Raw genomic sequence first — 115,343 nt, 5'->3', positions numbered from 1 at the left:
GAGATTAGGATTTGAGGAGGGGCATCTGGAAGCCTTGTCCAACTTGATCAAAACCTACCCGGAATTGATTATTCAGTCCCTTTATACCCATTTGGTAGGGGCTGATGAGGAAATTCATAGAGATTATTCCCAAGAGCAGCTGGATAGTTTTATTAGGATGAAGGATCAAATTCTTCCACACCTTTCGCAAAAGCCTCTTCTTCATGCCTTAAACTCTGCAGGCATAGTAGCATTTCCAGACTATCAATTGGATATGGTGAGGTTGGGAATTGGCCTTTATGGAGTTGAGGTGACCGGAAAACACGACAGAGAGCTCCAGGCCATCAGTACTTTGAAAACTACCATCTCTCAGGTAAAAAGGATAGAGCCCGGAGAAACTATAGGCTATTCCCGAAAAGGAAGATTGGAAAACGGAGGTAAAATTGCCACGCTATCCATTGGCTACGCAGACGGATATGACCGTAGGTTCAGCAATGGCAAAGGCTATGTACTGATTCATGGAAAAAAAGCTCCAGTCATAGGAAATGTGTGCATGGATATGGTCATGGTGGATGTCACTGATATAGAAGTTAAAGCGGGAGATGAAGCCATTATTTATGGAAGTCAAATCTCTCTGAAGGACTTAGCTGACCGAATCGGGACTATCCCTTACGAACTGCTGACAAATATCAGTTCTCGTGTGAAGCGGGTATACTATCTTGACTAATAGGCTTTCACTTTCCGAAAATTTCCTAAATTCAGATAAGAAAGTAGACAGATAGGATTTCGATTCTATTTGAAAGAAAAAATAATCACATCACCCTTCCACCGAGACAAAGAAAAAACTCAGCCATGAAGCTCACCAAAAGAAAGCTTGCTCATATTGTTTTTGAGTCAAATGATAGACCTTCAAGAACTTTTGATGTGGTACTGCTTATTCTGATTTTTGGTTCTGTAATCGTGGCGGTTCTGGATTCTGTAACAGAATTAAAAGAAGAATACGGACGTCTTTTTTTTACGCTTGAATTAATCTTTACTTTTCTTTTTACCATTGAGTATGCTTTACGGGTTTGGTTGACCAGTAAGACGTTTAGATATGTTTCTTCCTTCTATGGCATCGTAGATCTTCTTGCCATTCTTCCTGTTTACCTGAGCTTTTTTGTTGCCAATGTGCAATTACTGACTGTAGTGAGGGCTTTACGACTTTTGCGAGTAATTCGTATTCTAAAACTGGGAAGATACTTAGCTGAGGCAGACTTTATAAGGAGGTCTCTGAAAGCAAGTATGACTAAAATTCAGATTTTTTTATTCACTGTCCTGACTATTGTTTTGATTATGGGAACTCTCATGTATCTGATCGAGGGACCGGAAGCTGGATTTACGAGTATTCCAAGAGCAATGTATTGGGCTATCGTTACATTGACTACAGTTGGATTCGGTGACATTACTCCTCAGACACCTTTAGGACAGTTTGTGGCATCCTTAATTATGCTCATGGGTTATGCAATAATCGCAGTTCCTACCGGAATTGTCAGCTCAGAAATGGCCAAGCAAAAAAGCCCTGAATTTCATGCAACGTCTAAAACTTGCACCTATTGCGGACAGGATGGTTTGGATAAAGATGCCAAATTCTGCAAAAACTGCGGGCACCCTGTAGACATTAAGCCTTGATTATTTAATAGGGCCACGCCTTTTTCCATCCCAACTCTTGAGACGTATAAATCCCTCCTTTACCAGAAAAGATATAGGCGATGAAGCAGGCTATCGCGAGAAAAATTCCGGATTCATATCCGAAAAGCTCAATTCCCATTACAGTACAGGCCATAGGAGTATTGGTTGCCCCGGAAAATACGGCCACAAATCCCATCCCAGCTAATAAAGCTAAGGGAAGCGGAATCAAACCATGCAGGGCATTTCCCAAGGTAGCTCCCGTGAAAAATAAAGGCGTCACTTCTCCTCCTTTAAATCCAGCTCCCAAAGTAAATCCAGTCAAACCTGTTTTAGCCAACCAATCATACCAAGGCAAGGGAGTTTCAAAAGCTTCTACAATTCTGGGAACTCCTAAACCCAAATAAGTGGTACTGCCCGAAATCCATACAAATAAAGCGATCAGCAGTCCGCCTATGAACGGCCTTAAAGGTGGATAAGAAATCGTCTGAGAAAAAACTTTGGAAAAAAAGTGGGAGGTTTCCGCAAATAATCTTCCTGATAAACCAAAGACAATTCCGGCAGGAATGATCCAAAGTAAATTCATCAAAGTATGAGTCGCCACCTCGGGGATTTGATAAATAGTGTGACCCACTCCCCAGAGCGATTCGCAAACCCAATGAGCAACCAAACCAGCCCAAAAGGCTGGAAAAATAGATTTCCATCGGAAATGACCCGTGTGCATCCATTCCAAAGCAAAAATAGCTCCTGCTAGTGGAGTCCCGAAAACTGAAGCAAATCCACCTGAAACCCCAGAAATCAGGATTAATCTCCTGTCAGCTGATTCAAGTTTAAACCATTTGGTCAACTGATCTGCCAAAGATCCGCCCATTTGAACTGCAGTGCCTTCCCTTCCTGCCGAACCGCCGAAAAAATGGGTGAAAATAGTCCCAAAAAGCACCAAGGGAGTCATTCTGAGGGGAATTGGATTCTTGGTTTGGTATAATTCGTCCAATAATAAATTATTGCCTTTGACAGAATTTTGACCAATTTTATAATAAGTCCAGCCGATGATCCAACCGCCCAGCGGAAGTAAAGCAATTACCAATAAATGCTCTTCCCTGAAGTTGGTTGCCCAGTCTAATGCCACCAGAAAAAAGGCGGACGCAGAGCCCGAAAGCAAGCCAACCAAAAGGCCTAAGACTAGCCAAAGCAAAAAATATTTCAACAGTTTCGAGTAATCCAAAGCGACCGTTTAAATCAAGAATGGCAAAATAGGAATAGAAATTGACTTTTAAGTAGGAGATAAACTAGGAAAATCACTTCCCGAGAACTTATTTGAGTTTTTAGGGTTATTAGCACACAAAATGAAGAACATATTAATCACCGGCGGCTCTGGCCTTATTGGCCAAAAAATCACCCAGCTATTGGAGGAAAAAGACTATGCAGTTGCTTGGCTGAGTAGGTCTTCCAAAAAGCGAAAATCCTTCGTTTGGGATATCAATACCCAAACCATAGACCCTGAGGCAATGGAGTGGGCAGACGCCGTCATCCACCTAGCCGGGGCAGGAGTAGCTGATCAAAGATGGACTGCGGAAAGAAAGCAAGAAATTCTTCAATCCAGAACCAAAAGCACAGCCCTTCTTCACCAAGCAATCGAAAAAGCAGAGGCCAAACCCACGACTTTTATTTCTGCCTCAGCAGTTGGCTACTACGGTTTCAATACCGGAACCAAATTAGTAGATGAGACATCACCAGCTGGAAATGATTTTCTGGCTCAGGTCGTGATAGCTTGGGAAAATGAAGTGAAGAAAATTGAATCCCTACATCTCAGAACAGTCATGCTCCGAATTGGAATTGTATTGGATGCTGACGGTGGCGCTTTGGCTGAAATGCTCAAACCGCCAGTTGCTGCACCATTAGGTTCAGGAGATCAGTGGATGAGTTGGATCCATATTGATGATTTGGCAAGAATGTTTGTCTACGCTTTGGAAAAAACTACCCTACAAGGAGTTTACAATGCTGTTGGGCCCAACCCCAGCACTAATCAACAGGTCACTAAAGAAGCTGCGGATGCCAAAGGCAAAACCTATTTGGGAATTGGAGTTCCAGGCTTTGTTTTGAAATTAGTATTAGGAGAAATGGCAGCCATGGTACTGGGTGGCAATCGGGTTTCTTGCCAGAAAATCCAAAAAGCAGGCTTCCAGTTTGAATACTTTGAATTATCGGAAGCCCTGAAAGATATTTTCAAGCACTGATTCTAGATTCTTTTTCCTCTTCCAATTAAAAACCAAAGGACAGTTCCCAATAGTGGAACCAAAATCACGATTAAAATCCAGATTAATTTATCTGTTTCGTTCGCAAAGTTGCTGATCACCACATCATAAATGGTATAGGCATAAATCGCCAGACCGATAATTCCAATCCCAAACATTGTTAGCTAGTTGTAGTTTTAGTGCCTTTTCCCAAAATCAAGTAGACAAGAGGCCCAATTACTTGTCCAAATAAAATAATGATGATCCAAATGAGCTTCATATTTGGATCTTTGAAATCTGAGCGGATGACATCCACCACGCAGTAAATCCAAAGGATGGAATAAGCTATTCCAAATAAGATCAAAAACAGGAGAATACCTCCACCCATATTATTAACAAATAGTAGTTCACTCATTTTTTTAAAGATTAATCTTTTTGACTGCGAAAATCAGGCTCAAACCTCTTGCGTTTTTTCATAGTCCTCGACATAGATAGATACAAAAAGGTCCCGATTACCGGTACAAAAATTAAAAGCAGCATCCATAATATCCTTTGGCTGGAGTCCTTGAAGTCTGCCCTAAGCAAATCTACAATAGCATAAATCCAAAACCCCAGATAAAAAACCAGTGTTAAAGGGGCTATCCAAACAGGAAAACTGGGTTCAAGTAAATTCATTCCGATTCTTCAATTATTTTTACCACTGTTCCAAAATAGCTTTTTTTGGTAAAATAAAGTAAGAATTTAGTCGAAAATTTAATCACTCTATTGATATGATGAGAAGTGCGTTCATACTGGTTTTATGCTTTATCACCGGTTTTAGTCAAGCTCAAGTGGACTTGAGCTATTATCTCCCTTCCGGATACACTTATAATCCTGCCATTCCAACTCCTAAGGAGGTTTTGGGCTATGAAGTAGGAGAATGGCACGTAAGCCACGACCAGCTGGTCATGTACATGAAAGCTGTTGCTGCTGCTTCAGACCGAGTAAAATTTGAAGAAACTGGCAGAACTTATGAGAAAAGACCTCAAACGCTTTTGACCATTTCCTCTCCAACTAACCTGGCCAAAATAGATCAAATCAAAGCCGACCGGGCCAAGCTTAGAAATCCAAATGCTTCTGTCAATATCGCTTCCATGCCTGTGGTGATGTTTATGGGTTATTCTGTGCATGGAAATGAACCCAGTGGTGCCAATGCTTCTCTTTTAGCAGCCTACCATTTTGCGGCAGCAAATGAAATTGAGGCTGAATTGGAAAATATCGTATTGCTCTTAGATCCAGCAATCAACCCTGATGGACTCAACCGCTTTGCTTCCTGGGTAAACTCCCACAAAGCTTATAATTTGAATGGAGATCCAAATGGGAGAGAATATAATGAGGCTTGGCCGAGAGGCAGAACCAATCACTATTGGTTTGATCTCAACAGAGATTGGCTTCCTGTTCAACATCCTGAATCCAGAAATAGAGTTCGCGTATTCCAAAGCTGGCTTCCCAATATTCACTTAGATTTCCATGAAATGGGGACCAACAGCACTTTCTTTTTCCAGCCAGGTGTTCCTGCGAGAATGCACCCGCTAACTCCAGAAAAAAACTTCAAACTCACAGAAAAGATCGGGCAATACCATGCCAAAGCATTGGATAAAATTGGATCTCTCTATTATAATCAAGAGAACTACGATGACTTTTACTATGGAAAGGGCTCTACCTACCCGGATGTACAGGGATCGATTGGAATTTTGTTTGAGCAAGCAAGTTCCCGGGGCCACTTACAGGAATCTGCCAATGGTTTGCTGAGTTTTCCATTTACAATCAGAAATCAATTTACAGCCAATCTTTCCTCCTATCAGGCGGCTAAGGAAATGAGGCAGGAATTGAACCAATGGATGAGAGACTTTTATGTAGGCATTAAAACCGAAACTGACGCCGATGTCAATAAAGCTTACATTTTTGGAAGCAAAGAAGACGATGCAAGAGGATATCATTTGGCTGATTTGATTTTGCAGCATGATATCAAAGTTTTCAATCTGAAAGAAGATATTACCGTCAATGGTAGGGAATTTAAAAAGGAAAATTCCTACATAGTCCCAGCAGATCAACCTCAGTACCGTCTGATCAAGGCGATGTTTGAAACCAGAACCAGCTTTGCTGATTCCCTTTTCTATGACATCTCTGCCTGGACATACCCTATGGCCTTCAATTTGGACTACATGGCACTCAACAGCCGAATTCTAAATTTGGCTAGTGTAGAAGAGATCAATAAGAATGATTTCCAACTTAAGCCCGGACAGGTAATTGGTGGCTCTGGAGCCTATCAATATGCCTTGGAGTGGACTGATTATTACTCACCCAAAGCTGCCTACCAATTGTTGAAGGCAGGCTTCTTAGTAAGAGTAGCTAATGCTGAGTTTACTACACCGGAAGGAAAAACCTTTGGGAGAGGAACCCTTTTGATAGATCAGGGAGAGTCTGGATTGGACAAAGATGCTTTTTATCAAAAACTACAGGAAATCGCATCTAAATCAACTGTGGATATTCATGCGATTAGCACAGGCTATACTGCCGGAATTAATATGGGTTCTACTTTCATTTCACCTTTGGATAAGCCGGAAATTGCACTTTTGGTGGATGGAGGAGTTGATAGCTATGAGGCTGGAGAAATCTGGCACCTCTTGGATCAGCGATATGAAATGCCCGTGACTTTGCTTCCAATGGATAGAGTAAGCGCTACCGTGATTGATCGCTATAATGTGATTTTAATGCCTGATGGAAATTATAACAGCCTAGGCAAATCAGGTGCGGAAACCATTAAAAACTGGATAGGAAGAGGAAATACCCTGGTTGCTAAAGGTGGAGCCGTAAGATGGCTGGCGCAAAATGAAATCAAAGAGTTCAAATTCAGAACTGTGGATAACCAAGAAAAAGGACTTCAAAAATCTTATGCTAACTATGAAAATGCCACAGGTGCTAAAGTAACTGGTGGGGCAATTTTCAATGCAAAATTGGATACCACTCATCCAATCGGCTACGGCTACGAGTCCGCTAATATTCATACTTTCAGAAATGATAATCTGTTTTTAGAGCCTTCTTCAAATCCATACGCAAACCCATTGGTATACACCGAAAACCCTCTTGCTTCCGGTTATTTACATCCTAGTAATCTTCCTGGATTAAAGAACGGGTCAGTGATTCAGATTGGCGCTGTAGGCAGAGGAAGAATTGTAGCCTTTGCAGACAATATGAATTTTAGAGCATTCTGGTTTGGAACAAATAAACTATACATGAATGCCATCTTCTTCGGTCAAGTCATAGAAGGAGGAACAGCCAGGTAAAAGAATATCCTGAGTTATTAGCTCGGGATTTTTTATGAACGGCACATCCCAAAACCATTAATTGAGTTTAATAGCACATGAACAAACTTAGCCTAAGCCTAATTACCCTATTCTTCAGCGGGTTGATTTTCAATGTAACTGCTCAGGAAATGAGCTTTGAAGAATATAATCCTCCTTCCACTTTGAAGGTACCTGAAAACCCTGTTACCAGAGCCAAATTCCCTTTTGTGGATATTCACAGCCATCAGGGGGGAATTGACCAGGCCAAGGTGAATAAGTTGGTTTCCGAAATGAATGAGCTCAATATGGGCGTAATGGTCAATTTGAGCGGTCGTGGATTTGGCAGAGGAGACAGCAACTCCCAGCAGGAATACATCAAAACCATGATTCGGGAATTCAACACCCATGCACCGGGACGATTTCTGGTCTTCACCAATTTGAATTTTGCCGGTTTTGGTGATGAAAACTGGAGTAGAATCGCTGTCAAAGAATTAGAGGAGGATGTAGCAGCAGGAGCTGTGGGCTTAAAAATCTACAAAAGCTTAGGCCTAAGTGTAAAAGATATCAATGGAAACAGAGTTCCAATAGACCACCCAGATTTAGATCCGGTTTGGGCAAAAGCCGGTGAACTGGGAATCCCTGTTTTGATTCATGCTGCAGATCCAGCTCAGTTTTGGGAACCCATGGATGCCAATAATGAAAGATGGTTGGAGTTGAAAACACATCCCAATAGAAAAAGATCTGATACTGACCCTGCTCCTTTTGAGCAAATCATAGCCGAGCAGCATCACATTTTCGAGAAGCATCCAAATACAACTTTTGTCAATGCACATATGGGTTGGATGGCTAATGACTTGGATAAGGCCAGCGCTCATCTGGAGAAATATCCCAATGTGAATTTTGGAATCGGCGCAGTTATCCAAGAGTTTGGAAGGCAGCCTAAAAGAGCCAGAGAGTTTTTCATCAAATATCAGGACAGATTAATTTTTGGTAAAGACGCCTACAATCCAGAAGAGTTCCACACTTACTTTAGAATTTTGGAAACCGAGGATGAATACTTCCCTTACTACAAAAAATACCATGCCTTTTGGAGAATGTACGGTTTGGGATTACCTGATGAAGTCTTGAAAAAGGTTTATTATAAAAATGCACTTCGGATTGTTCCAAAAATGGATGCTTCAATATTTCCAGAATAAGAATTTAAGCCTGAAGTCTAAGAGAGGGAAAGATCTTGTCTTTCCCTTTTTTATTGAATCTGCATCAATCCATTTTTTTTCATCTTTAATCTCTGACATTTCAGTCGCCGATTTTGACGCTTCAGTCAACTTTAATTTTTGAAGGGTAAAAAGCAACTCATATTCGGATCAAATATGATTCGCTATGAGAACGCTCAGTATTTTCATCTTCTTTTTTCTGTCTTTATCCACAATTTCTTTTTCTCAAACCAAGATTTCAGGAAAAGTGCTGGATGAAAAAAAGAAAGGCTTGCCTGGAGTGAATGTACTTATCAAAGGATCTTATGACGGAAGTACTTCCAAAGATGATGGAAGCTTTGAATTCGAAACTGATGAAGAAGGTCCTCAAGTATTAGTATTTCAACTGATGGGTTTTAAAAGTATTGAGATAGCCATCCATTGTGAAGGAAATGCCATTCAAATCCCAGATCAGATATTAGTTGAGGCAATCACAGAAATGAATGCTGTGACAATTTCCGCAGGTGCAATGGAGGCTTCGGATGAAAAAAAATCAGTCATACTTCGGCCATTAGATATAGTCACTACACCTAGCGCAATGGGTGATATCGTGGGCGCATTCCAAACACTACCGGGAACAAGCACAGTTGGTAATGACGGAAGATTATTCGTCAGGGGCGGAGATGCGAGTGAAGTGGGAATTTATATTGATGGCATCCGAGTTGGCAATGCTTATGGAAGCACTGCAGGTAATGTCCCAACTCGAACCCGCTTTAACCCCAACCTTTTCAAAGGAACATTTTTCTCAACAGGAGGCTATTCTGCCGAATACGGGCAGGCCTTATCCTCAGCTTTAGCTTTGAATACCAAAGACCTTTCGATCAGAAGTCAAGGTGACCTCAGCATCATGTCTGTTGGAGGAGGTTATGCACATACGCTTTCATCAGAAAAGCAAAGCCTGACTTTCAGTGCCAATTATTTTGATTTAAAACCTTATCAGTCCTTGGTAAAGCAAAATTTCGATTGGGAAAGAGCACCGAATGGATGGGATATTGAATTATCGGCACAAAAGAAATTAGCAAAAGGAGGTCTTTGGAAAATACTCGCCAGAACAGAGTCAGGGGGAATGGAAATATGGCAGCCTGAACCAGGTCAAGAAAGTAGAGGTCAACTTATTCGGCTGAGAAATAAATATTCATTTGCACAGACCAATTGGAAGAATGCTTTTGAAAATGGATGGACCTTATTTGCCGGGGCAGCTCTTTCTTCCAACTTCGATGATATCCACATTGATAGTATTCGATTGGAAAGAAAGAATCAATTGGCACACGGGAAATTTACTGCTACCAAAGATTTTTCGGATAAATTATCCATGAATACGGGATTAGAATACTTCAATCACCAGTTTGACGAAAGCTTGGTAGACCTCAACTTCTCTAGAGATTATGTAGATCATCAGTTTTATCTTTTTACAGAGTGGGATTACTACCTCAACAAAAATCTTGTTTTTCGGGCAGGCCTTAGAGCAGGCCAAAGCTCCTTGAATAAAGAACAATGGTTAGACCCAAGAGCTTCTTTAGCATACAAAATCTCAGAAAGCTCCCAAGTCTCCTTTGCTGCAGGCTCTTTCTCTCAAATGCCTGTGGAAAACTTACGGGTTTTGAATCAAACACTCAAGAACACGGAATCCAATCACCTGATATTAAATTATTTACTACAAAGAGAAGGTATCACTTTCAGAGCAGAGGGATTTTATAAAGGATATGAGAATTTGGTGGTTTTTGAAGGTTATCCACAACCCCCCCAAAACCCGACCAACCTAGGTAAGGGGTACGCTCAGGGTGTGGATATCTTTTTCAGAGATAGAAAAAGTATTAAAAACACAGACTATTGGATCACTTACAGCTTTGTGGATAGCAAGAGACAGTTTGACCAGTTCCAATCAGAGGTTCAGCCATCCTTCGCTCCCAAACACAACTTCTCTGTAGTAGCCAAACATTTCATTTTGGACTTAAAATCGCAGTTTGGAATCAGCTTTTCCATGAATGATGGATACCCTTACCATAACCCAAATGATGGAGAGGAAATGAGTTCTAAAACTGAAAGCTTTCAAAGTTTAAGCTTCAGTTGGAGCTATTTACCCAAACCCAATTTGATCATTCATTTCGGAGTCAACAATGTGTTGGGAAGAGAGAATGTATTTGGATACAGGTTTGCCCAGCAGGCAAACTCCCAAGGAGTATTTGAATCTATACCAAGTGGTCAGGTTGCTCCCAGGTTTTTATTCTTGGGGATTTTTCTGACCCTTTCTAAAGACAAAAACGCAAATCAATTAAACAACTTATAAACCAATAAATTATGAAAAAGCTCATCTTAACTTTCGCACTTTCATTTCTGTGGATAAGTCTTAGTATGGCATCTGATCCCGCATTTGAAAAAGCTATGAAAAAACAGATTGTTGCCATGGATCAAATAGCAAATGCCGAACAATCCAAAGAAGTAGCAAATGGTTTTTTGCGAATTGCAGAAGCTAAAAGTGAGGAATGGCTTCCATTATATTATGCTGGATTGATCCATATTGAGGCAGCATTTCGATTTGACGTAAACAAAGATCAATATTTGGATCAGGCACTGGAATATATTGACAAGGCAGAAAAATTAGCGCCAGCCAACTCCGAAGTGACTGCATTGAAAGGATATGCAATCATGGGTAAAATCAGTTTGGATCCTGCTTCAAGAGGTCAAAACTTAAGTCCACAAGCCATGCAATTATTTGGAAAAGCAATCAATCTTGACCGGGAAAACCCAAGAGCACTTTATTTGATGGCTCAAATGGAATATGGAATGGCCCAATTCTTCGGAAGTGGCACCGACAAAGCCTGCGGTATGGTCAGGTTGAGTTTGGAACAGTTTGAAAAGGAGGAAAGCATTATCACTGAAGATTATATCCTCCCAAAATGGGGAAAAAGAAGTGCTCAGCAGATGATGAATAATTGTAATTAATTTAATTGTACTCTATTTATAAGGTAGATTTTTGAATCTAATAATTGAATAATTCAAAAATCTGCCTTTTTAACTATCTTGAACCAATGAGCCGAATGACTAACCCCAATCAATGCGAAAAAGAAACCAGTATCTGGGAAAGCTTTCCGAAGTTTATTGGGGTCAATTTGATCATTGCTTCGATTCTCATAGTAATTTTTTGTCCCACATGTTTCCTGACTTGGGAGGGGATCAAATCACTTTTTCCGGATTTTATAGCCGCATTTATATTTTCCTCAGTTTTGAGTTTCGGCGGGAATCAGGTTGATTCTTTCTTTGACAAAAGGATGTCATGGATTCAATATCCAATCAAACGTGTCATTCTTACTATTGCCACCTACATGGCATATTCTTTTATAGCGAGCTATATAGTAATTGTCATTTATGCTCTACTTTCAAGGCAAATATTTATAGATAATATACCTTGGAAAGAGCTTTTTCAATATACCACAACGCCTATGCTAATTGCATTGGTTTTCATGTCCATATTCACCACTTGGTCTTGGCTTGGAGAATGGAGAAAATCCGCAATTGAAGCAGAAAAATTGAAGTCCGAAAAATTGGCTTCCCAATATCAAGGACTGAAAGATCAACTCAATCCTCATTTCCTATTTAACTCCTTGAACGTTCTTTCAAACTTGGTTTATGAAGACGCAGATAAATCAGCAGAATTTATTCAAAAGCTTTCCAGGATTTATCGATATGTTTTGGAAGTACAGAATGAAGAATTGGTGAGCTTAAAAAAGGAACTAGATTTTGCGAGAAATTATCTGGACTTACAAAAAATAAGATTTGAAGAAAGTCTCCAATTTTCTATCAAAACATTCGATGAAAACAGCCATTGGATACCTCCCTTGTCACTGCAACTTATTTTGGAAAATGCAGTAAAGCACAATATCATCAGCAAGGAGCTTCCCCTATTTATCCACATAATCCAAAAAGAAAATGAAGTGTGGATAAGTAATACGTTTCAGCCCAAAAAAACAAAGGAAGAGCCTTCTACAGGAGTTGGATTGAATAATATCAACCTGCGATATGAACTTTTGAGTAATCGTAAACCAGAGGTGATTCAAAATGAAGAAGAATTCTTGGTAATCCTTCCTTTATTAAAAATTGAGGCATGAATATCTTAATTATTGAAGATGAAAATCCAGCAGCAAATCGGCTTCTCAAGCTATTGAAGCCACATTTCCAGGATGCCGACTTTCATGGAAACTTAGATAGTATCAAATCTTCGGTAGAATGGCTACAGACTTATCCACATCCTGATTTAATCTTTTGTGACATCCAATTGGCAGATGGAATCAGCTTTGAAATCTTTGAAAAAGTTAAGTTATCCACACCCGTCATCTTTACCACTGCCTATGACCAGTTTGCCATCAAAGCATTCCAGGTAAATGCGGTGGATTACCTGCTAAAACCCATAGACCCTGAGGATTTAAACAGAGCTGTGGATAAGTTTAAATCTCAGCAAATAAAACCGAGCTTAGATCTGGCCTTAATCAAGGACTTATTAAAGCCGCAAACACAAAACTTCAAGAGTAGATTTTTAGTAAGGTTTGGGGAAAAAATCCAAAGCATTTCTATTGAGGAGGTAGACCTATTTTTCAGTGAAGAAAAAGTGACTTTTCTTCAAACCAAAAGCGGAAAAAGATATGTCATCGATCAGACACTGGAGCAAACAGAAAGTCAGTTAGATCCTTCTCAATTTTTTAGGATCAATAGAAAATATATCAGTCACATTGCAGCTGTCGAAGAAGTATACAGCTATTCCAATAGCCGACTGAAGGTGAAACTTAGAAACTGCGATTCCAGCGATGTCATTGTCAGCCGTGAAAAAGTTGGAGAATTTAAACAATGGTTGGATCAATAATTAGTATAATTAGCTAATTAATTGATTTTAAATGGCAGAACTGGATAGTAATCGTAAACAAGATGATTTGACATGGCTGGAAAACCTGCAAAGAAATAGTTGGGAACCAGAGATTATCATCACGGGTTTAATTTTGGCTTTTTTATTCATCTTTCCTGCAAAGATTTATGAATTCTCGGCTTATTTGGTCCAGGATCTTGGAGCAGGCTTTTTACTTAGCACGCTAGTTTTATTTTATTTAAGTGTTGTAATAAGTGTTTTTAAGATATTTTTCATTGTTCAGTTGTCCCTCAGATTTATATGGGCAGGGCTTTTAGGGCTCAGTTATGCATTCCCTAAGGGAGTGAATCAGGAAAAACTATTTAAGGTTGCCCAAGGCTATTCTTATCAACATCCGGATGAAATGGTTTTAAGGATGGAAAAGATTTGTTCCATGACTTTGGCTTACCCGGTTTCCATTTCCATTTTGATATTAATTTTCACCTTTTACCTAGGAAGTCTGATCGCTATCAAAGTCCTGTTTAATCTGCCATTTATGGCTATCTATGCATTTTTTCTCATCAGTATAATGGCATATGCGATTCTGATGGCAACCATGAAGAAGAATAAATTTAAGAATTGGTATTCTAATACAATGCTGAGTTCAGTTGGGGCTACTTATCAATCTAATATCGGAAAGTGGTTTACGGTTTGGTATGGTCTAATAGTTATTCTATTATCTATTCCAATCATCCTCAATGATGTAAAAGGATTTGATCTTTTCTTTAATGAAAAGAACCTAAGCGAAACAGATATAAATTGGCCAATTTCTGAATACTATTTCGAGGATGTACATCCTGAGGAGAAACGATATCCCCGAGCCTATGCCCAAAGCCAAATTATGGAGGGTTCCACCTACAAACTGGGACTTCCCTTTTATGTAGATGATAATAAATCTCTTGCATCATTGAGAGAGAAATTTCAGGATGAACTCGACTCTATTTCTTGGGGGAAAATTGAAGCTATGCCTGACTTATATCAAATTTATATTGATGACGAACCCTATTATCCTAAGAACTGGCTTCCTTTAAAAAGCTCTATCTCCGGACAAAAATCATTTGAAACAATTTTATACTTAGATTCTCTTGAGTCTGGAATTCATGAGTTACGTGTAGAGAAAGTAATGGTATTTCCTGATTTTTTGACTAATAAATTAAAATTCAGGCATTTGGAAAACTGGTCAAATTTTAAGTTTTTAAAACCTTAGATATTTTCCATTCGTCCTAACTGCTTATGATAAAAACCAAAAAATCCTTTTCAATATTAAATTTTGGGCTTGGTGCTATCCTCATAATTTTTTTGGCTTGTAGCGATAAAAAATCGCAGGTTTTAACTACTGAAAGTTTTGAAAATCTCATTCAAGACACGCTTATCCTTTCAAAGGATTTAAACACAGCAGCTATTTCTCCAAGCTTAGCTTACTTTGAAACAGATAGTGGAAGATTCCTTTTAGACTTTCGAAAACTCCACCTTGTTGGGTATCGCTATCCTGAAGGCGACAAAGGCTTTGAAAAGTTCTATCAAAGAGAAGGTCCAGACGGATTAGGTGATACTGATTATAAACGTGCCTTAACAAAGGATGGAATTTTTGTAATAGATGCAGATAGAAAAATTCATCAGGCTAATTTCGAAGGAAAAGTAATCCAGTCCTGGAATTTGCCTTCTACTCCCACTGACAGGCTTTATTCTAATTATACGGTCTTCCCAAATAATCCAATCACTTATTATGAGAATGAAATAATCATCTCGGACGTCCCTTATGTCATGAATGAAAAACTAATTGGCTATGAAGATTGGTTGGTTAGATTGAATTTGAATTCAGAGGAATGGGAATATATTTCTTTTGAGTATCCTGAAAAATTGAGAGAGTTTTATGAGGATCCAAACTTGGGTCCTTATTCCCATTATTATAATTCTAAAAGCAATCAGGCTATTATCTCTTTCCCTGTGGTGGATAGTTTAATGATTCTGGAAAACAATCAAACCAGATGGATTGATGCATCTCCTCAGGAAAGTTTGATTTTTAAAAAAGGTAAAACTGTTCCATCCGGAGAGTATACTATTTTCCAACCTGATCACAGCTCTGCAAGGTATACTTGGATCACTTTCGACCCTTTTCAAAAGGTATATCTGAGACATGTGATAACCGGATTAAAAGAAAATGAAGATACTTCTACCCAATTTCACATTTCAAAGATGGTGGTCTTAGATGAAGACTTCAACAAATTGGGAGAGATCGAAAATTTACCAAATAACTATCAGGGTTTTGCTACGCCTGATGGTTATTATTACTATTTGGGTTTTGGAGAAGTAGAGGAAAAAGTGATGTTTGGACGCCTGGACTTTTCTTCATTTGTCAAGCCATAAAAAAAGCGAGACTTACTCAGTCTCGCTTTTTACTTGAAGTTCTATTTCCTCTCCAGATTCATCTAGGAATCTGTATTCCGTCACCGGCAGGGAAGAATCTTTGATCAGTTTAATCCATTTGTAATACTTTAAAAACCACCTTACTCTGCGGCTAATTATGCCGGTAGTAAAGTATGCGTGCAGGTAGGGATGCAGCCCGATTTGGATTTTGTCCACGTTTTGGATAGTGGCAATATGGTCCAAATCTTTTTCTAATTTATCAGCAACCAGGATAGAAGCCTGGATTTTGCCTGTGCCGTTACATGCCGGGCAGGTTTCCTTCGTCACGATATTAACCTCCGGCCGGACACGCTGTCGGGTGATTTGCATGAGTCCAAATTTACTCAGCGGCAAAACAGTATGTTTCGATCTGTCAGATTTCAACTCATCTTTCATCGCTTCGTAAATGGCCTTTTTATTCTCGGCCCTCTTCATGTCGATAAAATCGACAACGATGATTCCTCCCATATCCCGGAGGCGGAGTTGTCTGGCAATTTCTTTTGCAGCTACCAGGTTGGTTTTTAATGCTGTAGATTCCTGGTCACTTTCCTGATTGGACTTGTTCCCGCTGTTGACGTCTATGACGTGCAGGGCTTCCGTATGCTCGATGATCACATATCCTCCCTGAGGGAGGCTGACCGTCTGACCAAACAGGCTTTTGATCTGCTTTTCTATTCCAAAACTTTCAAAGAGCTTGGCTTTACCTGTGTAAAGCTTAACAATTTTTTCTTTTTCAGGGGCTATTGTCCTGATGTAGGATCTGATCTGATCGTAAGTGGATTCTTCTTCTACGGTGATTGCATCGAAGGATTCATTGAGTAGGTCTCTCACTAGTGAGGAAGCCATACTCATCTCTCCTATAATCTTGTCTCGGCTTCTGGCTTTCAGCAATTTCTTCATGCCCTCTTCCCAATTATTGAGAAGATTTCGGAGGTCTTTGTCCAGTTCGGTAACTGACTGACCTTCTGCTACTGTTCGGATGATAACACCGAAGTTAGCTGGCTTGATAGAATTGATGAGTCTCAGAAGTCTTTTACGCTCGTCGCTGCTGCGGATTTTCTTGGATACATTAACTGAATCCGAAAATGGCACCAATACGAGGTATCGACCAGGAAGAGAGAGCTCACAGGATAATCGGGGCCCTTTGGTAGAGATTGGCTCTTTGACGACCTGAACCAAGATTTGGTTATTCTTAGAAAGAATATTTGAAATCTTGCCGATTTTATCGATCTCAGGTTCGTTTTGAAAGCCTTTCAGATTGTAATTGCTATAGTTGTTGTTGCGCACCATTTTGGTGAACTTGCCTAAGCTGTTGAAATTAGGACCTAAGTCCTGGTAGTGCAAAAAGGCATCTTTTTCGTAGCCTACATCAATGAAAGCTGCATTCAGCCCATTGACTATTTTTCGCACTGTCCCCAGGTAGATGTCCCCAACTTTAAACTGATTGTCCACTCCTTCAGAGTGCAACTCAACCAAGCTTTTATCTTGTAAAAGGGCTATTCGACTCCCGTTTTGAGCAGAATCAATTAACAATTCCGTACTCAAAATCTCGTCTTATACTATGTAAATGAACGTGTGTTTTTGTCAAAAAACGGGTATAAGAAGAAGTGTATTACTTCTTCTTATGTCTGTTTTTTCTTAGTCTTTTCTTACGCTTGTGCGTAGCGATCTTATGTCTTTTTCTTTTCTTACCGCAAGGCATAGTCTTATTATTTATAGTGATACATTTAATTACAATCTGTCAAGATAGCTCTGAACACTCTCCAGAATCATAGCATCCTGGGTCATCCCCTTTACTTTCTCAAACTGAGCTTTCGCTTTGTTTTTTTGATCGGCTTCGAAATAGCTGACAGCCAAGTAAAACTGCCCCTGAAGATTATCCGGATGATAACGAATCAATTCTTCAAATCGTTCAGTCGCTTTTTTATATTGACCTGATTGCATAGACAAGATTCCCATATTAAATATGGCATCTTCATTCTGCGGATCTTCTGCCAAAACCTCCCTCAGCATGGCTATACCTTGCATTGGATTGGCTGAAGACACATAAGTCATCGCAATCTTTGATTTCAAATCCATCCGAGTAGGATCATTATCCAATACTCGATTGAGGTAATCTCGGGTTTGCCCGGCAAGATAGGCTACCTTTTCCTGATCCAGCGCAAAGGTGAATGCTTCGAAATAAGCATTACCAGTTTCTTCAGCCAAACTCAAATCGTTTGTCTGATTTGCCGCCAAACTCAAGAAGTAAGCCGCACTGTCGTACTTCCCCTTTTCCTGATATAAAGAAGCTAGCTGTCTCATGTCTTCAGAAATTGTTTCTGAACCGGCGACTGCCTTTGCTTTCAACTGAGCTAATGTAGCTTCTTTTTCAGGAGAAAGCTCATTCTCATGCATGGTATTGGCAGAAGTTGATGGAGAATTTTCAGTTTGGTTTTCACCTACTGTATTCTGCCCCTCATTATCCACTACAATTTTTGGCAGTGCGTATAGAGCCACTACTGACGCAACACCAATGATTATGAGAAAGAGCTGTGATTTTTTCATGTCAAAGTCTCCTTAGACTTAATCCTGAGGAGCTAGTTCCTTGATCTTTTTGCTGTTTTTGATCTTCTCAATAAACACTTTGGAAGGCTTGAATGCCGGGATGTAGTGCTCATCGATTACGATCGCTGTATTTTTGGAGATGTTACGTGCAATTTTCTTAGCTCTCTTCTTGTTGATAAAGCTACCGAAACCTCTTACGTAAATGTTTTCTCCTTCAGACATAGAGTCTTTTACTACCTTGAAGAACGCCTCAATGGTCTGTGTCACATCATCCTTCTGGATTCCGGTTTTGTCCGAAATCTTGGTGATTACTTCTGCTTTTGTCACTGTGATTTTAATTTAGAAATTACGAAATAAGCTTAACGACCTATTAACCAAGTGTTTTTGGGACTGCAAATGTACGAGATGCAATGCAATTAAAAAACAAATCCATAAAAATTCACCAGATTTACACGAAAGATTTTATCCTTACATGAATAGCAAAGCTACTGATAATCAACTATTTTCCTATCAAATATTAAGTTGGTACAGGGCAAATCCAAGGGAACTTCCCTGGAGAGGAATCCAAGATCCATACAAAATTTGGCTCTCAGAAATCATTCTCCAGCAAACCAGAGTTGCCCAAGGAATGCCTTATTATTTCAAATTCACCGAGGCTTATCCTACTGTAAAAGATCTCGCTCTTGCCCCGGAAGAAGAAGTACTTCGCCTTTGGCAAGGTCTGGGATATTACAGCCGAGCCAGAAACCTCCACAGCTGTGCAAAATACGTTTGGCATGAACTAGACGGGAATTTTCCGGAAACCTATAAAGAACTCCTATTATTAAAAGGTGTGGGAAGTTACACTGCTTCTGCGATTGCAAGTTTTGCCTTCGGAGAAGTCAAGGCAGTAGTTGATGGAAATGTATTCAGAGTACTAGCCCGCTACTTTGGAATTGAGACAGATATTGCCAGCGGCAAAGGCAAAAAACAATTTGAAGCCTTAGCTGACCAGCTAATACCGGCTGATCATCCTGGAGAATTCAATCAAGCCATGATGGACTTTGGGGCAAGGCATTGCACCCCTGCCAATCCATCTTGTGACAACTGCCCTTTATCATCCTCCTGTTTTGCTTTGAATAATAAGATGGTCAAGGATCTTCCGGTGAAAATCAATAAGATTAAAATCAAGGAAAGACATCTACACTATTATGTAATCCGATGCGGAGAAAAGTGGGTATGGAAAAAAAGAAGTTCCGGCGATATCTGGGAAGGATTATTTGATTTTCCACATGTGGAGCAAACGAAGGAAAATTCTGAATCTGAATTCAATTTGCCGGAAGCAGCAAAGACTCCAGTCAAGTTTCCAAAAAATTACCGACATATTTTGTCACATCAGAAACTGAATGCTGTTTTCTCGGAGGTAGAATTTCCGGAAGAAAAAATCGCTCATCTCAATGAATGGGCCAAAAACAATGGCTTTTTACTGGTTGAAGAAGAAAAAATCGAATACTTGGCCAAGCCAAAGTTGATTGTGAACTTTTTGAACGATCAGGGCTTTTGATTAACTTCAAAAATTAGATCTAGAATTATAAATAAGAAGCTATGGCAGGAGTAAATAAAGTAATCCTTTTGGGGAATTTAGGAGCAGACCCGGAAGTGAAATATTTAGAAGGAGACAACGTAGTAGCAAATTTGAGATTGGCTACAACTGAATCTTACAAAGACAGAAATGGAAACCGTGTAGATCAGACCGAATGGCACGATTTGGAGCTTTGGGGTGGTCAGGCGAAAATCGCCGAGCAGTACCTGAAAAAAGGAATGCAAATCTACGTGGAAGGAAAGATCAAATCCGATACTTGGCAGGATGATCAAGGCCAAAATAGAAAAAGGACCAAAATCAGAGTTTTAAGTTTTACCATGCTTGGCTCAAAACAAGAAAATCAGGGGCAGGAAAGCGGGGGAATGGGAGCTCCGACAAACCAATCCAAACCTAATCCGGCACCTGCTGCCACAGGAGGAGGAAATCAAGGACCGGATCTGAGTCCGGATACAGAAGATGACGATTTACCGTTTTGATTCAATTCCCCTGAAGTTGATATTCAGGGGAATTGTTTAATTTTGCATCAAACATCTCGTTTAGTACATGGACGACCCTTACCCGAGTTGGTATTTACTTACTCAAATTACTCAGCCCTCCGTAGGGTACCTTTTATTTAACGGTTTACTTTTTATTCTCCTGTTGCTTGGTTCTGCCCTAGTTTCAGGCTCAGAAGTGGCTTTTTTCTCTCTTTCCAATGAGGACTTAGAGTCCATTGCCGATGAAGAGACTAAAAATGGAAAGCATGTTGCCAGGCTCCTTAGTAGCCCCAAACAATTACTCAGTACTATTCTCATTCTGAATAACCTGATCAACATTGCGATAGTAACCTTGACCACATTCGTTTCCTGGAGCATTTTTGGAATGAACGCAACAGGCATAGTGGTGATCATGATACAAACTATTGGTGTCACTTTCGCTATCGTGTTTTTTGGGGAAATTGTACCAAAAGTATATGCCAACAAGGCCAAAATTGAATTCAGCCTGATCATGGCCCCGACTATCAATTTTTTCTCAACCATCCTCAAGCCTATCTCCCTCTTTCTAATGGCAATCAGTAACCTAATCGAAAGAAAAATAGAAAAGAAAGGCTATTCACTTTCGGTTGATGAATTAAACCAAGCCTTAGAAATTACAACTGAAGATGCTCCTAATGAAGAAAAGGACATTTTAAGAGGTATTGTAAACTTTGGAACTCTATCCGTAAAGCAGGTGATGAGAAGCCGGATGGAAATAACAGCTGTGGATACCGAGATGGATTTTCATGAATTGATGGATAAAATCAATAAAAGCGGTTATTCCAGAATTCCGGTTTATCATGAAACCATAGACAATATTGAAGGCATCTTATATATCAAGGATCTTCTTCCTTATATAGAGCGGGATGAAAATTTTGCCTGGAAAGAATTAATACGAAAAAGCTTTTTCGTTCCGGAAAATAAAAGAGTGGATACCCTATTAAAGGATTTCCAGCAAAAAAGAGTCCACATGGCTATCGTGGTAGATGAGTATGGCGGTACCTCAGGCTTGGTAACTTTAGAGGATTTGATAGAGGAAATTATTGGCGAAATCAACGATGAGTTCGATGATAAGGACGATATGTTTTTTCAAGAGATCGATTCCTCCACTTTCATATTTGAAGGAAAAATATCCTTGAATGACTTTTGCAAAAAACTGGATCTTGATTCTCAAATATTTGAAGACGTCAAAGGTGAAAGCGAATCTTTGGGAGGACTTTTGTTAGAATTGAATAATAAGCTTCCTAAAAACGGAACAAAAATCCATTTTGAATATTTTGAATTTACCATCTTGGCAGTAGATGCAAGAAGAATCAAAAAGGTAAAAGTACATCTGAAAGATCAGCATCAAGATGGGTCTCATCCATTCATCGACTGACGAACTCATTTTTAGTTAAATAAGTATTACAAAATATTATTTGGCTTTCGAAATCGATTGAGTAAAAAAGAGTTGCTATTAGAGAAAAATAAGCTGTAAAATTTTTTATTATTTTTTCCGTAAACCAGATTTCAGGCACTTTGCAGAAAAATCACACAATTGAAGCCAAAATAGGTTAAATTTTTACCCCAATTTTTTAAAAAAACTGTTTTTAAAACGGATATTATTAATTTTTAGGACCTCTTTTTATTTAATAAATAATCAAAAAAAATCTTATTCATCAGAAAATTATCAGTAAAAGCTTGGTTTCATTGCCTTTATTTTAACAAAAAGATTTTTTTTCGTATTTTTTGGAAATTTTGAACCTATTAAATCTATTGAAATATATGCAAAAAGGGTTATACCGCTCAGAATTTGAGCATGACTCCTGCGGCATTGGCGCTGTGGTGGACTTGACTGGGAATCCCACTCATGAAACAATCAGTGACGCCTTATATATGCTTAGCAATATGGAGCACCGAGGTGGCCGGGGTTCAGATCCTAAAACCGGAGACGGAGCAGGTGTATTAATTCAGGTTCCTCATGATTTCCTAAAAGATATTACCGCCAGGACAGAAATCAACCTACCTGAAAAAGGATACTACGGGGTAGGCATGACATTTTTCCCTAGAAATAAGCAACTTTTCAAAAAATCAAAAGAGCTCCTGAATCAGATTATTGAAGATCTGGATTTTGAGCTCATCGGCTATAGACCTGTTCCGGTAGATGAAACAGTTCCAGGATCAGGAGCATTGGAAGTTATGCCCAATATTGAGCAGCTTTTTGTCAAGCACAAAAAAGGGCTCACCGGGATTGCTTTGGAAAGAAAACTGTATGTACTAAGAAACTTTGCTACTTCTGAGGTCAATTCCAAGATCCCTGGTGTCAACCAATCTTTCTATTTTGCCTCCTTCAGTAGCTTGACCTTAATCTACAAAGGTCAGTTGAGAACTGATCAGGTTTTACCCTTTTACAAGGATTTACAAAACGGTAAAATAGAATCTGCTTTTGCAATCGTCCATTCAAGATTTTCCACCAATACATTCCCTAATTGGAGATTGGCTCAACCATTCAGATTCCTTTCTCACAATGGTGAAATAAACACCATCAGAGGAAATTTGAATAAAATGAAATCCAAGGAAACGCTGATGAAAACTCAGTTTTTCTCGGATGAAGAACTGGAAAAACTGATGCCTATCACCAATAAGCTGAACTCAGACTCAGCCAACTTGGATGCCATGGTGGAGCTATTGACATTGAGCGGAAGATCCTTGCCACATGCCATGATGATGCTGGTACCTGAGGCTTGGCAGGATAATGAGGTCATGGACAGAGACCGAAAGGCATTTTATAAATTTCACGCCTCCTTGGTGGAGCCCTGGGATGGTCCTGCAGCCCTTTTGTTTACAGATGGAAAATCAGTAGGCGCCACTTTGGATAGAAATGGTCTGAGACCACTTCGCTATTTCATCACCAAAGACCAACGATTAATCCTTTCCTCAGAAGCCGGAGCTTTGCCAATTCGGGAAGCTACAATTACTGAAAAAGGTAGAATCAGTCCCGGAAGAATGCTTTGGGCCGACTTGGAAAAAGGGAAAGTACTCTTTGATGAGGAAGTCAAGGGAGAAATATGCCGAAAGCAGCCTTATGAACAATGGGTAAATGAACAGCGGATCAAGTTGAGGCTGGAGCCAGACCCGGAAACTTTGAGTCATCCATATTCCACAGAAAATATTAAGAAATGCCAAACGGTATTTGGCTATACGTCTGAAGAACTGAAAGTGGTCCTAGGACCTATGGGTAAAAGCGGGCAAGAAGCCATCGGTTCCATGGGAGCAGACACGCCGCTTGCTGTCTTATCCAAGCAAAGCCAACATATCGCCAATTATTTCAAACAATTATTTGCGCAGGTAAGTAATCCACCGATTGATCCGATTCGGGAGCGAATGGTGATGTCCCTCTTCACTAGAATTGGTGAAGGACACAATATACTAGAAGAAAGCCCTCAGCATACTCGACAAATCCATATCTCTCAGCCTGTCTTGCTCAACGAGTCTCTGGAAAAAATCCAGAATATGGAAGGCCAAGGCTATAGAGCTAAGAAGTTGTTTGCTCATTTCAATGCAGACCATCAGCCGGGCAGATTACTGGAGGCATTGGATAAGCTGTGTCAGGAAGCAGAGGATGCCATTGCCGAGCGGAAAAATATCCTGATCATTTCAGACAGAAATAGCAATGAAGAATGGGCACCAATTCCATCTTTATTGGCAATCGGTGCTGTGCATCATCACTTGGTTAAAAAGAAGATAAGAACCAAAGCTGGTTTGGTACTGGAATCAGGAGACATACGGGAAACCCATCATTTTGCAACAGCAATTGGTTATGGGGTTTCTGCGATCAATCCATATCTGGCGCTGGAATCTTTATTGGACATGTTCCAAAAAGGGATGTTCCCTGAAGTAAAAGACCAAAAGACACTGTTTTATAATTACCAAAAGGCTATTGGAAAAGGATTATTGAAGGTTCTTTCCAAAATGGGAATTTCTACACTTCAATCTTATCAGGGAGCTCAGATTTTCGAAGCCATTGGATTAGGACCTGAAGTCATAGACAGATGCTTCAAAGGCACCATCTCCAGAATCTCTGGCGTTTCATTTGATGAACTTGCGGAAGAGGTGTTGATCCGTCATAGAGCGGCTTATCATACAGAAAGTCCTGTTTTGGAAACCGGAGGTGTTTACCAATGGAAAAGAAGGGGGGAAAAACACCTTTTCAATCCTGAAACCATCCATTTGCTTCAAAAGTCAACCCGACTCAACGATTACGGACTGTACAAGAAATTTGCTGATAAAATTAACGAGCAATCTAAAGATGCTTTGACCTTGAGAGGATTATTTGAATTCAAAAAGAGAATTTCGGTACCTCTGGAAGAAGTAGAGCCAGCAGAAAGCATCATGAGAAGATTTGCAACAGGAGCTATGTCTTTTGGATCCATTTCTCATGAAGCTCATACTACACTTGCAATAGCCATGAACCGTATCGGAGCTAAAAGCAACTCGGGAGAAGGCGGGGAGGATGAAATCCGCTTCCAGAAAAAAGAAAACGGAGATTGGGAAAGATCTGCGATCAAGCAGGTGGCATCAGGAAGGTTTGGAGTAACCAGTAATTACCTGACCAATGCAGCAGAACTCCAAATTAAAATGGCACAGGGGGCCAAGCCTGGTGAGGGTGGACAATTACCTGGCCACAAGGTAGACGAGTGGATAGGAAAAGTTCGCCATTCTACCCCTGGGGTAGGCCTCATTTCCCCTCCTCCACATCACGATATTTATTCAATTGAAGATTTGGCTCAGTTGATTTATGATTTGAAAAATGCCAATAGAAAGGCTAGAATCAATGTGAAGCTGGTATCCCAAGCCGGAGTAGGAACTGTGGCAGCGGGAGTAGCCAAGGCCATGGCTGATGTGATTTTGATTTCAGGAGCAGATGGAGGTACAGGTGCCTCTCCGCTCTCTTCCATCAGACATGCAGGATTGCCTTGGGAGCTGGGACTGTCAGAAGCGCATCAAACCTTAGTAAAAAATAACCTGAGAAGCAGAGTAGTGCTTCAGACGGATGGACAATTGAGAACCGGAAGAGATTTGGCCATCGCAACGCTTTTAGGTGCTGAAGAGTGGGGAATTTCCACCGCTGCTTTAGTTGTGGAAGGATGCATTATGATGAGAAAATGTCATCTCAACACCTGCCCTGTAGGTATAGCAACCCAAAATCCTGAACTGAGAAAGCTCTTTACAGGTGACCCGGATCATGTAGTGAATTATTTCTATTTCTTGGTTCAAGACTTGAGAGAAATCATGGCTTCTTTAGGCTTCAAGACAATAGACGAAATGGTGGGCCAAAGTCATGTATTGCAATCCACCGGTCATTTGAATCATTGGAAATGGGATAAGGTAGACCTTTCACCAATCTTCCATAGAGTGGAAGTGCCGGATCATGTGGGTATCCACAAACAGATCGATCAGGATTGGGATTTGAAGGAAGTATTGGATAGAAAACTTATTAAAGCAGCTCTTCCTTCCTTGGAACAGGCGATTGCAGTTTCAGGCCACTTTCAAATCAAAAATACAGACCGTGCAGTAGGCGCTATGCTTTCCAATGAGATTTCCAAAATCTATGGAAGCGTGGGATTACCGGATGATACCATTCAATTCAAGTTTACGGGTTCTGCGGGACAGACTTTTGGTGGCTTTTTGACCAAGGGAGTAAGCTTTGAACTGGAAGGAGAGGCTAATGATTACTTCGGAAAAGGACTATCCGGAGGAAGGCTGACAATCTATCCAAGCCGAAATGCCAAGTTCAAACCTGAAGAAAATATCATCATAGGGAATGTGGCATTTTATGGAGCTACTTCCGGTGAAGCCTATATTAATGGTAAAGGTGGAGAAAGATTCTGTGTGAGAAACTCCGGTGTCAAAACTGTAGTGGAAGGAATCGGAGATCATGGCTGTGAGTATATGACAGGAGGATTAGTCGTCAATCTTGGTGAGATCGGAAGAAATTTTGCCGCAGGGATGAGTGGTGGAATAGCCTATATTCTTCATGATTACATTACAGAAGTCAACCCTGAATTGGTGGATATTGATCCTTTGACAGAAGAGGATTACAACACCATCAAATCCTTTGTGAAAAGGCATGTAAAGCTGACCAATAGTGCTTTGGGAAGTCAATACCTGGAGGATTGGGAGAAATCCAAACTCAAATTCATCAAGGTGATTCCTAGAGATTACAAGGCAGTTTTGGAGAAAAGAGCATTAGAACAATCAAAATCATTGGTGTAAGATGGGAGCGAAAGAAGGATTTATACAATTTAAGAGAGAAACCCCTATTAGTCGGGACCCACAGGAAAGAGTGGGAGACTACAAGGAGATATATGAGCCGTTTTCTGACGAAAAATTAAATCATCAGGCAGCGAGATGCATGGATTGTGGGATACCATTTTGTCACAATGGCTGTCCATTGGGAAATGTAATCCCTGAGTTCAATGATGCAGTCTATGAAAAGGATTGGGCCCAGGCGATCAGCATTCTGAAAAGCACCAACAACTTCCCGGAATTTACGGGGAGGATTTGCCCTGCTCCCTGCGAGGCAAGCTGCGTATTGGGCATCAATAAAGATCCTGTTGCCATTGAACTCATTGAGAAGAGTATCGCTGAAAAAGCCTATGAATTAGGACTAATTCAGGCAAACCCTCCCAAAAAGAGAACCAACAAGCATGTAGCTGTCATAGGCTCAGGCCCGGCAGGATTAGCAGCGGCAGACCAGCTAAATCAAGCTGGTCATGAGGTGACGGTATTTGAAAAAGACGCAAAGCCCGGAGGTTTATTGAGATATGGTATTCCAGATTTCAAATTGGAAAAATGGGTGATAGACAGAAGAATTGATTTGATGAAGCAAGAGGGAGTCATTTTCTCTTGCGGCACCGAGGTAGGTTTCAATATCAAAGCAGAAAATATCCTCAGAAATTTCGATGCGGTAGTGTTATCTACCGGAGCGGCTCAACCCAGAGCGTTGAATATTAAAGGTTCTGATCTCAAAGGAGTCCATTTTGCCATGGATTTTTTAGGAAAACAGAATCAGGTTGTAGGTGGAGAAATAGAGGAAAACCCTATTTCAGCAAAAGGAAAACATGTGATCGTGATTGGAGGAGGAGATACCGGTAGTGATTGTATCGGAACCTCCAACAGACATGGCGCTGCCTCAATCACACAATTGGAGCTCTTACCCAAGCCTCCTAAACAGAGAACAATTTTGAATCCTTGGCCTGAATGGCCTATGACGCTGAAAACATCCAGTTCTCATGAAGAGGGTGCCGAAAGAGTATTTTCTATTTTGACCAAGGAATTTATAGGCAATGAAGCCGGGGAAGTTACCGGTCTAAAACTGGTAGATCTGGAATGGATGGAAAAAGATGGCCGGATGAATTTTGAAGAAGTAGAAGGCACGGAGCGAATTGTACCCTGCGACCTAGCATTTATTGCTATTGGTTATACAGGACCTGCCCAAAATGGCTTATTGGAAGCATTTGGGGTAGAGAGTATGGAAAACACACTGCCCAAATCCAAAAACTATCAAAGCACCAATGCTAAAGTATTTCTTTCGGGAGATATGCGAAGGGGTCAGTCTTTGGTTGTATGGGCTATTTCTGAAGGAAGAGAAGCTGCTGTCAAGGTTGATGAGTTTTTGATGGGAGCTTCTTCCCTTCCTCAGAAAGATGAGTCTTTCTTCCAGGTTGAAGAATCATTGGAAGGAACAGAGTAATTGTTTTTAATAACCTTAATGAAAAACACCACCCGATCGGGTGGTGTTTTTTTTTGCCATGAAGTGTGCTTTCACAAGCTATGGCTTTGAGCTTGTGTATTTACCTTAGATTTAATTGCCTCCACCTCTTCTTTTTCTGAAATCGTCTCTATCCATAATTTCTCCATGAGGTCTCATTCTTACAGGTCTTTCTGATTTGATTTCCACCCATTTTTGACGCTGCTCTTCCGTTAGGACTTCGTTTAATCGCTCCTCATGTTTTTGAGCTTCTTCCTTACGGGCATCTGTCTCAGCTTTACGGGCCTGTCTTTCTTCCTCTCTTTTTTGAGCTAAATCCAGATGAATTGCATAAACCTGTTCTTGTTGCTCCTTAGTCAAATTCAACTGCTTGGTCATGCGGTCGGTCATCATCTTTGCCATCTCCTCAGGGTTAGGCCTAGTATTACCGCGCTGTCCTTGGGCCATCACTCCAAAAGAAATCAAGGCCATTAATCCAAAACTTAAAATCCATTTTTTCATATGATTATAATTTGCTTTTTAAAAGTCATATGGAATCCCTGCCTGTGGCAGGCAGGTCGCATATTTTCCCCAATACATCGGGGCATCCCAGTGTGTTTCGGCTCCGACATGCTCGATTTCATATTCTTCATTATTTGATTTTGGATATTAGACTGTATTTGATGGATTGAGTTTAATACCGATTTGTTAATGAATCTAAATTCTACTTTTCCTCAATCAACTCTCTTCTCTCCGAGGCTCTAACATATTTTGGCTTGATCAATAACCGAAGACTCGGGTCAAAGGAAAGGTAATTCCAAGACCAGTCCAGAAAAATCAATAGCTTATTTTTCACTCCCAAAATGGCCATTAGATGTACAAATAGCCATGTCAGCCAAGCAAACAATCCTTGGAACTTAATAAAAGGTAAATCCACTACCGCCAACTTCCTTCCGACTGTAGCCATTGAGCCCAAGTCTTTGTATTTGAAAGGTTCCCCCTCTTTCCCTTCCTCATAGTTAACCAAATTCTTTGCTAAAGCACTAGCTTGCTGCAATGCTACCTGAGCTACTTGAGGATGCCCCCTTGGATAATCATCAGTTTCCATCAGACAGATATCTCCCAAAGCATAAACACCTTCTAGCCCATTAACTTGATTGAATTTATCTACTAGAATTCTTCCATTTTTGGCAAAAAGCTCATCCTGCAAACCCTTAATCCTGTTAGGCTTAATTCCGGCTGCCCATAAGAGAGTTTGAGTTTCTATTTTATTGCCGTTTTCCAGGAAGACCTGTTGTCCATCATAATCCTGAACTTTAGTCTCCAACTTGACTTCCACCCCCAATTTTTTCAAATATTCCAGCGCATGCTCTTTGGCTTCATCCGACATGGAAGCTAAGAGGGAAGGACCAGCCTCAATCAACACCACCTGCATATTTTTAAAGCTTAATTCAGGATAGTCTTTGGGAAGCACATTATTCCTTAGCTCAGCCATAGCACCGGCAAGCTCCACACCTGTAGGCCCTCCGCCAACAATAACCACATTCATCAGGGCTCTTCTGTTTTCTTGCTTTTCTATGTTGATTGCTTTCTCATAGTTAGAAATAATCTTATTCCTGATGTATAGAGCCTCTGAAACAGTCTTCATGGGAGAAGCAAAAAACTCTATGTTTTTGGCTCCAAAATAATTGGTATCTGCCCCCATGGCTAACACCAAATAATCGTAGTCCAAATATCCCGAATCCGTGAACAAGCGCTTTTGATCCGTGTCCAAAGACTCAACTTCAGCCATTCGGAAGATTACATTTTTTGAATGATGAAATATTTTCCTGAGCGGAAAGCTAATTGCACTTGGCTCTAAACCTGCTGTGGCAACCTGATAAAAAAGTGGCTGAAATTGGTGGTAATTATTTTTATCCAAAAGGACAACCTGTAGCTTTTTCTTATTTAGGTTCCTGGCAAGTTTGAGCCCGGCAAATCCGGCGCCAATGATCACTACCTTGGGAAATGGAGATTTTGGAATATTGGGAAGGGGAGAGTGAGAGCGTTCCGTCATATACTAAAGTTTTTTAAATGATACGAAATCACACATAAAAAAGACGGGAATTCTTCAAAAAGTATGGGGTGGATTAACTCAGTCAATCCCACCGCTAAAAGGAAAAGATTTCTTATTTTTACGGCCTAAATCGAGTAAATCCATGGGAAGAGCGTTTGAATTCAGAAAAGAACGAAAATTCAAAAGATGGGACAAAATGTCCAAGGTCTTTACCAAGCTAGGTAAAGAAATCGTGATGGCAGTGAAAGCAGGCGGACCCGACCCCACGTCCAATCCAAGACTGAGAACCCTCATTCAGAATGCCAAAGGTGCCCAAATGCCGAAGGACAGGATAGAGGCAGCTATCAAAAGAGCATCTAATAAGGACGAAAAAGACTACGAAGAAATTGTATATGAAGGCTACGGTCCATACGGTATTGCCGTGTTGGTGGAGACTTCTACCGATAATATAAACCGAACAGTCGCCAACGTAAGATCTTATTTTACCAAAGCGGGTGGCTCCTTGGGAACTTCCGGTTCGGTAAGCTTCATGTTTGATCACAAAGCTGTTTTCAGATTCACCCAAGGCGAATTGGATATGGATGAGCTGGAGTTAGAACTCATTGATTTTGGTTTGACCGACATCGATGAAAACGAAGGAGAGATTTTTGTTTATACAGAATTTGAAGACTTCGGTACCATGCAGAAAGCATTGGAAGAAAAAGGTATTGAAGTGATTTCCGCAGATTTCCAATGGTTCCCTACCACCCTGACTGAATTAACTGAAGAGCAGGAAGAGGTCATCAATAAGATGATCGAAAAGATGGAGGAGGACGATGATGTAAACAACGTATACACTAATATGGCCTAAGCGAAAGCTTGGGCTCTTTTTTTTATGAATTTTCCAAGAAGACAGAATTTACAACAGCAAGAGAAACCACTTATTATCGTAGGAAGTAAAAATCCGGTGAAAATAAGAAGTGCGGAAGACGCATTTTCACTGGCTTTTTCCAAGGGATTTCACATCAATGGAATCACTACATCTTCAGGCGTACCTGATCAGCCCTATGGAGATGAAGAAACTTGGCTGGGAGCAAAAAACAGAGCTCTAAATGCCAAAAAGAATTTTCCGGAAGGAAATTATTGGGTAGGAATCGAAGGTGGATTGGACCAAGATAAACATGGCATGTTTGCTTTTGCCTGGATCTATATTTTAGATGATAATGGGCAAGTGGGTCAAGCCAAAACCGGCACCTTTTATCTACCCGAGGGTATAGTCAGTTTGATCAAAAGCGGAATGGAACTGGGTGATGCAGATGATCAGTTTTTTTCAAGAACAAATTCCAAGCAAGAAGGCGGGTCAGTTGGTATTTTAACAGATGGAAAGCTTACTAGGAGAGATTACTATTCTCAGGCAATTTTACTTGCTTTGATCCCTTTTTTGAACAAAAGTTACTATTAGATGCGATTTTTCGAATAAAATTTTATGTGTATTCGGATAACTGCACGTAACCAAATAATGACAGGTAGTGACAATTAGTTGTAATGGGATTAGTAGTGATGTTACTTGGTTAAAAATAGCCAAAATCATGAACATCATCGACTTTATCAACTATTTTCCTGATGAGGAAAGCTGTGAAATTTACTTGAAAGTGCATCGTGAGAAAGTGGGGATTCGCTGCAAAAGCTGTAGTGCTATGACCAAGCATTATTGGTTCAGTGGGTCTAAATTTTTCGAATGTAGCAAGTGCCGACGCAGGAGTTCGCTCAAAAGTGGTACGGTGATGGAGAAAAGCAAGCTTTCCCTGCATACTTGGTTCTTGGCGTTTATGTTGATGTCAGCTACCAAGAAAGGCTTTTCCTGTCTGGAATTCCAGCGTCAACTGGGTCTAAGCAGATATGAGACAGCCTTTAGGCTGATGCATAAAATCAGAGTGTACATGGGTAAAAGAGATGCCTTGTACACACTAACGGATATGATTGAGTTTGATGAAGGGTATATCGGAGTAGCCACTCCACAGCGTGAGAAAGACCATTTGAAAAGAGGCAAGGGTAGCCAAAGAAAAGCTGAAGTTGGTGTTTCAGCCGAATCCATTCCGTTGGAAGACTTGGATACAGGCAAAACAAGCAGGTTCTGTGGTTACTTTAAAATGGAAGTTTTGGGCAAGGCGGATGGAGATCATGTCAAGCAATTCATCAAAAGGAACACCGAGGGAGATATCGTCCTTTTCAGTGACAAGAATACCGCATACTCACAGCTAGAGGACATTGTAGAAACTCACTTCACGGTTGTTTCCGGAAAAGATTCTACCAACGACACGCTCAGATGGGTGCATAAAGCAATCAGCAATCTGAAGCGGAAACTCCTGGGAATAAACCACATGATCACTTACAAATACCTCCAGAACTACCTCAACGAATTTGTTTACAAACTCAACCGGAGATATTTTGGGGATAGATTATTTGATCAATTGATTATTGCGGGAATTTATCCCTACGTGCAAACATGAGGATACACATATAAAATTTTAAATAAAAGTCAGTTTTTTTTAAAAAATCTTTGAAAGTATTGGATAATAAAAAAAAAGTAACTTCTTTAGTTTTATACTATTTCATAGTAACATATTTGTAACACATATATAAAGAAAAGTAAAAGTTGCTGTAATCACCCCTAAGTTTATTAGCGACAAAACCTCCCCTTTTGGGGAGGTTTATTTTTTTAGATTCCTGATGAAATTTTTTAATGCTACTCTCCAATCCGAATCAGCATCCCATTCAGGTCCTATATATAATTCATCTCTTACCAATAGCTTGATATAGTATTTTACCACGGTTTGATTTTCTATTTCAGGATCGGAATTTAGCCCCATACTTTTTTTAAGGTCCGCTTCTCTCCCTTCAACTTTCACCAATAGAAACTGAATTCTGTCCCTGATCAATTCCTGATTGGTTTTCGCCTCAGTAAGCCAAGCAACTTCGTAAGGATATTCTGTTTTGAGAATTCCTTCTATCTCTGCTTTTTGGGCTGCTTGTTCTGCCAATATCCGTTCGGCTGACTTACCATATAAATCATATCTGAAATATGTCAAAGAACCGGTCTCAGCACTTGATCCTTCCAATGGAACACCCAGTTTAAATACTTCCAGGTTTAGAGGATTTCTTGCAAAAAATTTACTGGAGGAAGCTTGCTGGGCAGCTTCTCCTTGACTTATACTTGGAAACTCAGGAATATCGATCACCAGGAGGTTTTTGGTTCTGACATTTTCTCCCAAAGCTCCAAACTGGTCCGCTACTTCTTCAATTTTGGGTGCGCTCAGACCAAAAAGAGCAGTTGATGTGATGACTTTCCCATCTCCACTGAACTTTCCTACATGGATACTCGCATTGTTTCTCTGACGAGTGACTAGGATGATATTTTTAATCAAACGCTGCTCAAAGGCTTTGGCGTAGTTACTTTGTACTTCCTCCGATAAGGAAACCTGCTCAAGCTCGTAATAAGCGACTGGGTCACCTCCAGCTTTTACTAAAGCAGAATGAACCGAATCGGCAACAGCCTTCCAATCCATTACCGGTCTGGCAGCTGGATCAGCAGAGATCAAAACCACAGACTTTCCATCAAAAAAAGTCTCCGGTAAATTCCCTTGACTCCTGACTGGATGGGACAAGATGAGTATTGCCAGAAAAATTAAATATTTCATAGAGAAATGGAAGGAAAGAAACTTAAATTAAATTCGGACTTTAAATAACGAAATTTTAACCATCTCATGTACCAAAGACCAAAACTTCTCCTCTTTTTCATCATCTGCTTGGCTCATTTTTCTGTTTCTGCACAATCCTTACGGGAAAAAACTCTTATCAAACACATGGTTTACCTTTCTTCCGATGAGTTGAAAGGGAGAAAAACCGGAACCCCTGAAAACCTTAAAGCGAGAGAGTACATAGTATCCGAATTCGAAAAATCAGGATTAAATTCTCAATACCCAGATTATTTACAGGAATTTCAGTTTTACAATCGAAGAGAAGGAAAAACCCTCACTGGAAAAAATGTAGTAGGATTTGTAGCGGGGACAGAGAGCAAAAAAATAATTGTGATCACAGCTCATTACGATCATGTGGGAGTAGGGAAAAAGAACGCTGAAGGCGACTCTATATATAATGGAGCTGACGATAATGCCTCTGGCACGGCTGCTTTGATTGAAATGGCAGATTATTTTGCGAAAAACCCGGCCAAGCATAGCCTGATGTTTGCAGCTTTGGATGGAGAAGAAATGGGACTTCAAGGTGCAAAAGCACTGGTTGCAGATTTTCCCTTCGAATTGGAAGTGATCGCACTGAATGTCAATATGGACATGATATCCAGAAATGAAAAAGGGGAATTATATGTTTCTGGAACTCACTACCATCCACAATTCAAACCGGCATTGGAGTCTGCCGCTGCTGATTCCGACATTCAATTAATGTTTGGCCATGATATCCCAGGTACAGGGGCTGATGACTGGACTAAATCATCAGATCACGGTGCTTTTTTCGAAAAAAAGGTTCCTCATTTATACTTTGGAGTTGAAGACCATCAAGATTATCATCAGGTTACCGATGAATTTAAAAATATTAATCCAGAATTTTATGTGAAGGCCAGCCGACTCATTTTGAACTGCATTTTGGCTTTAGACGAAGATTTGGCAAAAGAATAGGAGATATTTTTCCTTTGTTCCATAGGTTACTTACTTTGTATGGAATTGATTAAAAGTAGATTTTGGCAAAAAATGATTTCATAACCAGACTCCTGATTTGGAGATTAAGGCATATGAGTAATCAAAATTTTATTTTGATTCTCAGTGGCATCATTGGTGTGATTTCTGGTCTGGCCGCAGTGATTCTCAAGCAAGGAGTACATGCTATCCAAAACTTTCTGACTGAAGGTTTTTATGTAGAATATGCCAATTTCATGTACATCATCTATCCAATTATAGGTATCGCTGCTGCCTTTCTAATAGGAAAATATCTTTTCAAAGATGTTGGTGGACATGGAATTCCGGATGTACTGTTTACAATTTCCAAAAAGCAGAGTTTAATACCCAGAGTAAAGACCTACAGTAGGGTTTTTACTTCGGCCTTGACGGTCGGTTTTGGAGGTTCCGTCGGATTAGAAGCACCCATGCTGGTAACAGGGTCAGCCATTGGTTCCAATATTGGAGTTTTGGTACATCTCAACTCCAAAAAAAGAACTTTATTGATTGGCTGTGGAGCTGCTGGTGCGATATCGGCCATATTTGGAGCGCCGATCGGAGCCGTGATTTTTGCGATAGAGGTCATATTAATGGAAATCAGTACGGCAAGCTTTATCCCTTTGCTGATTGCCTCGGTGACGGGCTCCCTGACTTCCATGTTGTTGATTGGGGAGGATTCAGTCTTCAATTTCAATCTTCAGGAAGAATTTAGAGCGGCCCATATGCCCTATTATCTTTTATTGGGGATTTTCTGCGGCATAGTCTCTTTGTATTTCAGTAAGGCTGTAGTCCGAACAGAAAAAATCATGGAGGGACTGGAAAGCCAAACCATCAGAATTCTGTATGGTGGAGCAATGCTAGGGTTCATGTTGTTTTTCTTTCCTCCTATATATGGGGAGGGTTACGATACACTGAACTTGCTTATTGATGGCAACTCCAACCAGTTATTGGAAAAAAGTCCATTTTTCTCTGCAATAGAAAACCCGTACATGATTTTGATTTTTTTGGGCTTAATTATCTTAATTAAACCCATTGCCTCCGCTTTGACATTGAGTGCAGGAGGATCGGGAGGGATATTCGCTCCATCCTTATATGTCGGGGGTCTAGTAGGCTTCCTTTTCGCTTTTGGGAAAAACATGTTGGGAATTCACATTCCCCTGCCTCTCGCTCATTTTACCTTAGTGGCTATGTGCGGTGTCATGGCGGGAGTTCAACACGCGCCTTTATCAGCTATATTCCTTATCGCTGAAATAACTGGGGGATATGAACTTTTTGTACCACTGATGTTCGTTTCGGCCATCTCCTATATCACCACCACTTACTATCAAAAGGACAGCCTTTATATTCAACAACTTAAGGAAAAGGGTAAACAGCTGCCAGAAACCAAAGATCAAGAGTTGCTGGATATGATAGATATTTCTCATGTAATAGAAAGAGATTTATTACCTATTCACCCAGAGTCCAAGCTGAAAGATTTGATCGACTTGGTTAAAATTTCCAAGAGAAATATTTTCCCTGTTGTGGACGAAAATAAAATACTCCGTGGAATCATCACCTTGGATGACATCAGGGATATCATGTTTGACTTAGAAAAGCAAGAAAACACTCAAATTAGGAGTTTAATGCATAGTCCTCCAGAAATCCTATTAGCTACTGAAAATATGCAAAAAGCCATGGATAAGTTTGAGAAGTCAGGAGCATGGAACCTGCCTGTAGTAGAGGATGGACGCTATTTGGGCTTTGTTTCAAAGTCCAGAATCTTCAATTCTTACCGAAAAAGATTGATCCGACAAAGGCAGGATTAAGGCCGATTTAAAAGAATATTTGGATTTTGAAATTATCCACTTTTTAACATTCATTTTAACAGCCCTTTTTTCAGTTAGCTTCGATTATCCACAAATTTACCTATTATTGATCGCTATTAAAATACTGATTTTCAGCACTTTATTATGCTATTGTTGAAAAGTGTGGATAAATAATTGAAAATGTGGATAAAAAATTCTTGCATTTTTTAATCCTCAAAATTAGCCTGTATGAAGCATTTTTTAACTTGGAATTCATATTCCCTTAACACAAAAAATTAAGCCTTGATTTTTTTTAAAACAAATTTTATTTGGATTCGTTGTCGTACAATACACTTTTTGAATCCTGAAAAACAGTTTTATTGTACTGAAAAAAATTCAAGCTTTGAATATTACAATTTTGGTTCAGAAAGATCAATTTTAAGTCTTTAGCTATTCGCCTTGAGATCAAAGCGCTTAACTATGGAACAGCAATAAATTTCAATATTGGGTGAGAGTCTAGTAAAGGCTTTTTTGAAAAATAAAAGTCCCGATTGCAAAGCCCTAGTTTCCCCAGCCTAGGGGCTCAAGATTATTCATTTGTCTCAATATCCAACCTTGTCTTCCGGAGATGTAATTGGTAGGTCTCCTAGGGCTCCATCGTATTGGGTTCGGTAATACTGCAGCTATCATGGCAGCTTCTCCACGAGTAAGTTTTTTGGCCGATTTACCATAAAATGTTTGAGCAGCAGCCTCGATTCCATAGATTCCGGGGCCCATTTCTATGACATTTAAGTACACCTCCATAATCCTTTCTTTGGGCCAGAGAAATTCTACTAGAACTGTAAAGTAAGCTTCAAGCCCCTTTCTCACATAATTTCTACCTGGCCAGAGAAACACATTTTTGACAGTCTGCTGGGTTATGGTACTTGCTCCCTTTATTCTTTTACCTTTCTTATTCCCTTCCCAAGCTTTTTTCATGGCTTCCATATCAAAACCTGAATGCTGCAAAAACTTTTGATCTTCTGAGGCATATACCGCTTGAGGTGCATGCCTGGAGATCTCCTCCATCGGTACCCAGTCTTTGTAAAGCCTCAGTTCTTTTTTTTCATCCAAAGACTGCTCTACCAAACGAATCACCATTAATGGAGTAAGTGGAACAGGCACAAAGCGATAAATGATGACCAAACCAATTGATATGATAAAAAACCAAATAATGATTTTTAGGATAAATCTGCTGACCCAATGGATTATTTTCATGCTTTGCGCTTTGCTTTTGCCTGTACAAATTGATAAAAAAATACGGAATTTGAAGCTTTGGCAATAGCTTCTAAGTCTGATTCCATCTCCCTTATATCCTTCTCCTTGATTAAATCGGTGTCCAACATAGGTTTAGCAGCACTTTTCATCAACTCTTTCCAATAAGCTGTCATGCGCTTTAATTCCTCTGGCCTTGATTGATCCAAATGAAACCCACCTCTTTGTAATTCTATTTCCTCGAAACCTACTTCATGCAGCAAATTTCCCAGCTTGACCCCAATATCAGGATCTCCTCCACTTTGAATCTGATGGGCATTGTAAGCATTATAATATCGCTCCAGACCCGGCAATTTGGGTAAAAAATAAAAACTTGAATTGAAGACCTCTGTTAAATAGATAATCCCCTCAGGGTGCAAGTGCTCATAAACTGACCTTAGCACCTTTTTTGGATCTTCTACATGCTCCAAAACCCAACAGATAAATCCAGCATCAAACTTTTCCTCTAAATTCAGTTCTGCTGCATCTTGATTGACAAAATTGATTTCCCTTTCCGAAAATCTGGATAAATTGATTTGGGCTTTTTCAATTTGAGACTTCTCTATTTCCACACAGGTCAAGTCCAAGTCAGGATAAAGGCTCAATATTACCTGTGATTGTGCCCCAACCCCAGAACCTATTTCCAATACATTCTTTCGATTTTTTAAATCAATGAAAGGATAAATTAAAGGAGTCAGAATACCCGCCTGGCTCATCAGTCGCTCCTGCTCCTCTGTCAGATATCCATGAATGTATTTTCCCATATTTAGTCCAAATATCGTCAGAACTGTGAGTTCTCCAATAAAGATCAAAGAACCGTGCTTTTCCTTAACACAATAGGGGCATTTAGTTTAGACGAAACCGATTCTAAAAAATATTTGAGATCAGGATATTCCTCAGAAAGATATCTGTCCTTATGAATTTCCAATTTGACTAGAACATTAAGTTGATTGGTTGCCAATTCAACTAAATATGAAAAGCGGGCACCCTTTGAAGGAATTGTTAGACTAGTTTGCTCAGGAAAATCATCTAAAACAAATCCCTCAGGTATAGGAATGCTTATATTGAAATTTTCAAAATATGGATATTTAAATTCTATGGGAAGAATACGGCTATCTTGGGTAAATGGATTATTGTTAAATTCTGAAAACTGAATTGGTTTAAGAAAAATTGTTTCCTCTGATTCATTTCCCACAAAAGAATCAAAAGTTAAAACTATTGATCTGCTAGAGCTTAGCTGATCTGATATACTGGGATTTTTGATTTCATTCCCCTTTAAAATCGGTTCTTCAGATAAAAACTTTTCTACCTCTTTTAATTTTCTAAGATCCTCCCCAACCTCCAAAGCCTTTAAGTCTAGAAATCTAATTTGATTTTTAAACCTAAGTGTACCAGATGAATCATTCTCCAACGTGATATAATGAATTGAACCTGATCTATGCGAATGATTCAGCTCCTCTAACCTTCCCTTATCTTTTTCCAAAAAAAATCCTTTCTCTACCATCTTGGAAGGAGGAATTAACCCAAAAGGAGTAATTGAGTCACTAGCATCTAGCAAATAATTTTTCCCTTCTATTTGAGTAGAAATTATAGAAGAGTGAAATTGATTGATAAAGGGTACTTCTATTAATTTTTCTCTTCCTTTAGCCTTATCATTGACCATAACTAGGGTAGCCTGAATACCTTTTCTTCTAAGGAGATGGACTAAAAACAAGTTTTTATCAAATGAATTCCCTTCATTTTTTTCGATCAAATCATTCAAAGGATAAATAGGCTCCAAATAAGAGGAATTTAAAAGTTTAATTTTTTTGGAAACATAATCAAATAAAAATTTCGCTTGATCCAATTCTGAGAGGGAGTCCAACTTAAAATTTGGATAGTTTGGAATTGATTCAGGGTTGAGAATAAAATAAGAGCTCATATCTTCATAATCCAGCCATCTGTTAGCTAATTGTTTCCAATTGGCATAGATCATTTCTGAGCTTTCTAATTCGTCAGGATTAACATATTCACTTGAATATAAATAACCATCTACTCGTTCTTGATAATTTATCAGGTTTCCAACAAAAGGCTCCTCTGGTAAAGATGGAACATCCTTTCTCAGCCAACTATACAAATTCTTTTTCTCAGAGATAACTGCAGCTTCAGCTACTTTCTTCCCCTGCATAATCATTTGATATTGAAAAAATATTGGAGCTTTGAAAGTGTATTTACTATTCAATGCAGGGTATTTTTTTTGAAAAGACCATCCTTCTAAAATTCCAAATTGATGGTCAATCTTTTTAAAAGTAAATTCAATAATTGTCCCCTTTTTCACATTGGGAAAAATCAACACATATTGAAACTCTCCACCACCTAGATTAACTTCTTTAATCTGATCTTTTTGAAGCAGTTCTGTAATCCTTAGTCCATCTTTTAAGTAAGATACTTGAGCATTAATTTTAACAATATTCTCTACTAAGGACTTCCCCCGGTAGAAATTAATTAAAATATCTCCAAAATTGTCATGGTTATCATCTAGTACTTTGAATCGATAATGAAAATCGGTATGAAGCCCATTTACCATAAAATAACTATTGGCTTCTTCCCAAAGAGTAACAACTTTTGCTTCTGGCTGAAAACTTACCTCCTCCAACAAAAGCTCCTCTTCTGAATAAACTCCAAATTTGACTTGAGATTTCGTTTCCTGGCAAATTATTACAAGGAAACACAATAAAATCAACCTCATATCTAATTCCTCAAGGATTACTTACTTTTTTTAAGACAACAGGAGCATTCATTTTAGTAGCCACAGTTTCCATAAAATATTTCAAATTGGCATACTGCCTAACATCAATCGTTGGTTTTTTGACTTCGAGCTTTGCTACAATCTGAACTTTATCTCCCATTAGCACTGGATTATAAGAAAATAACACCTCCCCATTTTTCATGCTGATTGCTTCCTTGAGAGGATAATCGTCCAACTCATAACCTTCGGGAATTTCCAGCAGGGTAGAATAAGTCTCTGAAAATGCAAAACCGAAATCGACAGGGAAAATCCTGAAATCCTGAGTAAAAGGATTTTTACTGAAAGTAGCGACCTTAAAAGGAGTAAGCATCATCAAGGAAGTTTCCTCTGAATTTTGGCCTTGGATCTTGATCGTATAATTTGTGGTGGTGTAATTGTCCTCTTTAAGATTATCCTGCATATCCATATTGACTACTTCCCAAGTTGGATCCAAAGTAAATAGCTTATGAAGGGGTTCATTATTTTTTTGGAGATTTTGGGATCGATGTGACATCTGCAAACCCTCGTAAAAATACCTGCGAAGCGATCCTTCTACAATCAAATTCTTTTCCTCATCAAATTTCAACACTGAAGTAAATACTGAATTCGAATTATGAGGAATATTGATAGGAACTAATTGGCTATTTTCTTTAGTCAGAAAAAGCCCTGCTTTTACATGTTTATCCAAGTCCACATATCCAAAAGGGGCCAATGGATCTTCCAGGTCCAAGAGATATTCTTTGCCATCCAGCTTCGCATGAAGCAATACACTATTAAACTGGTTGATAAATGGAAAAGGTACTAAATCACTTCTTCCACTACCTTTTGACCCTACCAAAATTGGATGGCACTCTATCCCCATAGATCTCAAAATACCCATTAATGCCAGGTCCAGTTCTACCGCCGAACCCACTTTGGTTTTGACCAACTGAGATATTTGCTGGTCTGGAAAGAAACCACTTTCAGTGTTAAGTTGAAAATTCTGCTGAAGGTAATAATAGGCCTTTTGAGCCTTCTCCAGCTCAGTGCTTCCTTCGAAGTCTACGCCATCCATCACTTTTTCCAAAGGAGAGCTTCGGAAATACCCCTTATCCGTATAACCTCTCAAAACCTCATCTCCCAGCACGATCCAATTTTTCAGTACATCTTCCCACTCGTACAAGGTTTTTTGGTAACGTGAAAGCTGGAACTCAACTCTTTCTCTATAATCCGCAAAATTATTCATGTAAGGCTCCGCCTTCAGGGAATTCAGCTTCCTCAACGTCCAAGTGTAGGTCCCGTTATTTACAGTTTTTTCTGAGGTAGTATTATACTTTGTTCCTTGACCAATCATCTTGTATTCCAATTGCGGAATCATGGTGATACTGTAAGAAGACATGATGGTTGGAATATCATTTTGGAATGTCCATCCATCTAAAAGGGTGATATTCTTATCCGTTTTCTTATACGTATACTCCAGAATAGAGCCCACCTTCACATTGGGAAATGTAATCCGGTATTCCTTCCATCCATTTCCTACCTCAACTTCAAAAATCTGATTTTTATCCACCTTAATGGACTGTGGCTCATCTCCCTCAAAGTTGGTGATCAAAGCCTTTAAACCACTGATTTCTTCCGTTCTATTATCACCTGAATAGAATGGAATCTTTACATCTCCCCGAGCTATTCCTGACTCCTTTAGAATTTTGATCCTGAAATGGTAGGTTGTTTCAAAAACTTCCCCGAAGAATTTGGAAACCCCTTCCTCGAAAAGTACTACAGCCTCCGCATCTGGTTCAAAATCAACTTCCGAATAAGAAATTTCATTGGAATTATATTTTCCAAATTTCTCCTTTTGGGCATATCCTGAAAGATGCAATAAAAAGAGAAGGCATAATAAAAGTTGCTTTTTCATGTGTTTATAAGTTGTATGTCAAAGGTCACATGGAATCTCGCATTTAGCATATTCGTCCCAGTGTGTGACATTTTTGTCATGCTCGATTTCATCTGTTTATAATTTGTTTTTTAGGGGTCATCCCGATGACTTTCGGGAGGGATGCCCAAGATAATCATCCCCTTGTGTGAGATTTTTTCTCATGGGCATTTCATATTATTTTTGACTTAGGCTGGGCTTGGTAAAATGGTAGGTTCCATATCCTACCGAGTTGATTTTACTAATCAGGACTTTCTTGGAATCTTCATCCTTAGGGTCTTTGATGGAAACCTTAATTTTTCTGGTAACCAGAAGCTGATTGTCTTTCAACTGATTTTCAATGTGAATGCTATATTCCTCCTCCTTGATTTCCAGAGGCTCAAGATTGAATTCTGATACTACTCCTTTTGGGAGATCTATGGCATAGGTTTCTTCCAAATCAAAATTTTTGAAACCTATTTCATCTAATTTTATTTTGGTGAAAAATGGCTTAAGCAAAAGGCGTTTGGCGGTAGTCTGAGCAAATTTTTGAACAATTCCTTTGACCGTTCTATCAGCTATAGGTAAGGAATCCAACTGCTCGGATTCAAATTGATAATCTTGAATTACCAATCCGGAAATAGCTGAGTTTTTATTGAAATAATCTCGCTGCTGTCTGGAATCAAGCTGTCTGGAAATACTAACAGCCTTGTAAGCTGGATTTCCTTCCAAGTGCTGCTTCATAGTCATCGTGGCATCACCTTTCTCATCCAGTTGGAGAAAATACTCATTCTCCACCCGGTTCCAGGTACTTTGCTCATAGCTTGGGGTTTTGGCTAAATATCCCCCGGTTGGAGTCACTACTAAAACATGTCGGTCATTGGTAAATGAACCCAAGTAGCCTGCCGGCAAACTATTGGAAGTACACTCCAGCCATACGGGTTGCTGATCTATTTCTGCTCTTAAAATGACATGATTAAATTGATTGGAAGGGAGATCTGTGCGAATATCTGATTCTCCCTCGCCAGCATAGACCAAGGTATAAAAAGCAGGAATTCCAGCTGCTTCCAGCATGGCTTTCATAAGATTGGTCAAGCCTTTACAATCCCCGTAGGAATATTTGACCGCGTCTGTAGCAGTCATGGTTTGCCAACCACCTATGCCTAATTGTATACTGACGTAGCGAAAGTTTTTCTGCAGGTAAGTATATAGGACTGAAATCCTTTCATAGGGATCGTCTATCCCTTCTACCAGCTTCAGGATTTTTTCTTTAAACTCTTGAGGCAACTGATCCCTTCCCTCATTGAGTTTGTATTTCCACAAGCCCAATTCTGACCAATCGTTCATAGATCCTTGAAAACTCTCTAATTTGAATTCCTTGGGAGCGATATATAAACGATGATCATCCTCTTCTCGAATGCTGAGATCCTGTACAGGTAAATTGGCTTCTTTCCATACCAACTTTTTCCTTCCGTCAGCCAAGGATTCTTCAGTCTTGTTTCCAGAAAGGTGCTGTTCCTGATAGCGAATCCCAATAGATTCAGGGTAAATGATAGCTAATTCAGCTTCATCCAATTTTTGAAAAGTACTTTCTACAGGAATCCAGGGTTGAAAACTGAAGTTGGATTGGAAATAAACCTCAGTCTGAATATGAACCTCAATCGGAAATTTGGCTGAGTTCACGACATAATATTTCTGTCTGTTATCTGCAAAAATGGAGAAACCATCATATAACTCGGCGTCTTGCAAATCTTTCATTTTGGCTTTTTGGATAGTTTTGCCTGTAGCAGGATCTATCACCTCCAGACTAAAGCCTTTAATTTGGACCAGCTTATCATAAAAAATCCTGACAGAAGCATGACCTAATCCTTCTGCGCTCAAGACAGTTATTTTCTTGTTAGTCTTAAGCGTATAGCCAAAATTCTGATCAATTATCAGCTCTTTGGAATGTGAAATGGAGGAATAAACGGGAGGTTCTTGAGAAAATTTAGAAACCAGGGGATCGGTTAAAAAGCTAGCCCACAGGGCTAACAAGACAAATATCATATTCAAAATACTATAAAATTCGAAAGAAAATTAATAATTAAATTTTCAAAATCAAGAGAGATTTAAAATTTTCAAACGAAATTTTTTTCAGACTATAAAACTTGCATTTCATCCACTTTTGAGTGCATCCCGAGATATATTTTTACTTGGATTTCATAAAATATCTAAGCTATTTGAAGCTTAAAATAGAAACCACCAGTATGAACCCTGTAATTATTAGAAGCTTTGAAGATTTCGAACAGTACAACGGAAAGGAAATCGGAACTTCGGACTATTTCAAAATCACCCAAAACCAAATCAATCTATTTGCAGATGCTACGCACGATCATCAGTGGATTCACACTGATCCTGAAAGAGCCAAAGTGGAAGGAGCTTTCGGTAACACCATCGCTCATGGCTATCTGACGCTGAGCATAGTTCCCCATCTATGGGAACAAATAGTAAAGGTGGAAAATCTCAAAATGATGATTAATTACGGTATCGAGTCCCTGAGATTTGCACAAGCCGTAACAGTTGACAGCGAAGTAAGGTTGATTGCCAACTTGAAAAACGTAGCCAACCTCCGAGGAACTGTCAAAGCAGAAGTGGAAGTAAAACTTGAAATTAAAGATCAGAAAAAACCTGCATTCACCGGCGTGTTGATTTTCTTATATCACTTTAATTAAATAGAAAACCCCCAAAAACTCTAAAAATGTGCTCAGATTCCAATTGAATTGGACCACCTTAGTTTAGAAATAAGAAAGCCGGATTAATCCGGCTTTTTAACTTATTTCTTTTTATAGCTAAAGGTTCCTCCTCCTTGTTTGAAGGTAAGTTCCCCCTTTTCGGGATCAAAGATAAATACTGCTCCTACAGCTGAAAATTCGAATTGATGCTTGCCGATGGGTTCCAATCTGGTATCAGGCTGACCGCTTGGCTTTGCGACTAGGGTGTCGCCATCTTTGACAAAAGTAAAATTGATAGGAATTTGAGTAGTCACGTATTCACCTACATATAAGTCCAAGTCAGAAGGATTAAGAGCGTAAGTCTGAAAAGATGGAATTTTTACCTCATTTCCATAGTTCGCATTCAGTAAGGTAAGGGTAACCTCATTTGCATTCCAGTTTAATCCGTTGGAAAGGGTCACAATTGCTACCTGATCGTCCGGAAAATAACCCAACAAGGAGCGGAAACCGTCTATTCCGCCAGTATGGCCATAAGCTTTTTTATCGAAATACGGGAAGGTAAACATTCCTCTACCATACCCTTCTTTGATTTCCATCATTTTAGCCAAGCTACTTTCTGAAATCAATTTTCCATCAAATAGCCCTTGGATGAAAACGATCAAGTCACTCACAGTGGAGGAAATAGCGCCTGCTCCCAAAGGAATGCTCGGATGAGTCTCATTTTCAACTTTCCACGTTCCGTTATAAGCATAGGATTTCGCTTCATTTTGACTGACATAAACGGATTCAAATACCTCCGTATTCTCTAAACCTAGAGGTTGACTTACCTTTTTTGCCAACAATTCGCCATAGCTACTTTCATATGTTTTTTCCAAAATAAAGGTCAACAAGATATAATTTGAGTTGCTATATGATGCTTTGGAATTGGGTTCAAAATCACTTCCTCCTTTTTGGATAATAGCAATCATTTCCTCTTCAGATTTTGGCTCGGTACTGTAGCCCAAATAGTTTTCATCATCAGTAAAATTATGAATGCCACTTCTATGATTCAGAAGCATGTCCACAGTAATTTTATCTGCATTGGGAATCTGGGAATAGAAATCCGAAAGCTTTTGATCCAATTGAAGCTTACCTTCCTCTACTGCCTTCATGATCAAAACAGAAGTGAATATTTTGGATATTGAGCCAATCCTGAACTTGGTGTTTTCATTTAGCTTTTGTCCTTTTTCGAAATCAGCAAATCCTATGGATCGACTGTAAACCTTTTCCCCATTTTTCGCAATCATGACAGTTCCCATGTATTTGTCATGGAAATCCAAAGAATCAAAAACCTGATCAGCTTTAGAAAAATCCTGGGCCTTTGTTAATCCAGGGTAGAATAAAGTCAAGCCTACAGCTAAGGCAAATAAGAATGTTCTTTTCATGTGTTTATAATTGATTTTTATAGGTCACATGGAATCTTCGCATGGTGGATAATCATCTCAGTGTGTGAAGTTTTCGTCATGCTCGATTTCATCTGTTTATAAATTGTTTTTCAGTGGCCAGATGGAATGCCAAGGATAATCATCCCCCTCCCGAATCAAGTTAGGGACAAGTTGTGCGAGATTTTTCCTTACGGGCTTTTCATAATAAATATCAATAAAAATCCCTCCCCAATACGGGAAGGGATTGACATTAATTCAAACGGTTACGCTCTCCTGTACTACCTGTACTGGAATTCACCCGGAAACTTTCTCCTTGAGCAAATCTCCATCTCAGGGTAAATCTGACCCCCTGATTACTTCTGTATTGTCTGAAGCTGGTATCAATATCTGCAAAATTCACATTCGCACGGATCACCTGAGTCCTAAACAAGTCAGTTCCATTCACAGCCAGCGTCAGTTTATCCTTCATCAAAGACTTGGTCACTCCTGCCTCAACCCAGCCAAATCCGTCTATGGTACCCTGTCCCCAGATTTGAGGTCCAATATACATACCGATCAATTCCAATTTGAATCCGGCTGGCAAGGTCATATTGTGCTGAGTTCTCATCATAAAGGAAGTCTGATCCTGATCCAAGAAGTCATCTCCTATCTGAGATTTGAAGCGATTATAATTTACCTGAAGCATATTGGATGTGCTCCACCATTCTTTGATTTGAACCGGAACGATAGCTCTGAAGTTTGCGTTTCGCGTCTTGTCAAAGTTGTCAGTGAAAGTAGTGGTAGTTCGACTTTCCTGATCTTGCATAAATACCTGCATAAATGCATCCTCCGTCTCGCTATACCCCAAGGTAAATTGGTACGCTCCTTTTACCACGTGGTTCATTTCAAAATTGTTGGAATACTGAGGCTTCAAACCTGGATTTCCCTGCTCTGAAGTCAAAGGGTCTATGTAATAAATAAAGGGATTCAACAATCGGTAATTCGGACGGGTAATCCTTCTATTTGCATTGTAAATGATCTGATAGTTGTCGCTTACTTTATGCTGTACAAATACACTAGGGAATAAATTGAAGTAGTTTTGCTCATTAATTTGACCTAGGGTAACTGAGTTTCCTCTGATATCAGAATATTCCCCTCTCAATCCAGCCTGATAGCTGACTTTTTCGGAAAACTTCCCTTTGTAAGAAGCATAAGCTGCCAACACGTTTTCATTGTAGATAAAACGGTTGCTACTTGGGTCAGGCTGGAATGGACCATCTTCGTTTGCTCTTTGCAAGTCCAAATCATTATCTGAATTTACCCAAGAACCTTTCAAGCCTGTTTCAAAGGTGTTTCCATTTTTCAAAGGCTTTACAAAATCCACTTTTGCCGTGAAAATATTGTAATACATTTCATTCAAAGTCAGAATTTGATTTCTCATACCTGATCCTTGATCTTCTCCAGACCAATAAGTGTTTCCTAATAAGGACTCACTGTTGGCATTCATTCTGGTAAAGTCTATATCAGAGCTGATTTTAGTACCCAAGGTATCCAACTTCGCATCATAGTGGAGATTGGCAAAGATTCTATCGCTATGTCCATTCGCATCATTTCTACTGTCCAAATAGTCAATGATATCCGTACCTGGATTAGTAATATTGGTCAGGGAGGTAGAGGTATTGACATCATTGGAAGTGGATGCCTGAATATTCAATCCCAAGTTTTGATTTTCATTGATCTCGTAGTTTGCGGCACCGTTGAAGAACCAGTTTTTATCACGCTGGGTAATTCTGGAAGTTTGATTGAAATTAGATATTCCTTCAGGCAGCGTAAAGTTTCTATTGATGTCCAAATCATTGAAAATGGCATATTGATTATGATTGAAATTGGCATTGGTTGTCCATTTCCCTTTTTTCACATTCAAAGCCACTCCTCCTATAGGAGCCCAAAGTCCATTGTATTGCCCGCCTAACTGCACATTTCCAAAAACTCCATCAACAGTATTACGCTTCAGTTTGATGTTGATCACTCCCGCAGCACCTTCCGCATCAAATCTTGCAGAAGGGTTATTAATTACCTCAAGGCTTTTGATATTATCTGCAGGCATAGATCTAAGGAAGTTAGCTAAATCCGTGGCAGACATATACGTTTGTCTATCATTGATCATGACTACTACACCAGAACGACCATTCAAATTGATGATTCCATCCTGATCTACATAGACTCCCGGGGATCTTCCTATGACATCTAATGCATTGGATCCTTCGGCCATGACAGTGCCTTCTACATTGACCACCGTCTTATCAGGTTCGATGATGATTTCAGGACGTGTGGATTTAACTGTTACCTCATCCAGGCCAGTCATTTCATCCTGAATGTTGACAGTTCCCATATCCTTTATAAGTCCCGGAGTCAATTCAAAAGGTTCAGAAGTGTAGGTATTGAAGCCTATGGAAGAGACCACTAGAGAAACTTTCGCAGATTTAACGGACTCGATGATAAATGATCCGTCTTCATCTGAAACTGCTCCGTCAATCAATCCATTGCCTTCCACAGCTATCAAGGCTACGTTGGCATAGGCTACAGGAGCACCTTTTTGATCTAAAATTTTTCCGGAGATCCGGCTCACCTCTTTTGCGGCGAGATTACTAAGCCCTAATAGGTAAACAAATAGGGTCAAAAATAAATAGTTGGCAGTTTTCATTTTCAAATAAGATTGAATGTTATTCCTGCCTACTATTGAAAATGAAATGCCATGAATAGAAAATAAGCTTAAAATAGCTTTAAAGGGCATTTTATTGAAAATCAAAATATCTTCTGCGTTCAGAAGCGTACAGTATTTCGTCAGCTAACGGACAAAAAAAGCGCTGAGATTTCCCTCAGGGCTTGTGTTTACTCTTCTAACAGCTTATTTCAAAGCAGCTAAATAACGCTTATTTACTTCTTCCCAGTTGATCACATTCCAGAACGCCGAAACGTAGTCAGGTCTTCTGTTTTGATAGTTAAGATAGTATGCATGCTCCCACACATCTAGCCCTAAAATTGGTGTTCCTTTAATTTCTGCTACATCCATCAAAGGGTTATCCTGATTAGGGGAGGAAGTAACTTCTAATTTTCCGGCTGCTGTCACTACTAACCAAGCCCAACCTGAGCCAAATCTTGTAGCCGCCGCTTTGTTGAATACTTCCTTGAAAGAATCAAAATTTCCAAACTTAGCATTGATTGCATTCCCTACTTCTCCACTTGCTTCACCGCCACCGTTAGGGGAAAGAATTGACCAGAACAAGCTATGGTTAAAGTGACCACCGCCGTTGTTTCTTACAGCAACATTGGAGCCGGCTACTGCCATTAGCTCTTCCAAAGATTTTCCTTCTAAATCAGTACCAGCCACGGCATTGTTCAGATTTGTAACATAACCGTTGTGGTGTTTTCCATGGTGAATTTCCATGGTACGAGCATCGATATGTGGCTCGAGCGCATTAAAAGCATAAGGTAATGATGGGAGTTCAAAAGCCATTTTTTATAAAATTTTTTGGTTAAACTTTGATTTAAAATCCTTTAAAGAATCTGTGTTGAAAACCAAGTCAGGAAAGAAAAGGTTCTGAAAAGTATGATTTCCTTTTAATTTCTTAGCTTTTTGAAAAAATCAAGCAACAATTTTTCTGATTCTTGAGCTAATAAGCCTCCTTGAAGCTCTGTTTTTGGATGTAAAATCCCAGCATTAGTTTCCCGAAAACCTCTCTTAGGATCCTCCGCTCCATAAAAAACCTTCCCTATTTGGGACCAAAAAAGTGCCCCTCCACACATGGTGCAGGGTTCGAGGGTCACGTAAAGCTTGCACTCCGGAAGATACTTTGCCCCCAAGTAATTAGCTGCGGAGGTAATGGCTATCATCTCCGCATGGGCGGTGACATCATTGAGCTTTTCAGTTTGATTGTAAGCTCTAGCTATAATTCTGTTTTTGGATACGATGACAGCGCCAACAGGGATTTCTCCTTCTTCAAAAGCAATTTGTGCCTGCTTTAAGGCTTCATTCATATAGTATTCGTCAGAGAAGAGCTCCATTACCTAAAGTAATCCAGAATCTCATTTCTTACTCCTTCATTGATGATGACAGCTAATATCAAGGATACTAAAAGACCAATACTAGCTTTGAATACGTCATTTCTTGCCAGCTTGAATGCTCTGTACCTCCAAGCATCTTTTTTCTTTGCCTTTCCATGTTTCCCTATGGCGATAGCCAACTCTCTACCTCCCAAAAGCCCGATAAATACCCAAGTGGTACTCATAGGTACACTGCTGTAAATTTTGAAATAGAAAAGGATAATCGCGTAAACAAAATCAACAATAGTAGCTGCACGGACATCAGTCACATTGGACTTTTCATTGACAATCCCCTGGATTTTATCCCCTTTCAGATAGAAGAGGAATCCTAGTCCTACAAAAACAAAACCTGTGTAAACCAAAAACTCGGTTAAGCCAAGCTGCCTAGGTAAGAATACCGCAATATTGGCTGCATCCTGCATGATCCATACAGACCATAATGTACCAGAAGTGATCCACTGTAAGACCATCCAGTAAGGTTTAGCTTGGCCTTTCAGGTAATTTTTCACAAACCTTTCCAGCGCAAACCATACGACCATGGCTATGGCAAAAGCAAGGATATATCCTACAAAACTTTTGAACATTACGTCCAGGATTGTACCCGCTTTGTAGGTGAATACATTCAACAAAAGAAAAGTCGTAGACACAGGCATTCTCATCCTGGTCATAATTAAAAGCACAATCGGAGCCGCAAGTTGTAAAAATACAAAACTTTCAGGGGCCTTTTCCAGTCCCTTGGTCGTCAATCGCTGATAACTCACATCTCCGTCCAATGTCAACCAGCTATAGGTAACAGTACCCACGAATATCAAGCCCATAAATAACCACAGCCAATACCACTTCCTATTCTGATTGGAGGCGATGAAAGTACCGATGGTCTGTATACTGTCATTGGCTATGGCAGAATAAGCCGCCAAAGCAAATCCAAACCACATAGCTGCGTAGGTGTAAGGCGTGATAATTGCAGCAACTGAAACTAAAATACAAATCACAATCAGGAAAGGCTTTTCCTTTTTGGTGAAGTCAAAAAGAGAATATGCCGTTTTGGATAATTTCTCCTGATTGATGTTTTGGTCTATATTTTTCTTGGCCATGGTTGGAGGCGGGTAAGCAACGGGACAAAATTACAGAAGTTATTCAGCCTTACGTATTAAGAAATTGTTAACTCCTTCCAATATCTTCTCTTTAAGGCAGTTTATGACTTGTATTTCGTAAAAAAATACCAATTTTTGCTCAGAAATTGAATGAAAATTCGGAACCTCGGCGGAATTACCTTTCCAGCTAAATTTCATTTCGATTGCAAAATACTGAAATCTGACTTATTTCATTCCAAATGGAAAGCTGGGACCTAGAATCTTCTAAACCAAACAAAACCAAAAGCTATGTGCTCATGCTTTTGGCGCTTTTCCTGTTCATTTTTGCGATTGATCTGCTGACTGTATCCATGAGTCATCTCAATAATTCTGTCGCAGAGGATTTATTTTTAGCAACCCGCAACCCTTTCGTCAGTCTATTCATAGGCCTTTTAATGACCGCTTTGATTCAAAGTAGTTCCACTGTGACTGCCAGTATCGTGGCGGTAGTAGCTGCCGGAAATTTAGGCCTGGAACAAGCAGTCCCTATGGTCATGGGAGCTAACATAGGTACTACACTTACCAGTACGTTGGTTTCTTTTTCCTATGTGATGAAAAAGAAAGAGTTCAAAAGAGCCTTATCTGCAGGTATTATCCACGATATCTTCAATATTTTCACGGTACTGGTCCTATTACCTCTAGAGTTATATTTTGGACTTTTGACTAACCTGGCTGTTTATTTTGCTAATTTTTTCGGATCTGACGAAAACTTCACTGGCCCTTTGATATACAATAAAGTCTTCACTCGACCCCTGACGCAATGGGTAAGTGATACGATTAATATTCCTTTCCTGACCACGATACTGGCGGTATTTCTGGTTTTTGCAGCCATAAAAGTTTTGGCGACCTCAGTTTATAAGGCCTTCGTCGTAGATAGCTTCCGGGACATCAGCAATATGATCTTCAAAAAAACTGGCTTAGCTTTCACTTATGGACTTTTCTTCACTGCAGCAGTCCAGTCCAGTACTGTGACAACTTCCTTGGTTGTACCTCTGGTTGCCACTCGAAAAGTTTCTCTTAAAAAAGTATTCCCTTTTGTAGTCGGGGCTAATATCGGAACTACCATTACCGCTGCTTTAGCAGCAATTTATAAGAGTGAGGCTGCCATTGCCCTGGCCATTGTGCATTTCCTATTCAATACATTTGGGGCGATTATTATCCTGTCCTTCCCTCAATTCAGAATTCTTCCGGTCAGGTTGGCTTTGTATATGGGCAAAAAATCAGTCAAATCCAGATTTCTTGGATTTGCCTATATCCTTTTGACCTTTTTTATTATCCCATTCTTGCTGATTTATTTCAGCACCGAATAATTAGCTCTGGGAGGCTTTCCAAGCATCCATCAAAGCTTTTGCTGAGCTAGTTCCAATCCTGTCTGCACCAGCCGCTATCAATTCCTTTGCAAACTCCAGTGTTTTGATTCCTCCACTGGCTTTGATTCCTGTTTGGGAAGAAAGGGTTTGACGCATCAATTGAATATCCTCCACTTTGGCACCACTGGATGCATAGCCTGTTGATGTCTTGACAAAATCTGCTCCTGCATCCTGACAAATAAGACAAGCCTCCTGTATTTGATCCGCATTGAGATAAGCCGTTTCTATAATTACTTTCAGGATTCGCTCCTCTTCATGGCAGATTTTAGCTATTTGGGCAATCTCAATCTTCGGCCAATTCATTCCTGAATGGTAGGCTGTTTGAGACCAAACCAAATCCAACTCATCAGCTCCCTGCTTGATTGCTTCTTTGGTCTCAGCAACTTTACTGGCAGTATCCTGAAACCCAAAAGGAAAACCAATGACAGTGACAGTTTGAATATCCTCCTTCTCCAGTTCTCTACTGACCTTTTTTACCCAAAAAGGAGGCACACAAACTCCTACAAATTGCTCCTCGATAGCATCCTGAACAAGAAGGTCAACCTCTTTTCCGGTCATGGTAGGTTTAAGAAGGGTTGATTCCAAATAGCGGTTTAATTTATTCATGGGGATAAACAAAGTCTCTTAAATGCATAAATTCTAAAGTGAGATCTCCATCTCTGGCAAGGGTAGCTTTTTCTAATATCGGAGCTGGCTCATCCAATAATGCAGGAATGACCCACTTGATCAACTGATTGCCAAAATCCTGACTTGCCTCTCTCGGAATTTCGCAGGGAAGATTATCAATGGCCATCACAGAAATGCTTCTCTGCTTTCCAAAGGCTTCAATCTCCTGACCAGTCTCCCTGTCTATATCATATACAGGAGAAAGAATGGTAGAAGCTCTCCGAGTAGTAGGGACAGAGCCATCTATATCGCAGGTGACATCAGCGATTACTGAAAGGGCGAAATCATCCGAATTGATATCCTCTAATTTGAAAAGCCTTGGTGCTTCAGGATCCCAATAAGCTGCTGCAATCAACATTTCACCTTCTTCAGCATATTTGAGAAAATGGCTTTCGTAGCGCTCAGGATTGGAATAGAATTCTTCCCTATCATATCCTCCATCTGTTTTTCGCCTATTGTAATCTTCTGATCGTAACTGAACAAACACAGCCTCTTCAAAATACTGATGCAAAAAGTCCTCTTTGCTCACCTCCTTGATTCCCATTGCTTCCAAGATCTCTTTGGCTCCTTTCCCGACTCTACCCGCTCCCGTTAAAATGATTTTAACTGGTGGAAGCTGAACTTTCTTCAATTCGGCCTTCATATCTGCCAAGTCAAAACATTCATGCGCACGTTTTAGGTCAAATAGTGCGGTCTTTTTCCCATAGGTCCAAAAAGCATTATAAGCTCCTACCACGCCTGCCCATCGTCCAAAAGCAACTACCCTATTTCCTTCCTGATCTTTTAAAACCTCATAGTCAATCAAGCGGATATTTTTCTCCAAGACAGCTTGTAGCAAGCCACGGTTATAACTTTGTCTTTTGATTGTATGAGAAAAGAAAAAATAGGTCTTATCCGGAATTAATTTATCCACAGGAACCTCTTTGACTCCAAAGAGCACATCACATGCAGATAAATCTTCCACTACGCTAATTCCTTTTTGCTTAAATTCCTCGTCTGAAAAACATCTGACAGGGCTGGATTCTACATAAAAGGAAAATTGGTCTGAATATTTTTCACTCAAACTCTGGATTTGCTCTGGCGTAAAAGGACTTCTTTTGTCTGGTGGATTTTTTCCTTCGCGGATTATTCCGATTTTCATAAAAATTCTTCTTCTACCGGGTAATACTTAGAATGGACTATTGGATACTAGCTTTGAGTTGGGCTATATTTTACACAACTCACAGCGTTTTCGCTGCCTCCAAGTTAAAAAGAATTCTGAAGGAGAAATTAGGTTCAGCCTATAAATGGTACCGCCTTTTTTATTCTTTATTCTCATTACTGCTTTTAATCGGAATAGGCTATGTTTCCATTCAAATCCCCACTAAAAAAATTCTGCCGGGTTCGGATATTTCAAGCTACTTTGGATACATGGCCGCGACTTTTGGGACTATTATTCTGGTAAAAAGTAGCAAAGCATGGTCTTGGAAAGAATTTATAGGCATTAAAGAAGAATCTAACACGAAAGAACTCATCCAATCAGGATGGTATGCTCGAGTGAGGCATCCTCTTTATCTGGGCATAATTTTGATATTTCTGGGTTACTTTTTTGTGGCAAGTTCCATGAGTTCCCTCATTCATTTGATTTGCGTACTCATCTACCTTCCCTTTGGGATTTATTTTGAAGAGAAAAAACTGCTACAAACCTTCGGCAAAACTTACGAGACGTATCAAAAAAATGTCCCTGCTTTATTCCCTAAGCTCAAAAAATAAAAGGGCCGAAGCCCTTTTTATTTAATCTATTCCTCTGAAATCTATATCAAATCGTAAGATGGAATTCTCGGGTATTCTTTCATTGATCTTTTGGTTTCGGTAAGCATAAGGTGAAGGAATTATTAACACCGCCTTAGACCCCGGTCTCAACCTCCTAAAGCCAATATCCCAACCTTGAATAACCTGCCCAGTTCCCAAAGTGAATTTAAGAATTTCATATGTCGCTGTCTCAACATAGATATCGTTATCCCTAGCTACCTGCTCACTGGTAGTATCAAATACAGATCCATCACTGATTAAGGAACCTGTGTAGTCTGTATATACTATTGTTCCTCCTGTAGGCCTTGAACCAACTCCTTCTTCCTGTACGATTATAATAACCCCACTTGGATCATGTATTCTTCTGACACTGTCAATTTCGGCAGTTTTCAGATACTCATCTATTTTCACTCTATCAATTGCCAAATTGGCCTCCGAATCATAAAGAGGGCCTGTTGCAAATGGATTGGTTGGTTCACAACCGTACATTAGCATCATTGCAAAGAGAAGAGAAAAAAGAATTGAATTACGCTTTATCATTAGTTCTGTGGTCCTTTCTTTAATTCAACGAACTCGATTTCAAAAATTAAGGGAGTATTAGGAGGAATATTATCTCTTCCTTCAGGTCCATATGCAAAGGCAGATGGCATTAAGACAGTAGCTTTATCTCCAACTTCCATGATTGCTACCGCTGTCTCGAAGCCTTCGATAAGTTGTCTTATTCTAATCCCGCCACCCTGCACATACCTGATGGGTCCGTATTGCCTATTCTCAGTATATATATTATTTGCTCTCGCTACAGTTTCAATAGTGGTATCAAAAACCTTATTGTTTAGGAATTTTCCTGTGTAATTAACACGAACGGTATCACCTGGAGCCACCATTCTACCACTATTGGAAAGCTGTTGCCAAATCACTGTAAAACCAGTCAACTCATCTACAAAATCCTTGGGACCTGTCAACGGATTAGCTGCCAGATATTCCTCAATTGCCTTTTTGTCCCTTTCTAGTATAGCTTGATAGGTCGAATCCGGATCAATACAAGCCATCATAGCAAAACCACTAGCAAGAATTAGCAATAAGGAAGTTAATCTGAGTTTCATAGTTTTTGAAATGAATTGAAATCTAGGTTACTTATTTTTGAACGTCTGTCACTTCAACGTCGAAAACCAAAATGGAGTTTGGACCTATCAATGCTCCCGCTCCGTTTTCTCCATAAGCTAGAGGAGAAGGAATCAAGAATTTAGCCTTAGATCCTTTTTTCAACAACATCAAACCTTCATCCCAGCCTGGAATTACCTGACCCATTCCAACATTTACCGGAAGTGGCTCATATGGACGCTGTGGATTATACATGTTGTTGTCTTTGGCAAGCTGCTCATAAGAAGTATCGAAAAGAGTTCCGTCGATTAGGTAACCTGCATAGTTCACATACATGGTAGTTCCTGGAGTGATAGCTTCGCCTGTTCCTTCTTCTTGAATCACATAATACAAACCGTTTTCAGTCTTCTGCACATCCAAACCGTTTTCTTTAGCGTACTCTTCAATGGTTTTTCCTTCTTCCACGATCAATACTTTTGCCCGCTCAGCTCTTTTGGCAGCTTCTGCCTCATTCGCTTTTGTGAAGAAATCCATCAAAGCCTGCTCTGACATAATATCAAAAGCTCCCAATCTGATTTTCACAGTTTCATTTTCTTCCAAGAATGGAGGATAGTTATCTCCGAAAATGGTTTTAGCGGTAGATTCAAAGTGAATGCTATCTCCTTTTCTCAAAGACATAAAAATTTCATCCATCCCATTATTAGTAGGCATGGAATCATTTGCCATCAAGTAGCCAGGTACCGGTTGATCAATGGTAGTGTAGATCACAGAATCTTTGGAATTCATAATTTCCAAATGGTACATCAGGAAGTCACCGTTTGCTGGCTTCTCACTTCCTTCTTTGATATAAGTATATTCGATTCCATCCTTCTCGGTTACTTTAGTTTTTTTACAAGAAGAAAGAACAAGTGATCCTGTCAAAAGGACCAAAACTGCCAAAAGGCTAGATTTATTTTTCATAAAGATTAGGTGGTTATTCTATTTTTAAGGTTGCTGAAATCAATTGCTGGAAACAGGCTCTTGATCAAAAAGCTCATCCTGATGCTCTTCCACTAGATTTTCAAATTTCTCTATGGTCTCCTTCAGGTTTCTTTCGGATTTACCTCCTGCTGCATTTTTGTGTCCACCTCCGTTGAAGTAAGACGCAGCAAATTTATTAACCGCTACTTCACTTGAGGATCTGAATGAAATTTTTATTCCGTCATCTCTCTCTGAAAACAATGCGGCTAACTTGATTCCGTCCAAAGATAAGGCATAATTGACCAATCCTTCTGTATCTCCGGTCCGGCTTTGATATTTTTTAAGATCTTTTTTGCTGATTGCAAAGTAGGCAGTATGGATATCCTCTCTCACTACCAGTCTTCGGCTAATCGCAAAACCGATAAACTTCAGACGATTGACGGAATTGGAATCATAAATCCAATTGGCAATCTGAGAAGGGTTGGCCCCTAAATCAATCAATTCGGCAACGACCAAGTGAACATTTTTAGTAGTATTGGGATGGCGAAAACCACCCGTATCCGTCATGATGCCAGCATAAAGGGATGCTGCAATATCCTTGTCAATCAGCTCCTTATCGCCTAATTCTACGATCAGCTCATAAACCAACTCGCAGGTCGCAGCAGCTTCAGTACTCCAATATTTGAAGTCAGCGAAGTCCTCCGGATCCTGATGGTGATCAATATTGACAATAAATGCATCCGACTGACGGATCATTTCACCCAATTCATTGACTCTGTTGAGCACAGAAAAATCCAGACAGAAAACGACATCCGCTTCATTCAAAGCTTTGGTTGCTGACTTCTGATGATCTTCCCTACTAAAGTCCAAGACTAAATCGTTCCCTTCCATCCAATTCAGGAAAGAGGGATAATCTGTCGGAGTCACCACAGTTACCTCATGTCCTTTCTTCAGCAGATAGTTGGCTAATCCCAAGGAGGAACCCAGCGCATCCGCATCTGGTTTGACGTGAGTGGTGATGAATATTTTTTTGGGTGAAGATATTTCTTTTTTAAACGAGGCTAATGCTTCCATTTATATAGGTTCAACGGCACTTAGGCACTAGTAGTCCGCAAAGGTCAGGATTTTTTTGACAATTCCCAACTTAGTCATTTTATTGAAAATGAACGAAATAGAGGATTATTCCTTGGAATTTCTCGGATTCTGAATTCTATTCCCCTATTTTTGCGGCCGAATTAAACCAATGTAAACTCAAAACACATGGCAGGAAACAGAACATTCACCATGATCAAGCCTGATGCATTCGAGGCTGGTAACTCTGGAGCAATCCTAAAGATGATCGAAGAAGCAGGTTTTAAAATCGTGGCAATGAAAGCTACCCGATTGACTCCTGAATTGGCAGGTAAATTTTATGAGGTTCACAAAGAAAGACCTTTCTACAAGGATCTTTGCGCATATATGTCTTCTGGACCTATTATCGCTGCTATCTTGGAAAAAGACAATGCAGTAGAAGATTTCAGAAATTTGATCGGTGCTACCAACCCAGCAAATGCGGCTGAAGGTACTATCCGTAAAATCTTCGCTAAGTCTATCGAAGCCAATGCAGTTCACGGATCTGACTCTGATGAAAACGCTGCAATTGAAGGTAACTTCTACTTCTCTCAATTGGAAAGAGTACTTTAATCCGAGAGCAAGAATCATAAAAAAAGCGCCAGATGGCGCTTTTTTTGTATTAATTTTTTTTTCTAAGAAGGGCTTTACCAGCTTCCACCGGCTCCTCCGCCTCCGAAGCTCCCGCCTCCGAAACCGCCGAAGCCGCCACCTCCTCCACCAAAGCTTCCTCCACCTTTGGAGAAGTCTCCAAACTTTCCTCCTCCGCCTTTCAGCAAATTGGCCAGCATAATGGTAGTCAGGAGATCAATTCCTCCACCTCTTCCTCCCATGTGGTTGTCATTGTCATTCCGGTTTTTCAAAAGAGGTAAAATCACAAAGAGGAAAATAAATAGCAAGAAGATAAATATGGCTCCACCATGATTGCCATTTGAGATCACCTCCTCGGCTTTATATTCACCTGAAGCAAGCTTGATAATCATATCCGTGGCCTGATCCAAGCCTTGATAATATGACTCCATCTTGAAGTTGGGGACGATCAAATTATCGACAATGCGGTTTGCCAAAGCATCAGGAACCACTCCTTCCATTCCGTATCCTGTGGCGATAAAGACTTTTCGGTCGTTCATCGCCGCCAAAATCAGAACTCCATTGTCCACTTTCCCTCCGATTCCCCATTGATCACCAAGTTGAAAGGCGTAATCAGATATATCATACTGCCCAATAGAGCGAATCATGACAATGGCTATCTGAGTGGATGTGCTATCGTTATAGGCTACAAGTTTGCGCTCCAGCCTTGCCACTTCGTCCTGAGATAATGTCTGGGTAAAATCATTCACCAGTCTGGGAGGATTCGGAACAGGAGGGAAATCCTGAGCAAATCCCACTAGACTTACCAAAGAAAAAAGAAATAAAAACAGCGTTATGGATTTAAGATCCAAATGAAATCTCATCGGGTAGTTCGTTTTCGTCTGAATCCCCTTGGTATGGGAAATGCTCGGCAAGAGCTTCGCCGGCTTGATGGATTCCATCAATCAGACCTTGAGTGAATTGACCTTTTTTAAACAAATCGGCCATGTGGTTTTTGATGTCTTCCCAGAAATTTTTGGGCACAACTGCATTGATTCCTGCGTCTCCCAAAATGGCAAACTTATGATCTTTGACAGCCAAATAAAATAAAACTCCGTTTCTGTCTTTGGTTTGATACATTTTCAGGGTTTCAAATACCTCAGCCGCTCGGTCCAACACATCTATCCTACAGTGATTTTCGATATGAACCTGAATCTCTCCGGAAGTGGTAACTTCGGCAGTTTGGATTGCTGACACGATCTGCTTCTTCTCTGCCGAAGTGAATAATTTTTCAGCCATAATTTAGAATTCTACAGTAGGTGCATTTTCTGCTCCGGCTACTGCTTCAAACTTCCCTTTGGTTTCAAATCCATACCAACCTGCAAAGAGGTTGTTCGGGAACGTTCTTAAGGTGGTATTGTAAGCAACCACTTCTTGATTGAAGTTTCTTCTAGCCACAGCTATCCGATTTTCAGTTCCTTCCAACTGTGCCTGCAAATCCAGGAAGTTTTGGTTGGCCTTCAGGTCAGGATAACGCTCCACAGTGACCAAAAGTCTGCTTAAAGCACCGGAAAGCTGCTCTTGGGCTTGCTGGAATTGCTGGAGATTTTCAGGAGAAAGATTGTTAGCATCCACATTGATAGAAGTAGCTTTAGATCTTGCTTCGATGACGCCAGTTAGGGTTTCCTGCTCAAAATCAGCATACCCTTTCACGGTGTTGACCAAGTTAGGGATCAAGTCTGCTCTCCTCTGGTATTGAGTCTCCACCTCAGCCCATTGACCACTGACTTGCTCCTCGGCCTGAACAAAAGTATTGTAAGTGCCAACAGCTTTGGTATAAATAAAAATACCAACAACTGCCAGAATCAAAATTGGAATTAATAGCTTTTTCATTTTTTGCATTAGGGTTATAAAACTGAACTATTGACGAAATTACCTTAAAATAAGTTTCCCAGAGGATGTTTTTCCCAAAAATAGCCAAATTTCAAAAGGAGAGAGTAATAGGCTAGATCTGCTTTTCCAGCCTGATTTTATAAGTAAAGTCTTCATATCGGGTCAATTCTTCATCGAAAAACCTTCTCACCTCGATTTCTATGACTTTCCCTTCCCTAGAGCGAAACAATTTGATCACATCCGAAAGCTCCCAAATCAAGGTTGGAATTTTATTAATACTCAAAATTTCATCAAAAGCCTCAATTCCGGCCACATCTGCCGGAGAACCTTCACGAACCTGACCAATGTAAAATCGCTTATCGTCTGTAGGAATCTTTTTAACATTGAGGCCACTCATATCGTATTCATAAGGTGCATAGAAGTTATCTCCTTTTTTCATCATGGCACGCTTCCTTGGATAGTCCAAAATCAACCTTGTTCTGCCCAAAACCTCTGATCCAAGACTTCCCATTCTTCCGGATTCCTTGATGATATAGCTGAAGGCTGTCTCATCCGGGTAGGAAGTCAAGACCTCCTTTTGCTTCAAGCTTTGGATTTTCAACCAATCCACTCGTCCTATGTATCCATAAAGCAAGCCTCCCAAGCTTTGGCCCAATTCTGCTTCCAGGTTATCTTCAGGCAATTCTATTTTCTCGGATGTTTCCCGATTGAGAAGCAGCCCATGATTGGCTCCGGTATCTATCAAGAATTTTGATTCCAATACTTTCCCGTTTTTCTGCTTTATTTTAGCACGGATATAGGGTTTGTTTTGATCAATTTCCAACGGCATCTTTTTGTAAAGAGGAGGCCTCCACTTCATGGCATCCGTCCTGAAAAACTCTATTCTTTCATCATCATAATTGATTTTGACAGGATTAAATTTGAAAAATTCATAGCCAATGATGCCATAAATAGGTATTCCTACCACCGACTCCAATTCCAAAAAATCCTCTTCTAAAACCAATAAGCTTTGAGCTAAACCTTCTATTGGTCCTAAATCAATATGATTGACAGGAGATACCGATGCCATTATTTCTTCAGAACCGTCAGCCCCCATCAAATTCAGTCTACGAGTATATTCCAGACCCATCGCATCCCCCAAATCTTTACTGAATAAAATATTGGACCTCACACCAGTATCGATCAGGAAGTTTACGGGATAGGCTCCATTGATAGAGACCGGAACGATGATCAAAGAATTTGAGGCATAAAATGGAAGAATGACTCTTCTCTTGTCCTCTTTCATGAAGAAACCAGGCACTTGAGCTTGGGTATCAATAAGAGTTAGCCCAAGAAAGAATATGATCAGCAGGGTCTTTTTTATCATTCGATCCACAATCGGGTGATTGGTATAAGTTAAGGCTTTTTCAGAAACCTTTTTTCTATTTTTATAACCATTTTCTTCGGGATATTTGTTCAAATGAAAGGTAACAATCCTTAATTAGACTGAAACCAAATTAGCCTTCACAAATCCTGTATTGTTGCCAAAAATTGGATAATACTCCATCTTTATTTTTACAAAATATTGGAAATGGCAGACAAGGCACTGATCGAGAAAGCGAAAAAAATCTTTGAAAACTTCCTCATTAAACAAGGAAGCAGGAAAACTCCGGAGCGTTTTTCAGTGATAGATGAGTTATACTCTCTTCCTGAAGATGAGCATATGGACGTGGAAGGCTTGTTTCTAAGTATGAGAAATAAGGGTTACACGATCAGCCGAGCAACTATTTACAATACCTTAGACTTGCTGGTAGAAAGTGGCTTGGCTGTGAAGCATCAGTTCAAAGATAAAGTTGCCTTATACGAACAGGCCTTGACCTACAAGCATCACGATCACCACGTATGTAATCAGTGCAGAAAAATCCGAGAGTTCTCCGATCCAAAAATCAATGAGATCAAAGAATTAATCGGAAATGAGTTTGGCTCCTCAATCACTTCTCATTCCTTGGTTCTTTACGGGGACTGCATAATTGAAAACTGTGAAAATCTACCAAAGATTTAACTTCTGCTAAAGACCTTTTTATAAATGGGCTTTCTGTAAAAAAACTGACCCAACATCGCAGGGTATAGTAAGAATGTAAGGAGCTTGTTGGGCCCTTCATACTCTATCTCATCCCTGATAATACTGCCTTCTCCATTTTTGATAATGCGGTGTTTGTGAGTCCACTTTTTGAGAAAAAAGGGCAATACAACTCCCCGGTCAATGAAAAAGAATTCCTCTTCATTGGTTTGGTCCTCGGTAATTTCACTGGTCCACTTTTGCTTAAAAAAAATAAAATTCAACTCCAAGGAAACCATATCTCCCTTTTTGGAACCGTCAAATCTTATGAGTTTGACCGGAGGAAAAGGAGGACTCAGTCGTTTAAAAAGGGCTTTGTTGAACCCTTCTTTAACTGATAAATAATCCTGCTCTACTGGGGACTCTATGGTGAGTTTCATGATTTTCTTTTTAAAAGCTCAAAACAAATAGCATGAATAAGATAAGCCAAATTGCATCCATAAACTGCCAATAGACAGTAAAAAGTCGAATTCGCATTTTTTCATATGGATTAGTCAATAAAATCAAATGCTTGATACTATCCTCCTGATTTTTTTGAAGCTGAACCCAAAGTATCACGGCAAAAATCATAGCTCCTAAAAGGTGGAAAATATGAATACCAGAAAGCACGTAAAGAAAACTTCCACTAGGAATTCCTTTGAAGTTGATTCCCATGGACTGTAGCTCCAGCCACCCGGTAAATTGTAAACCCGTAAAAACCAAACCCAAAAAGAGTGTATTCCTCAAAGACTGAAGGACCTTTTCGGTTCTTTCTTCTTGGTAAAATATTCTCATCCGGGTAGCCGTGTATCCACTAATTACCAGCAAAAAGGTAGAAATCATGAATGAAATAGGTATTCGCTGATTCATTCCCTCCAGCTGATCCAAGCCCGAGAATAAAAAAGCTGCCACCATAAATAGGAAAATAAGCCCACTACCAATCATCCCTAAATACAGTAAAGTTTCATAGGGATGAAGGCTCTCCAGTTTTTGAAACCAGGTTTTCGGTTCGTTTACATTGCTCACGTTGGCAAAACAATTTAACAGGCCTTAGGTTCACAATTTTATCGAATCTCTCTTCGATAAGACTCAAAAACGCGAAAAGCCCTAAATTGCGCTCCCAAACTTAAACCAGCTTACTCCTTGGACCGACAGGCATTCCTATCCATCTATCAATCGGACCCTTTTTTTCAGACCTTTTCCGAAAAAATCCTTCAGGAAGGAAAGACCGATTTCCAAATCAAAGGTCTTTCGGGAAGTCTTGATATGGTCTTGTTTGCCACCTTTTTCCAAAAACACGGTGGCTTTCATCTGATTATTGCTCAGGATAAGGAGGAAGCAGCTTACCTTAATTCTGATCTTCAGAGCTTATTGGCTACTGAAGAGCATATGATTTTTCCTTCCAGCTTCAAAAAGCCTTATCAGTACGAGGAAGTAGACAATGCCAATGTTTTGCTTCGCTCCGAAATTCTAAACCAGGTTCTGGATGCAAAAGAGGGTTCAAAAATAATCATCTCCTACCCCGAGGCCCTCTACGAAAGGGTTATCAATAAAAGGTCTCTCCAAGAAAACACTTTCACTGCCAAGGTTGGAGAGCAAGTGGATATGGAGTTTGTGTCAGAATTGCTTGCGAGCTATGATTTTGAGCGTACGGATTTCGTTTACGAGCCAGGTCAATTCGCGATTAGAGGGGGAATTTTAGATGTTTTTTCTTTCTCAAATGAACACCCCTATCGTTTGGAATTATTTGGAAAGGAGATCGAAAGTATCCGAACCTTTGATGCAGAATCTCAGCTTTCCATCGCTGAGGTTGAGCAAATTTCTCTCATACCCAATACCCAAACCAAGCTATTACAGGAAGTTAGGCAGTCATTTCTAGGCTTTTTACCAGAGCAAACCAAGCTATGGATCAAGGATTATCAACTGACCATAGATGTGATGACGGAGTGTTTTCACAAAGCAGAACAAGCCTTTGATTTCATTCTAGCCAAAACCAATCAAACCAAAACCTTATTAAAGCCGGCAGATTTATTTGAAACCGGAAAGGATTTTAAAGAGCAATCAGCTCAGTTCAATATTGTCGAGTTTGGAAGACAGTTTTATTTGAAAGGAAGTGAATCCATTACATGGGATTCCCAGCCCCAACCCTCTTTCAATAAAAACTTTGACCTGCTGGTTGCCAGTCTGGCAGAAAATGAGAAAAAGGGATTCTCAAATATTATCACTGCTGAAAATGAAAAGCAGATTGATCGCTTAATCGGAATTTTCAAAGAACTTGATCCTACGCTCCATGTGCAGAGTATGCTTTTGGGCTTGAGAGAGGGATTTGAAGACAGACAAAGCAAATTAGTCTGCTACACCGATCATCAGCTTTTTGAAAGATTCCACCGTTACAAATCCCGAAAAAAGGCGAGCAAATCCAAAGCTCTAACGATTAAAGAACTTAAGGCCTTGCATCCTGGTGACTATATCGTGCACGTGGATTATGGCGTGGGAAGGTTTGCCGGATTGGAAAAGGTAGAGGTAGGCGGTAAAATGCAGGAAGCCGTCCGATTGGTTTTTAGGGATGATGACTTGCTTTATGTCAACATCCACTCCCTTCATAAAATCTCCAAATATTCCGGGCAGGAGGGGCAAGCTCCTTCAATGTCCAAGTTGGGTTCACCGGAATGGGAAAATAAGAAGACCCGTGCCAAAAAACAGGTCAAAGACATTGCCAAGGACTTGATTGAGCTCTATGCTAAAAGGCGTGGTGCTCCTGGTTTTGCCTTTTCGAGAGATTCTGTTTTGCAGGTGGAATTGGAGAGTTCATTTATTTATGAAGACACTCCAGACCAGGCATTGGCGACCTCAGATGTCAAGTCGGATATGGAAAAATCCTATCCAATGGATAGATTGGTTTGTGGAGATGTGGGCTTCGGGAAAACTGAAGTAGCTATTCGAGCAGCTTTCAAGGCTGTAAATGACCGAAAGCAGGTAGCTGTACTAGTTCCAACCACCATATTGGCTATGCAGCATTATCAGACCTTCGAGGAGCGTCTGGAAAATTTCCCTGTCAAAGTTGATTTTATCAATAGGTTCCGCACCACCAAGCAAGTCAAAGAAATTGTAGAAAAGGTAAAAAGTGGGGAAATAGACATCCTGGTAGGTACCCATAAGATTGTCAATAAGGATATTCAATTCAAAGATCTGGGGCTTCTGGTCATTGATGAGGAGCAAAAATTCGGTGTTAAGGTAAAGGATCAGCTCAAAAACTTACGGGTCAATGTGGATGTGCTGACGCTTACTGCCACCCCGATTCCCCGAACTTTACACTTTTCATTAATGGGAGCAAGGGATCTTTCAGTTATTGCTACACCTCCGCCTAACAGGCAGCCTGTTACTACCGAAGTACAAACCTTTCAGGAAGAAGTTATCCGTGATGCGGTAGCCTATGAATTAAGAAGAGGTGGACAGGTGTTTTTTGTGCACAATAGAGTGGGTGAGATAGATAGCATTGCAAATTTGATCATGAAACTAGTCCCAGAAGCCCGTGTGGTTGGGGCACATGGTCAAATGGATGGCAAAAAACTGGAACAAGTCATGGTGGATTTCATCAATCATGAGTACGATGTGCTGGTTTCAACCAATATCATTGAGTCCGGTTTGGATATTGCCAATGCAAATACCATCATCATCAACCGAGCCCATATGTTTGGATTGAGTGATCTGCATCAGATGCGGGGAAGAGTGGGCCGAAGCAATAAAAAAGCTTTCTGTTATCTCTTGACTCCACCTATGTCTGGTTTGACTCCAGAATCCAGAAAAAGACTTCAAACTTTGGAAGAGTTTTCTGATCTGGGAGATGGTTTCAAGGTTGCCATGAAGGATTTGGATATTCGCGGCGCTGGAAATTTACTTGGCGCGGAACAAAGCGGATTTATTACAGATTTGGGCTTTGAGATGTATCATAAAATCCTGGATGAGGCGGTACAGGAATTGAAAGAGAATGAATTTGCTGCCCTCTTCGAAACCGATCTGAAAGAAAAGGTCAAGGTATTGGTGCAGGATTGTACTATAGAAACCGATTTGGAGCTATTGATTCCTGAGGAATATGTCAGCAATATTTCTGAAAGATTAGGGCTTTATTCCAAGTTGGACTCCATCAAAAACGAAGAGGAGCTGAACAAATTTGCGACCATGCTGGAGGATAGATTTGGCCCTGTTCCTGAAGCTGTGGTGGACTTGATGGAAACCGTGCGCTTGAGATGGAAAGCAGAGAAACTGGGAATAGAAAAGTTGGTCTTGAAAAACAAGCAGATGAAATGCTATTTGTTGCCGGCTTCCAGAGATGATTTCTACTCATCCCCTGTTTTTCAACAAATTATGCAATTTGCACAGTTGAATTCACGTTACTTTAAAATAAAGGAGCACAAGAATCGTTTGATTCTTACTGTATCGGATGTTTCCGACATTTCTATGGCACAAAAATGGCTAAAAGAGATGCTAGCAAGCTGATTTTCAAAAAATTTAACTGGCATAAATATTGCAGTTTTGCACAAGAAATTTGCAGGATTCTCCCGATTTCGGGCTTTTTTGGCTCAAACTGAGAGAATAACAAATTTTCAAATCATTGGAAGTACTTAGGATTGACTATATATTAGCACTCTTAAACTAGATTTAAACTCCTAGAATATATGCGTTTCAGTAACAAATCATGGGGAATGTGGGCAGCAGCACTGATGATCGTCGGTGGTTCTGTTCTTTCTTCCTGTAACAAAACTCCGGGCTATGGAAGAAGAACTGCCAACAAGCCAGGAAAGAAAAGTGCTACAACCGGTGCGGAATTTTCATTTGATGAACAAGATTCGACCAACTTTTTCGTAGCCAGAAATGCCGAACAAATCCCTGGACCTAACTTGAAATTCATTCAAGGAGGTAGAGCTGTATTAGGTTCTCAGGAAGAGGATGTGATGGCTTTCAGAGACAACTTGGAAAGAACTGTCACGGTTGCCAACTTCTACATGGACGAAACCGAAATCACGAACAATGACTATCGTGAGTTCCTTTTCGACATGAAGAAAAAAGTAAGCGCTGATTCATTGAAGAAATTAGAACCTAAAGATGATGTATGGGGTGGAGCTTTGTCTTTCAACGACATGTACCAATCCTATTATTTCAGATTCCCTGGTTTCAATTTTTATCCGGTAGCGGGAGTTTCTTGGTCTCAGGCTAACATCTACGCTAAATGGAGAACAGACTACGTGCAGGAGTTAGTTAGAAAAGAAAGAGGGTTGGACTCTACCTTTACCAAAACTCAATTAATCGAAAGAGGAGTTGCTTTGGCTGATTATCGTCTACCAAGTGAGGCTGAGTGGGAATATGCTGCAAAAGCCATGATTGGAACGCAATATTTGGACGAAAATCAAGAATACGGTAGAATTTATCCTTGGGATGGAAGAGGAGTAAGAAACCCATACAATGTAAAGCGTAAGGGTAAGCAAGGTGATTTCTTGGCGAACTTCAAAAGAGGTCGTGGTGACTACGGAGGTATCTCTGGTAACCAAAGAAATGACGGTGAAATCCTTCCTACGAACGTGTATGATATGGCTCCAAATGATTTTGGCTTGTATCACATGGCTGGAAACATGAATGAGTGGGTTTATGATGTTTACCGTCCATTGACTTACCAAGATGCAGATGATTTGAACCCATTGAGAAAAGATGGATACGGCGATGACGTGTCTAACTATGAGGTATCAATGATCACTGACGAAATGAGAGTTTATAAAGGAGGTAGCTGGAGAGATGTAACATATTGGTTGGCTCCTGGTACCAGAAGATTTATGCATCAGGATTCTGCCACTAACCACATTGGCTTTAGATGTGCAATGATTTCAATCGGTGAGCGAGGTAAATAAACCTTATCCCAAATAAAAACTTAAGCCCTGAATCAAAAATTCAGGGCTTTTTTTATGCGTTGAATTGAATGTAGCGATCAGGCAAAGATTTTCTGAAAGGACTTTTTTTGCTAGCTTCTAAAGCTCAAACCTCAAACCAGCCTGTGCAAAAAATCCATTTGTCCTCCCAAAATCAATAGTTGCAAATTGGGTAGAGATATCGTTGACAGACCATTCGTAGGCCATATCGATAAAAACAATTGAAAGATTTAAACCTGTTCCGGCAAAAACTCCCCAGTTGGTCGACTGTATATCATCGGAGTAAGCCTCATTATCACCTGTAAGAAAAAACACAGAAGGTCCTCCAAATACTCTCCAAGCTACAGCTGACTCTGAATTTCCTGCCAGATAAATACCCAAATTCACGGGTATTCTTATGCCTTCCAAATCAGGAAATGTGGCAGTTAAATCAGGAGAGGAGGAGCCTGTGAGATCCAGTTTTTTTACAGTGTAGAAAATGCCAGGTTCCACGTACATTTTTCCTTCACCGAATTCAAGTCCCAAGCCAGCTTGCCAGCCTCCTTTGCCATTCAAGACATCGTCTGAGGAATTTACATCGGAATAATTCAGCCCTCCACTGGGTTTGAACTTTTGGGCTTGAAGGGAATAGGACATGAGGAAAAGGCATACGATGCCTAGGTAAGTTTTCATAGCGGGGTGAGTTTGGGGTGAATACGAATATAAGCAATAAGCCATTTAAATACTTTAGCCATAGCCTCAAAGAATTCAATAATCACCAAATCCATCACTTGAAATAGGCATATCACCACTAATTGAGAATTTTGATATTCCTACAGCCTACGAATGTAACTTCAAAGAAATAAGCTTCTAAGAATATGAACCTCAAAAGAAAAATCAACTATTTACTCTTTGGGTTATTCTTGGGAATCAGCGTACAGGCTTTTTCCCAAACAACCTATCAAACGCCCCCGAAGGCTATAGCGGATCTGGTCAATGCACCAAGTACACCATCTGTTTCTTTTTCAAAGAATGGAGACTGGATGATGCTTTTGGAAAGAGCAGATAATCCCAGCATAGAGGAATTGGCTCAGCCTGAACTACGAATCGCTGGAATGCGAATCAATCCTGCTACTTCAGGACCAAGCCGAAGCCGCGGAGTGGAAAATATCAAAATCAAAATGACCCGTAGTGGTGAGGAAATCCAGATCAAGGGACTTCCTGAAAAAGCCTCTATAGGAGGATTAGCCCTTTCCAGAGATGAAAAATATCTTGCATTCACTAATACAGAGGTAAATGGAATTAGCCTGTGGGTGGTAGATATGAGCAATTTCGAAGCTAAGAAATTAACAGATGCCATCTTGAATGATGTCTATGGAAATGTAATGACATGGACTCCTGATAATCAGATTTTGGTAAAAGCTGTGAATCCAAGCCGCGGATCTATTCCGAAGGCGCCAGCTGCACCGGCTGGTCCTGTCGTACAAGAAACAACCGGAAATGCCGCACCTTCCCGAACCTATCAGGATTTGTTGAGCAACCCTTATGATGAGGCTTTGTTTGCCTACTTCATGGACTCTCAGATGATGTTGATCGGATTGGACGGCAACAAAAAAGCAGTGGGAGCCAGCGGAATGATCAAATCATTTGACCTTTCCCCGGATGGATCTTACATCTTGGTTGATGTCATTAGAAAGCCATTTTCTTATTTAGTTCCTGCTTCCAGGTTCCCTTATGATGTAGAAATCTGGTCCAAGGATGGGAAAAAAGTAAAAACATTGGCTGAAATTCCTTTGGATGAGGAGAGGCCAACCGGATTTGATGCAACTGTCACTGGTCCAAGAAGCATCAATTGGAGAGCGGATAAACCTGCGATTTTGTATTGGGTAGAAGCTCAAGACGGAGGAGATGGCAAAGTAAAAATGGAGGAGCGTGAAATAGTCTATACCCTAGCGGCTCCTTTTACAGGTCAAAAACAAAAGTTAGCCTCTACTTCCCTTCGATTTGGAGGTATAGCTTGGTCAACAGATGATTTTGCGATTTTAAATGAAAGATGGTTTGGAGCCAGAAGAGAAATCCGATCAGTGATCAACCCATCCAATCCTTCTCAGGCGAAAAGGGTCATCATCGATCGCTCCTATGACGACATCTACAATGATCCGGGAGATCCTATGTACACCGAAAACCAGTACGGTAGAAATGTATTATTGAGAAATGGTGATTTGCTTTTCATGACTTCAGAAGGCGGAAGCCCGGAAGGAAGTATGCCTTTCTTATCTACTTTCAATGCTAAAACTAAAGAACAAAAAATCCTCTGGAGATCACAGGCACCTTACTATGAAAGAGTGGTGAAACTTTTGGATGAAGAGGGTTCTGAATTTATTACTGTCAAAGAAAGTACTGACATCCAGCCTAACTATTGGTTAGTAAACACCAAAAAGCGAATTGCTCCCCTTCAAGTCACCCATTTTGAGCATCCTTTCGAATCCATCAAAGGAATCAACAAGCAGTTGGTGAAATACAAGAGAAAGGACGGACTGGATCTTTCAGCTGTCATTTATACTCCAGAAGGATTTACCCCTGGAAAAGATGCTCCATTACCAGTCTTGATGTGGGCTTACCCTAGAGAATATAAATCCGCTGAAATTGCTTCTCAGGTAAGAGGATCCAAATACAGATTTACGAGACTTAGCTGGGGCTCCCCGATTTACTGGGTGACTCAGGGATATGCCATCATGGATCAGACGGAGATGCCTATCGTAGGTGAAGGGGACAAGGAGCCGAATGATTACTTCATAGAGCAGTTGGTAGCAAATGCAGAAGCAGCAATTGATCATATCGTGGAACTGGGAATCGGAGACCGAAATAGAATTGGTGTTGGAGGACATTCTTACGGTGCTTTCATGACAGCCAATTTGCTTTCTCATACAGATCTATTCGCGGCAGGTATCGCCAGAAGCGGTGCATATAATCGTACACTAACTCCTTTTGGATTCCAGTATGAGCAACGTACCTACTGGCAAGCGCCGGAGGTATATTTCAATATGTCCCCCTTCTCGTTTGCACATAAAGTCAAAACGCCGATTCTTTTGATTCATGGAGAGGCTGACAACAACTCAGGAACTTTCCCGATTCAGTCTGAGCGTTATTACAATGCATTGAAAGGTCATGGAGCGACTGCCAGATTGGTTTTCTTGCCTCATGAAAGCCATGGCTATGCCGCTCAGGAATCCATTTTGCATACCCTTTATGAAATGAATACCTGGTTGGAAAAATATGTGAAAAACAAGAATAAGATCGACCCTTCGAGATAAGTAGGCTCAACTTCCAAATAGTAAAAACCCTCCTCAGTTAATTCTGAGGAGGGTTTTCTTCAATACAAAAATCCGAAAAGCCACAGCGGTATAAAATTCTTGAATCCTATTTCGATATCATCTTTGACCACAAATGAGTCAGGAAGGTCCTTGATCTGATAGCTTTTCTTATTTTTTCCTCCTACCTCAAACCTCCACTTTTCATTGATCAAAAAATCTCCTTTGTCAGCAAGATTTACAGTGTTTCCAACTTTTAATTGATTGGAGAAAAAAGTTTCCCGAATGGAGCCCACACTCACATTTTCTTCCCCCAAAGCATGTGACAAGTTTGAATTACCCAAGTACAGTTTTTCAGGCTTAGTAAGCGCCCCTACACCCGAATTAGGTTTATGCAGAACTTGGAAAATCCGGGCTCGATCAAGCAACTCGAACGCCCGCAGTAAACTGGGTCTTGAAATTCCTGTTTTTTGACTTAGCTCCGATACATTTGGAGTAAAAGGAACCGATGTCGCAATCAATCGAATCAATTTCTTCAGCTTAAATATGGTCTCATAGTCCATATTCTCCACTGCCATAAGGTCTACTTCCAAAATCAACTGGACTGTTTTTCTAAGTTTTTCAGGATAGGTCTCTTTTCCTTCAATAAAAAAAGGATAGGCTCCATACTTCAAATATCTCTGAAAAAGAGCTACTGGTTGAATAGCCTCAATCATTTGGGCGGCAATTTCTATATGGTTTTTTAGAACTTCGTCCAAAGAAATTGAAGGAAAGACGTGCCCTGTTTCCAACTGGATAAATTCCCGAAATGAAAGCTCCGGTAACAAATAACTTACAGCTCTTCTGCTTAGGTCAGACTCACCCTTGTAGATTTCTAAAATCGAAGAGGAAGTAAAAATAACTTTGAGATCAGGAAAATCATCATAAATCAATTTGAGTTCTCTAGACCAATTCGGGTACTTATGAATTTCATCCAATAGCAAAACCTTTCCCCCGCTGAGATAAAACTCTTCAGCCAATTCTCTAATAGAATGCTCCATAAAATAGAGATCATCCAGAGAGATATAAAGGCTGCTCCCGTCTGCTTTTAGATGAGTTTTCGCATATTGAAGCAAAAGCGTGGTCTTCCCCGATCCACGAGCTCCATTGATAGCAATGAGTCTTTGGTTCCAATCAACCTTCTCAATTAGAAAACGAATGAACTCCAGTGAAACTCGCTGGATCTTTATTTGAGAGTTGCTTAGAAGCTTTTCCACGATGCAAATAGATTTTACACAAAAATACACATATTGTTAAATACAGTTAACATATTTTGATTTTAATTGTTAATTGTATTTTACAAAAATAGTATATTATCGTAAATTCTATTTTACAAATTAAGTCAATTGGCCCAGAATAAGTGAAAATTTACCCTTAGAAATAGATCTAAAGCCTCAAAAATCAAATTCAAGTTGAAATTCGTGTCAAACTCAAATTCTTAAAAAAAGAATCTAGAATATAAGGCTGAGTCTTTTCTTTGACAATCACCCCAAATCCGTACCCCACATAAAGATGAGGAAAAGTACGCCTAGGACAATTCTGTACCATCCGAAGGCGGTGAAACCATGGCTGGAAACGTATTTCAAAAACAACTTCACCGCAATCCATGCAGCAATAAATGCCACTCCTGAGCCCACAGCCAACATGATAATTTGGGCCTGTGTAAATACCAATTCAGATTTGATCAAATCATAGCCTCCGGCAGCCATCATTGTTGGCACAGCTAATAAAAAGGAAAATTCCGTTGCTTGCTTTTTATCCAAGCCATTGAAAACTCCACCAATGATAGTGGCAGCAGCCCTGGACGTTCCCGGTACCATGGAAAGACATTGGAAAAGTCCGATAAAAAAGGCGTTTTTGTAAGAAATATCCTCTACGTCTACATGAGTGGCTTTTTGGCTCACCACTTTTTTATCAATGAAAATCAAAATAATCCCACCCAAGATCAGAGAAACAGAAACTACCACAGGATTGAAAAGGTAGCCTTTGATAAAATCATAAGCCAGAAGACCCACAATCGCGGTAGGAATAAATGCAGCCAGCAATTTGTAATAAATCGTCAGCGATCGAAAAAAACGCTTGATATACATTAAGGCAATAGCCAAAATTGCACCTAGCTGTATAAATACTTCGAAAGTCTTTACAAACTCATCGTCATGAATTCCCATGGCCGCAGAGGCTAAAATCATATGACCAGTGGAGGAAACAGGTAAAAATTCAGTAAGGCCTTCGACTATTGCGATAATAATGGATTGAAATAAAGTCATTCTTTAAAATTAAAATTTGGGCAAAAATAAGAAACCCTGCTTCAGTCACCAGAATTTTTATCAATTGATCTTTTGGGGAGAACGATTTTTTTATTTCTTTTCATAAAATTTAAAAAGCTATGAAGTATTCATTTTTCACCCTTCTTTATTTTTCTCTGATCTTTTATTCCTTTTCCCAAGATTTTTCAGAGAAAAAAATCGAGTCTCAAATCCAGGAGGTGACGCTTTTCTTAAATGGGGCTCAGGTTTTTGAAAAGGCTCAGACCAGCATTCCCGCAGGAGAATCCATTATTATTATCAAAGGGCTCTCCCCCTATTTGGAAGAAAAAAGCATTCAAGTCAAAGCTTTTGGCAACTTCACCATTCAAGCGGTAAATAAGCGAATGGATTTTTTATCAGAGAAAGACCAAAGTGAGACTGTTCAAAAATTACAGGCAGAAATCAACAAATTGGATATCTCCATGCAGCAGGATGCGCTCCGCCTGGAGGTATTGAAGGAAAAAATCAGTCTACTGGATGCCAATAAAAATCTACGTGGAAATCAGGGAGGGCCAACAGCTGCCGAATTCAGACAAGCACTAGAGCTCTATGATACCGAATTGATGAAAATCAAAACGGAACAAATGAATTTGGATCAAAAAAGAGCTGAGAAAAGAGTACAGATTAGGCAGTTAGAAAATCAAATTCGCTCCATTCAGGAAAGTAAGCAAGAATCCAAAAGCGAAATCCGGGTTCGTGTCAAGGCCCCATCTGCAGGTAATGCACAGTTGGAGTTCAATTATTTGGTTGCCAATGCAGGATGGTATCCGAAATACGATGTGCGTGTCAAAAATGTGAATTCGCCAATGGCCATCAATTACAAAGCGGAAGTATATCAAAATACCGGAGTGGATTGGAATCAAGTAAAATTGCGTTTCTCCAATGGGAATCCCAATCAGAGCGGTGTGGCTCCACAGATCGATCGCTGGGACTTGAATTATGCCCGATTAACCGTATTCCAGCCCAGAAATACACAACCCTTTAATGGAACAATCAGCGGGGTGGTGGTGAGTGCTAGCGACGGACAACCCATTCCGGGAGTGAGTGTATTGGTCAAAGGCAGCACTGTTGGTACCTCTACCGATTTGGATGGGCGATATAATTTAACCATTCCTCCTAGAGCCGGAAGCTTAATGTTTTCATTTGTTGGCTTTCAATCTCAGGAAGTTCCGATTACAAATCGATCCACTATAAATGTTTCTTTGGAGGAAGATATGATGGCTTTGGAGGAAGTAGTGGTTGCTGGAATTAGCAAACAATTGCAAGGAAGAACACCTGGAGTCACAGTTAGAGAAGCTACTAGTTACAAGAAAAGCCTTGCATCTTCTGCAAATCTTCAAACCACATTTCAAGAAAATCAAACTACCGTAGAAATTTCCGTAAACGAACCCTACACCATCAAAACCAATGGAGAGCGGACTTTGGTTGATTTGAAAAATTATGATATCCCGGCAACTTATCAGTATAAGGTCATTCCAAAGCTGGATAAGGATGTGTTCTTGATTGCTCATCTGGCAGATTGGAGTCAGTATAGCTTCTTAGAAGGCGAAAGCAATTTATATTTTGAAGATGGCTTTGTCGGCAGATCAATCTTAAATGCCGGAGCTCTGGAAGATACATTGGCTATATCGATGGGAAGGGATAGAAGTATCCTTGTTCAACGCGAGAAAGTCGAGAGCTTTACCAAGAAAAGGACCATTGGCTCCAATGTGACCGAGTCCAGAGGCTATGAAATCACACTTAGAAATAATAAGTCCCAAACTATTAGCATTGAGGTGAAGGATCAAATTCCGGTTTCGGTGAACTCCAACATATCTGTTTCTGCCATTGAATTATCCGGCGGAAAATTAGATAGCGATTCTGGAATCATTAGCTGGCAAATCACAGTTCCTCCTGGATCTCAACAGAAACTAGGGTTTCAATATGAGGTGAAGTATCCTAAAAATGAAAAGGTGATTTTAGATTGATTTGACTGAACTATTGATCGCCAGTTTCGCAATTGATATCATCACCTATTTCTTATTTTGGCGTTGTGTCCAACCCTAAAAAACACCAACAACAAACATGAAGAGGAAAGCCAAAATATTAGGATTTTTAATTTTCGTAATAATCCATTCTTGTGGAAGAAAAGACTCAAGTGATAATACAGAAAAGGCAAAAGTTGAAATATTGAATGTTTTTTATAATGCAGGGAAAGACTCTTTGAGAAATATGTTATTTGATATTGCCTACAAAAATCAAGGCACGTCATCTCCAAGCTACCTTGTGTTCATTGCAAAAAATCTAAACACTGGTGAAACAAAGGAAATTTGTACCGAAGCTCCTTTTTTATCTGGTGCAATGCATCATGAATTTGGAATGGGTTATGATATCAAAAGTTCAAAATTTATCGACAGTTTGATATTGGGCAATTCTAAGAGAGTTTTTGAATTTAAAGAGAAAAAAGCACTTGAAAACATAAGCTTTAACGAATACCCAAGTAAAGAAAAAATTCAAGAAATAGCCTCAAAGATAGATTTGGAGAATTTCATAAAGGATTTCAGAAATAATGAAAATGTAAAGTTTATGGAATTCAATGAAGACGAATATTTTCTTCAATTGTCATTTTGTCATATAATGTTTAAATGTGGAATAATTACAAGTAGAAGCAGTGTAGGAGGTAACACAATTTGGTTTGGCTATCCAAGCATAAAAGCACCTAAAATTCCAGATATAGATGAATGATTAATGAAAGTGAAAGGGAAGGGCAGGACACAACATCACCTTGGATACAGCATGTCCAGAGTAAATTGAAAGTTAGGATCTTAAATGAGTTAGGAGTAGGCTGGAAGAGAACGGCTCCGAATGCCCACCGTCTCCAAGCTAAATCACGAATAATTAAATTTTATTCAGAGAGAGAAAAATTAATGGAAATAGCTGAAAAGGAATTGGAGATTGTAAACCATAGAAGTTCTTCTCCAGAAAATGAAATGCTTACTATTAAAAAAAGCTCCGGAAATCATCCGGAGCTATATCTTTTTAGTCAACCTTATCTAAGGTCATCTCAAAAAACTGAAACCAGCGATCGCCCATATTGTATTCACCGATTTCGAACCATTGCCCTTTTTCGTTGAGAGTAATGATGTATCGGACTTGCTCATTTGGATACCAATAAAACTTCCCCTCTTTCATTTCGGCTTTGAAATTTCCTTTTTGCCCGCTTTGCAAATAGGAGGAAAATTCAAATTGGCTTTCATCCTTGGTGGGACTGATCATTGCTATGGCATGATGAACGACCTCCCCATCCGAAATCCCCATACCTTCTATTTGAAGATGTGTTCCACTAAGCTGGAAAGAAACATCTTCGGTTTGATTAAAGGTATATTTCTTCTGGTCCTGAGCTAGACGCCAGCCCGAACCTTTCCATTTTCCTTCCAAAAAGGAAAGCTGCTTCATTCTTTCCTGTATTTCAGGATTTAATTCATATTGCTGCCCAGTTGCATAAGTTGAGATGCCTAGACAAATTAAAATCAAGCTGAGAATATGAGTTAGATTTTTCATTTGTAAATTGGTTTATATTATAAACTGAATAAAGAAATTTTTTTAACTGATATAATTTTTAAGATTTTCCACATAGGCCTCAAAGGCTTTCACACCTTTCTGAGTAATCTTGCAGGTAGTCAAAGGTCTTTTGCCACGAAATGATTTTTCGATCGCCAGATAGCCTGCCTTTTCCAACTTATCCAACTGTACAGAAAGATTTCCCGCAGTGGATTCTGTCTTTTCTTTGATAAAGGTAAATTCCGCCTCTTCCACACTTAATAGAAGGGACATGACTGCTAGCCGCAGCTGTGAATGTAAAAGAGGATCTAATGGCTTAAACTCGCTCACGATACTGTTTTTTGAGGTAATATCCGGGTGCAAGATAACCCAAAAGGATTGCAAAACCGGACAGTAAATACTGTTCTGAAACCGGCAACATAAAACTGATTACTGCCGCTACTAGAAGTAATAATCCACCGCCTTTGACGACTTTAGCTTTAATTAAAGCTCCAGTCACAAACATTCCAATCCCTGCCAAAATCAAAATGATAGGGTTTTGATTGAAGGAAATAATAGGCATAAAAGCCAAGATGATGATAATCCCCACGAATACCGTAATCCAAAGCTGGTTGATCACATCAGAAATATGAGATTTAACCCTAGCTTTTCTGGATAGTTGCATACCCTTCCAGAAACTGATAAAGGCAGCAGGCACCACTAACAACCATACGATGTAAGGATATTCATAGCCAAGATTAAATAATATATAGTGGCCAAAATTACACAAGGCTATCACCCAGCCCCATAAGAGCATTTGAAACCCACCGTCCCCGGCCGTTTCTCTTTTTGCATTTGAAATCATCTCCGTAATAATGCGAAGTGATTCAGAACCTGAAAGTTGTTTTTCCATAGTGTCAGATAATTGATCTTCGAGACAAATATAAATAGGTTTATTTTATAAACCAATCTATAATTATTTTTTTAGAGAGAAAATAATTGATTTACTTGCTTAAAATTCAGACCCTAACAGCACTTGAAATCGAGCATGTCGGAATCGACAGACACAGGAATGTTTCTATTTTGCGAGATTCCATGTGACAATTCAAAAGCAAATTGTAAACACATGAAAAACATTTTCAAAGCGGAAGTTACCGAAGAGCTAATCGACCGAATCAACCGATTAAATCCCGATACGCAACCAAATTGGGGTAAAATGAAAGTGGATCAAATGCTGGCACATTGTGCAGTAGCATATGAAATGGCCTTCACAGATAAGCATCCGAAACCCAATGCTTTGATGCGTTTTTTGCTCAAAACTTTTGTAAAAAAAGGAGTGGTCAATGAAAAACCATATCCTAAAAATGCCCGAACAGCACCTGTTTTCATTATTTCAGATAGGAGAGATTTTGAAAGAGAAAAGAATCAATTGATTACTTATTTACGGAAAACTCAAAAATTCGGCGAAGATCATTTTGAAGGAAAAGAATCACCTTCTTTCGGGCCCATGACCGCTCAGGAATGGAATAATTTGTTTTACAAACATTTGGATCATCACCTTACACAGTTTGGTGTTTAGCTAACCATAAAAGTATAAAATGATCATCATGGCCCCCATTGTCTCCTGAGATCATTTGACCCTAATGAATTAATAGTTTTACACATTATTTATTTTTAGTTGAACTTCTTATTATCGCGAATCAGTAAAATCTCTCGAAATGAAACAACTTTTAGGAATTCTTCTTTTTTTCTCTTTGACCTCGGCATTTGGACAGGATAACGCTCTTCTAAAATTGGAAGCCAAAAGAGCTTGGGAGAAAGGCTTCTATCAATCAATGCGATTCCCAAGGGAAGCATTAAGAAGTAAAACCGGGGGTTATGTGAGTTTGGCCTTGAAATTTGATTCTACAGGTGCAATCGATAGTTACCGCCTTGATCAGGAAGACAAAGCTTTTTTCAATAAGGAAGTTCTGAAAGGATTTGAGGCAGCTCAAAAAAATTGGAATCCGATCATTGTAGACGACAAGGATCTGAATCAGGAATATCTCCTAGTTTTTAGTTTTGAAATGTTGAGCGAGGAAAAGGAATCAAATAAAAATCGTGCAATCCGCTACGTGCAAAAAAATAAACCTGAGAAGGCATTTAAAATTGTCAATAGATTGGTTCAGGACTATCCATTCGACCAGGAATTTTTAAGGTTTCGCTCCCAAATACACCGGCAACTGGGACAAGAACAAGAGGCAACGGCAGATCTTTTAAAAGCTCAAAATCTGGAAAGCAGTATTATTTCTTCCCTGTCTTTTAAGGTTTTTGGAGTTACGAGCACGCGACAGATTTCTGGAAAGACTTTTTAAAAGTTCAGTTTTTTTCAAGACACTAATAATCAAGGAGTGATGAAAATAATCAAAATAATATTTGGCAAAAAGCTAAAAACCTTAATTTCCTAATTATTATTTATGGATATCCGCCTTCTTACCAGTATTGATAAAAATACGGCCTATTGTCTGCTAAAAGGATCAGAATCCGGAAGCTTCGGTCTTCGGTCATCGGTCTTCCAACCAGTCAAGCAAAGAAAATAAGGCAACTGGCATGATTGCGGATAATCAGATTATTTTTAACACAGATACTAACTTAATAGGTTTTGCTGCGTTAGATTATTAAATTCATACGCAACCAAATTCAATTAACATGAAAAAGCTACTTATTTTATCCATTTTTCTCTTGAATTTTTCATTAGGGAGCATGGCACAAAATTCAGAAGGAACCCATGAGTTTAATAAATTCATGTCCAAAAATCTCCAATATGGTAGTGAACTGAGGTCGGAGCGCATTGAGGGGCCAGTAACATTTGTTATTCAATTTGATGAAAGTGGAAAATTGAAACAAAGCCCAATGCTAGTAGCAGGAAACAAAATGCTTGAAGAGGAGGTAACAAGAACCTTTGACAAATTAATTGCTCAAGGTGGCCCTGCTTTGGTAGGTCCTGAATACTTTGGGCAGGAATATTTACTGACGGTTCAATTTAAATTAGCGGGAACGGAAAAAACCGGCTTTTATATCCCAGAAAGATCAGAGTCTGCAGCCCGTGTTCTTGAAAGGCTGAACAGAAAAATTGCCGAAAACCCTTATTTCGTAAATTATTATAAAGAAAGAGCAGCATTCTATGAAAATATGGGTAACTCTATTCTTGCTGACTTGGACAAAAAACAAGCTGAGCTACTTGAAAGCAAGCAATTGACAACTATACTGGTTGTTGGGTATGGAAGCAGGAGCAAATCCCTCTCAGCGGAATAAATTTTAGCAATTAAAAAGCCATTCAAGGGAATAGCATCGGGTGCTTATATAGAAAATTTGTAGAAATTTTCATATTACCCAATCACTTTCAACGATGAAACTATGTATAAAAAACTAGTCCTACCACTCATTTTTTTGAGTCTAATTTCCTGTGGAAAACAAGAAAAAAAGGAGTTCTCTGATTCTGAATCAGAAGATGAAACGGGGCAAGTAGCTATGGGAGATTTTCCAGATGCAATAGAAATACCTATTGAATCAGGAGATAACTCTCAAAACTCTTTAGATTGGGAAGGAACCTACAGGGGTATTTTACCCTGTGCAGACTGCGAAGGAATAGAAACCAAAATCACACTTTCTGCCAATGGGACTTATGAATACAAAGCGTCCTATTTGGGGAAAAATGATGCATTGGAAGAGTCTTACACAGGCCCATTTGTTTGGGATGAAAAAGGAAGCGAAATCACACTTGCAGGATTAGGGGAAGCTTCAAGAAGATACAAGGTAGGAGAAGGCAAAATTTGGCATTTGGACAATGAGGGAAATGTCATCAAGGGCGATCTTGCTCAAAGGTATATTCTGAAGAAAGAATAATTACTTAAAACGGACGATCTTGCCATGGGCCTTTGAGGTCATCTCTTGTGGAATGGCCTCTGTTATTTCATTGTACAGCAGTTCCACCAGTTTTTGTTTCAAAAAACTTCTATTTAGAATAATACTCACTTCCCTAGTCGGCGGGAGTCCCTCAAATGGTCTTAATCTTGACTTTTCCTCATCAGATAATTCAAACGTAGCCAACTCCGGAAGCAGAGTCATTCCCTGATAGCGATTGACCATATTTTTTAAGCCTTCCAAGGATCCACTCTCATAATGGAAATTTTGATGCCCGCTAGTGCTCTGATCACAAAAATTAATCACCTGATCCCTGAAACAATGCCCCTGCTGCATAATCCAGAGCTCCTCTGATTTAATTTGGTTGGCCTTTATTTCTTTTTGTGCTAATAGAGGGTGATTTTTGGATAGGTAAGCATAGAACTTTTCATAAAACATGGGTTTTTCCACAATCCCGGACTCCCCGAGTGGTGTCACAATAATACCCATGTCCAGTTCATGGTTTTTCAGTCTTTTAACCACCTCTTCGGTAACCATTTCCTGAACATCCAACTTGACATTGGGATACTTCTCCAGAAAACTCCTCACAAATCGGTACAAAAGATAAGGTGCTAGGGTTGGAATAATTCCCAATTTGATAGTACCAGAAATATCACCCTTCAGCTGAGCCACCAACTCCAAAACGCCTCTACTTTCAGATACCACCTTTTTCGCCTGAGCGATAATCTGCACTCCAATCTCAGTAGGAATAACAGGCATTTTACTTCTATCAAAAAGTATAACTCCAAGCTCGTTTTCCAATTTGGAAAGTTGAGCACTCAAAGTTGGCTGCGTTACAAAACAAGACTCAGCTGCCTGGCCAAAATGCCTGTGTTTATCCACAGCTATTAGGTATTCGAGTTGTTGAATGGTCATAGTCAAAAATACTTTCTTTACTAATATAGAAAAAGGCTCAAGAGTTCAGCCAACTCAAAAAATCATCTATCACTTATTTTTCATCTGTTTATATTTTGATTTTTAGAGGTCAGATGGAATGCCCTACCCCGATTTATCGGGGCATCCCCTTGTGTGAGATTTTTCCTCATGGGCATTTCATGTGTCTATAATTGATTTTCAAAGGTCACATAGCTTGACCCGAACTTGATTCGGGAGAATCTCGCGTTTTTGATAGTCATCTCTGTGCGTAACGGCTACTTCATGCTCGATTTCATCAATTCATCCCTACAATAGCATTCCTATCAAACAGTGTTTCGCTTTCCTCAGGAATTACAGTATTTTAATATATGGATATCCGCTTTCTTACCAGTAACAACAAAATACGGCTTATTGTCTGATAAAAGGATCAGAATCACGGAACCTTCGCCTGCCTGCCGTGGCTGGGTCTTCGGTCATCGGTCTTCCAATCGGTCAAGCAAATAAAATAAGGCAACAGGCATGATTGCGGCTAATCAGATTTTAATAAACAATAATGCATTCAAACCCAATAACCTATCATCATGTCAAAACAATCTTTTTCCAGAAGAAAATTTCTCGGTACCAGTCTACTTACCGGAGCAGGACTCAGCCTTGCTCCTCAATTCGGATTTGCTCAAACTATTAAGCCAAACCCACAAACCATTCGATTGGGTTTTATTGGTGTAGGACGACAGGCCATGGGCTTGCTCAATAGAATGATGAGCATTGAAGGAGTTGATGTCTTAGCAGCTGCAGATGTTTACGAGATCAAAAGAAGGAGATTTGAACAGCGCGTTCAAAAAGTATATGCTGATCAAAAAAGGACTGCTCTACCCTTCAATTTATACGAGGACTACCAGGAACTCTTAGCCAATCCGAATATTGATGCAGTAGTCATTGCCACCCCAGATCATTGGCATGCAAAAATTGCAATAGATGCATGCAAAGCGAAGAAAGATATCTACCTCGAAAAGCCTTTAACATTTACCGTATTTGAAGGTCAGGAATTGGTCAAAGCAGTAAGGGAAAATGCAATCGTTTTGGCAGTTGGAAGTATGCAGCGCTCTGCAGTGAACTTTCAAACCGCAGCTCATCATGTGCAAAAGGGAAGATTGGGAAAAATTAAACAAGTCCTAGTCCATGTAGGAGATAATCCTCATCCCAAGCCTTTTGATTTAACTCCTGAAGCGATTCCAAGCGGATTAAATTGGGAAAAATGGCTGGGCCCGATTCCAGAAATACCGTATCATCCGAATTTAAATCCACCCATTTCCTTAAATCCGGAGGAGAATGAAAAACTCTGGGCAGCATGGAGATGGTTTGAAGAAACCGGCGGTGGACTGATGACTGATTGGGGAGCGCATATGATTGATGTAGCTCAATGGGGATTAGGAATGGACAGAAACGGACCTGTGAAAGTTATCCCGGCTACTGAAGGGAAGCCTCTCACCTATCAATATGCAGACGGAATAGAAATGTTGATAACTCCATTTGATGAGGGAAGACAGGGAGTGAAGTTTATGGGAGAAAAAGGCTGGATTAAGGTCTCAAGAGGAAATTATGATACTTCAATCCCTGAATTAGGCTTGGATAAGAGTTCAGATAATTTTTCATTCAACCAACATCATGTGGATTTTATTGAATCCATCAGAAGGAGAAAAGACCCTATTGTTCCGGTAGAAATCGGTCATAGCACTTGTACGGTGTGCACTATTGGAAATATCGCTAAGAAGTTGGGAAGACCTCTGGATTGGGATCCAATCAATCAAAATTTTGGGAAGGATTATGAAGCCAATACCCATTTGCACTATACCTATCAAAATAATATCACCTTAACCTAAGCAAGTATTTACTATGAAGATAAATCAGACATTTCTTGTGTGGATAACTCTCGTTGGAATCAGTTTTTCCTGCTCTCAAAAGAAAGAATCAGTATTGATTCAAGATGAGTTAAAAGAAGACTTATCCACATTTGTTGCTAACCCCCAATTGGTGGAAGAGCAGCCCATCAATCAATTACAAATAGGCGACTCAGCTCCTCCATTTACTCTTCCTGCTGTAGATGGAAAATACTATAGTCTGGAGGATTTTGGGGATTCTGATGTTTTGGTGGTCAATTTCACCTGTAATCACTGCCCGACAGCGCAGGCCTACGAAGACAGGTTTATTCAAACTGTGGATAAATACAAAAATGAGTCTGTAGCTTTTGTAGCAATATCCTCCAATAGCCCCATTGCCATTCTTCCTGAAGAATTGGGTTACACAGATTTGAGTGATTCATTTGAAGAAATGGGCATCCGTGCTGAAATGAAAAATTTCAATTTCCCTTACCTCTATGATGGGGATACGCATGAGTTTTCCACAGCCTATGGCCCAACTGCAACCCCACATGTTTTTGTTTTCGACAAAAACAGGAAGTTGACTTATTCCGGAAGGATCGATCGTTCTGAAAAGCCCGGAACTGCCAATGCAGAGGATCTACCTCAGGCAATAGACTTTACTTTGAAAGGCGAGGCATTACCAACGGATCAGGCTCAAACCCCGGCATTCGGTTGCTCCATGAAATGGGCATGGAAAAATGAATACACTATCAAAATGAACAAGGAATGGGAAGAAAAACCTGTGACGTTGGAAAAGTTATCCACATCGGGATTGGCGGATTTACTTCAAAATAAAACGGATGAACTGATGCTGGTAAATTTCTGGGCCACCTGGTGCGGGCCTTGTATCATGGAGTATCCTGAATTCATCACCATGCAAAGAATGTATGGGGAGCGAGATTTCCAGTTTGTCTCCATCTCCATGGATAGTCCGGATCAAGAAGCCAAAGCTTTGAAATTCCTCAAAGGAAAAGCCTCTGCTTTGCCTAATTATATCATGGATACAAAGGATAAATATGAGGTGATCGATATAGTCGGAAAAGAATGGGATGGGAGTTTACCCGTCACATTATTGATAGAACCAAGAGGAAATATTTATTACAAAAAACATGGCCCTATTAATGACTTACTCTTGAAACAAAAAATAGTGGATCATCCGATGATAGGACGGTATTATTAGACTAGAAAATTGAAAACCATCCAGTTAGGATGGTTTTTTTATGATTAGACTTTATTTAAAGCATTTTTCCAATTAAATTGAGTCAAATACAAAATTAGCTATGTCAGATCTTAAAGACCTTTCCCTCCTGCTTTATACGAACTCCAGACTTTTAATTCAGGCTTTCCAATTGAGGCTTAAAGAACTGGAATTGACTTATCCACAATATTTAACTCTTTCTGTGCTTTGGGAAGAAGATGGTCAGTATGTCAATCAAATAGGTGAAAAATTGGAATTGGACTCCGGGACTTTAACTCCCTTGATCAAAAAACTGGAATCTCAGAATTATGTCAAGAGAATTCGAAGCGAAGCCGATGAAAGAAAGGTTAAAGTAGAATTGACCTATCCAGGGAAAAGTCTTCAAAGCAAGGTGGAAACCATTATTCAAAATTTAGAAGCTGAATTCGAGCAAATTGACAGTTTGGATATCTCAAAATTGAACAAGCAGCTACAAGACTTGTTTAGTGAGTTAAAAACAGCCAAAAAATAATATGGAAAAACTGAATATCGATTACACTGCAGTAGCAATCAACACAGGAGGAAGAAAAGGACATGTTCGAACCGAGGATGGCAAAATAGACCTAGATGTATCCATGCCCAAGGAAATTGGTGGAGATGGAGAGAAAACCAATCCTGAGCAATTATTCGCTGCTGCTTATGCATCTTGCTTCGGTGGTGCCTTGGGTGCAGTTGCCGGGAAAACAAGTTTAAGAGATTCAGAAATCAAGGCCAAAGTACATTTAGGGAATTATGGGCCAAATAGCTTTGGTTTGGCAGTAGATATTGAGGTGAAAATCCCTCATGCAGAATCCTTGGAGCATGCACAAAAATTGGTTGAAGCAGCGCATGAAGGTTGCCCTTATTCCAAAGCCACTCGCGGGAATATTGAGGTCAATGTGAAGGCGGTTTAAGTGTAAGAATTAGGCTATAAAACAAGGTTCTTGTTTTTAATTGGGGGTGTCGAAACCTAGTGCTGATGAAATTTGGCAAAAAGGCATCGACTCCCTGCCTCTCGTCAGGCAGGCGCCCAGCCTGACATTCGACTCCCGGCTTAAGGAAGGCAGGAGCTCAACCTAACATCTCGTATCTAACTTCTCGCCTCTCGACTCTAATTTCTGATAACAACCACTCCTTTCCCGAGCATTTTTCTATCTAATATAGCCTGCAAGGCTTCTGGTGCTTCTTCCAATGAATATTTCCGGCCGATATGCTGTTGAATTTTTCCTTCTTGAATCCACTGCATTAACTGTCCGATATTCTGAAAACTTTTTTCAGATTCCAGTTTGGAGAACTGCCCCCAAAACACTCCCATGATAGAGCATCCTTTCAATAGGGGTAGATTCATTGGGATTTGAGGAATTTCTCCGTTTGCGAAACCCACGATCAAATACCTTCCTTTCCAGGCCATACCCCGTAAAGCTGCTTCGGTAAAATTTCCTCCAACAGGGTCATACACTACGTCAACGCCTTTTCCACCGGTCAACTCTTTGATTCTATTCTTAAGCTCCTCCTTTTCATAATTGATCGTTTCCGAAGCACCTTTCTTTTTGCATAAATCCAACTTTTCTTGGGAAGATGCTGCCGCAATGACATTGGCTCCGAGTAACTTCCCTAATTCAACCGCTGCAAGCCCTACTCCACCTGCCGCTCCTAGCACCAATAAGGTTTCTCCTTCCTTGAGTTGTGCCCGATCTTTTAAGGCATGAAATGAGGTGCCATAGGTATATAAGGTTGTGGCAGCAATTTCGGAAGGTAAACCAAGAGGTAGAGGAAAAACACGGTCAATATCCACTGCAACCTTTTCAGCAAAACCTCCCCATCCACATAATGCTAAAACAGAATCCCCAAGCTTAAATTGCTTAACTCCCTCTCCAACCTCAATAACTTTTCCTGCCACTTCTCCTCCTGGAGAGAAAGGTAATTCTGGTTTGAATTGATATTTATTTTGAATGATCAGTACATCAGGAAAATTTACCCCACATGCCTCCACCTGAATTACTATTTGCTTGGCAGCTGCTTTGGGATCTGGCAAATCCCCAAAGATCAGGGATTCCGGCATTCCGTGTTCTTGACAAATAATCGCTTTCATAAGATCTCTTGCTTTCTACTAAGTAATCAATTTTGAAGCTCTTTACCATGGAGAGGGCCGGTTTTTGTTAATTTCTAACTAGTGAAATTTATTTGAGAGGTTATTGAATTTCACCGCAAAGGCGCTAAGGCCGCAAAGAAGACCGCATGGTTTATGTCTTTTAGTTTAGAAAAATATCTTCTGTTTGGAATAGGGGCAAAATCTTAGTAACTAATAACTCAGTAACACATAACTCTTCCCTTGGGCCGCTGCAAGCTATTTTTTAAAACCACATAGGCACAGTAGCCCACATAGCATTGGACAAAATTGAGCTTTTCCCTAAACGAGAACTCAATAACTATTAACAATTAACTATTTGAATCCTGTTGTATTTTTCCACAAAATAAAATCGATAGTAAACATAGCTTCCTATATCCTTGGCTTCTTCCATCCTTTGCGGGAGATAAAACTTTGCGTCGCTGCGGCTCCGCGAGAATCTTATTTACCGCAGAGACGCGGAGGCCGCAAAGAAGATCGCAAGGTTTATGTCTTTTAGTTTGGAAAAATATCCTCTGTTTGGACTAGGAACAAAATCTTAGTTACTAATAACTCAATAACCCATAACTCTCACCCTGGGCCGCTGCAAGCTATTTTTTAAAACCACAGAGAAATGATAGAAAGCATCTCTTAATAGATTCTTCGCCTCTTGTATCCTTTGCGGGAGATAAAAATTTCCGCCACTGCGCCGCTGCGAGCATTTTTTTAAACCGCATAGGGAATATAGAAAACATAGTTCAAAAAACTTTTTGCTATTGATCATACTTGGCGAAAGAATTTGAGACTGCCACGCTCTGCTCGCAGTGACGCATTAATCTTTGCTTCTTCTATTCTTCGCGGCATACTAAAAAGCAATTCGTTTGATGCATTTTTTAAACCACATAGGCACAGTAGCCCACATAGCATTGGACAAAATTGAGCTTTTCCCTAAACGAGAACTCAATAACTATTAACAATTAACTACTTGAATCCTGTTGTATTTTTCCACAAAATAAAATCGATAGTAAACATAGCTTCTTATATCCTTGGCCTCTTGTATCCTTTGCGGGAAATAAATCTTTGCGCCACTGCACCGCAGCGAGCATTTTTTTAAACCGCATAGGGAACATAGAAAACATAGCTTCCTGCGTACTTTGCCTCTTTCATCCTTTGCGGGAGAATATACCTTTGCGCCGCTGCGAGAAATTTTGAGACTGCCACGCTCCGCAAGCTCCGCTCGCAGTGACGACTCCATTTTTTCCCCAACAAAACCGCAAACTTAATAGGCATTTCCTCCTGAAAGCGATAATTTTAAGCCTTTAACAAAAAACAGAATCAAAACCCATGGCAGTAAACGATTTTATCCAAGCAAACAAAGAGCGATTTCTCAATGAATTGATTGACTTATTGAAGATTCCTTCTGTCAGTGCTGATCCAAAATTCAAAGACGAAGTATTTCGCGCAGCGGAATTTGTGAAAGAAAGTCTGGAAAAGGCAGGAGCTGATATGGCTGAAATTTGCCCAACGCCTGGATACCCTATCGTTTACGGTGAAAAAATCATAGATCCATCCCTTCCAACTGTTTTGGTTTATGGCCATTACGATGTGCAGCCGGCCGATCCTTATGAATTATGGGATTCTCCTCCTTTCGATCCTGTCATCAAGAAAACTAAAAATCACCCGGAGGGAGCCATTTTTGCCAGAGGTTCTGCCGATGACAAAGGGCAATTTTACATGCATGTAAAGGCTTTCGAAGCCATGATGGCAGCAGGAGATTTACCCTGCAATGTCAAATTTATGATAGAAGGGGAAGAAGAGGTAGGCTCTGACAACTTAGATGCTTTTGTCATAGAAAATAAAGAGAAATTGAAATCCGATGTGATTTTGATTTCTGATACCCATATGATCAGCATGCAAGATCCATCGATTACTGTGGGCTTGAGAGGATTAGCCTACATGGAGGTTGAGGTGACGGGGCCTAATCGTGATCTTCACTCCGGAACTTATGGTGGAGCTGTGGCTAACCCAATCAATGTACTGTGTAAAATGATTGCCTCTCTCAAAGATGAAAATGAGCACATCACTATTCCTGGATTTTATGACAAAGTGCAGGAACTGACCGCGGAGCAAAGAGGAAGATTAAATGAAGCTCCTTTTGACTTGAAAGAGTATGAGGAGAAACTGGACGTAGCCACTGTTTTTGGAGAAAAAGGATATACCACCATCGAGCGGGTAGGCATCAGACCTACTTTGGATGTGAACGGAATTTGGGGCGGATACACCGGTGAAGGAGCTAAAACAGTGCTTCCTTCAAAGGCTTATGCAAAAATTTCCATGCGTTTGGTTCCTGATCAAAACTGGCAGGAAATCGCACAGCTTTTTGAAAAACATTTCAAATCCATCGCTCCGACTGGTGTGAAAGTTAAAGTGAAAAGCCATCATGGAGGCTCTCCGGCTGTTGTATCAGATTCTTCTGTGGGTTATAAAGCCGCGGAGGCAGCTATGGAGGAAACCTTCGGCAAACGCCCAATTCCAACCCGTGAAGGAGGATCCATTCCAATTGTTGCGCTTTTCCAAAAGGAATTAGGTTCGGATCCAATTTTATTTGGTTTTGGCTTGGATACAGATGCTCTTCATTCTCCAAATGAACATTATGGGGTTCAGAATTACTTCATAGGAATAAAAACTATCGCCGCTTTCTTCAGGCATTTTAAGAAATTGAGTGAATAGGTTTTACTCAAATTTGAAAATTAGCCAATCCCCCTTTTCAAGGGGCTAGGGGGATTTAAAAGTTTTCTATTTTGAAAAGAAAAAAAGAAATAATTAAAATCTTGATTCAGAATAGTCACAAAAAGTAGAGATTGAAAATTGAAGTGAACCAAAAGGCAATTTTCAATGCTTAAATAAACAATAAACACTTATCATTTCGACCAATTAAATCTATCCTGATTTAATTTTCCATCAGTTTATGAGCCTCAGATCCCTTCAAAATATTAGCTTTCTCAGTTTAATTTTTATACTGATAAGCTTCAATTCCTTAGCTCAAATCATCAAAGCTCCGGTTTGGACTAGTAGAATTGAACCCGCCAATCCTCAGGTAGGAGAAGAGATAAAGCTGATTTTAGAGGCTGAAATCCCTGCGGGTTGGTATGTGTATGGAACCAGCTTCGACCCGAATCTGGGCCCTTTATTGACTACCTTGAAACTCAGCAATTCTGATGATTATGCCCCCGAAGGTAAACTTCAGGAAGTAGGTGCTAAGAAAAAATACGAGGAGGTCTGGGAAGGTGAGGTAACGTATTTTATCAAAAAAGGGGTTTTTGAGCAGAGTTTGATCCTTTCTAAAACCACCGGTGAGATCCGCGGTAGCTTAGAATATCAGATGTGCTCAGACCTGACAGGGCAATGCATCAATTATGAAGAAGAGATTATCCTTGATTTCAAAGCCCAGCCAAATGCATCTGAAACAGAAAGCCCGACTGAACCAAATGCTCAAACTTCTGCTGATAGCGGACTATTTAATTTAGCAGAGGAGGAGGTATTGCCGGCAGATGAAACGGCAGAGAGAACTCCCGCCCAAGAGCAGGTAATTACCACAGAAATCGAAGGGACAGAAAACCCTGGTTTATGGGGCTTTATGGTCTTGGCCTTTTTAGCTGGACTGGCAGCTCTTTTGACTCCCTGTGTTTTCCCGATGATTCCAATGACCGTCAGTTTTTTCACCGGAAGAGCTAAAACCAAGGTAGCAGGAATTCGAAATGGCTTTATTTATGGGATTTCTATCATTGCAATTTATACGATTGCAGGAACTGCTGTTGCAGCTATTCAAGGGCCGGAGTTTGCAAACTGGTTAGCAACCCATTGGCTTCCCAATCTCTTTTTCTTCGGGATTTTCATTGTTTTTGCCTTAGCTTTTTTGGGTTTATTCGAGATCACCTTGCCTTCTTCATTTGTGAATAAGGTAGACACCAAAGCTGAAAAAGGAGGCTTAATCGGAATCTTTTTTATGGCCTTCACTCTGGTCTTGGTTTCATTCTCTTGTACTGGTCCCATTGTAGGTTCTATTTTGATTTCTTCCGCTGGAGGAGAGTTGATCAAACCAATTTTAGGCATGTTCTCATTCTCCTTGGCATTTGCAATTCCATTTACTCTTTTCGCAGTTTTCCCGGGTTGGATGAGTAGTCTTCCAAAGTCTGGCGGATGGTTAAACTCCGTCAAGGTTGTTTTAGGCTTTTTGGAACTTGCGCTGGCCTTCAAATTTTTGTCCATCGCGGATCAGGTCTATCATTGGGGCATACTAGACCGAGATATTTTCTTGGTAATCCACATTGTCATCTTCTTTGCTCTAGGCTTGTATCTCTTAGGGAAAATCAAATTACCTCATGACTCTCCGCTAGATTTCATAGGTGTTCCCAGGCTATTGTTGGCATTGCTCAGTATGATGATTGCCGTATACATGATCCCCGGACTTTGGGGAGCTCCTTTGAAATATTTGAGCGGATATTTACCTCCCCTTACTTCTCAGCAGTTCAAAATAAACGGTGCAGCTGCTTTGGGTGAGTCGTCCCAATATATTTTAGATGAGCCAGTCGTTTATTCGGATTTATTGGAAATTCCTCATGGCATCAAGGGCTATTTTGATTATGAGCAAGGTTTAAAGGCCGCAAAAAAAGCCAATAAACCCTTATTGATTGATTTTACGGGTCATGGATGCGTGAATTGTCGCAAAATGGAGGAAAATGTGTGGCTGGACCCGGAAGTTCTGAGAAGGCTGAAGGAGGATTTTGTGATGGTTGCGCTGTATATCGATGAACGACTGGAGCTTCCTGAAAGTGAATGGTACATTTCAGAATACGATGGGAAAGTGAAAAAAACCTTGGGCAAGCAAAATGCCGATTTCCAAATCACCCGCTTTCAAAACAATGCGCAACCCTACTATGTGATCTTGGATCATGAAGAAAATTTGCTAGTGAATCCCCGTTCCTACGATACCAGTATTCCGGCATTCATTGAATTTTTGGATAGGGCAAAAGCAGAATTTGAAAAAAGGAACTAGGGAAAAAATGCTATAAGCAAGAGTTTTCTTTGATTAGCTCCAGTGCTTTGGGGAATTTATCTTTCATGAATTCCAAATGCTCCTCCATTATATCTATTTCCACTTCTAGTTTTACAGAGTTTTCCCCTTCTATAAGCTTATAGGTTTCGGTGGCTCCTGACCATGTTTTGGTTTCTTCATCTATAGGCTGGGGTTTTGCATCTGTCACTTTCCCGATATGCTTGAAAGATATGATGGAAAAAGGAAAGTATTGCTCAATCTTACTGTAAATGCCATTTTGATCTGGTCCGAGGAAATGTACAATTCCTCCCTCTTCCCAAATTTCAGCGAGCATATAAGATCCTTCCAAAAAGGCGGCTGACCATTTTCTATAGTTCGCATCCTCCCAAAGAGCTTTCCAAACACTGGATTTTTCAGCTGGGATATCTATGGAAAATATGAGTCGATTGAGCATCTATTTTGAAATTTGATGAGACACTAGAAGTAAGGTCGTTTAGGGATAATTGGAGAGGTTTTTTTGGGCGGGAATTAATGGTTTAGCTGTTTACAGCATCAAATGAGTATTCCAATTAGGTTTTGGTTTACTTTCGCCCATTTATTTCTTTAAGATTTTGCAAATTCAATTAGTGGCTGAATAAAACCATTATCCGCTTCTTTTACTGCTTTCAGGTATGCACTTCTAGCGTCGCCTTGATGCACCAAGTCGCTTGTCCCCCAGCTAAACATGGGTAAATTATAAATTTTATTGATAATGATATCTGCCATTAACCTACTATGGCGTCCATTTCCGTTTGGGAAACAATGAATACTTACAATTCTATGTTTAAACCGTATTGCAATTTCTTCAGGTGAGTAAATTGAATTTTTGACCCAAAACAATGAATCATCACATAGGGCTTTTGTAGCTACCGGTATCTGCCATTTATCAATACCTAAGTTTTTATCTGTTTTCCGAAACTTCCCTGCCCATGACCATACATTTCCATACATTCGTTTGTGAAGATTGCATATAAATTTTTCGGTCAAAAGGATTTCAGCTTTAAAAGATCTTGTCAGAATCCACTGTAATGCTTCTTCTATATTTTGTTGTTCAAATTCATCTAATTCTTCACGGGTAGCAATTGTTGAGATTAATAGGCCTTCCTTTTCATCTTCGTTTAGTGGGGTTTGCCCATATATGTACTCCAGGTCTAGTCCCATAATGTTTTAGGGAGTTCTTGCTTGATTATCTTAGTCCGTTCTTCAATTGCTTTTTTTATTCGTTCACTAGAGTTTTCCTGATTCTCAAGTTTCATAGTATTAGACGTTCGAGAAACTATTTTTTCGGCCAAAGAACGAGCCTTATTTTCAATGTACCCATCCAAGGATCCGTCTTTTGGAACAAACCCGTAAACAAGTTCCATATCTAAAGCTCGAGCAGCTTCTCTTAATGACTTAAGGGTTATCGCACCTTCTTTTTCTCGTATTTCAATCTCTTGAACACTTTGCTTCGTCATTCCCAATTTGGTTGCCAACTGTTGCAGGGACATTCCTAAGGCTAATCTGATTGCCTTGACCCATCCTGTTGGCGGATTTGGTAGTTGACGGGTAGGCGAAAACAGTTTTATTCTAGACTCAAGTTGGTCTATTTGTAGTTTCTTCTTATCCATATCGTAAGGCTATAGCCTGATAAAACACATATAAAAGTAAGGGTATTACCTGACTAAAGCAAAAATATCAGCTTATAACCTGACAAAAATCTAATAAAAGTAAGGTGATGACCTGACTATAGTAAAAATTCAATCCATTGAAGCAGGAGCGGACATTTCTTTTTAAATGAAATGGTTTGCATATGTCTTGTGTCAGTTTCGAAACACTTTCATGCCGGCTAACACCAAAGCTGGTTGCGGAATGAAACCTTGCTGGGAGCCGTTTACCCCCATTAGATATATGCCTTGTCATGGGTTAGGTGTTTTCTTTCATTTTTATTATTCATTTTGAATCCATTTAAAACTTTGCATATTATCCAAATCAACTCTCATAATATATTCGTCTTCACCCACGTAATCACTCAAAAACCGTTCAGAAAATCCACAACCCCCAGATTTTTTTGCTTTTTCCAAAACACTAGAAATACAATAAAATGTGTGTTGATACTCACCAGGCTTAAATAATTCCTCTTCAAATTTAAGTATTTCATTCGTGTCGCATATAATCAGAAAACCTTTCCCTTTACTAAATCTTCTTGCACATTCTAATCGTCCTGTGAAACTTGCTATCTTTCCATTTTTACTAATCCTTGTACACGCCCGAAATAAGATTGGTCTAGTCCTTGGTAAAAAGTTCTTTAAAACAATTTCCCACACGTCAAAAAAAGCCTTCCTTTTTTCATCTGGTCCAGTACGAATCCAATTACTTATAAAAGTCACTGTCTGTTTATTAATTTTTGCATCTTTCTGTAAAATATCGATCAAATTCTGAGCTATTTCACTCTTCTGCTTTTTTGACAGTTTATATTGAAATTTCTGTTCCATATTATCTAAAATAAACCAACAATAAGGTATTGAAACTATAAATGATTCTGTTTCTATATTCTCGGTCTATTTACACATGCCTATAACGGCCGTGACTATGGAAAATGCGGGATTTTGAAACCGAATCTTTGTCCACCAGCCCGAATGTTATTTAGTTGCAATATCTTCATTTTTTTCAGCAGTCAGTCCGCATTTACGATAACCGATGTTGGCAGAGTATTTTATTTATTATAGTTCCCAATCTTTTGGTTTTCTAAAATTGTTCTCTTCAAAATTTCTGTCTATAAAGTTGTAACCGAGGTCATAGGTTATTGTCTCGTCATTCTCAAAATAGAACTTGAAAAGTCTCCCGTCAGTCTCAATAGATTTTATTTTCAGTTTATGTTGTCTGTTTTCATTTGGGTCTGGGCCCCAATAGGTGTAATTGAATCTGAACTCCAATTCATATTTTGAATCGAATGTTGTGTCAACCTTAGTGCTGTTTTTAAGCTCGGTCCACAAATAGAAGCTTTCTGATTTTTCAAGAGAAAGTATCAAAGAATCCTTATGAAATGTGAAGTAACTAAGTTTTGGATAATAAGGATCATCTTCTGGAATACTGTCAAGATTAGACTGGTTGTAAGCATTTGATATTGGAATATATGCCCATACCAATTCAGAAGGCCCTGCCATTCCGTAATCATGGATTGTCTTGACAATTTTCCCATTGATAATATATGTTGTAGTAATTGATTGGTCATCGGTATGTCCAACACTATAGTCTTTGTCAATATTTAAGATATCTGCTTTTCGAAATTTGTTGAAAATGAAATTAGTCTGATTGCTGGTCAATTTACCTTTAAAGAAACCAAGAGATTCTGTATACCCTTCTCCTTGGAACAAGAATTGTCCATTTCTTTCTAGCGAAAAGTCTAAGATGGGGCACTCACCATAACAACCACTACTGGAATAAACGATTTGGTCAAACTGTTGAATTGTGTCCACTGTGTAATTAAGTCATACAAACTTTTTTAAAGTGCTGTCATTGCCAGCAAGTAGGAGAGTATCTCCTTTTAATTCTACAAAGGAGTTCCAATAGTCCCAAGTGTGGTCAAATACACTTCGAATAAAAATGCTGTCAAACCGTACCCTGTAGTTGGTAAAATTCCCAAAATATCTGAAATGTAGTTTACCTGTTATTGAGTCAATCTCTTTTTTGAAGAAGCCATTGAAAAACTCAACGCTATCATCTGAGAAAGCTATACCAAAAGGCCTGTAAAAGTCAAATTCGTCTGTTTTTTCAACATAAAGCTCCCATTCACCAACTAGCTTTTCGTTTAGCGGGTTCGCCTGCTTTTTGATTTTCTGGGCACAACCAAAAGCAGTTACTATGATCAATAAATATGTAAGTGTCCTTAATGTCATTTTTAAATCGCTGCTAGCATTTGTATTCAGGCAAGTAACTGGAGGAAATAGCATCTATATTTCTTATGTATGAAGGGGCAGATTTTTTTAAAAACTCTTTTTCTAAGGTGTTTTGGTCATTTATCCGACGGAAAGCGACAACAAATGCTTACTGTCGGCTATTTCAGTCAAAAAATCCTTACCTCATTTCTTTGACTAAGAACGTCATTTCAACTAATTAATCCAATAGAAAAAATACTGCCTTAAAAAAATAAAGGGTCAATGAAACCTTCTAGGTTTGAACAAAACCCAAAGTTTTGATTGGGTCTAAACATAAACCTTCGAGGTTTGAAAAACCTCAAAGGTTGAATAACTGAAACGATAGAAAACATAAATTCACACACCCTTTGCCTCTTCTATTCTTTGCGGGAGATCAAAAGGATAGTTTAAGAAGACACCATTGTCAAACTTGAAAAAATATCGAACATCAAACATCGAATGATGAATATTGAAGTGTCGGCAAAACCAAACAACGATCCCCTTCAATTACTCGATTAATCAATTACACAATTACTCTTTACTTCTTCTATCCTTTGCGGGAGGAATAAAACCGCCGCGCCGTTGCGCCTCCGCGAGCCTGTTTTAAACCACATAGAGTGAATAGAAAACATACCTTCACACACCCTTTGCCTCTTCATTCCTTTGCGGAGGACCGAGACCGCAGCAAGATTATTTTTTACCGCAAAGTCGCAGAGTTCGCAAAGGAGATCACAAAGTTTATTTCTTCTAGTTTGGAAAATTATCCTCTGTTTGGAATAGGGATAAAATCTTAATAACCAATAACTCAATAACCCTTCTCCTGCACTGCTTTTTTTGTTAAATCTGCATCGAGAGGATGGAAAATATAGCTTTATAAACCCTTTGCCTCTTCTATCTTTTGCGGGAAAATAAAACCGCCGCGCCGTTGCGCCTCCGCGAGCCTATTTAAAACCACATAGAGAGGATAGGAAGCATAGCTTCACACGCCCTTTTCATTCCTTTGTGGAAGATCAAATGGATAATTTAAGAAGACACCCTTGTCATACTTTGATTCACCCCCTTAAAGAGCTGGACTGAGATTAGTGAATTAAACACTAATTTTATGATTGTGAAAAAAGAACAAAGACGATGGAGTAAGGAAGAAAAAGAGCGGATGCTCTTGGATATCCAGCGATTGGGTGTCATAGCGGGCTGCCGTAAACATGGCATAGCCCCCTCTCAATATTATGACTGGTCCGAACGGTATAACGCCCAAGGGGTTGACGGATTAGAGAACAGACGGGGCAAATCTCAGGAACAGGAGCTGATTCGTCTCCGAAAGGAGTTGGCATTGGCCAAGGAAATTATTGCTGAGAAAGAACTGGAGAAGAAAATGCTGTCTGAGCTTTTAAAAAAAAAGATTGCAGAATGGAACAGAGGAGAGAAGTCGTAAACCGTTATTTGCAACAGGGTTTGAGGACTGCCGCTGCGCTACCTCTCGCCGAAATTCCGAGAAGCACTTACTACTATAAGCCCAAACAGGGAAAAGCAGGAAGAAAGCCTTCTACACATACATCCACGCAGTCTGGGGAATTAATGTCCAATGGTCAGGTAGTGGAGTTGATCAGATCCATCTGTTTAGAGCCTTTTCTGAATTATGGAGCAGACATGATGTGTCTGGAACTTAAAAACAGAGGATTGCTGATTAATAAGAAAAAGGTTTACAGACTGATGAAAGAACACAGACTCCTCTATCCAAAAAGGGCCAGGAACGAAACCAAAAGCCGAAAGCGGGTAGTTTCAAACAGTCCCTGTGCGCAATTTCCTTTCCAGACCATTGAACTGGATATCAAGTACATTTATGTTTCGGGAGCAAACAGGACAGCTTATCTGCTTACTGCGCTGGATACATTTAGCCGTTTAGCGCTAGCTTGGACCTTGGATTACAGAATGAAGGCTGGCCAGGTGGTGGCCCTTATTAAGAGGATGTTTCAAGAGTATCCTGAGACTTCGGAGTCCCAACCTTTGCTGCGGATTAGAACCGATAACGGACCTCAATTTATATCTAAAGAACTTCGATCAGCTATTCAGCAGCTACCCTTCGAACATGAATTTATTCAGCCTGGAGTGCCGCAACAAAATGGGCATATCGAATCTTTTCATCACATCGTATCAAAGTCTGTTACCTCCGGTTACGAGTTTCAGGATTTGATTCATGCAAGGGCAGTTTTTTCAGAATTCTTCAGGGTATATAATCGAAAAAGAATCAAAAAGGAGCTTCTTGGAAAATCCCCTGAGCAGTTTTTGTCCCTGTGGAATCAAGAAAAAATAGGGCTAAGGACTAATGGAAAGAAAGTAAAATTTTTCTTCAAGGAGAAACCAAGCCTAGGCTCCGGTTCCCCCTGTGAAGATGTTCATTCTGCAATACGAACAAAATCAATAAATAATTTAAATTCAATACCTCTAACTAATTCTGTCCAGTTTATAGGGGGGTAGATCAACTTGAAAAAATATCGAACATCGAACATCGAATGATGAATATTGAAGTATCGGCAAAAGCAAACAACGATCCCCTTCAATTACTCGATTAATCAATTACACAATTACTCTTTACTTCTTCTATCCTTTGTGGGAGGAAAAAAACCGCCGCGCCGTTGCGCCTCCGCGAGCCTATTTAAAACCACATAGAGAGGATAGGAAGCATAGCTTCACACGCCCTTTTCATTCCTTTGTGGAAGATCAAATGGATAATTTAAGAAGACACCCTTGTCATACTTGAAAAAATATCGAACATCGAACATCGAATGATGAATATTGAAGTATCGGCAAAAGCAAACAACGATCCCCTTCAATTACTCGATTAATCAATTACACAATTACTCTTTACTTCTTCTATCCTTTGCGGGAGGAATAAAACCGCCGCGCCGCTGCGCCTCCGCGAGCCTGTTTTAAACCACATAGAGAGGATAGAAAGCATAGCTTCACACGCCCTTTGCCTCTTCAATATTTTGCGGGAGACAATACCGTGCGCCACTGCTACGCCGTGAGCATTTTTCCAGCTGGGCCTCAAAACTTCACCTGTGCCTCCAGCTTCTGCCCCTCTCGTTCGTACCATACTTTCGCTTCATCGCCTTTTTGGAAAGCACTTAAAGCTCGCATATAGCTCATCATATCCACTATGGTAGAATCTCCCAATTGCACAATGACATCTCCTTTTTGCAAGCCTGCAGCTTGAGCGGGCTTATCTTCGGAAACTCCATCGATTCTCATACCCTTGCCATCAAATAAATAATCCGGAACTACGCCCAAAGAAACCGTGAATCGGGGCGAATCACCTGAACTGTCCTTGGTTTTGGTAAAGGCCAATTTGGATTCCTCATCCAGCTTCCCAACCAATCGCTCTATGTATCTCACCACCTTCAACAAACCCTCATAATTGATCTTTTCTGAATCGTCTGAAGGTTTGTGATAGTCTTCGTGTTGACCAGTGAAAAAATGTAAAACAGGTAAATCCTGCAAGTAAAATGAGGTATGATCGGAAGGGCCAACTCCCGATTCGGAAGTCACTAATTTCAAACTGTCTGCATTCACCATATCCAAAGCAGATACAAAACTTGGACTGGTGCCCACTCCATTGATGGCTAGGGTTTTTTCTTCGTTAAGCCGACCAACCATATCCATGTTGATCATGAAGTTGACAGTTTCTAAATCTATGGTTGGATTTTTTATAAAATAATTAGATCCCCAAAGACCATTTTCCTCTCCTGAAAATGCGATAAACAAAAAGTTGGACTGATGCTTTTGATGCTTTAATATTTCTGCCAAAGCTAACAATGCAGCTGTGCCAGAGGCATTATCATCTGCTCCATTATGGATGGCCGAATCTCCCCTATGCAAAGAACCTACTCCGCCAAATCCCAAATGGTCAAAATGAGCCCCTATCACGATTGTTTTTTCAGCCTGATTATCAATAAAGCCTACAACATTTCTACCGGTGATTCCTTCTCCATCTGTGCCAATCACTGCTTCTTCATGGGGATTGGATGGTTTGGAAACGGTGAATTCCTGGAAGAAACCGGAGGTTCCTTTGGGCTCTACTCCTAATTGCTTGAAACGATCTGCCAAATATTGGGCAGCTTGCTCTTCTCCTTCTGTGCCAATAGCACGGCCCTCCAATTGGTCTGCAGCCAAGAAACTGACATCTTTTTTCAAGTTTGATAAGAGCTTATCATCGCTGGGAGCCGATTGGCAAGACAGCATCACAGTTGCTATCAAAGAGGTAATAATCAGTGTATTGGATTTCATAAAAGCAAGAGTTTAGACCAAAGATAATAATTGGTATCTTCGCGCAGCAAAATAAAATGAATACAAAATGCGTCTTTTACTATTCGCTTTGATCGCTTTGATCCTTTCCTGCTCTCCCAAAAACTCAAGCACCGAAGAGCTTGAAATTCCATCTCACACTGCTACTGACTCATTACTTCTTTCAGAAAATGAAATGAAGTACCTCAGAAATATCAAACAATTGACTTTCGGGGGAAACAATGCAGAAGCTTACTGGTCATTTGATGATTCCTTATTGGTTTTCCAATCTGACTATGCTGCCTGGGGAGCTTCCTGTGATCAGATTTTCTATACCGACTGGAGAAAGGATGATTTGAAAAATAACGCTCCTCAGCGGATCTCAACAGGATTGGGGAGAACTACCTGTTCTTATTTTCTTCCAGGCAATGAAACCATCGTCTATGCCTCCACTCATCTGGGCGGAGATTCCTGCCCTCCCGTTCCTGAAAGAAGAAATGACGGAAAATACGTTTGGCCTATCTATGATACTTATGATATTTTCACTGCGGACTTGAGCGGAAATATTTTATCCCAACTGACCAATGAACCCGGCTATGATGGGGAAGCTACTGTATCCCCTAAAGGAGATAAAATTGTATTTACATCTATGCGCACTGGGGATTTGGAATTGTTTACGATGAATATTGATGGAAGTGATGTAAAGCAAATAACCTCAGATTTAGGCTATGACGGCGGTGCATTCTTTTCACCTGATGGAAGCAAATTAGTATGGAGAGCCTCCCGCCCTAAGACTCAAGAGGAGATCAAAGAATATCAAGAGTTATTGGCTGAAGGATTGGTAAAGCCAACTGAAATGGAATTATATGTTGCCGACGCAGATGGGAGCAATATTCAAAAAGTAACGGATTTGGGTCAGGCGAACTGGGCTCCTTTTTTCCATCCATCAGGTAATAAGCTAATTTTCGCCTCTAATCACCATACCGAGCGTGGCTTTCCATTCAATCTGTATATGATCAATCTGGACGGTTCCGGATTAGTCAGGATCACTGAAAATGACACCTTCGATGCTTTTCCTGTCTTTTCCAATGACGGTAAATATCTGGTCTTTTCCTCCAATAGAAATAATGGCGGAACTCGGGACACCAACTTATTTGTCGCGGAGTGGATAGGTGATTAAAGCTTGGAACCGCAGGAGCTAAAAACTCTTGCGGTTTTTCTTTTTTGCATGCTTGCAAATCCTTTTTTATCTTCTGCCTTCTCAACCTATTTTTGAAATGAAGATTTATCGAAGATTAATCATTCCTTTTTTGGTCACCCTTCTTCTGGTCATAGCCAAAATCTACTACAAAGGAGAATCTGAATCTTGGGAAGGCTTTTGGAGTTATCTTCCTCACCTCAATACCATTCTGATCATTTCGGGATTTACTTGGTGTCTATTGGTTTTTACAGGAATTCTCAAGCGGATTTTTTTGAAACAGTATGACATCAGCAAGGAAGATAATCTCCGGGCAAGAAAGGTTTACACCCAACTCAACATCCTTCAAAAGATCACCAACTTTGTTATCATAGTCCTGGGAATTGGGCTGATATTAATTTCTTTCGAACCTATTCGAAAAATCGGAGTTGGAGTCTTCGCCTCAGCAGGTGTAGCGGGTATAATAATCGGTTTCTCAGCACAAAAAGCTATAGGGGCATTGATTGCAGGAATCCAAATCGCCTTTGCCCAGCCTTTTCGGCTGGATGATGCGGTGGTAGTCGAAGGCGAATGGGGCTGGATAGAAGAAATCAATCTAACCTATGTAGTAGTCAGGATTTGGGATCAAAGACGTCTCGTTTTACCAACAACCTACTTTTTGGAAAAGCCTTTTCAAAACTGGACAAGAAGCTCTGCTGATATTATTGGCTCTGTTTTTCTATATACCGATTACACGGTTCCATTTGATGCATTGAGAGAAGAATTGGACAGAATCCTGGAAAAGACCAATCTATGGGATAAAAAAGTCAAAGTTCTTCAGGTCACCAATGCTTCCGAAAGGACTGTAGAAAGTAGGATTTTGGTATCGGCACGAAATTCTCCTACTGCTTGGGATTTGAGGGTATTGGTAAGGGAAAAAATGATAGAATTCCTTCAGAAAAACTATCCGGATGCCTTACCAAAAACACGGGTTGTATTGGATAGAAACGAAACCGAAAAATGAGAAAACTATTTTTCTTAGCTTTTTTATTCGCCTCATTTCAAACTTTCTCACAAGAACAAGAGCGGGCTACAGAGATTGAAATAAGTGGTTTTCTCGACCTTTATTATGGATATGATTTTTCTTATGTTCAAGGATTTAAGCGGCATCCCTTCCTTTACAATCACAGCCGGCATAATCAATTTAATGTAAATCTTGCCCTTCTTACTGGCAGTTTCAAATCAGGTAGATTTAGAGCAACCTTGGGACTTCAACAAGGTACTTATGCCCAAGACAATTTAATTGGAGAGCCCAAAGCTTACCGATGGATCAACCAAGCCAATGTCGGTTTTGCATTGAATTCAAACAGAACTCTTTGGCTTGATGCTGGGGTTTTACCCTCTCATATTGGCTCAGAAAGCGCTGTTTCAAGAGATAACCTTACATTATCCAGATCTTTGACGGCAGAGAATAGTCCATATTTCGAAACAGGGTTTCGCCTGGGATGGGATTATAATGAAAAGTGGTATTTCGCTTTGTTAGTGATTAATGGCTGGCAAAGGATTCAAGGAATAGAAGGCAAAAGTGACCCGTCCTTTGGGACTCAAATGACTTATAAACCTGATCCTAATACTACCTTAAATTGGAGTACTTTTTTGGGGACAAATAAAAATCGTGAGGCTCAGCAAGAAAGGTATTTCAGTAATTTATATGGAAATTTCAGCCTAGGAAACCGTTGGAAAATGATCTCTGGATTACACCTAGGATATCAGTCCGAAGAAGGTAAAGAAAGTGGAGCTTGGTGGGGTTTTTCTGCCATTGCTCAATACAATTGGACTACAAATTTTGCCACTGCCCTACGAATTGAGCATTACAATGATCCCAAAAAATTAATTGCCGAAACAATGGGGAACTACGGTTTACAGCGAAGTGGAATATCTCTCAATCTGGACCGAAAAATAGGACAGTTTGGAGTTTTTAGACTAGAGGGCAGATACCTCAGTCCAAATTACAACCTAGAAGTAGTTGGAGTGCCAATACCCGATAATGAAAGCTTTTTCCTTTTAAGCTCTTTTTCGGTGTGGTTCAACTAACTCAAAGCTCATTAAGTTTATCCAAATAACTTTCAGCCTGATCGAGGATTTCCTGCTTATTTTTCAATTTGTCCAAAGTTCTATAAGCCATTCCTATTCTTGGGTTTTTTTCTAATTTCTCCCGGTTTCTTTCATAAAATTGCCAATATAGGCTGTTGAAAGGACAGGCTTTATCACCAATTTTTTCCTTGTGATTGTAAGCACAGTGTTCACAATAGTTGCCCATTTTTTTGATGTAATTGGCTGAAGAAACGTAAGGTTTGGTCCCCACGATTCCTCCATCTGCAAACTGGCTCATCCCGCGCGTATTGGTGATTTCCACCCATTCGATCGCATCTATGTATATCCCCAAATACCACTGATCCAATTCATCGGGGTCTATTCCTGCAAGCAAGGCAAAGTTGCCTGTGACCATCAATCTTTGGATGTGATGTGCATAGGATTTCTCCAAAGATTGGGTAATGGAGTGGGAAAGGCATTTCATTTTGGTTTGACCAGTCCAAAACCAATCAGGCAACTTGCGATCATGCCCAAAAAAGTTCATCTCCGCAAAGTCTGGCATCTTAGCCCAATAAACTCCCCGCATGTATTCTCTCCAGCCTATGATTTGGCGAATAAAACCCTCAACTTGGGATATGTCGATTTCGTTCCGATGCCCTTCCCAGTATTTTTCTACTTCCTCCACCACTTCCAGTGGGGAAAGCATTTTTGAATTCATGGCAAAACTGAGCCGCGAGTGAAATAAATAAGGATCCCAAGTAGTCAAAGCGTCCTGATAGTCTCCAAAATGAACCAATAAATTTTTGCAAAAATGATCCAGCACATCCAGTGATTCCTCTCTAGAAGTTGGCCAAGAGAAGTTTTTAGGATCTACTTCTCCAATTGTTTTGACCTCCGCTTTTTCAATCATTTGATGAATATCACTGAGATCTTTGGGATGTAATTTTGGCTTACGCAAAAGACGCTTGTCTTTCAGGGCCTTTCTGTTTTCCTGATCAAAATTCCATTTTCCATCCACTGGCTCCTTTCCATCCATTAAAATGTCAAACTTCTTCCTCATCTCCCTGTAAAATGACTCCATCAAATAAGTCTTCTTGCCCTTGAAAAAATCCTTGAGGAATTCTCTTTCTGTCAAAAAATGCTCTGTATCATAAGCCTTAGACTCAATTTCCAAAGATTCACTAATATTTTTCAGCTGCTCGTCCAAACGATACTCATCAGGCAGCTGGTATTCAAACCTTTCAAATTCACCTTCTTTGACAACTTGCTCTATTAATTCATCCAGCTTTTGAGGATTATTTTTATCGTCGAGTTGAAAGTAAATTACCTGATGGCCTGCTTCCTCTAGACTTTTTGCAAAGTTTCGCATGGAGGCAAAAAACGCAAGCACTTTTTGAATATGATGAGGAGCATAATCTGTCTCCTGTCTCATTTCTGCAATCAAATAATGATTGTTCTTGTCGGCTTTATCAAACCAGGAATGATTTGAGTTAAGTTGATCTCCGAGAATTAGGCGTAAGGTCTTTGACATAAAAAAAAGGCTTTCTAATAAAAGCCTTTTTGATTGAGGTTTGTTTTGATTTTAATATTTGAAGCAAGGCATGGAGGAAGTTCTGCCTCTCCCTTTTGCGGAGCCAGCCAAGAAGCTGTATCGAATGGAGATTTCGTGGGCTCCTCCTGTATTTGCATTACCTAAAGAAGAAAGTGTGAAATCATGGCTGTATCCAATATCCAATCCGCCGCCCAATGAAATTCCTACCAAGGCAATAACAGACTCATGGTTAGGCTGGGATTTTTCAGAAACTGGGATGCCTCTGTACCAAACACCCAAAACCAAAGGTTGGATGTTAATCTGAGTGCCTAAATCTAACTGGGTAAATGGCCCTTGATTTTTATAATTGAAAGCAAAAGTCAATTCTTTAGTGCCTGTTCTTTGATTGTAGAATTGGGTAGAAGAACCACCTGAAAGATCCAATTTAATCCCTCCATGTGCGGAAACTTTGATAGGCAATTCGCTGATTTCTCCTTCTATGAAAGAAATATTAGGCTGAGTCACGTGATGAGCAGATGCTCCAAACCAGAAATTATCATTGTGAAATAACATTCCAAAGCTGTAGTCCACGAACTGATGACGGAAATCAGAACCCAAATTTTCACCGGAGAAATCACCCACTGCTCCAGTCTGATCATCGATTTGGCTTCCAAATAACAAATTGCCAAAGTATGCATCTCTATCCATGTAAGACACCTGACCACCCACTCTCAAAAATGATTTGAACCCTAATCTGGCTCTATAAGAATAGCTTGCCCCAATTTCGGAAACGCTCAAATTTGCCATGCTTTGCTCAGATCGGTTGAAAACTATTCCGATTCCACTATTAGCTCCAAAAATATAATGATCCAAATAGGCTGAATATGAGGTGAAAGACTGATCCAAGCCTGGCCATTGATTTCTGTAATTTACTCCGATTCGGGTCATCTCAGAAGCCCCTGCCATGGCCGGATTCAAGTACAAGGGAGCGGCATAAAACTGGGAATATTGCACATCCTGAGCTCGAAGGCTCAGGCATGCAATACTTAGGATGACAAACGTAAATAATCTTTTCATAACCTATCTGATTAGGGTGATTCCTCCGCTCTTGGTAGTTTGGATACCTTCGCGGTTGGTATAGGTGATTTTATATAGATAGTTTCCTGCAGGTAAGATTTGTCCGCGGTAGGATCCATCCCATCCACGAGCTTCCAAACCTGATTCAACAAATAGCCTTTCTCCCCAAGTATTGAAGACTTCCATATGAAAGGCAGTGATTGCCTTCATTTTTGGTAAGAAAGTGTCATTTAATCCATCTCCGTTTGGCGTGAATGCATTCGGGATGACTACCATTTCAGTGGCTGTTGCCACCTGAATTCTGTTCGTTTCAAAAGAAGAGCAACCATAAATATCAAAGCCCGTCAATTTCACTTCATAAATCCCTGCTTTTTCAAAAACATGAATTGGGTCTTTTTCTGAGGAGACTGTTCCGTCTCCGAAATTCCACTCCCAGGCAATAAATTCAGGAGCAATCTCACTTTCAAAAAGTATTTCTTCCCGGGTAAGTACTTCTGGATCAGCATTGATAACCAGTTTTCTATAGTTAAAATCAAGTCTTCCTCCCTGAGTGGCCGCCTTAGGAAAATCTACTTTCGCCTCTGTTTCTACTTTACAACCCAAGGCATCGGTGATAGTCACCTTTAGCGTTCCCGATTGGTTGAAAGTGATTTCTTTCTTGTCAACCTCACCTGTGCTCCACTTAATTTTAAATGGTGCTTTACCTCCTTGGAAAGAAACCCAAGCATTTCCTTTTACTGTACCTTGATCACAGTTCACCTCAAGGGCTGACTCGATTCTGGCTGTGATTGATTCATTTTGACCAACCTGAACAGCTTTAGTGGATGAGCAACCACTTTCATCTGTCACTTTCACTTCATATGTGCCAGCAGCTAGATTTTTCCTAGAAAGACTACCTTTTACTCCGTCTGACCAAGTGATATCAACAGTTCCTTTTGCTCCAGTTACTTTGATTTCAATTTCTCCATCATTTTCACCTGAGCAGCTCAAGTTTTTGGATTGAACCAGCTGAAGAGTTAATGCTGATTGATTTTCAAGCTTAAATTCTTGTTGGATGAAGCAACCTGAGGCATCAGTAACCTTTACTTGGTAAGTACCTGCTGGAAGGTTTTTGATTTCAGATCCGGTCATGCCATTGCTCCAAGAGTAGGTATATGGTGCTGTTCCTCCATTAATATCCAAAGTGATTTGGCCATTTTCTGATGAAGAACAGCTTGGAGCAAGGACATTGGACTTAAGCTCCATTCCTTTTGGCTCATCCACTTTGTAAATACCCTGAAAAGCACAACCCTTAGTATCTTTAATCAATACCTCATAAATCCCGGATTTAAGGTTTGAAATATCCTTAGTGCTAGCACCGGTATTCCACTTATAAGTATATGGTCCAACACCTCCACTTACAGAAAGAGAAATTGTACCGTCATTTTTTCCTTGGCAAGAACTGTTGGTGATAGACTCCGATACGCTCATTCCTGCAGATGCAGATCCTATTTCAAAGCTGGTTGTGACATCACAATTATATTTGTCGATGACGGTTACAGTGTATGTTCCTGGCTTAAGATTGTTTGCCTCCCAAACATTGGTCAGACCATTGCTCCACTTTACTTTATAAGGCTCTCCTCTTCCGATTTTGACAGAAATTTTTGCTGAGCCATCATTTCCGGAACCGCAACTTGCATCTTTCTTTTCAACAGGATTTAAAATCAAAGGGAAAGGCGGTTGAACAATGATCTTTTCTACATGCTTGTATCCAGTAGCATCTGTAATTTCTACTGTGTAAGTACCCGCAAAAAGATTGGTTCTGTTTTGAGTGGTTTCATTGGTATTCCATCTAAAAGTATAAGGAGGAGTTCCTCCTTTGATATCCAAATTAATATGCCCTTTCTCAGAATGGGAGCACAGAGCAAGTTTACCGCTAACCTCTACTTGAATTGAGTTGTAAGTCAGTATTCTCTCATTAGCTGATTTGGGAACTTCAAAAGAAAATTGGGCAAAAACAGGAAAATACAATCCAATGCTCAGGAGGAGCAGAAGAAGTGATTTTCCATATATTTTTAGCCCTAATTGCATTTCGTTTACTGACTATGGATTTCGATGGGTAAAATTTGCCTTATAAAACGTATTTTGTGTATTTCATTTTTTAGAATATTATTTTTTGTAAATCATATACAGCAAAATGATATTCTATGAAATCACTATTTACACCTAATAATAATAGTTTCATTCTAATTTCCAAGAGTATGGATATACGAAGCAAATATGAAATGCAGCTTTAAAAAATCTTATTTTTCTAGAAATTCTACCATTTCCAAAAAATAGCGGTGATGAAGCTTTTTTTAGGTGACGAAATGAAAAAGGCCTGAAAAACAGGCCTCAAAATTTTTTTAAAATATTTTTGATTTTTTTTCGTTCGAATCAGCTTTCCTTCTGAAAATCAGTATCTGAAGCAAGGGATAGTGCGTGCCCTAAGGTTTCTGTTTTTGGCATCTCCCCATAAAAATCTATAAGTAACTGAGACTTCATGTGCTCCTCCGGAGTTTCTCAAGCCTAATTTGGAGACCGTAAAATCGTAAGAGTATCCTATGTCCAGACCGGTCGGAAGTGACACTCCTACTAAGCCGATAATTGACTCATTGTTGGGTAAGGAGTTTTTGGTAGGTAAACCTCTATACCAAAGTCCCAATACCAATGGATCCAGGTACAACTGCGTGCCAATATCCAATTGATTAAAAGGATCTTGTTGTTTGTAATTAAATGCAAATGAAATCGCCCGTTCTTGGTAGGCATGGGTAAAATAATCCCTTCTTCCTCCCGTGAAATCAAACTTGAATCCCCCTTGAGCTGAAAGCTTCATCGGGAGTTTGGACATTTGACCTTCCACAAAAGAAACATTGGGCTCACTGAGATGATGCGCAGAAGCACCTAACCAGAAGTTTTTACTGTAAAACATCCCCCCTAGAGCAAAATCAAAAAAGTTGTATCTACTGTCAATCGGAATCCCATCCAGCTCGTCTGTAATACCGCCGATTGTTCCATTGATGATATCTATTTGAGTTCCGAAAACCAAGTCAGAGAAAAAAGCATCCCGCTGCATATAACTTGCTTGCCCACCAAATCTAAAAAAGGTTTCCTGTCCCAACTGCAATTTATAAGCATAGGAAAGTCCTACCTCATTGGTGGCTAGATTAGCCATACTTTCTCTATTGCCATTGAAAATAAGACCAATACCACTATTGTAGTCAAAAATATAATGGTCTATGTAAAATGAATAGGAATTGAAATTTTGGTCCAGGCCAGGCCATTGATTTCGGTAATTGACGCCAATTCTGGTAAGCTCGGAAGCACCTGTCAATGCTGGATTCAGATAAAGAGGAGCGGCATAGAATTGAGAATACTGTACATCCTGAGCTAAGGTGTTTATCCCTAGCCCCAGTAAAAGTACCAATCCTATTAATTTCCTCACCATACGTAATCCCTCCTTCTGCAAATTAGCCATTAGCCAATTGGCAAAAGAATTTTGAATGTTAAAAGGTTATGAAACTACTAGGGCTTATGATTGGGGTGATCAATCAATTATTTGTTTCTGACCTTTTTTAACTAAACTATAGATCTATAATCACCCTCGATATTCAATAACTATACCAAAGACTTCTTGCCTTTGGAAACATTCGACTAAATATCGATAACCACTTGATTTCTAGTCAAATCCTCTATCGTCTCTCTAGTCCTGATTAAATGGGATTTCCCTTCCCATACTAAAACTTCGGCAGGTCTCAAGCGGGAGTTATAATTAGAAGCCATGCTAAACCCGTAAGCCCCCGCATTTTTGATTACTAAAATATCCCCTTCTCTTACTTCAGAAAGCTCCCTGTCTGAAGCAATGGTATCAGTTTCACAGATGTACCCGACAATATTATACGTATGAGTGTTTCCATCGGGATTGCTCAAATTATAGACATCATGATAAGCATCATATAGCATGGGCCTCAACAAATGATTCAGGCCGGAATCAACACCTGCAAAAGTAATGGAAGGTGTCTTCTTCACTACATTGGTTTTCACCAGCAAGTACCCAGACTCACTTACCAAAAACTTACCTGGCTCTAGCCACAGCTCCAATTGCTTCCCATATTTTTCACAAAATTGCTGAAAAGCCTCGCTAACTTTTTCTCCAACTTCCTGAATATCCGTTCTCGGATCTCCCTCCTTATAGGCAACCTTAAACCCTCCTCCACAATCGATAAACTCCAGGTCTGGAAACTTAAACGCTGTTTCGAATAAAACATTGGCTCCTCTTAAGAATATTTCTGCATCTAAAATATCAGATCCGGTATGCACATGAAGCCCAATGATCTTGAGGTTTTTTTCTTTGACAATTTCCAGAATTTCAGGAAGTTGCTCTATGGAAATCCCGAATTTACTAGCTTTATGACCTACGGAAATTTTGATATTCCCTCCAGCCATGATGTGAGGATTGATCCGGATACAAGCGCCCACTTTGTTTCCATAGACCTCACCAAATTTTCGCATCAAAGGAAGACTGTCCAAATTGATCATTACCCCCAATTCTACGGCCTCCTGAATCTCATCAAAGCCTACTCCGCTCGGAGTATACATGATTTCTGAAGGCTGAAAACCTGCCATCAATCCCAATTTCACTTCCTCCAAGGAGACTGCATCCACTCCAGCACCCGCATTTTTGATCAGTTTGAGTATACTGATATTGGATAAAGCCTTGGTCGCGTATTTTATTTTTAAAGGTACTCCCAGAAAAGCCTTTTGAATAGCATGCACTTGATTGGTGATTTTCTCACCGTCATACACATAAAGAGGCGTTCCATATTTTTCAGCAATAGATTCCAAGGAAATTCCTTGAATATGAGTAGGTTTAATAGCTTGTGGCATGTTCTCAAATTTGGCCACAAAGATAGCTAAATAGCCCTAGAATGAAGAATAAATAGCCCTCAATTAGCATCGCAAAGAGGCTTTCTGGGTACAAAATCCCATTTAAACTTGCCTTCAATGGTCTTTCATTCAAGCCGTTAAATATTGTTAACCCTACCTTTCTCCCCCGATAAGCCTTTAAATTTGTAACATGTCCAAAAATAAGATCACTTTAATAATTGTTTTGATGTCCGTAGCCAGCCTTGGCTTGGTGGGATTTCAATACTATTGGGTGAGAAATGCGATCCGAATCAATCAAGAAAGGTTTGATCAGGATGTCTATCAAGCATTGGCAGGGACTACAGATCAACTCGAAAAGAGTGAAGCTAGTGACGTTTTGCTAAGCCAATTAATGAAGGACCCCATTCTTCAAAAATCACTTTTTGAGAAAATTGAACCTATTGATTTTGAAATTCGCCCCAAATCAGGTTTTAGAAGGGGGCCCTCTATCATCGATACCTTAAAAATTACTCCCGTTCCTCAGGTCAGTGCTACTTTCAGAAGGATGCTGGAATCCAGAGGAATTGACTTATCCGTTTTACAGGAAATGGAAAGATTTTTTACGCTTATGACTCCTGAGGTAGCCTCTACTATTTTTACTCCGGATGAAATGGCTATCCTTTTGGAGGAAAAGGAGAGGCAGTTACAATACCTCAGCCAAGTGGAAGTATACAGTTTGGGACCAACAGGGAGCTACTTGGATCCAAACTTCGAAAAAGAGGTCAATGTCTCCGAGGATGCCTTGGAAAAAATCAAAAAAACCAACCTCAAAATTGACCTGATTAACCAAACTTGGGAAGAAATGGCAGCTGGGCAAAAAGCCATTTTAAACCGCCTTGATACTTCTCAGGTAAGAAAACTGGTCAAAAATCACCTGCTGGAAAGAGGAATTTATGAAGATTTCGAATTGGGCCTGTTAAAAGACGATGGTCTCTTGATGCCTATCGGACCTGTGTCTGAACCATTCCGACTAGTTCAATATGGCATACAGGCCAAGCTTTTCCCCAATGACATTTTTGGAAAGGAGAATTACCTCTACATATTCTTTCCGGAGAAAAACAACCATGTACTTCGTCAGGTATGGCTACCCGTGTCCTCTTCCATCTTATTTATCGGAGTAATCATCTGGTGTTTCATCTATGCAATTCGTGTCATTTTCAAACAAAAAGCGCTTTCGGATACAAAAAATGATTTCATCAATAACATGACTCATGAGTTTAAAACTCCATTAGCAACGGTGAGTTTGGCGGTGGAAGCACTTCAGGACCCTGAGCTTTCATCTCAGGATAAATTTAGAACCCGGTATTTAGGCATTATTAAAGATGAAAATAAAAGGCTTGTAGCCCAAGTAGAAAACGTATTGCAGGCAGCTGCGTTAGATAAGAAGGATTTTAAACTTAAGGTGGAAGACATCGACCTTTCCGAACTCCTGGAGAATGCAGTGGATCATTTTTCATTGCAGATAGAAAAAAGAGAAGGAAATATTGAGTTTGAAAATGAATTAAGCGATGGACTGATAGAAGGAGATTTGTTTCATATCACTCATATATTCAATAATCTCCTCGACAATGCCAATAAGTATAGTAGGGAAAAGCCCACTATCCATATCAAGGCTTGGGAAAATGAAGAACAAGTTTGGGTAAGTATTTCGGACCAAGGAATAGGAATGAATAAGGACGCCCAGAAGAAAATATTTGATAAATTTTATCGTGTACCAACGGGAAACCTCCACGATGTAAAAGGATTTGGATTGGGCCTTTCTTATGTAAAAACCATGCTGGAAGCCCATAAAGGAGAAATTCAAGTACAGAGTGAGTTGGGAAAAGGAAGTACATTCACAATTAATCTACCCAAAAAACAATGAGCAAAGCAAAACTACTAGTGGTGGAAGATGACCCAAATTTGGGTGATATCTTAAAGGAATATCTCGAAATGAAAGGCTATGAGCCCACACTTTGCCGGGATGGGGAAGAAGGATGGAATAAATTCAAAAAAGATAAATACGACCTTTGCCTTTTGGACATCATGATGCCCAAAAAGGATGGCTTTACCTTAGCAAAGGAAATCAAAAAAGTACAAGATGATCTCCCTATTCTGTTTTTGACTGCGAAAAACCAAAAAGACGATATCATCGAAGGATTAAAAATCGGAGCAGACGATTACCTTACCAAGCCCTTCAGCATGGAGGAATTGTTGTTGAGGGTCAATGCAATTTTGAGAAGAACACAAAAATCGACTGAAGTAGAAGCCTTGAAAGTTTACAATTTCGGAGATTTTGAATTGCATTACGATGAGCAAGTCCTTGATGGTCCTAAAGGCAAGCATAAACTCACTTCTAAAGAAAATGAATTGCTGAGACTTCTAGCTTCGGAGATGAATAGATTGGTCAATCGATCCCACGCACTCAAGCAAATCTGGGGAGATGACAGTTATTTCAACGCCAGAAGTATGGACGTTTATTTGAGTAAAATTCGAAAGATATTAAAAGACGACCCCAAAGTTCAGATCATAACGGTACATGGAGAAGGCTTTAAACTGATTGTTGGGGAATCTTAATTCAAAATAACCCAAATCCAACCGTGAGTTCGCTCACG

The 115,343-nt window shown here is 39.8% G+C and carries 100 protein-coding genes (1 of these 100 cut by a window edge); 48 read left to right on the top strand and 52 right to left on the bottom strand.

Annotation, left to right across the window (positions count from 1 at the left end; genetic code table 11):
- Positions 1-706, top strand: the 3' portion of a protein-coding gene (locus GYM62_RS18920; protein WP_219957552.1) for a bifunctional UDP-N-acetylmuramoyl-tripeptide:D-alanyl-D-alanine ligase/alanine racemase. The gene continues 1,754 nt to the left of window position 1, outside the view; 706 of the gene's 2,460 nt are visible here — the last part of the coding sequence; its start codon lies beyond the left edge, outside the window; the stop codon is at positions 704-706.
- Between the two features lie 125 nt (positions 707-831).
- Positions 832-1,650, top strand: coding sequence for an ion transporter (locus tag GYM62_RS18915; RefSeq protein WP_219957551.1), 819 nt, complete (start codon positions 832-834; stop codon positions 1,648-1,650).
- A 4-nt stretch (positions 1,651-1,654) separates the two neighbouring features.
- On the opposite strand, the gene GYM62_RS18910 is transcribed toward GYM62_RS18915, so the two are convergent.
- Positions 1,655-2,854, bottom strand: a complete 1,200-nt coding sequence (locus GYM62_RS18910) for a voltage-gated chloride channel family protein (protein WP_255590440.1) — start codon at positions 2,852-2,854, stop codon at positions 1,655-1,657.
- A 139-nt stretch (positions 2,855-2,993) separates the two neighbouring features.
- Between GYM62_RS18910 and GYM62_RS18905 the strand changes: the two genes are divergently transcribed.
- Entirely contained in the window at positions 2,994-3,884 is an 891-nt protein-coding gene (locus tag GYM62_RS18905) for a TIGR01777 family oxidoreductase (protein ID WP_219957549.1), read from the top strand.
- A 2-nt stretch (positions 3,885-3,886) separates the two neighbouring features.
- Here GYM62_RS18905 and GYM62_RS18900 read toward each other — a convergent pair whose 3' ends face one another.
- Genes GYM62_RS18900 through GYM62_RS21195 form a run of 3 tightly spaced genes read right to left on the bottom strand, consistent with a single transcriptional unit; the run spans position 3,887 to position 4,556 of the window.
- Positions 3,887-4,060 carry a PLDc N-terminal domain-containing protein gene (locus GYM62_RS18900; RefSeq protein WP_219957548.1) on the bottom strand — a complete coding sequence of 58 codons (174 nt, stop codon included), beginning with the start codon at positions 4,058-4,060 and terminating at the stop codon, positions 3,887-3,889.
- A gap of 2 nt (positions 4,061-4,062) precedes the next feature.
- A complete protein-coding gene (locus GYM62_RS18895) occupies positions 4,063-4,296 on the bottom strand; it encodes a PLDc N-terminal domain-containing protein (RefSeq protein ID WP_255590439.1) in 234 nt (77 codons plus the stop codon).
- An 11-nt stretch (positions 4,297-4,307) separates the two neighbouring features.
- The gene (locus GYM62_RS21195; RefSeq protein ID WP_219957547.1) at positions 4,308-4,556 is read right to left on the bottom strand and encodes a PLDc N-terminal domain-containing protein; all 249 of its coding nucleotides are present in this window, start codon (positions 4,554-4,556) and stop codon (positions 4,308-4,310) included.
- A 95-nt stretch (positions 4,557-4,651) separates the two neighbouring features.
- Here GYM62_RS21195 and GYM62_RS18885 point away from each other — a divergent pair, with 95 nt between their 5' ends.
- From GYM62_RS18885 to GYM62_RS18850, 8 genes are all read left to right on the top strand, one after another.
- Positions 4,652-7,207: a M14 family metallopeptidase gene (locus tag GYM62_RS18885; RefSeq protein WP_219957546.1), complete on the top strand. Its 2,556-nt coding sequence runs from the start codon at positions 4,652-4,654 to the stop codon at positions 7,205-7,207.
- 77 nt (positions 7,208-7,284) lie between these two features.
- Entirely contained in the window at positions 7,285-8,403 is a 1,119-nt protein-coding gene (locus GYM62_RS18880; RefSeq protein WP_219957545.1) for an amidohydrolase family protein, read from the top strand.
- A gap of 184 nt (positions 8,404-8,587) precedes the next feature.
- On the top strand, positions 8,588-10,747 hold the full coding sequence (locus GYM62_RS18875) for a TonB-dependent receptor (RefSeq protein ID WP_219957544.1): 2,160 nt from the start codon (positions 8,588-8,590) through the stop codon (positions 10,745-10,747).
- A gap of 11 nt (positions 10,748-10,758) precedes the next feature.
- The gene (locus tag GYM62_RS18870) at positions 10,759-11,403 is read left to right on the top strand and encodes a hypothetical protein (RefSeq protein ID WP_219957543.1); all 645 of its coding nucleotides are present in this window, start codon (positions 10,759-10,761) and stop codon (positions 11,401-11,403) included.
- Positions 11,404-11,498: 95 nt separating this feature from the next.
- A complete protein-coding gene (locus GYM62_RS18865; RefSeq protein WP_219957542.1) occupies positions 11,499-12,566 on the top strand; it encodes a sensor histidine kinase in 1,068 nt (355 codons plus the stop codon).
- Positions 12,563-13,315, top strand: coding sequence for a LytTR family DNA-binding domain-containing protein (locus tag GYM62_RS18860; RefSeq protein WP_219957541.1), 753 nt, complete (start codon positions 12,563-12,565; stop codon positions 13,313-13,315). Before GYM62_RS18865 ends, GYM62_RS18860 begins: the two co-directional genes overlap by 4 nt.
- A gap of 31 nt (positions 13,316-13,346) precedes the next feature.
- Positions 13,347-14,561 (top strand): hypothetical protein, encoded by a 1,215-nt coding sequence (locus GYM62_RS18855; protein WP_219957540.1) that lies wholly within the window; start codon positions 13,347-13,349, stop codon positions 14,559-14,561.
- 26 nt (positions 14,562-14,587) lie between these two features.
- Positions 14,588-15,721 carry a DUF4221 family protein gene (locus tag GYM62_RS18850; RefSeq protein WP_219957539.1) on the top strand — a complete coding sequence of 378 codons (1,134 nt, stop codon included), beginning with the start codon at positions 14,588-14,590 and terminating at the stop codon, positions 15,719-15,721.
- Positions 15,722-15,733: 12 nt separating this feature from the next.
- Here GYM62_RS18850 and GYM62_RS18845 read toward each other — a convergent pair whose 3' ends face one another.
- The 3 genes from GYM62_RS18845 to GYM62_RS18835 all read right to left on the bottom strand — a co-directional run bounded on the left by GYM62_RS18845 (position 15,734) and on the right by GYM62_RS18835 (position 18,634).
- Complete coding sequence (locus GYM62_RS18845; protein ID WP_219957538.1) at positions 15,734-17,305, bottom strand: Rne/Rng family ribonuclease; 1,572 nt, start codon at positions 17,303-17,305, stop codon at positions 15,734-15,736.
- A 186-nt stretch (positions 17,306-17,491) separates the two neighbouring features.
- Positions 17,492-18,307 (bottom strand): lipopolysaccharide assembly protein LapB, encoded by an 816-nt coding sequence (locus tag GYM62_RS18840; protein WP_219957537.1) that lies wholly within the window; start codon positions 18,305-18,307, stop codon positions 17,492-17,494.
- 18 nt (positions 18,308-18,325) lie between these two features.
- Positions 18,326-18,634, bottom strand: a complete 309-nt coding sequence (locus GYM62_RS18835; RefSeq protein WP_091651807.1) for an HU family DNA-binding protein — start codon at positions 18,632-18,634, stop codon at positions 18,326-18,328.
- 145 nt (positions 18,635-18,779) lie between these two features.
- On the opposite strand from GYM62_RS18835, the gene mutY reads away from it, so the two are divergent.
- The 5 genes from mutY (at position 18,780) to GYM62_RS18810 (ending at position 28,139) form a co-directional block, all read left to right on the top strand.
- Positions 18,780-19,850 carry an A/G-specific adenine glycosylase gene (mutY, locus tag GYM62_RS18830; protein ID WP_219957536.1) on the top strand — a complete coding sequence of 357 codons (1,071 nt, stop codon included), beginning with the start codon at positions 18,780-18,782 and terminating at the stop codon, positions 19,848-19,850.
- A gap of 41 nt (positions 19,851-19,891) precedes the next feature.
- A complete protein-coding gene (locus GYM62_RS18825; RefSeq protein ID WP_144607507.1) occupies positions 19,892-20,365 on the top strand; it encodes a single-stranded DNA-binding protein in 474 nt (157 codons plus the stop codon).
- Between the two features lie 67 nt (positions 20,366-20,432).
- Complete coding sequence (gene gldE, locus GYM62_RS18820; RefSeq protein WP_219957535.1) at positions 20,433-21,782, top strand: gliding motility-associated protein GldE; 1,350 nt, start codon at positions 20,433-20,435, stop codon at positions 21,780-21,782.
- Between the two features lie 386 nt (positions 21,783-22,168).
- Positions 22,169-26,659 (top strand): glutamate synthase large subunit, encoded by a 4,491-nt coding sequence (gene gltB / locus GYM62_RS18815; protein ID WP_219957534.1) that lies wholly within the window; start codon positions 22,169-22,171, stop codon positions 26,657-26,659.
- 1 nt (position 26,660) lies between these two features.
- Entirely contained in the window at positions 26,661-28,139 is a 1,479-nt protein-coding gene (locus tag GYM62_RS18810; RefSeq protein ID WP_219957533.1) for a glutamate synthase subunit beta, read from the top strand.
- Positions 28,140-28,250: 111 nt separating this feature from the next.
- On the opposite strand, the gene GYM62_RS18805 is transcribed toward GYM62_RS18810, so the two are convergent.
- Both GYM62_RS18805 and GYM62_RS18800 read right to left on the bottom strand, forming a co-directional pair.
- Positions 28,251-28,658, bottom strand: coding sequence for a DUF4890 domain-containing protein (locus GYM62_RS18805; protein WP_219957532.1), 408 nt, complete (start codon positions 28,656-28,658; stop codon positions 28,251-28,253).
- A 202-nt stretch (positions 28,659-28,860) separates the two neighbouring features.
- Positions 28,861-30,192 (bottom strand): NAD(P)/FAD-dependent oxidoreductase, encoded by a 1,332-nt coding sequence (locus GYM62_RS18800; protein ID WP_219957531.1) that lies wholly within the window; start codon positions 30,190-30,192, stop codon positions 28,861-28,863.
- A 142-nt stretch (positions 30,193-30,334) separates the two neighbouring features.
- On the opposite strand from GYM62_RS18800, the gene GYM62_RS18795 reads away from it, so the two are divergent.
- The 3 genes from GYM62_RS18795 (at position 30,335) to GYM62_RS18785 (ending at position 32,681) form a co-directional block, all read left to right on the top strand.
- Positions 30,335-31,042, top strand: coding sequence for a YebC/PmpR family DNA-binding transcriptional regulator (locus GYM62_RS18795; RefSeq protein WP_144603721.1), 708 nt, complete (start codon positions 30,335-30,337; stop codon positions 31,040-31,042).
- Between the two features lie 24 nt (positions 31,043-31,066).
- Complete coding sequence (yjjX, locus tag GYM62_RS18790) at positions 31,067-31,633, top strand: inosine/xanthosine triphosphatase (protein ID WP_219957530.1); 567 nt, start codon at positions 31,067-31,069, stop codon at positions 31,631-31,633.
- A 127-nt stretch (positions 31,634-31,760) separates the two neighbouring features.
- The gene (locus tag GYM62_RS18785) at positions 31,761-32,681 is read left to right on the top strand and encodes an IS1595 family transposase (RefSeq protein WP_219957529.1); all 921 of its coding nucleotides are present in this window, start codon (positions 31,761-31,763) and stop codon (positions 32,679-32,681) included.
- Between the two features lie 201 nt (positions 32,682-32,882).
- On the opposite strand, the gene GYM62_RS18780 is transcribed toward GYM62_RS18785, so the two are convergent.
- Positions 32,883-33,869 (bottom strand): NTPase, encoded by a 987-nt coding sequence (locus tag GYM62_RS18780; RefSeq protein WP_219957528.1) that lies wholly within the window; start codon positions 33,867-33,869, stop codon positions 32,883-32,885.
- Positions 33,870-33,935: 66 nt separating this feature from the next.
- On the opposite strand from GYM62_RS18780, the gene GYM62_RS18775 reads away from it, so the two are divergent.
- Together GYM62_RS18775 and GYM62_RS18770 are read left to right on the top strand one after the other, a co-directional pair.
- Complete coding sequence (locus GYM62_RS18775) at positions 33,936-34,862, top strand: M28 family peptidase (RefSeq protein WP_219957527.1); 927 nt, start codon at positions 33,936-33,938, stop codon at positions 34,860-34,862.
- 113 nt (positions 34,863-34,975) lie between these two features.
- Complete coding sequence (locus GYM62_RS18770) at positions 34,976-36,703, top strand: chloride channel protein (protein WP_255590436.1); 1,728 nt, start codon at positions 34,976-34,978, stop codon at positions 36,701-36,703.
- 540 nt (positions 36,704-37,243) lie between these two features.
- Here the strand turns inward: GYM62_RS18770 and mtgA are convergent.
- From mtgA to GYM62_RS18745, 5 genes are all read right to left on the bottom strand, one after another.
- Positions 37,244-37,939, bottom strand: a complete 696-nt coding sequence (gene mtgA / locus GYM62_RS18765; protein WP_219957525.1) for a monofunctional biosynthetic peptidoglycan transglycosylase — start codon at positions 37,937-37,939, stop codon at positions 37,244-37,246.
- Entirely contained in the window at positions 37,936-38,739 is an 804-nt protein-coding gene (locus GYM62_RS18760; RefSeq protein WP_219957524.1) for a trans-aconitate 2-methyltransferase, read from the bottom strand. The genes mtgA and GYM62_RS18760 overlap by 4 nt, the downstream gene beginning before the upstream one ends.
- A gap of 44 nt (positions 38,740-38,783) precedes the next feature.
- Complete coding sequence (locus GYM62_RS18755; protein ID WP_219957523.1) at positions 38,784-40,703, bottom strand: DUF3857 domain-containing protein; 1,920 nt, start codon at positions 40,701-40,703, stop codon at positions 38,784-38,786.
- A 10-nt stretch (positions 40,704-40,713) separates the two neighbouring features.
- Positions 40,714-42,636 carry a DUF3857 domain-containing protein gene (locus GYM62_RS18750; protein ID WP_219957522.1) on the bottom strand — a complete coding sequence of 641 codons (1,923 nt, stop codon included), beginning with the start codon at positions 42,634-42,636 and terminating at the stop codon, positions 40,714-40,716.
- A 195-nt stretch (positions 42,637-42,831) separates the two neighbouring features.
- On the bottom strand, positions 42,832-44,679 hold the full coding sequence (locus tag GYM62_RS18745) for a transglutaminase domain-containing protein (RefSeq protein ID WP_255590701.1): 1,848 nt from the start codon (positions 44,677-44,679) through the stop codon (positions 42,832-42,834).
- A 200-nt stretch (positions 44,680-44,879) separates the two neighbouring features.
- On the opposite strand from GYM62_RS18745, the gene GYM62_RS18740 reads away from it, so the two are divergent.
- Positions 44,880-45,344 (top strand): MaoC family dehydratase, encoded by a 465-nt coding sequence (locus GYM62_RS18740; RefSeq protein WP_219957520.1) that lies wholly within the window; start codon positions 44,880-44,882, stop codon positions 45,342-45,344.
- A 101-nt stretch (positions 45,345-45,445) separates the two neighbouring features.
- On the opposite strand, the gene GYM62_RS18735 is transcribed toward GYM62_RS18740, so the two are convergent.
- From GYM62_RS18735 to GYM62_RS18715, 5 genes are all read right to left on the bottom strand, one after another.
- Positions 45,446-46,768, bottom strand: a complete 1,323-nt coding sequence (locus GYM62_RS18735) for a serine hydrolase (RefSeq protein ID WP_219957519.1) — start codon at positions 46,766-46,768, stop codon at positions 45,446-45,448.
- Between the two features lie 250 nt (positions 46,769-47,018).
- A complete protein-coding gene (locus tag GYM62_RS18730; protein WP_219957518.1) occupies positions 47,019-49,451 on the bottom strand; it encodes an outer membrane beta-barrel protein in 2,433 nt (810 codons plus the stop codon).
- Between the two features lie 204 nt (positions 49,452-49,655).
- Entirely contained in the window at positions 49,656-50,264 is a 609-nt protein-coding gene (locus GYM62_RS18725; RefSeq protein ID WP_144603689.1) for a superoxide dismutase, read from the bottom strand.
- Between the two features lie 104 nt (positions 50,265-50,368).
- On the bottom strand, positions 50,369-50,812 hold the full coding sequence (locus tag GYM62_RS18720) for a nucleoside deaminase (RefSeq protein ID WP_144603686.1): 444 nt from the start codon (positions 50,810-50,812) through the stop codon (positions 50,369-50,371).
- Positions 50,812-51,945: a hypothetical protein gene (locus GYM62_RS18715; RefSeq protein WP_144603684.1), complete on the bottom strand. Its 1,134-nt coding sequence runs from the start codon at positions 51,943-51,945 to the stop codon at positions 50,812-50,814. Before GYM62_RS18715 ends, GYM62_RS18720 begins: the two co-directional genes overlap by 1 nt.
- Before the next feature lie 239 nt (positions 51,946-52,184).
- On the opposite strand from GYM62_RS18715, the gene GYM62_RS18710 reads away from it, so the two are divergent.
- The gene (locus GYM62_RS18710; protein ID WP_219957517.1) at positions 52,185-53,294 is read left to right on the top strand and encodes a Na/Pi symporter; all 1,110 of its coding nucleotides are present in this window, start codon (positions 52,185-52,187) and stop codon (positions 53,292-53,294) included.
- Here the strand turns inward: GYM62_RS18710 and deoC are convergent, their stop codons facing one another.
- Together deoC and GYM62_RS18700 are read right to left on the bottom strand one after the other, a co-directional pair.
- On the bottom strand, positions 53,295-53,960 hold the full coding sequence (deoC, locus tag GYM62_RS18705; RefSeq protein WP_219957516.1) for a deoxyribose-phosphate aldolase: 666 nt from the start codon (positions 53,958-53,960) through the stop codon (positions 53,295-53,297).
- Positions 53,953-55,161, bottom strand: coding sequence for an NAD(P)-dependent oxidoreductase (locus tag GYM62_RS18700; RefSeq protein WP_219957515.1), 1,209 nt, complete (start codon positions 55,159-55,161; stop codon positions 53,953-53,955). The genes deoC and GYM62_RS18700 overlap by 8 nt, the downstream gene beginning before the upstream one ends.
- 32 nt (positions 55,162-55,193) lie before the next feature.
- Between GYM62_RS18700 and GYM62_RS18695 the strand changes: the two genes are divergently transcribed.
- Positions 55,194-55,772 carry an isoprenylcysteine carboxylmethyltransferase family protein gene (locus GYM62_RS18695; protein ID WP_219957514.1) on the top strand — a complete coding sequence of 193 codons (579 nt, stop codon included), beginning with the start codon at positions 55,194-55,196 and terminating at the stop codon, positions 55,770-55,772.
- A 21-nt stretch (positions 55,773-55,793) separates the two neighbouring features.
- Here the strand turns inward: GYM62_RS18695 and GYM62_RS18690 are convergent, their stop codons facing one another.
- From GYM62_RS18690 to GYM62_RS18675, 4 genes are read right to left on the bottom strand one after another with little or no spacing between them, the layout of a single operon-like run.
- Positions 55,794-56,351, bottom strand: coding sequence for an FKBP-type peptidyl-prolyl cis-trans isomerase (locus GYM62_RS18690; protein WP_219957513.1), 558 nt, complete (start codon positions 56,349-56,351; stop codon positions 55,794-55,796).
- On the bottom strand, positions 56,351-56,914 hold the full coding sequence (locus GYM62_RS18685) for an FKBP-type peptidyl-prolyl cis-trans isomerase (RefSeq protein ID WP_219957512.1): 564 nt from the start codon (positions 56,912-56,914) through the stop codon (positions 56,351-56,353). Before GYM62_RS18685 ends, GYM62_RS18690 begins: the two co-directional genes overlap by 1 nt.
- Before the next feature lie 31 nt (positions 56,915-56,945).
- Entirely contained in the window at positions 56,946-57,872 is a 927-nt protein-coding gene (locus tag GYM62_RS18680; RefSeq protein ID WP_219957511.1) for an FKBP-type peptidyl-prolyl cis-trans isomerase, read from the bottom strand.
- Positions 57,873-57,911: 39 nt separating this feature from the next.
- Positions 57,912-58,946 carry a bifunctional oligoribonuclease/PAP phosphatase NrnA gene (locus GYM62_RS18675; protein WP_219957510.1) on the bottom strand — a complete coding sequence of 345 codons (1,035 nt, stop codon included), beginning with the start codon at positions 58,944-58,946 and terminating at the stop codon, positions 57,912-57,914.
- A gap of 186 nt (positions 58,947-59,132) precedes the next feature.
- On the opposite strand from GYM62_RS18675, the gene GYM62_RS18670 reads away from it, so the two are divergent.
- Positions 59,133-59,555, top strand: a complete 423-nt coding sequence (locus GYM62_RS18670) for a nucleoside-diphosphate kinase (RefSeq protein ID WP_091651899.1) — start codon at positions 59,133-59,135, stop codon at positions 59,553-59,555.
- A gap of 74 nt (positions 59,556-59,629) precedes the next feature.
- Here GYM62_RS18670 and GYM62_RS18665 read toward each other — a convergent pair whose 3' ends face one another.
- From GYM62_RS18665 to GYM62_RS18650, 4 genes are all read right to left on the bottom strand, one after another.
- Positions 59,630-60,436, bottom strand: a complete 807-nt coding sequence (locus GYM62_RS18665) for a YgcG family protein (protein ID WP_219957509.1) — start codon at positions 60,434-60,436, stop codon at positions 59,630-59,632.
- Positions 60,414-60,851, bottom strand: coding sequence for a TPM domain-containing protein (locus tag GYM62_RS18660; RefSeq protein ID WP_144603659.1), 438 nt, complete (start codon positions 60,849-60,851; stop codon positions 60,414-60,416). The genes GYM62_RS18665 and GYM62_RS18660 overlap by 23 nt, the downstream gene beginning before the upstream one ends.
- A gap of 3 nt (positions 60,852-60,854) precedes the next feature.
- Positions 60,855-61,445, bottom strand: a complete 591-nt coding sequence (locus tag GYM62_RS18655) for a LemA family protein (protein WP_219957508.1) — start codon at positions 61,443-61,445, stop codon at positions 60,855-60,857.
- 112 nt (positions 61,446-61,557) lie between these two features.
- A complete protein-coding gene (locus GYM62_RS18650; RefSeq protein WP_219959493.1) occupies positions 61,558-62,811 on the bottom strand; it encodes an aspartyl protease family protein in 1,254 nt (417 codons plus the stop codon).
- A gap of 204 nt (positions 62,812-63,015) precedes the next feature.
- On the opposite strand from GYM62_RS18650, the gene GYM62_RS18645 reads away from it, so the two are divergent.
- Positions 63,016-63,486, top strand: a complete 471-nt coding sequence (locus GYM62_RS18645) for a Fur family transcriptional regulator (RefSeq protein WP_219957507.1) — start codon at positions 63,016-63,018, stop codon at positions 63,484-63,486.
- Here the strand turns inward: GYM62_RS18645 and GYM62_RS18640 are convergent.
- The gene (locus GYM62_RS18640; protein WP_219957506.1) at positions 63,483-63,923 is read right to left on the bottom strand and encodes a hypothetical protein; all 441 of its coding nucleotides are present in this window, start codon (positions 63,921-63,923) and stop codon (positions 63,483-63,485) included. The two genes, GYM62_RS18645 and GYM62_RS18640, sit on opposite strands and share 4 nt — an antisense overlap.
- Positions 63,924-63,933: 10 nt before the next feature.
- Complete coding sequence (locus GYM62_RS18635; RefSeq protein ID WP_255590432.1) at positions 63,934-64,548, bottom strand: cytochrome c oxidase subunit 3; 615 nt, start codon at positions 64,546-64,548, stop codon at positions 63,934-63,936.
- Between the two features lie 117 nt (positions 64,549-64,665).
- Between GYM62_RS18635 and mfd the strand changes: the two genes are divergently transcribed.
- The gene (gene mfd / locus GYM62_RS18630) at positions 64,666-68,019 is read left to right on the top strand and encodes a transcription-repair coupling factor (protein WP_219957505.1); all 3,354 of its coding nucleotides are present in this window, start codon (positions 64,666-64,668) and stop codon (positions 68,017-68,019) included.
- Between the two features lie 179 nt (positions 68,020-68,198).
- On the top strand, positions 68,199-69,422 hold the full coding sequence (gldJ, locus tag GYM62_RS18625) for a gliding motility lipoprotein GldJ (RefSeq protein ID WP_219957504.1): 1,224 nt from the start codon (positions 68,199-68,201) through the stop codon (positions 69,420-69,422).
- A 117-nt stretch (positions 69,423-69,539) separates the two neighbouring features.
- Here gldJ and GYM62_RS18620 read toward each other — a convergent pair whose 3' ends face one another.
- Positions 69,540-70,112, bottom strand: coding sequence for an outer membrane beta-barrel protein (locus GYM62_RS18620; protein WP_219957503.1), 573 nt, complete (start codon positions 70,110-70,112; stop codon positions 69,540-69,542).
- A gap of 185 nt (positions 70,113-70,297) precedes the next feature.
- On the opposite strand from GYM62_RS18620, the gene GYM62_RS18615 reads away from it, so the two are divergent.
- Positions 70,298-72,733 carry a S9 family peptidase gene (locus GYM62_RS18615; protein WP_219957502.1) on the top strand — a complete coding sequence of 812 codons (2,436 nt, stop codon included), beginning with the start codon at positions 70,298-70,300 and terminating at the stop codon, positions 72,731-72,733.
- Between the two features lie 59 nt (positions 72,734-72,792).
- Here the strand turns inward: GYM62_RS18615 and GYM62_RS18610 are convergent, their stop codons facing one another.
- Entirely contained in the window at positions 72,793-73,986 is a 1,194-nt protein-coding gene (locus tag GYM62_RS18610; RefSeq protein WP_219957501.1) for an ATP-binding protein, read from the bottom strand.
- Between the two features lie 267 nt (positions 73,987-74,253).
- Positions 74,254-75,036: an undecaprenyl-diphosphate phosphatase gene (locus tag GYM62_RS18605; protein WP_219957500.1), complete on the bottom strand. Its 783-nt coding sequence runs from the start codon at positions 75,034-75,036 to the stop codon at positions 74,254-74,256.
- A gap of 119 nt (positions 75,037-75,155) precedes the next feature.
- Between GYM62_RS18605 and GYM62_RS18600 the strand changes: the two genes are divergently transcribed.
- Together GYM62_RS18600 and GYM62_RS18595 are read left to right on the top strand one after the other, a co-directional pair.
- Positions 75,156-77,042 (top strand): mucoidy inhibitor MuiA family protein, encoded by a 1,887-nt coding sequence (locus GYM62_RS18600; RefSeq protein WP_219957499.1) that lies wholly within the window; start codon positions 75,156-75,158, stop codon positions 77,040-77,042.
- Between the two features lie 97 nt (positions 77,043-77,139).
- Positions 77,140-77,799, top strand: a complete 660-nt coding sequence (locus GYM62_RS18595; RefSeq protein ID WP_219957498.1) for a hypothetical protein — start codon at positions 77,140-77,142, stop codon at positions 77,797-77,799.
- 294 nt (positions 77,800-78,093) lie between these two features.
- Here GYM62_RS18595 and GYM62_RS18590 read toward each other — a convergent pair whose 3' ends face one another.
- The 3 genes from GYM62_RS18590 to GYM62_RS18580 are packed head-to-tail and all read right to left on the bottom strand — an operon-like array spanning position 78,094 to position 79,507.
- A complete protein-coding gene (locus GYM62_RS18590; RefSeq protein ID WP_219957497.1) occupies positions 78,094-78,615 on the bottom strand; it encodes a hypothetical protein in 522 nt (173 codons plus the stop codon).
- A 42-nt stretch (positions 78,616-78,657) separates the two neighbouring features.
- Positions 78,658-78,945 carry a transcriptional regulator gene (locus tag GYM62_RS18585; RefSeq protein WP_219957496.1) on the bottom strand — a complete coding sequence of 96 codons (288 nt, stop codon included), beginning with the start codon at positions 78,943-78,945 and terminating at the stop codon, positions 78,658-78,660.
- Positions 78,932-79,507: a hypothetical protein gene (locus tag GYM62_RS18580; RefSeq protein WP_091651941.1), complete on the bottom strand. Its 576-nt coding sequence runs from the start codon at positions 79,505-79,507 to the stop codon at positions 78,932-78,934. Before GYM62_RS18580 ends, GYM62_RS18585 begins: the two co-directional genes overlap by 14 nt.
- A gap of 213 nt (positions 79,508-79,720) precedes the next feature.
- Here GYM62_RS18580 and GYM62_RS18575 point away from each other — a divergent pair, with 213 nt between their 5' ends.
- From GYM62_RS18575 to GYM62_RS18560, 4 genes are all read left to right on the top strand, one after another.
- Positions 79,721-80,173 (top strand): DUF1569 domain-containing protein, encoded by a 453-nt coding sequence (locus tag GYM62_RS18575; RefSeq protein ID WP_219957495.1) that lies wholly within the window; start codon positions 79,721-79,723, stop codon positions 80,171-80,173.
- Between the two features lie 139 nt (positions 80,174-80,312).
- A complete protein-coding gene (locus GYM62_RS18570) occupies positions 80,313-80,948 on the top strand; it encodes an energy transducer TonB (protein ID WP_219957494.1) in 636 nt (211 codons plus the stop codon).
- Positions 80,949-81,282: 334 nt separating this feature from the next.
- Positions 81,283-81,888 (top strand): hypothetical protein, encoded by a 606-nt coding sequence (locus tag GYM62_RS18565; protein ID WP_219957493.1) that lies wholly within the window; start codon positions 81,283-81,285, stop codon positions 81,886-81,888.
- Positions 81,889-81,990: 102 nt separating this feature from the next.
- Entirely contained in the window at positions 81,991-82,479 is a 489-nt protein-coding gene (locus GYM62_RS18560; RefSeq protein WP_219957492.1) for a copper resistance protein NlpE, read from the top strand.
- On the opposite strand, the gene GYM62_RS18555 is transcribed toward GYM62_RS18560, so the two are convergent.
- Positions 82,480-83,412: a hydrogen peroxide-inducible genes activator gene (locus GYM62_RS18555; RefSeq protein WP_219957491.1), complete on the bottom strand. Its 933-nt coding sequence runs from the start codon at positions 83,410-83,412 to the stop codon at positions 82,480-82,482.
- Between the two features lie 581 nt (positions 83,413-83,993).
- Between GYM62_RS18555 and GYM62_RS18550 the strand changes: the two genes are divergently transcribed.
- From GYM62_RS18550 to GYM62_RS18535, 4 genes are all read left to right on the top strand, one after another.
- Positions 83,994-85,292, top strand: a complete 1,299-nt coding sequence (locus GYM62_RS18550) for a Gfo/Idh/MocA family protein (RefSeq protein ID WP_219957490.1) — start codon at positions 83,994-83,996, stop codon at positions 85,290-85,292.
- Positions 85,293-85,329: 37 nt separating this feature from the next.
- Positions 85,330-86,511 (top strand): redoxin domain-containing protein, encoded by a 1,182-nt coding sequence (locus tag GYM62_RS18545; RefSeq protein WP_255590430.1) that lies wholly within the window; start codon positions 85,330-85,332, stop codon positions 86,509-86,511.
- Positions 86,512-86,611: 100 nt separating this feature from the next.
- On the top strand, positions 86,612-87,040 hold the full coding sequence (locus GYM62_RS18540) for a MarR family winged helix-turn-helix transcriptional regulator (RefSeq protein ID WP_144603599.1): 429 nt from the start codon (positions 86,612-86,614) through the stop codon (positions 87,038-87,040).
- A 1-nt stretch (position 87,041) separates the two neighbouring features.
- Positions 87,042-87,461, top strand: a complete 420-nt coding sequence (locus GYM62_RS18535; RefSeq protein WP_144603596.1) for an organic hydroperoxide resistance protein — start codon at positions 87,042-87,044, stop codon at positions 87,459-87,461.
- A gap of 197 nt (positions 87,462-87,658) precedes the next feature.
- On the opposite strand, the gene GYM62_RS18530 is transcribed toward GYM62_RS18535, so the two are convergent.
- Positions 87,659-88,639 (bottom strand): NADPH:quinone oxidoreductase family protein, encoded by a 981-nt coding sequence (locus tag GYM62_RS18530; RefSeq protein ID WP_219957488.1) that lies wholly within the window; start codon positions 88,637-88,639, stop codon positions 87,659-87,661.
- A gap of 1,359 nt (positions 88,640-89,998) precedes the next feature.
- On the opposite strand from GYM62_RS18530, the gene GYM62_RS18525 reads away from it, so the two are divergent.
- Together GYM62_RS18525 and GYM62_RS18520 are read left to right on the top strand one after the other, a co-directional pair.
- Positions 89,999-91,384 (top strand): dipeptidase, encoded by a 1,386-nt coding sequence (locus tag GYM62_RS18525; RefSeq protein ID WP_219957487.1) that lies wholly within the window; start codon positions 89,999-90,001, stop codon positions 91,382-91,384.
- A 238-nt stretch (positions 91,385-91,622) separates the two neighbouring features.
- The gene (locus GYM62_RS18520) at positions 91,623-93,710 is read left to right on the top strand and encodes a cytochrome c biogenesis protein CcdA (protein ID WP_219957486.1); all 2,088 of its coding nucleotides are present in this window, start codon (positions 91,623-91,625) and stop codon (positions 93,708-93,710) included.
- Between the two features lie 10 nt (positions 93,711-93,720).
- On the opposite strand, the gene GYM62_RS18515 is transcribed toward GYM62_RS18520, so the two are convergent.
- From GYM62_RS18515 to GYM62_RS18490, 6 genes are all read right to left on the bottom strand, one after another.
- Positions 93,721-94,164 carry a hypothetical protein gene (locus GYM62_RS18515; RefSeq protein WP_219957485.1) on the bottom strand — a complete coding sequence of 148 codons (444 nt, stop codon included), beginning with the start codon at positions 94,162-94,164 and terminating at the stop codon, positions 93,721-93,723.
- A 149-nt stretch (positions 94,165-94,313) separates the two neighbouring features.
- Complete coding sequence (locus tag GYM62_RS18510; RefSeq protein ID WP_219957484.1) at positions 94,314-94,910, bottom strand: mobile mystery protein B; 597 nt, start codon at positions 94,908-94,910, stop codon at positions 94,314-94,316.
- Positions 94,901-95,359, bottom strand: a complete 459-nt coding sequence (locus GYM62_RS18505) for a mobile mystery protein A (protein ID WP_219957483.1) — start codon at positions 95,357-95,359, stop codon at positions 94,901-94,903. The genes GYM62_RS18510 and GYM62_RS18505 overlap by 10 nt, the downstream gene beginning before the upstream one ends.
- A 318-nt stretch (positions 95,360-95,677) precedes the next feature.
- On the bottom strand, positions 95,678-96,223 hold the full coding sequence (locus tag GYM62_RS18500) for a hypothetical protein (RefSeq protein ID WP_219957482.1): 546 nt from the start codon (positions 96,221-96,223) through the stop codon (positions 95,678-95,680).
- A 228-nt stretch (positions 96,224-96,451) separates the two neighbouring features.
- Positions 96,452-97,207: a DUF6438 domain-containing protein gene (locus GYM62_RS18495; RefSeq protein ID WP_219957481.1), complete on the bottom strand. Its 756-nt coding sequence runs from the start codon at positions 97,205-97,207 to the stop codon at positions 96,452-96,454.
- Positions 97,208-97,219: 12 nt separating this feature from the next.
- Entirely contained in the window at positions 97,220-97,627 is a 408-nt protein-coding gene (locus tag GYM62_RS18490; RefSeq protein ID WP_219957480.1) for a hypothetical protein, read from the bottom strand.
- Positions 97,628-98,747: 1,120 nt separating this feature from the next.
- On the opposite strand from GYM62_RS18490, the gene GYM62_RS18485 reads away from it, so the two are divergent.
- Both GYM62_RS18485 and GYM62_RS18480 read left to right on the top strand, forming a co-directional pair.
- Positions 98,748-99,077 carry a transposase gene (locus tag GYM62_RS18485; RefSeq protein WP_219956957.1) on the top strand — a complete coding sequence of 110 codons (330 nt, stop codon included), beginning with the start codon at positions 98,748-98,750 and terminating at the stop codon, positions 99,075-99,077.
- Positions 99,053-100,120, top strand: coding sequence for an IS3 family transposase (locus GYM62_RS18480; protein ID WP_219957479.1), 1,068 nt, complete (start codon positions 99,053-99,055; stop codon positions 100,118-100,120). Before GYM62_RS18485 ends, GYM62_RS18480 begins: the two co-directional genes overlap by 25 nt.
- Positions 100,121-100,690: 570 nt before the next feature.
- Here the strand turns inward: GYM62_RS18480 and GYM62_RS18475 are convergent.
- On the bottom strand, positions 100,691-101,929 hold the full coding sequence (locus tag GYM62_RS18475; RefSeq protein ID WP_219957478.1) for a M20/M25/M40 family metallo-hydrolase: 1,239 nt from the start codon (positions 101,927-101,929) through the stop codon (positions 100,691-100,693).
- 67 nt (positions 101,930-101,996) lie between these two features.
- Between GYM62_RS18475 and GYM62_RS18470 the strand changes: the two genes are divergently transcribed.
- The 3 genes from GYM62_RS18470 (at position 101,997) to GYM62_RS18460 (ending at position 105,197) form a co-directional block, all read left to right on the top strand.
- On the top strand, positions 101,997-103,106 hold the full coding sequence (locus GYM62_RS18470) for a hypothetical protein (protein ID WP_219957477.1): 1,110 nt from the start codon (positions 101,997-101,999) through the stop codon (positions 103,104-103,106).
- Between the two features lie 97 nt (positions 103,107-103,203).
- Positions 103,204-104,127, top strand: a complete 924-nt coding sequence (locus GYM62_RS18465; protein ID WP_219957476.1) for a mechanosensitive ion channel family protein — start codon at positions 103,204-103,206, stop codon at positions 104,125-104,127.
- Complete coding sequence (locus tag GYM62_RS18460; RefSeq protein ID WP_219957475.1) at positions 104,124-105,197, top strand: porin; 1,074 nt, start codon at positions 104,124-104,126, stop codon at positions 105,195-105,197. Before GYM62_RS18465 ends, GYM62_RS18460 begins: the two co-directional genes overlap by 4 nt.
- A 1-nt stretch (position 105,198) precedes the next feature.
- Here GYM62_RS18460 and GYM62_RS18455 read toward each other — a convergent pair whose 3' ends face one another.
- The 5 genes from GYM62_RS18455 to lysA all read right to left on the bottom strand — a co-directional run bounded on the left by GYM62_RS18455 (position 105,199) and on the right by lysA (position 112,710).
- A complete protein-coding gene (locus GYM62_RS18455) occupies positions 105,199-106,728 on the bottom strand; it encodes a cryptochrome/photolyase family protein (RefSeq protein WP_219957474.1) in 1,530 nt (509 codons plus the stop codon).
- Positions 106,729-106,779: 51 nt separating this feature from the next.
- The gene (locus tag GYM62_RS18450) at positions 106,780-107,805 is read right to left on the bottom strand and encodes a type IX secretion system membrane protein PorP/SprF (protein ID WP_219957473.1); all 1,026 of its coding nucleotides are present in this window, start codon (positions 107,803-107,805) and stop codon (positions 106,780-106,782) included.
- 3 nt (positions 107,806-107,808) lie between these two features.
- Positions 107,809-109,875, bottom strand: a complete 2,067-nt coding sequence (locus tag GYM62_RS18445; RefSeq protein WP_219957472.1) for a T9SS type B sorting domain-containing protein — start codon at positions 109,873-109,875, stop codon at positions 107,809-107,811.
- Positions 109,876-110,239: 364 nt separating this feature from the next.
- The gene (locus GYM62_RS18440) at positions 110,240-111,301 is read right to left on the bottom strand and encodes a type IX secretion system membrane protein PorP/SprF (RefSeq protein ID WP_255590429.1); all 1,062 of its coding nucleotides are present in this window, start codon (positions 111,299-111,301) and stop codon (positions 110,240-110,242) included.
- Positions 111,302-111,477: 176 nt separating this feature from the next.
- Entirely contained in the window at positions 111,478-112,710 is a 1,233-nt protein-coding gene (gene lysA, locus GYM62_RS18435) for a diaminopimelate decarboxylase (RefSeq protein WP_219957471.1), read from the bottom strand.
- A 190-nt stretch (positions 112,711-112,900) separates the two neighbouring features.
- On the opposite strand from lysA, the gene GYM62_RS18430 reads away from it, so the two are divergent.
- Positions 112,901-114,613, top strand: coding sequence for a sensor histidine kinase KdpD (locus GYM62_RS18430; RefSeq protein WP_219957470.1), 1,713 nt, complete (start codon positions 112,901-112,903; stop codon positions 114,611-114,613).
- Positions 114,610-115,305, top strand: a complete 696-nt coding sequence (locus tag GYM62_RS18425) for a response regulator transcription factor (RefSeq protein ID WP_091653099.1) — start codon at positions 114,610-114,612, stop codon at positions 115,303-115,305. Before GYM62_RS18430 ends, GYM62_RS18425 begins: the two co-directional genes overlap by 4 nt.
- The last annotated feature ends 38 nt before the right edge of the window (positions 115,306-115,343 follow it).

The sequence above is a fragment of the Algoriphagus sp. NBT04N3 genome (assembly GCF_019443765.1).
Classification (GTDB): domain Bacteria; phylum Bacteroidota; class Bacteroidia; order Cytophagales; family Cyclobacteriaceae; genus Algoriphagus; species Algoriphagus ornithinivorans.
This window is presented reverse-complemented; position numbering and strand designations above follow the sequence as displayed.

Excerpts from the sequence above, each read along its gene's own strand:
- GYM62_RS18915 (WP_219957551.1), top strand. The coding sequence starts at position 832 with ATGAAGCTCACCAAAAGAAAGCTTGCTCATATTGTTTTTGAGTCAAAT.
- GYM62_RS18905 (WP_219957549.1), top strand. The coding sequence starts at position 2,994 with ATGAAGAACATATTAATCACCGGCGGCTCTGGCCTTATTGGCCAAAAA.
- GYM62_RS18900 (WP_219957548.1), bottom strand. The coding sequence starts at position 4,060 with ATGTTTGGGATTGGAATTATCGGTCTGGCGATTTATGCCTATACCATT.
- GYM62_RS18895 (WP_255590439.1), bottom strand. The coding sequence starts at position 4,296 with ATGAGTGAACTACTATTTGTTAATAATATGGGTGGAGGTATTCTCCTG.
- GYM62_RS21195 (WP_219957547.1), bottom strand. The coding sequence starts at position 4,556 with ATGAATTTACTTGAACCCAGTTTTCCTGTTTGGATAGCCCCTTTAACA.
- GYM62_RS18885 (WP_219957546.1), top strand. The coding sequence starts at position 4,652 with ATGATGAGAAGTGCGTTCATACTGGTTTTATGCTTTATCACCGGTTTT.
- GYM62_RS18880 (WP_219957545.1), top strand. The coding sequence starts at position 7,285 with ATGAACAAACTTAGCCTAAGCCTAATTACCCTATTCTTCAGCGGGTTG.
- GYM62_RS18875 (WP_219957544.1), top strand. The coding sequence starts at position 8,588 with ATGAGAACGCTCAGTATTTTCATCTTCTTTTTTCTGTCTTTATCCACA.
- GYM62_RS18870 (WP_219957543.1), top strand. The coding sequence starts at position 10,759 with ATGAAAAAGCTCATCTTAACTTTCGCACTTTCATTTCTGTGGATAAGT.
- GYM62_RS18865 (WP_219957542.1), top strand. The coding sequence starts at position 11,499 with ATGACTAACCCCAATCAATGCGAAAAAGAAACCAGTATCTGGGAAAGC.
- GYM62_RS18860 (WP_219957541.1), top strand. The coding sequence starts at position 12,563 with ATGAATATCTTAATTATTGAAGATGAAAATCCAGCAGCAAATCGGCTT.
- GYM62_RS18855 (WP_219957540.1), top strand. The coding sequence starts at position 13,347 with ATGGCAGAACTGGATAGTAATCGTAAACAAGATGATTTGACATGGCTG.
- GYM62_RS18850 (WP_219957539.1), top strand. The coding sequence starts at position 14,588 with ATGATAAAAACCAAAAAATCCTTTTCAATATTAAATTTTGGGCTTGGT.
- GYM62_RS18840 (WP_219957537.1), bottom strand. The coding sequence starts at position 18,307 with ATGAAAAAATCACAGCTCTTTCTCATAATCATTGGTGTTGCGTCAGTA.
- mutY (WP_219957536.1), top strand. The coding sequence starts at position 18,780 with ATGAATAGCAAAGCTACTGATAATCAACTATTTTCCTATCAAATATTA.
- GYM62_RS18825 (WP_144607507.1), top strand. The coding sequence starts at position 19,892 with ATGGCAGGAGTAAATAAAGTAATCCTTTTGGGGAATTTAGGAGCAGAC.
- gldE (WP_219957535.1), top strand. The coding sequence starts at position 20,433 with ATGGACGACCCTTACCCGAGTTGGTATTTACTTACTCAAATTACTCAG.
- gltB (WP_219957534.1), top strand. The coding sequence starts at position 22,169 with ATGCAAAAAGGGTTATACCGCTCAGAATTTGAGCATGACTCCTGCGGC.
- GYM62_RS18810 (WP_219957533.1), top strand. The coding sequence starts at position 26,661 with ATGGGAGCGAAAGAAGGATTTATACAATTTAAGAGAGAAACCCCTATT.
- GYM62_RS18805 (WP_219957532.1), bottom strand. The coding sequence starts at position 28,658 with ATGAAAAAATGGATTTTAAGTTTTGGATTAATGGCCTTGATTTCTTTT.
- GYM62_RS18800 (WP_219957531.1), bottom strand. The coding sequence starts at position 30,192 with ATGACGGAACGCTCTCACTCTCCCCTTCCCAATATTCCAAAATCTCCA.
- GYM62_RS18795 (WP_144603721.1), top strand. The coding sequence starts at position 30,335 with ATGGGAAGAGCGTTTGAATTCAGAAAAGAACGAAAATTCAAAAGATGG.
- yjjX (WP_219957530.1), top strand. The coding sequence starts at position 31,067 with ATGAATTTTCCAAGAAGACAGAATTTACAACAGCAAGAGAAACCACTT.
- GYM62_RS18785 (WP_219957529.1), top strand. The coding sequence starts at position 31,761 with ATGAACATCATCGACTTTATCAACTATTTTCCTGATGAGGAAAGCTGT.
- GYM62_RS18780 (WP_219957528.1), bottom strand. The coding sequence starts at position 33,869 with ATGAAATATTTAATTTTTCTGGCAATACTCATCTTGTCCCATCCAGTC.
- GYM62_RS18775 (WP_219957527.1), top strand. The coding sequence starts at position 33,936 with ATGTACCAAAGACCAAAACTTCTCCTCTTTTTCATCATCTGCTTGGCT.
- GYM62_RS18770 (WP_255590436.1), top strand. The coding sequence starts at position 34,976 with ATGAGTAATCAAAATTTTATTTTGATTCTCAGTGGCATCATTGGTGTG.
- mtgA (WP_219957525.1), bottom strand. The coding sequence starts at position 37,939 with ATGAAAATAATCCATTGGGTCAGCAGATTTATCCTAAAAATCATTATT.
- GYM62_RS18760 (WP_219957524.1), bottom strand. The coding sequence starts at position 38,739 with ATGGGAAAATACATTCATGGATATCTGACAGAGGAGCAGGAGCGACTG.
- GYM62_RS18755 (WP_219957523.1), bottom strand. The coding sequence starts at position 40,703 with ATGAGGTTGATTTTATTGTGTTTCCTTGTAATAATTTGCCAGGAAACG.
- GYM62_RS18750 (WP_219957522.1), bottom strand. The coding sequence starts at position 42,636 with ATGAAAAAGCAACTTTTATTATGCCTTCTCTTTTTATTGCATCTTTCA.
- GYM62_RS18745 (WP_255590701.1), bottom strand. The coding sequence starts at position 44,679 with ATGATATTTGTCTTGTTAGCCCTGTGGGCTAGCTTTTTAACCGATCCC.
- GYM62_RS18740 (WP_219957520.1), top strand. The coding sequence starts at position 44,880 with ATGAACCCTGTAATTATTAGAAGCTTTGAAGATTTCGAACAGTACAAC.
- GYM62_RS18735 (WP_219957519.1), bottom strand. The coding sequence starts at position 46,768 with ATGAAAAGAACATTCTTATTTGCCTTAGCTGTAGGCTTGACTTTATTC.
- GYM62_RS18730 (WP_219957518.1), bottom strand. The coding sequence starts at position 49,451 with ATGAAAACTGCCAACTATTTATTTTTGACCCTATTTGTTTACCTATTA.
- GYM62_RS18725 (WP_144603689.1), bottom strand. The coding sequence starts at position 50,264 with ATGGCTTTTGAACTCCCATCATTACCTTATGCTTTTAATGCGCTCGAG.
- GYM62_RS18720 (WP_144603686.1), bottom strand. The coding sequence starts at position 50,812 with ATGGAGCTCTTCTCTGACGAATACTATATGAATGAAGCCTTAAAGCAG.
- GYM62_RS18715 (WP_144603684.1), bottom strand. The coding sequence starts at position 51,945 with ATGGCCAAGAAAAATATAGACCAAAACATCAATCAGGAGAAATTATCC.
- GYM62_RS18710 (WP_219957517.1), top strand. The coding sequence starts at position 52,185 with ATGGAAAGCTGGGACCTAGAATCTTCTAAACCAAACAAAACCAAAAGC.
- deoC (WP_219957516.1), bottom strand. The coding sequence starts at position 53,960 with ATGAATAAATTAAACCGCTATTTGGAATCAACCCTTCTTAAACCTACC.
- GYM62_RS18700 (WP_219957515.1), bottom strand. The coding sequence starts at position 55,161 with ATGAAAATCGGAATAATCCGCGAAGGAAAAAATCCACCAGACAAAAGA.
- GYM62_RS18695 (WP_219957514.1), top strand. The coding sequence starts at position 55,194 with ATGGACTATTGGATACTAGCTTTGAGTTGGGCTATATTTTACACAACT.
- GYM62_RS18690 (WP_219957513.1), bottom strand. The coding sequence starts at position 56,351 with ATGATAAAGCGTAATTCAATTCTTTTTTCTCTTCTCTTTGCAATGATG.
- GYM62_RS18685 (WP_219957512.1), bottom strand. The coding sequence starts at position 56,914 with ATGAAACTCAGATTAACTTCCTTATTGCTAATTCTTGCTAGTGGTTTT.
- GYM62_RS18680 (WP_219957511.1), bottom strand. The coding sequence starts at position 57,872 with ATGAAAAATAAATCTAGCCTTTTGGCAGTTTTGGTCCTTTTGACAGGA.
- GYM62_RS18675 (WP_219957510.1), bottom strand. The coding sequence starts at position 58,946 with ATGGAAGCATTAGCCTCGTTTAAAAAAGAAATATCTTCACCCAAAAAA.
- GYM62_RS18670 (WP_091651899.1), top strand. The coding sequence starts at position 59,133 with ATGGCAGGAAACAGAACATTCACCATGATCAAGCCTGATGCATTCGAG.
- GYM62_RS18665 (WP_219957509.1), bottom strand. The coding sequence starts at position 60,436 with ATGAGATTTCATTTGGATCTTAAATCCATAACGCTGTTTTTATTTCTT.
- GYM62_RS18660 (WP_144603659.1), bottom strand. The coding sequence starts at position 60,851 with ATGGCTGAAAAATTATTCACTTCGGCAGAGAAGAAGCAGATCGTGTCA.
- GYM62_RS18655 (WP_219957508.1), bottom strand. The coding sequence starts at position 61,445 with ATGAAAAAGCTATTAATTCCAATTTTGATTCTGGCAGTTGTTGGTATT.
- GYM62_RS18650 (WP_219959493.1), bottom strand. The coding sequence starts at position 62,811 with ATGATAAAAAAGACCCTGCTGATCATATTCTTTCTTGGGCTAACTCTT.
- GYM62_RS18645 (WP_219957507.1), top strand. The coding sequence starts at position 63,016 with ATGGCAGACAAGGCACTGATCGAGAAAGCGAAAAAAATCTTTGAAAAC.
- GYM62_RS18640 (WP_219957506.1), bottom strand. The coding sequence starts at position 63,923 with ATGAAACTCACCATAGAGTCCCCAGTAGAGCAGGATTATTTATCAGTT.
- gldJ (WP_219957504.1), top strand. The coding sequence starts at position 68,199 with ATGCGTTTCAGTAACAAATCATGGGGAATGTGGGCAGCAGCACTGATG.
- GYM62_RS18620 (WP_219957503.1), bottom strand. The coding sequence starts at position 70,112 with ATGAAAACTTACCTAGGCATCGTATGCCTTTTCCTCATGTCCTATTCC.
- GYM62_RS18615 (WP_219957502.1), top strand. The coding sequence starts at position 70,298 with ATGAACCTCAAAAGAAAAATCAACTATTTACTCTTTGGGTTATTCTTG.
- GYM62_RS18605 (WP_219957500.1), bottom strand. The coding sequence starts at position 75,036 with ATGACTTTATTTCAATCCATTATTATCGCAATAGTCGAAGGCCTTACT.
- GYM62_RS18600 (WP_219957499.1), top strand. The coding sequence starts at position 75,156 with ATGAAGTATTCATTTTTCACCCTTCTTTATTTTTCTCTGATCTTTTAT.
- GYM62_RS18595 (WP_219957498.1), top strand. The coding sequence starts at position 77,140 with ATGAAGAGGAAAGCCAAAATATTAGGATTTTTAATTTTCGTAATAATC.
- GYM62_RS18590 (WP_219957497.1), bottom strand. The coding sequence starts at position 78,615 with ATGAAAAATCTAACTCATATTCTCAGCTTGATTTTAATTTGTCTAGGC.
- GYM62_RS18580 (WP_091651941.1), bottom strand. The coding sequence starts at position 79,507 with ATGGAAAAACAACTTTCAGGTTCTGAATCACTTCGCATTATTACGGAG.
- GYM62_RS18575 (WP_219957495.1), top strand. The coding sequence starts at position 79,721 with ATGAAAAACATTTTCAAAGCGGAAGTTACCGAAGAGCTAATCGACCGA.
- GYM62_RS18570 (WP_219957494.1), top strand. The coding sequence starts at position 80,313 with ATGAAACAACTTTTAGGAATTCTTCTTTTTTTCTCTTTGACCTCGGCA.
- GYM62_RS18565 (WP_219957493.1), top strand. The coding sequence starts at position 81,283 with ATGAAAAAGCTACTTATTTTATCCATTTTTCTCTTGAATTTTTCATTA.
- GYM62_RS18560 (WP_219957492.1), top strand. The coding sequence starts at position 81,991 with ATGTATAAAAAACTAGTCCTACCACTCATTTTTTTGAGTCTAATTTCC.
- GYM62_RS18555 (WP_219957491.1), bottom strand. The coding sequence starts at position 83,412 with ATGACCATTCAACAACTCGAATACCTAATAGCTGTGGATAAACACAGG.
- GYM62_RS18550 (WP_219957490.1), top strand. The coding sequence starts at position 83,994 with ATGTCAAAACAATCTTTTTCCAGAAGAAAATTTCTCGGTACCAGTCTA.
- GYM62_RS18540 (WP_144603599.1), top strand. The coding sequence starts at position 86,612 with ATGTCAGATCTTAAAGACCTTTCCCTCCTGCTTTATACGAACTCCAGA.
- GYM62_RS18535 (WP_144603596.1), top strand. The coding sequence starts at position 87,042 with ATGGAAAAACTGAATATCGATTACACTGCAGTAGCAATCAACACAGGA.
- GYM62_RS18530 (WP_219957488.1), bottom strand. The coding sequence starts at position 88,639 with ATGAAAGCGATTATTTGTCAAGAACACGGAATGCCGGAATCCCTGATC.
- GYM62_RS18525 (WP_219957487.1), top strand. The coding sequence starts at position 89,999 with ATGGCAGTAAACGATTTTATCCAAGCAAACAAAGAGCGATTTCTCAAT.
- GYM62_RS18520 (WP_219957486.1), top strand. The coding sequence starts at position 91,623 with ATGAGCCTCAGATCCCTTCAAAATATTAGCTTTCTCAGTTTAATTTTT.
- GYM62_RS18515 (WP_219957485.1), bottom strand. The coding sequence starts at position 94,164 with ATGCTCAATCGACTCATATTTTCCATAGATATCCCAGCTGAAAAATCC.
- GYM62_RS18510 (WP_219957484.1), bottom strand. The coding sequence starts at position 94,910 with ATGGGACTAGACCTGGAGTACATATATGGGCAAACCCCACTAAACGAA.
- GYM62_RS18505 (WP_219957483.1), bottom strand. The coding sequence starts at position 95,359 with ATGGATAAGAAGAAACTACAAATAGACCAACTTGAGTCTAGAATAAAA.
- GYM62_RS18500 (WP_219957482.1), bottom strand. The coding sequence starts at position 96,223 with ATGGAACAGAAATTTCAATATAAACTGTCAAAAAAGCAGAAGAGTGAA.
- GYM62_RS18490 (WP_219957480.1), bottom strand. The coding sequence starts at position 97,627 with ATGACATTAAGGACACTTACATATTTATTGATCATAGTAACTGCTTTT.
- GYM62_RS18485 (WP_219956957.1), top strand. The coding sequence starts at position 98,748 with ATGATTGTGAAAAAAGAACAAAGACGATGGAGTAAGGAAGAAAAAGAG.
- GYM62_RS18480 (WP_219957479.1), top strand. The coding sequence starts at position 99,053 with ATGGAACAGAGGAGAGAAGTCGTAAACCGTTATTTGCAACAGGGTTTG.
- GYM62_RS18475 (WP_219957478.1), bottom strand. The coding sequence starts at position 101,929 with ATGAAATCCAATACACTGATTATTACCTCTTTGATAGCAACTGTGATG.
- GYM62_RS18470 (WP_219957477.1), top strand. The coding sequence starts at position 101,997 with ATGCGTCTTTTACTATTCGCTTTGATCGCTTTGATCCTTTCCTGCTCT.
- GYM62_RS18465 (WP_219957476.1), top strand. The coding sequence starts at position 103,204 with ATGAAGATTTATCGAAGATTAATCATTCCTTTTTTGGTCACCCTTCTT.
- GYM62_RS18460 (WP_219957475.1), top strand. The coding sequence starts at position 104,124 with ATGAGAAAACTATTTTTCTTAGCTTTTTTATTCGCCTCATTTCAAACT.
- GYM62_RS18455 (WP_219957474.1), bottom strand. The coding sequence starts at position 106,728 with ATGTCAAAGACCTTACGCCTAATTCTCGGAGATCAACTTAACTCAAAT.
- GYM62_RS18450 (WP_219957473.1), bottom strand. The coding sequence starts at position 107,805 with ATGAAAAGATTATTTACGTTTGTCATCCTAAGTATTGCATGCCTGAGC.
- GYM62_RS18445 (WP_219957472.1), bottom strand. The coding sequence starts at position 109,875 with ATGCAATTAGGGCTAAAAATATATGGAAAATCACTTCTTCTGCTCCTC.
- GYM62_RS18440 (WP_255590429.1), bottom strand. The coding sequence starts at position 111,301 with ATGGCTAATTTGCAGAAGGAGGGATTACGTATGGTGAGGAAATTAATA.
- lysA (WP_219957471.1), bottom strand. The coding sequence starts at position 112,710 with ATGCCACAAGCTATTAAACCTACTCATATTCAAGGAATTTCCTTGGAA.
- GYM62_RS18430 (WP_219957470.1), top strand. The coding sequence starts at position 112,901 with ATGTCCAAAAATAAGATCACTTTAATAATTGTTTTGATGTCCGTAGCC.
- GYM62_RS18425 (WP_091653099.1), top strand. The coding sequence starts at position 114,610 with ATGAGCAAAGCAAAACTACTAGTGGTGGAAGATGACCCAAATTTGGGT.